The organism is Mycobacterium shunyiense, assembly GCF_058270075.1.
The window spans coordinates 57,672-167,707 of the sequence record NZ_JBZDPU010000040.1; the positions used below are offsets into that span (position 1 = coordinate 57,672).

Consider the following 110,036-nt stretch of genomic DNA (forward strand, 5'->3'; position numbering starts at 1 on the left):
TGTGCCTGATCTTCGTCATCATGCTGCTGGTGACGCGCAGCCTGATCGCTGCGCTCGTCATCGTTGGCACGGTGGCACTTTCGCTGGGTGCGGCCTTCGGTCTCTCGGTACTGATCTGGCAGCACATTCTCGGGATAGACCTGCACTGGCTCGTGCTCGCGATGTCGGTGATCATCCTCTTGGCGGTCGGGTCCGATTACAACCTGCTGCTGGTGTCGCGGATGAGAGAAGAGATCGGCGCGGGAATCAACACCGGCATCATTCGTGCCATGGGCGGTAGCGGCAAGGTGGTGACGGCCGCGGGTCTGGTCTTCGCGTTCACCATGATGTCGATGGTGGTCAGTGACTTGCGGATCATCGGCCAGGTGGGTTCCACGATCGGCATAGGCCTGCTGTTGGACACTTTGGTGGTGCGTGCGCTCATGACGCCGTCCATCGCCGCACTGCTGGGACGTTGGTTCTGGTGGCCGCAGCAGGTGCGCCAGCGCCCGGCGAGCGCGTTGTTGAGAGATACGGCGCCTCGGTCGGTGGCGCGCTCGCTAATGCTTCCGCCCGACGAACGCTGATTTGCCTGCGTTTGTTCTGCGCCGCGGCGACCAATCGCCAACTTGGGCAAATCGCAGAATCTGTGGGTGCTGTAGCAAATTGTTAAAACCCCAAGAGAATTCACTTTGGGCGGGTAGAGTCCGGGCATCGGGGGGAGGAGGTCTACGCATGATTGAACTATCGCCGATCAAAGTGGCAGTCGCCGTCGGTGCTTTGGCAATATCTCTGTCTGCCGGCGCGGGGGTCGCGTCTGCAGATCCCAGGCTTGATTCGGCTGTGAACACCACCTGTAGCTATTCGCAGGTGATGGGCGCGCTCAATGCGCAGAGTCCCATGGCCGGCGCATCACCCGCAGTGCAGCAGGTATTGGGGCAGTTCCTCGAGGCGCCGCGGGATCAGCGTCAGCGAATGGCCGAGGGCATAGCCGCTCAACCGGCCAATCAGCCCTATCTGGGGTTGCTGCAGACGGTCTTTGACACCTGCAACAACTTCTGAGTAGTCAGCGCGTCGGCTTTGTTCCGCCGAGTTGCGTCGTCAACGCATCGGCGGTCGTCATCAGTGCCTGGGCCCGGTCGGCGATCTCCTTGTCTGTCAAGGCCGTTCCGATGTGCAGTGACACCGCCATCACCTGACGCCGGTAGTGGTCGAACACCGGGGCCGAGATGACGCTGATGTCATGGCGGGCGTTGCCACCCGGGCCTTCGTCGCGCAGGTACACCCGCTCGCCGATATCGGACACCAGTTCGCTCAGCAGCGCACGCAACTCGTCGGGCAGGTTGGTCGACATCCCCGCCATCAGCGCGTAGAGCCGGCGACCTCCGGGGGTCAGGCGTTCCACGAGATAACCGTCGGTGCGGCAGCTCTCGATCACTCGCTCCAGCCGGGCAGATTCGGTGCGCAAGGGAATCGTCGGCACCTTGGCCAGCCACGCTCGCAGGGCGTCGTCGTCCCACAGCACGAACATCAGGCCGACGGGCGGTGCGAACGGATAGCTCTGCCCGACCCGTACTCCAGGGTCCCGGCCCGGCGGGCCGACCAGCTCCAGCACGGTGATCCGGTCATCGACGACGGCGGTCAGACCCGCTGAGGTGTCGAAAGCGGCTGACAGCGCGTGCAACTCGGCTCGGGCCGCCGGATTGACACGCATCGATTCCTGAGCCGCGTGGCCGAGCGAGATCAGGCTCGGCCCGAGGCGGTATGTCTTGTCTCCGCTGTCGCGGATCAGATAGCCCGAGTCGGCGAGGGTGCTCAGGATGCCCAGGCAGGTCGGCTTGCTCAGACCGACCCGGCGGGTGAGTTCGGACAGCCCGAACCGCTCCTGTGGATGGCGGGACAGGAAATCCAGGATGCCCACCACTCGGGCAGTGGGTGGTGAGGTGCGACCGGCCGCCTCGGCGTCTGACATCGATCCTCCTGGGCGTTGACTCGAATTGGAACGCGTTCTAGTGTCAGGTAGGAAACTCTACCACTGCGGTCCAATAATGGACCGAGAGAGCAGATGCTGGATGTACTCACAACCACTGGCCGATGCCATTGCCGAGGCAGAACACCTGGTGACCACGGCGCCCTTCATCGAAACCGAGGCCGATCTCCTCGAGGGCCTGCAGTACCTGGCCGGATGCATCGCTGCCTGCACGCACGTCGCGTTCGACTACGACCGCGAACATCCGTTCCTGCACAGCGGAACCGGGCCGTTCACCAAGATGGGCCTGGACAACCCCGACACCATGTATTTCGGCACCCGGGTTCAACCCGGCCACGAGTACGTCGTCACCGGACGCCGGGGGACCACCACCGACGTCAGCTTCCAGCTGCTGGGCGGGGAGTACACCGACGAGAACGTGCCGGACAGTGAGACCGCGTTCGACGATCGCAAGCTCGACCTCGCCGCCGACGGCACCTTCGAGTGGCGGTTCACTCCGGCCACGCCATCGCAGCTGGTGATCCGCGAGGTCTACAACGACTGGTCCGCGCAGCGCGGCACCTTCGCGATCTCGCGTACAGACACCGCAGGCACCGCGCCGGCGCCGCTGACCCGCGAGCTCATCGAGAAGCGTTACGCCACCGCGGGTAAGCAGCTCGTGCAGCGCGTCAAGACGTGGCTGCAGTTCCCGAAGTGGTTCTACGACAACCTGCCCGTCAACACGCTGACCGCGCCGCGCCTGACTCCCGGCGGGCTCGCCACCCAGTACTCGTCGGTCGGGCACTACGACATGACACCGGAGCAGGCGATGATCATCACGCTGCCGGTGTCGGATGCACCCTATCTGGGCTTCCAGCTGGGTAGCCTCTGGTACATCTCTCTCGACTACATCAACCACCAGACGTCGCTGAACGGCACCCAGGCGCAAGCCGACCCGGACGGCAAGATCCGGATCGTGGTGTCCGAGAACAATCCCGGCGTCACCAACTGGTGTGAGACGTTGGGCCACGCCAAGGGGTATCTGCAGTTCCGCTGGCAGCGGGTTTCCCGTGAGTTGAGCGCCGAGGACGGGCCGACCGCAGAGTTGGTCGACATCGGTTCCGTGGCCGGCAAGCTGCCGTACTACGAGAGCAACAAGATTTCCGACGACGATTGGCGGGCGCGCATTGCGCTGCGTCAGAAGCTTATTGGCGAAAGGATGGTGGGCTGACCGATGGCCGGACTGCTGGATGGCAAGGTAGTGGTGATCAGTGGGGTCGGACCCGGGCTCGGGACGACGCTGGCCCGCCGATGTGCGGAGAACGGCGCCGACGTCGTGCTGGCCGCCCGCACGGTGGAGCGACTCGAGGACGTGGCCAAAGAGGTGACGGCACTGGGCCGTCGCGCGCTGGCGGTGGGCACGGACATCACTGACGACGAGCAGGTCGCCAACGTGGTGGTCCGCACGACGGAGGAGTTCGGCAAGGCCGACGTGTTGATCAACAACGCGTTCCGGGTGCCGTCCATGAAGCCGTTCGCGAACACCACCTTCGAGCACATGCGGGATGCGATCGAGCTGACCGTGTTCGGTGCGCTGCGCATGACCCAGGGCTTCACTCCGGCCCTGGAAGCCGCCAAAGGCTCTGTGGTGAACGTCAATTCGATGGTTGTGCGGCACTCACAGGCAAAGTACGGCGCTTACAAGATGGCCAAGTCGGCCCTGCTGTCCATGTCGCAGACCCTGGCCACCGAGCTGGGGGAGAAGGGCATTCGGGTCAACTCGGTGCTGCCCGGCTACATCTGGGGTGAGACCCTGGAGGGGTACTTCAACCATCAGGCGCAGAAGTACGGCACCACCGTGGAACAGATCTACAACGCGTCGGCGGCCGGGTCCGATCTCAAGCGGCTGCCGACCGAGGACGAGGTGGCCTCCGCGATCCTGTTCATGGCCAGCGATCTGTCCAGCGGCATCACCGGTCAGGCTCTTGACGTGAATTGCGGAGAATACAAGGCATGATGCGAAGGCGACGGCGAGTGAGGATCACAGCGAGGAGCGAGCGACGCCCGGAGCGAGAAGGAGTCGAGCCATGAGCGGCGCCCCGCGCACCAACGTGGGCACCATCGAGGATCTGCACGCCTCGGCGGTAAAGGCCTGCGGGCTGGAGGATTTCGGCACCGACGACGACAACTACATCGAAGCGCTCGGGGTGCTGCTGGAGTCTTACCAGCGTGACGCCGATCTGACCGAGCTCGGCAGCAAGATGCAGCGCTTCTTCACGCGCAATGCTCTGGTGGCCCGGCTGGTGTCCAACGCGGCGTTCACGCAGTACCCGCAGCATGCCGAGGTGCCGATCGAGCGGCCCATCTTCGTCACCGGCCTGCCGCGCACGGGGACCACGGTGATCCACCGGCTACTCACTGCCGATCCCGCGCATCAGGGGCTGGAGATGTGGCTGGCGGAGTTCCCGCAGCCGCGGCCACCGCGGGAAACCTGGCCGGACAACCCGGTTTTCAGTGCACTCGATGCCCGGTTCAAACAGGCGCACGAGGAGAACCCCGACTACACGGGTCTGCATTTCATGACCGCCGACGAGGTCGAGGAATGTTGGCAGTTGCTGCGGCAGTCGTTGCACTCGGTGTCCTACGAGACGCTCGCGCATGTGCCGACCTACTCACAGTGGCTGGCGCACCAGGACTGGACCAAGTCGTATCAGCGGCACCGCAAGAACCTGCAGCTGATCGGCCTCAACGAGCCCGAAAAGCGTTGGGTGCTCAAGAACCCCAGCCATCTGTTCGCCCTCGACGCGCTGTTCGCGACGTATCCGGACGCGCTGGTCGTACAGTGCCACCGCCCGGCGGAGACCATCATGGCCTCGATGTGTTCGCTGTCGCAGCACACCACCGCCGGCTGGTCCAACACCTTCACCGGCAACGTGATCGGCGAAGATGCCATGGAGACCTGGTCGCGTGGCCTGGAGCTGTTCAACAGCGAACGGGCCAAGCACGATCCGGCCCAGTTCTGCGATGTGGACTACTTCGAGTTCATCAAGGATCCGGTGGGCGCTGTGGAAGGCATCTACCGCACGTTCGGGCTGGATTTCACCGATGCCGCGCGACAGGCGATGATCGACAGCCACACCGCGAGCCAGCAAGGGCCGCGCGCACCGAAGCACAGCTACTCACTGGCTGACTACGGGTTGACCGACGAGGCAGTCAAGGAGCGGTTCAAGGGGCTCTAGTTCCTTCGCGAGCAGACGCAGAGTCGCATTACCCGAAGGGATATCGTGCGATTCTGCGTCTGCTCGCGGGAGGGAACTGATCCATGAAGGTCTATCTGGCGCTCGACCCGCGTACGCCGCTGACCGCAATCGCGGACTATGCGCGGCGCGTCGAACGCCTGGGCTGTGACGGCCTGCATGTTGCCGAGACCGTGCACGACTCCCTGGCGGTCGCCCTGCTGGCGCTGGAACACACATCGGGCATTACGGTCCGCACCGCCGTCACACTGGCATTCGTGCGCAGCCCTACACTGACGGCGTACACGGCGTGGGATCTCTCGATACTGTCCGGCGGCCGATTCGAGCTGGGCCTCGGCACTCAGATCAAGCAGAACATCGTCGACCGGTACGGCATGCCGTGGACCGATCCGATCACCCGGCTCCGGGACTACGTGGGCGCGCTCGATGCCCTGTTCGATGCGTTCCGTACCGGCGGCACGGTCCGATTCGAGAGCGAGAACTACCGGCTGTCCAGGATGCAGCCGTATTTCAACCCTGGGCCGAGTGACGCGGTCCGCCCACCGATCTGGCTGGGCGCGGTCAATGCCGGGATGTGTGAACTCGCCGGGGAGCTCGCTCGCGGAATCGTCACCCATTCGACCAACTCCGATCCGGACTACCTGCGGGACGTGGTGCGCCCGGCGATGGCCCGTGGTGCCGACGCGGCGAATAGGGCAGACGAACTGCTTGTCATCGCGTCGACGGCGATCGCCACCGGCGACACCGACGAGGCGGTCGCGCGGGAGCGGGAACGGCAGCGCCGGATGTTGGCCTTCCTGTATTCGACGCCTGCGTATGCCACCGGCCTGGCCCGGCGCGGCCTCGCTGACCTCCCGGAACGGCTGCGGTCACTGGTGCGTACCGAACTGTGGGACGAATTGCCTTCGGTGCTAACCGATCCCATTTTGGATGAGCTGTTGGTGTGTGGGCGCCATGATGAGCTGCCTGCGATGTTGAGGGCGAGATTCGGCGGGATCGCCGACGGTATCGTGCTGCCACCACTGGGTGACGGAGCTGACGAAGAATCGCTGGGGGCCTGCGTGGCCGAACTGCAGACGGTGAACTAACCGTCGCCGGGGGAGGGCGCCGTGGACACCTCTTCGAGGCACCCTTCGGCGACAGCATGCTTGATGCTGTCGGTCAGCCGCGGGCACGAGCGGGCGCGGGCCGGATCCCCTCCGGCGGAGCGGATCTCCTCGAATGTCGCACAACGCCGTACCGCCTCGGAATTCCATTGCACCGAGGTGTGTTCTGCGCTGAGCTTCTTCACCTGCACCGCCACGTGACAGAACCGGCAGTCCACCGAGACCAGGCCTGAGGTCAGGTAGCGCTCGCGGTCGCGCGCGCTGGATTCGCGGACCGCGGCGGCGCGTTCCGGATCGGAGGCGAAATCCGGTGCCTTGGCCCACGTCCCAGCCCATGATTCGCTTTCGTTGCCGCCGCTGCCGGCGTGATGATCGTCGTCATCGTCATGGCCACCGTGCAACAACAGCATCGAGCGGGCCAGGTCGTCGACATCCGGCGCCTGGCTCCGCTCGTTGCGTGCGGTCATCAGCTGGACTGCGCTGTTTCTTTCTCGGCCGCTTTCTGCTCGGCCTGGACCTTCAGGTTCTCCTCGACCTCCACATGCCACTTCTCGTTGGCGGCGGTGGTGTCGATCTCCATCTCGAAACGGTCGGTCATGTCGGGCGTGATATCCGCGACATCGACGTAGAACTGCTGGTACCAGCGGCGCATCTGGTAGACAGCGCCGTCCTCCTCGACCAGCAACGGGTTGTCGATGCGGGTCTTGTGCTTCCAGATCTCGACGTCCTGCAGGAAGCCCTGGCTGACGCCGTCCGTCATCGCGTTGGCCAGCTTCTGGGTGGTCTTCTCGTCCATGCCCTTGGGCTTCTCGACGATGACGCCCCACTGCAGCATGAAGGCATCCTGGCTCACCGGGTAGTGGCAGTTGATCAGGATCGACTCGGCCTTGTAGCCGCTGTAGTTGTTGTGCAACCAGTTGATCATGAACGACGGGCCGAAGTAGGACGCCTCGGAATCCAGGTGGGACTCCCCGTACTGGGTGCCCATGCCGCCGATGTCCTGACGGCCCACGTTGTGCAGGTACTGCGAGGCGATGTGCCCCTCGAAGACGTTCTTGAAGTACGTCGGCAGTCCGTAATGGATGTAGAAGAAGTGCGCCATGTCGGTGACGTTGTCGATGATCTCGCGGCAGTTACTGCCTTCGATCAACATCGAGTTCCACTGCCACTCGGTCCACTCGTCACTGGCGGCTTCGGGGATCTCGGGGATCTGCACCTCGGGCTGCGGGTCGTTGCCCTCGTGGTCGTGCCAGACGAACAGCAGGCCGCCGCGCACGTCGGTGTGCCAGGCCCGGGTGCGGGCCAGACGAGGGGTGCGCTTGGCGTAGGGGACGAGCTTGCACTTGCCGTCGCCGCCCCAGCGCCAGTCGTGGAACGGGCAGGCCACGGTGTCGCCCTTGATGCTTCCCTGCGACAGGTCGCCGCCCATGTGCCGGCAGTAGCCGTCGAGGATCTTCAGGTCGCCTTGGGAATCGGCGAACACGACCAGCTTGGTGCCGAAAATCTCGACGGAGTGCGGCTGACCGTCAAGGAAGTTCTTGACCGGTCCCAGGCAGTGCCAACCCCGCGCGTAGCGGTCTGGCAGGGCGCCGGTGTCGATCTCTCTGATGCCGGCATGTTCGGTAGTCACGGTGGGCCTCCCGTATCGGTGCTCTTAACTAGAACACGTTACAGTTTTTGGCGCCCTCCTGGCAATAATTTAGGCGTGACCTGCGGCATACCCGTCGTGAACGGCTTTTACTCTCGCTCCGGAAGTCCGATTCGCAGAGCGATCTGCTGCATGCGTCCCACGCTGGCCACCGTCTGCAGCGGCACCGGGTCGTCCGGGTTGCTGTCGAACTCCAGGCGCACCACCGCGCGGCCCTGGGTGTACATCAACAGCGTCACCGCCTTGGAGCCGTCGGGTGCGGTCCCCGAGATGACGGTGCCGTTCGAACCCACCGGCACCGGTTGCGGCTGTCCTCCGGTGACCATCGTGCTGACGGCCGCAGAGGCCTGCTTGAGCGTGGCCGAGGCGGTCGCGGCGTCCGGATAGATCAGGATCGTGTCGGCGATCGCCCTGGTGTCGTCGGCGTTGACGAACAACGCACTGGCGCCGGACTGACCGTCGGGATTGACGTTGCTGGACCGCGCGGTGAACGATTCCGGCGGAATGCTGACATCCTCGGCCTGCAGCAGCAGATGGCTGTAGTCGGACGCCTCTGATTTCGACGTCTTCGGCGCTGCGGTCGAGGACGGTGCGGACGGCGTGGCCACCCACGGTGAACTCGGTGAATCAGCGACCGGAGAGCACGCTGCTGCCGTGCCGACGATGGCCGTGGCAAGACCGATGGTGAGCAGGAACTTGGGGCGGGTAATTGTCGTGAGCGACATAGTTACTGTTCAGGGTACGCGTCGTCGCGCTGACGCCGGTTTCCTGCGGTATATGTGGACGATGCCGCTGTATTCGTTCGAGGGCCGTTCGCCCGTGGTTGACCCGAGTGCGTTCGTGGCCCCAACGGCGACGTTGATCGGCAACGTGACCGTCGAGGCGGGCGCCTCGGTGTGGTTCAACACCGTGCTGCGCGGCGACTTCGCCCCGATCGTCGTCCGTGAGGGCGCCAACGTTCAGGACGGGTCGGTGCTGCATGCGCCACCGGGGATCCCGGTCGACATCGGTCCGGGCGCGACGGTTGCCCACATGTGCGTCGTACACGGCGCACACGTGGGCGAGGAGGCCCTGATCGCCAACCACTGCACGGTGCTCGACGGGGCGGTGATCGGGCGACGCAGCCTGATCGCGGCACATTCGCTCGTGGTCGGCGGCACCAAGATCCCCGACGAGGTGTTGGTCACCGGTGCGCCCGCGAAGATCCGGGGACCGATCGCGGGCACCGGCGCACATACCTGGATACAGAGCAACCCGGCGGCGTACCGGGAACTGGCCCAGCGTTACCTGTCGGGCCTCGCCGAGCTCTAGGCGTCAGCGTCCCCTCCGCCGAAACGGCATTCCGGCAGGTCTCTACTCGCATTTCTTCTGCTGGAATGCCATTTCGGCGCGAAGCTAGGTGTCGATCTTCTCGGCGCTCGCGCGGTCCACTTCCCAGAACGCGCGCAGCGCGACCATCTGCCCCTCGTCGTTCACCCGGTAGGTGAACACACCCGGGGTGGTGATCCGGTGCCCGCCCATGGTGGTGACGATGCTGCCGACGTTGGCTTCCTCGTTGCCGCACTGGAACGTGTCGAGAAACTTGAACTCGAGGTTGTCCGTCGGGGCGATGGCCTTGTCCCAGAACGCCGCGATGGCCTCCTTGCCCTGGTGACCCTTGCCTTCGGGATCGAAGAACGAGGGCCCGATGGGATCCTGGACGATCGCGTCGTCGGCGAAATTGTCCAGCCAGGCCTGCTTGTCCCGAGCAGCAACCGCATCCCGCGATCGCTTGCCTGCCAGATGCGCCGGGTGCAAGGGATCGGTGACCCGATTAGATTCAGCCATGTCAGTCCTGCCAGCCGGAGTGGATGTAGGTGTCGGCGAATCGCTTGAGCGAATCCTGCTTCTTCTCCAACGGGGCATCGAAGCCCAGGCCCTCGAGCATCCACGGGATCACGATGTTGTCGGTGATCCCGGCCGCGGCGAGTTCACGGTGTCCGTCGAGGTCGAACTTGTCGATGCACACCGCCTGGAACTCGAAAGGCTCGTCAGCCCGGCCGTATTCGGCCCGCAACTTGTTGAGCGCCGTCACGGTCTCACCCAGCTGTGCACACGTCATCATCGCGCTGGTCCAGCCGTCACCCACCCGCGCCGCGCGCTTGAGGGCGACCGGGGTATGCCCGCCGACGTAGAACGGGACGGGCTCGGACGGCGCCGGGCTCATCTGCAGACGCTCGAAATCGTAGAACTCACCGTGGAACTCGACCATGCCGCCGCCGAGTACGAGCTTGAGTACCTCGATCATCTCGTCGACCCGCGCGCCCCGCTTGGCGAACGGAACCCCACACCACTCGAATTCCTCCGGTGCCCAGCCGATTCCGACGCCGAACCCGAACCGGTTGTTGGTCAGGTTGGCCACGGAACCGACCTGGCGGGCCAGCAGCAGCGGATTGCGCGAGCCGAGCTTCATGACGTTGGTGTAGAACCGCAACGTCGAGGTCGCCGCACCCATCGAGGCCGCCGCGATCAGCGGGTCGACCCAAGGGGTGTCGGCGTTCCACATCCGCGAGCCATCCGGGGTGTACGGATAGTCCGCGGCCTGCTTTTCCATGTAGAACAGCGAGTCCGGCAACGCGACCGAATCGAACCCGACTTCCTCAGCGGTGCGGGCCAATCCGGTCAGATGCTCCAGCGGGCCCATGGCCACGCTGAGCGTGTACTTCATGCGGGTCATGAGGCCGGCTTGTCCGCAGGCTTGTCGCTCGAGACCACCCACATCGAGTAGTACTGCGCGCCACCGCCATAGGCGTGACCCAAGGCTTTGCGGGCACCCTCGACCTGGTGGTCACCGGCCTTGCCCATCACCTGGATCGCCGATTCGGCGAACCGGATCATGCCCGAGGCGCCGATCGGGTTGCTCGAGAGCACCCCGCCGGAGGCGTTGAACGGGATCTTCCCGCCGATGGCCGTCTCGCCCGCCTCGGTGAGCTTCCAGCCCTCGCCCTCGGCAGCAAAACCGAGGTTCTCCAACCACATCGGCTCGAACCAGGAGAACGGCACGTACACCTCGGCCACGTCGATCTCGTCGATCGGTCTGGTGATACCGGCATCGCGCCACAGCGCGGCCGCAGCGTCCCGGCCGGCCTGCGGGTTGACCTGGTCGCGACCGGAGTAGGCCAACGGCTCGGTCCGTAGCGCGGTGGCGTGGATCCAGGCCACCGGATGCCCGTCGGCCACGCGAGCGTCGGCTGCTTCCTCATTGCCGATCACCATGGCGGCCGCACCGTCTGACGACGGGCAGGTCTCGTCGAAACGGATCGGGTCCCACAGCATCTGCGAGGCCATCACCTTTTCCAGCGTGATGTCGGGCTGATGCAGGTGAGCCAACGGGTTCTTGGCGCCGTTGAGCCGGTCCTTGACCGCGACCATCGCGCCGATGTGGTTCGGGGCGCCCGAGCGGCGGATGTAGGCCCGCACGTGCGGAGCGAAGTAGCCGCCCGCACCTGCGCCGACCGGCTTGGTGAACGGTACCGGAATGCTCAACGCCCACATGGCATTCGATTCCGACTGCTTTTCCCAGGCCATGGTCAGCACCCGGCGGTACTTGCCGGACTTGACCAGGCTGGAGGCCACGATTGCGGTCGATCCACCCACCGAACCGGCGGTGTGCACCCGGATCAGCGGCTTGTTGGTGGCGCCCGTGGCGTCGGCCATGAACAACTCGGGCATCATCACGCCCTCGAAGAAGTCCGGTGCCTTGCCGACCACGACGGCGTCGATGTCGTCCATCGTCGAGCCGGAATCGGCGAGTGCCCTGTCGATGGCTTCGCGCACCAGGCCGTTCATCGACACGTCGTGACGCTTGGCCACATATTTGGTCTGCCCGGTGCCCAGGACCGCTGCTTTGTTCGCCATTATTTGCCCTCCAGGACCGCGACCAGATTCTGTTGCAGCGCAGCGCCACTGGTGGCGTGCGCGAGCACGCGCCCGGCCGAGCCGGAGAAGATGTGCTGCGCGGCGAAACCGATGCGCTCCAGACCTGCGGAGAACATCGGGTTGGCGGCCAGCGCGCCGCCGGAGGGATTGATCTTGGTGGCATCGCCCAGACCGATCGCCTCGGTGAGGATCAGCTGCTGATGGGTGAACGGGGCGTAGATCTCGGCCACCTCGATCGAGCTGACGTCGCCACCGGTGGCGACCTGCGCCGACGCGGTGGTCGACGTGGAGACGGTCAGGTCACGGGCGCCCAGCACCGGAGTCTCGATGCGGTGCTCGAAACCGGTGATCCAGGCCGGGTTCTCGCGTAGCTCACGGGCCCGGTCGCCTGCGGCCAGCACGATGGCCGAGGCGCCGTCGGTGATCGGAGCGATGTCGTGGCGGCGCAGCGGGTCGGCGAAGAACGGGCGATCCAGCAACTCGGCGACCGACGACGCGGATTCCACCGAGTCCACCCGGTCGGCCACTGCGAACGAGTCCAGGGCCACCTGCGCCATCTGCTCAGCGGTCCACTTGCCGGCGTCCAGGCCGAACCGGGCCTGCAGTCCGGCAGTCGACACCGCATCGGGCCACAGCGGCGCAACGGTGTAGGGGTCGGTCTGCAGAGCCAGCACCCGGCGCAGCACACCTGCCGAGGACTTGCCGAAGCCGTAGACCAGCGCGGTGTCCACCTCGCCGGTGAGGATCTTGATGTAGGCCTCGTACAGCGCCCAGGCCGCGTCCATCTCGACATGCGATTCATTGATCGGCGGCACTGCGCCGATCGAGTCGATCGCCGAGATGAACGAGAAGGCCCGGCCGGCAAGGTAGTCCGAGGATCCGGAGCACCAGAAGCCGATGTCCGTCTGCTGAAGGCCGAGTTCGTCGAAGAGCCGGCCGAAGCAGGGCATCAACATCTCGACGCCGTTGGTGGTGCCATCAGTGCGGCGCACATGCGGAGCATGGGCGAAACCGACGACAGCGACATCACGAAGAGTCATGTAGGGGTTCCCTTTACAGGTGGTGCTTGTAGCTGTCGTAATCGGCGTCGGGCTCACCCGTCGGCCGGAAATGCGAGATGTTGTCGATGCCGAGGCCCCATTCCTCCTGGGGCTTCCATACGGCTTCGACCCTCATCCCCATCCGGACTTCGGACGCGTCGATGTCGGTCACGAGATGCAGGAACGGAATGTCGGCACCGTCGAGCAGCACGTAGGCCGCGACGTACGGCGGCTTGATGCGCTGGCCGGCGAACGGGATGTTGATGATCGCGAACGTGGTGACCGTGCCCTTGTCGACGAGCTCCACGAACTGGTCGAGTTCCTTGCCGGTGGCGGGGTCAGCTTCCTTCGGCGGGAAGTAGACCTTGCCGGTGTCTCCGGTGCGTGCGCCCAGCAGTTTGCCGTCGCGCAGACCCCGGAGGTAGGTGCTCTCCGGCTGAGAAGCCGTGTGTTGGATCTCGATGTTGGACGGGGTGACCTGCATGGTGACCGGATCCCGATCGTCGCTGGCCGGCGGAACCTCTTCAGGTGTCTCGCCAGGGACGAAGTAGGCGATGTCGGTGATCGCACCCACTGGCTCGTCGACCCAGTGCGCGTGCACCCGGGCACCTGAACTGAGCTCGCCTTCTTTCACGTCCACGGCATGCAGCAGCGGCGTATCGGCGCCATCGAGCTTGATCAACGCCCAGGCGAACGGCCGGTCCAGCGGCTGGCCTTCCAGCGGCGTGGGTTGCCAGGTCCAGGACACCACGGTCCCCACACTGGACACGGGAACGACCTCGGTCAGGGCCTCGTAGGTGACCGGGTCATACTCAGCGGGTGGCACGTGCACGCGTCCGTCAGAACCGCGCACGCCGACGATCCGGCGCTCACGCAGGGCAGTGAAGAACTGGCTGAGCAGTGGGCCCACTGAACGGGTGTAGTCAAAAGACAGTTTCAGTGGCGCGGAAAGTGGCGGCTCACGGTGATCTGTCGAGGCCGGGCGGCTTTGGCTGGCTGTCACCCATCGAGTAGAACAGGTTCTAACAATCGTGGCAAGGACACGTGGGAAGGCAATCTAAATGAAGCTGGGTCTGCAACTCGGATACTGGGGCGCACAGCCGCCGACCAATCACGCCGAACTCGTCGCTGCCGCTGAGGCGGAGGGCTTCGACACGGTCTTCACCGCCGAGGCCTGGGGCTCGGATGCCTACACGCCGCTGGCCTGGTGGGGCCGGGAAACCACCCGCATGCGGCTGGGCACCTCGGTCATCCAGATGTCCGCCCGCACCCCCACCGCGTGTGCGATGGCCGCGCTGACGCTGGACCACCTCTCCGGTGGTCGCCACATCCTCGGCCTGGGTGTGTCCGGACCGCAGGTGGTCGAGGGTTGGTATGGCGCCAAGTTCCCGAAGCCGCTGGCCCGCACCCGCGAATACATCGACATCCTGCGTCAGGTCTGGGCGCGCGAGGCTCCGGTGCACAGCGACGGCCCGCACTACCCGCTGCCGTTGACCGGCGAAGGCACCACCGGCCTGGGCAAGAACCTCAAGCCCATCACCCATCCGCTGCGCGCCGACATCCCGGTGATGCTGGGTGCCGAGGGGCCCAAGAACGTCGCGATGGCCGCCGAGATCGCCGACGGCTGGCTGCCCATCTTCTATTCGCCGCGTATCGCCGGCATGTACAACGAGTGGCTCGATGAGGGCTTCGCCCGGCCCGGGGCCCGGCGCACCCGGGAGACCTTCGAGATCTGTGCCACCGCGCAGGTCGTGGTCACCGACGACCGGCCGGCGATCATGGAGCTGATGAAGCCGCACCTCGCGCTGTACATGGGCGGGATGGGGTCTGAGGACACCAACTTCCACGCCGAGGTCTACCGCCGGATGGGGTACGCCGAGGTCGTCGACGATGTCACGAAGCTGTTCCGTAGCGATCGCAAAGATGAAGCCGCCAAGATCATTCCCGACGAATTGGTCGATGATTCGGCGATCGTCGGTAACCTCGACTACGTCAAGGAGCAGATCAAGGCCTGGGAGGCCTCGGGCGTGACGATGATGGTCGTCGGTGCCCGGTCTGTCGAACAGATCAAGGACCTTGCCGCCTTGGTGTAGCCCGCTCTGTAGACACTTCTTGAAATCTGTTTACTGCTGGGTCTAGATTCAGTGGTGTGACTGACGCCACTCCTGTCTCGCAGCACACCGTGCTCGGCACCGTGTTGACGATGCCGGTGCAGATCCGGACCGCCGAACAGCACATGGCGATGTTCTCGGTCGATGCCGACGCCGCGCAGCGCATGATCGACTACAGCGGCCTGCGCGTGTATCGGCATCGACCGCACCGCACGATCGTCGTGCTGATGCTGATGCACTACATCGACGGTGACCTGGGCCCATACCTGGAGTACGGCACCAACGTCATGGTGAACCGCCCCGGATCGGAGGCGTCGGGTCTGCGCGGCCTGGGCTCGGCCGGCGCCTTCGTGCATCACCTCCCGGTCGATGGCGAGTTCACGCTGCAGGCCGGCAGGCAGATCTGGGGCTATCCGAAGGTCCTGGCGGACTTCACCGTCCGCGGTGCGGACAGCGGGGCCGGGGTCCGCGGTGCGGACAATCAGGCTGGGGTCCGCGGTGCGGACAATCAGGCTGGGGTCCGCGGTGCGGACAATCAGGCTGGGGTCCGCGGCGACAAGCCGTTCAGCTTCGACGTGAACATCGACGGCAAGCCGGCGGTGGGCATGGACTTCAAACCCGGCCTCCCGGTCCCGTCCCGGTTCACCGCCAAGCCGCAGGTGCAATCCACCTTCTCCCATCTCGACGGCGTCCTGCGCGAAACCGAAGGCGAGATGCGGCTTTCGGGTGTGCGGTACCGCCCGGGGGGCGCCACGGTGCGGCTCGGAGAACACCCGTACGCCAAAGAACTCGCGGCCCTGGGCCTGCCCAAACGGGCGATGTTGTCCAGTTCGGTACGCAATGTGCAGATGAAATTTGCTGACGCCAAGGAGATTCCGTGACCCAGGTACTGCTCAAGCCCGATGTCGACCTCACCAACGGCAATTTCTATGCCGACGGCGGCGCGCGGGAGGCCTACCGATGGATGCGTGCCAACGAGCCCGTGTTCCGCGACCGCAACGGGTTGGCTGCGGCCGCAACGTATGCGGCGGTGATCGACGCCGAACGTAACCCCGAGCTGTTCTCCAACGCCGGCGGAATCCGGCCCGATCAGCCCGGCATGCCCTACATGATCGACATGGACGATCCGGCACATGTGTTGCGCCGCAAGCTGGTCAACTCCGGCTTCACCCGTAAGCGCGTCATGGACAAGGTGCCCTCGATCGTGAACCTGTGCGACACCCTGATCGATGCGGTGTGTGAACGCGGGGAATGCGACTTCGTCCGGGATATCGCCGCGCCTCTGCCGATGGCGGTGATCGGTGACATGCTCGGGGTGTTGCCCACCGAGCGCGAGATGCTGCTGAAGTGGTCGGATGACCTCGTCTGCGGGCTGAGTTCGCATCTCGACGAGACGGCCATCAACATGCTGATGGAGACGTTTGCCGCCTACACCGCGTTCACCATGGAGGTGATCGCCAAGCGCCGCGCCGAGCCGACCGACGACCTGTTCTCGATCCTGGTGAATGCCGAGGTCGAGGGCCAGAAGATGAGCGATGACGAGATCGTCATGGAGACGCTCCTGATCCTCATCGGCGGCGACGAGACCACGCGCCACACTCTCTCGGGCGGGACCGATCAGCTGTTGCGTAGTCGCGATCAGTGGGAACGTCTGGTCGCCGATCAGTCGCTGTTGCCCGGCGCGATCGAGGAGACCCTGCGCTGGACCTCGCCGGTGAAGAACATGTGCCGGACCCTCACGGCCGACACGACCTTCCACGGGACCGATCTGAAGGCCGGCGAGAAGATCATGCTGATGTTCGAGTCGGCCAACTTCGACGAAGCGGTCTTCGAGAATCCTGACGAATTCCGCATCGACCGGAACCCCAACAGTCACTTGGCTTTCGGCTTCGGCACGCACTTCTGTCTGGGGAACCAGCTGGCCCGCCTGGAGCTACGCCTGATGCTCGAACGACTGCTCGAACGACTGCCCGACCTGCGGTTGGCCGACGCCAACCAGTTGCCGTTGCGCCCGGCGAACTTCGTCAGCGGCCCGGAATCGATGCCGGTGGTGTTCACCCCGGTGGCGCCGGTGGGGGCCTAGCGGCAGATCGCGCGAGCGTGGGCTCGGCGTGACTGTGTACTCCTATGCATTGGTTAAGCATCAGCTGTGTAATGCGCTCACAGGTTTCGCATAGGCAGTCTAATTAGATAGTCTCGCGATATCGGGGGATATGACGCGACGACTAGAGGAGTGCACGAGATGGCACGACATTTACCTGGGCGAAGTGTGTTGAGCGGAGTGGTGCTGGGTGGGACGCTCCTGGCCGGGGCCATCGGGTTGGCCGGGCAGGCCAATGCGGCGCCGGCGCAAGGGATCGCGCCGGCGCCGGCGAGCGTGATGTCGGTGGTCCCGGCACCGCAGTTCCCGCCGCCACCACCTCCGCCGCCCCCGTTCTGGGGACCGCCACCGCCGCCGCCATTCTGGGGACCGCCGCCACCGCCTCCGTTCTGGGGACCGCCGCCACCGCCGAGGTGGGGCCCACCACCGCCCCCGCCCCACCGTTGGGGACCGCCTCCGCCCAGGCACTGGCGCTAGCGTTGCCCGAAACTGAGGTCCTGCTCGAAACGTCGAGCAGGGCCTCGGTTTTGCGGCACGTCTACTTCACCTGGAAGTGGGGCGGCCGCTTCGCCACGAATGCTCCGGTAGCGTCGGCGGTGCCTTTCGCGGGAACCGAGATCGACACGGTGGTGCCGGGTGTGCCCGTGACCACGAATGTGCCGCCCGCGGCCAGAACCTTGGCGCAAATCGAGGCGAAGCCGATGTGGCCATCCTCGATGCTCTGTGCAAGCCGCTCGGGCGGAATGCCGACGCCGTCATCTGCGATGCACATCGCGGCCTGAATGCCGTTGTAGCCCAGGGTGAACCGCAGGTTCTGTGCCTGTGCGTGCTTGATGACGTTCGTGGAGAATTCCCGAGCCGCGCTGTAGATCAGATGATCGGCGTCCGTGCGTAGGTCGTCGGGCCAGCCATCAGCGTCCAACTGGACTGTGAGGTTGGTGCGCGTCGCGATGCCGTCAGCCAGCGAGGTCATCGCCGCCTTGAGGCCGGCCCGGGCCAGAACCTCGGGATGCAGTTCACGGACCACGTCGCGTAGGAGGCGGGAGGACTCCGCCAACGCGAAGTCGACTCGGTCCATCCCGTCGACCGATCCGTCCCTGACCTCTTCCATGTCGCGTCGCGCCACCAGCACGTACTGGAGCGCACCATCGTGCAGACGTTCGGAGAGCGATTGGCGTTCACGCTTTTCCAGGTTGATCACTTCTTCGAGCAGGCGGGTGCGCTCGAGGGCCAGGGCGGTGATGGTCCTGGTCCTGGATTGCTGAATCCACGACAACGCGACCGAACCGGCAGCCAGGCCGAACAGCACGGCGGTCCGCGCCAGAATCGATCCCCAGGGCTCATTGCCGTTGGCGGCCTTGTCAACCCAGCTCACCACGAAGAACGTGACGACTGTAGGGACCGCGATCGTGGCGCTGACGACGGGATCGAGTTGCGCTGCTGCGATCAGCGGGATCAGGAACAGCCCGTGCTGTACCACGTCGGAGGTCCAGGTCTCTGCCGAACTGATCCCGGTTTCCGTCGAAATGATCGCAACCGCAAGGAGATCCACGCACAGCATGAGCAGCGCGACCGATCGCCGGGTTCCGCCGCCCAACCGGTCGGCGGAGCGCAGTGTCCACCAGCTCCACACCGTGACCGCCACGACGTAGCCGACGAAGATCGCGCGGTGCAGCCACAGGTTCGAGTGCGGAGGCTGCGACACCAGGGCGACGCCGATGAACATCGCCATGAGCATCCGCAGGGCGAGTTGCAGTAACAGGCCACGGCGTACCGAGTTATCGGTGGTTGGCGCAGACGCCTCATCGCGTTCAGGCATGCCCGGCTCCCGTCCCGGCAAAGTTGGCACGAGTATAGGGCTGCTCAGTGCCGCAATGAGGACAGTTGGCGGGCGAAATCAGCGATGAGGGCGGTCTGGCCGGCAGCGCGGATCAGCGCATCTGGAACTTGGGTGCGCGCTTCTCCTTGAAGGCCAGCGGGCCTTCCTTGGCGTCGGCGGACAGGAACACCGGGATGCCGTTGGCGGTGTCGGGCTTGAACGCCTCGTTCTCGTGCATGCCCTCGGTCTCGCGGATGGTCTTGAGGATCGCCTGCACGGCCAGCGGGCCGTTGTTGTTGATCACCTCGGCGATCTCCAGGGCCTTGTCCAGCGCGGTGCCATCCGGAACGACATGGCCGATCAGGCCGTACTCGAGCGCCTGAGCGGCGGTGATGTGCCGTCCGGTCAGCAGCATGTCGCACGCGATGGTGTAGGGAATCTGGCGCACCAGGCGCACTGCCGAGCCACCCATCGGGTACAGGCTCCACTTGGCCTCGGAGATGCCGAACTTGGCGCTCTCGCCGGCCACGCGGATATCGGTGCCCTGCAGGATCTCGGTGCCGCCGGCGATGGCCGGGCCCTCGACCGCGGCGATCAGCGGCTTGGTGAGCCGACGGCCCTTGAGCAGGCCGTCGATGCGCGACGGGTCGTAGCTGCCGTCCTTGAACGAGTCGCCCGGCGGTTTCTTGGTGGCGCCCTTGAGGTCCATGCCCGCGCAGAAGTACCCGCCGGCGCCGGTGAGGATGCAGGTGCGGATCTCCGGATCGTTGTCGACGCGGTCCCAGGCCTCGACCATGATCGAGAGCATCTCGGTGGAAAGCGCGTTGCGCGCCTCGGGCCGGTTCAGCGTCAGGATCAGGGTGTGTCCGCGCTGCTCAATGAGGGCGTCGGGTCCTTTTTCGGTATCGCTCACGGGTGTCGGCTCCTATGCATTTTCAACCCAGACTTGTCTCGAAATGTAACACGTTCTAGTTTAGGTTCTGTGGCTCTGAATATTGCCGATCTTGCCGAGCACGCCATCGATGCTGTGCCTGACCGTGTCGCCCTGATCTGTGGCGACGAACAGCTGACCTATGCGCAGTTGGAGGAGAAGGCCAACCGCCTGGCCCACTATCTGATCTCCCAGGGTGTGAAGAAGGACGACAAGGTCGGCCTTTACTGTCGCAACCGCATCGAGATCGTGATCGGGATGCTGGGCATCGTGAAGGCCGGCGCGATCCTGGTCAACGTCAACTTCCGCTACGTCGAGGGCGAGCTGAAGTACCTGTTCGAGAACTCGGACATGGTCGCGTTGATCCACGAGCGCCGTTACGCCGACCGCGTGGCCAACGTGCTGCCGGAGACCCCGCTGGTCAAGACCGTCCTCGTGGTGGAAGACGGGTCCGACGACGACTATCAGCGCTATGGCGGCGTCGAGTTCTACTCGGCCATCGCCGAGCACTCACCCGAGCGCGACTTCGGCCCGCGCAGCGAAGACGACATCTACCTGCTCTACACGGGCGGCACCACCGGATTCCCCAAGGGCGTCATGTGGCGTCACGAGGACATCTACCGGGTGTTGTTCGGCGGCACGGACTTTGCCACGGGCGAGCCGGTCGCCGATGAGTACGACCTGTCCAAGCAGGCCGTCGCCAACCCGCCGATGATCCGGCTGCCCATCCCGCCGATGATCCATGGTGCGACGCAGTCGGCCACCTGGATGGCCCTGTTCACCGGCCACACCGTGGTGCTGATGCCGGAGTTCGACGCCGACGCGGCGTGGCGGATGATCCACGAGCACAAGGTCAATCTGCTCTTTTTCACCGGTGACGCGATGGCCCGCCCGCTGCTCGATGCGTTGCTGGCCCATCAGGACGCAGGGAACGAGTACGACCTGTCGTCGCTGTTCCTGCTCGCCAGCACCGCGGCCCTGTTCTCCACGAGCCTCAAGGAGAAGTTCCTTGAGCTGCTGCCCAACCGGATCATCACCGACTCGATCGGCTCCTCGGAGACCGGTTTCGGCGGTACCTCCGTGGTGGCCAAGGGGCAGAGCCACACCGGCGGCCCGCGGGTGACCATCGACAAGAACACCAAGGTGCTCGACGAGGACGGCAACGAGGTCGTCCCGGGTTCGGGCGTGCGCGGCATCATCGCCAAGTGCGGTCACATTCCCGTGGGTTACTTCAAGGACGAGAAGAAGACCGCCGAGACCTTCCGGACCTACAACGGGGTCCGGTACGCCATCCCCGGTGACTACGCCGAGGTCGAGGCCGACGGCAGCGTGACGATGCTGGGCCGCGGCTCCGTGTCGATCAACTCCGGTGGCGAGAAGATCTACCCCGAAGAGGTCGAGGCCGCACTGAAGGGCCACCCCGACGTGTTCGACGCGCTCGTGGTCGGCGTGCCCGACGAGCGCTTCGGTCAGCATGTCGCCGCGGTCGTGCAGGCTCGCGAGGGGTCGCGCCCGACCCTGGCCGAACTCGACACGTTCGTGCGCAGCGAGATCGCCGGATACAAGGTGCCGCGCAGCCTGTGGCTGGTCGACGAGGTCAAGCGTTCGCCCGCGGGCAAGCCCGACTACCGGTGGGCCAAGGACACCACCGAGGAGCGGGCGGCCGACGAGGTGCACGCGAATCATGTTGGAGCGAAGTAGATGAGGACTCGACCGTGAAGACAGAATTGAGCGAAAGGTTCGGGGTCGAATACCCGATCTTCGTCTTCACCCCGTCGGAGAAGGTGGCCGCGGCCGTCACCCGGGCCGGCGGCCTGGGTGTGCTGGGCTGCGTGCGGTTCAACGATCCCGATGAGTTGGACAACGTGCTGTCCTGGATGGACGCCAACACCGACGGCAAGCCGTACGGCGTCGACGTGGTGATGCCCAGCAAGATCCCCACCGAGGGCAGCGCCGTCGACATCGACAAGCTGATTCCACAGGCGCATCGGGACTTCGTCGCGAAAACCCTTGCTGATCTCGGTGTTCCGCCGCTCCCCGAGGAAGGCGAGCACAACACGGGTGTGCTGGGCTGGCTGCACTCGGTGGCGCGAAGCCATGTCGAGGTGGCGTTGCGCCATCCGATCAAGCTGATCGCCAACGCGCTGGGGTCCCCGCCCAACGACGTCATCGAGCAGGTCCACGAGGCAGGCGTGCCGGTGGCCGCGCTGGCCGGCAGTGCGAAGCATGCGCTCAGCCACGTCGCCAACGGTGTGGACATCGTGATCGCTCAGGGCCAGGAGGCCGGCGGGCACACCGGCGAGATCGGTTCGGTGGTGCTGTGGCCGGAAATCGTCGACGCCGTCGACGGCAAGGCCGCGGTGCTCGCGGCCGGCGGGATCGGTAGCGGCCGGCAGTTGGCCGCGGCGCTGGCGCTGGGTGCCCAGGGAGTGTGGATGGGCTCGGCGTTCCTCACCGCGGCCGAATACGACCTGGGTGTGCGTCGCGAGTCGGGTGCCTCGGTGATCCAGGAGGCGTTGCTGAACGCCACCTCCGCCGACACCGTGCGTCGAAAGATCTACTCCGGCAAGCCCGCCCGAATCCTGAAGAGCCGCTGGACCGACGCTTGGGATGCACCGGACGCCCCCGAGGCATTGCCGATGCCGCTGCAGAACATCCTGGTCGGCGAGGCACATCAGCGGATGAGCCTGTCCGATGACCCGACTGCGGTCGCGATGCCGGTGGGCCAGATCGTGGGCCGGATGAACGAGATCCGGCCGGCCGCCGACATCATCGCCGAGCTGGTCAGCGGTTTCGAGGCGGCGACCAAGCGCCTGGACGGTATCGCCGGAAGCTGAGTCTGCGCTCAGCGCACCGAGCCTGCGTCCAGATCGCGACCACTCACGACTTCGCGATCTGCACGCAGGCTCGATGTCGTTGGGATGGGTATGGTCGAGCTGGTGAACGTAGCGGACGCCCTGGCGGCGAACCGGGCCAACTGGGACGACCGGGCCGATGTGCATGTCCGGTCCGAGATGTATGACGTGGCAGGGTTTCTCGCCGATCCCACCGACATTTCCTGGGTGGTGCGGAACGACCTCGAGGTGCTCGCGCCGCACCTGCCGGAAATGGGCGTCAAAGACCGGTCACTGCTGCACTTGCAGTGCCACATCGGCACCGACACCATCTCCTGGGCGCGTCTGGGTGCCCGCGACGTGCACGGCGTCGACCTTTCGCCGAATTCGCTGCGGCACGCGGCCCGGATCGCCGAGGCCGATGGTCGTGACGTCACCTGGGTCGAGGGCGATGCGCGCTTCGCGTCGACGTTGATCCAGCGCCGCTTCGAGATCGTGGTGACCAGTACCGGAACCATCGTGTGGTTGCCCGAGCTGGTCAACTGGGCGCGGTCGATCCATGACCTGCTCGAGCCGGGCGGGGTGTTCATGATCCGCGACGACCATCCGATCCTGAGCGCCCTGGACTATGAGCCGTGGGACATCACCGACGACTACCTCAGTGGTGGGGGAGCCCGAACCTACGACGACGACGGGACGTACACCGAAGACTCGGCAGGGCAGATCCAACATGTGCGCAACCACGAATGGCGCCACGATCTGTCCGAAGTCGTGACGTCGTTGCTGCAAGCCGGGCTCGTCATCGAGGCCCTGGCCGAACTGCCTTACATGGACTGGCAGGCTTTCCCGGCTCTCGTGCCTTGCCCTCAGGGCTGGGCGCTACCGCCCGGGGCGCCGCGGATTCCGCTGAACTTCGCGGTCGTCGCGCGGCGTCCCGAATGAGGAGTTCTAGCGGCCGGGCAGCTTCTGCAGTGCCCTGATCATCGGGGTGAGCGCCTTCTGCCAGACGGTCTGCGAGATCCCCAGCGGCGGATCGAGATTGATCACCCGGGCCGTGGAGACGGTCTGAGACTCGGTGTACTTGAGGATCCCGTCGGCGCCGTGGCGGCGCCCGACGCCGGAGGCCTTCATGCCACCCATGGGGGCCGCGGTGCTGCCGAACGCCAGGGCGTAGCCCTCGTCGACGTTGACCGTGCCGGAATTGACCCGGGCCGCGATCGCCTCGCCCTCGGACTTCGATCCAGCCCAGACGCTGGCGTTCAGGCCGTACTCGGTGTCGTTGGCCTTCTCGACGGCCTCGTCGACCGAATCGACCGGGTAGATCGACACCAGCGGGCCGAATGTCTCGTTGCGCGCGCATTCCATCTCGTCGGTGACGCCGGTCAGCACGGTCGGCTCGAAGAACAGCGGGCCGATGTCGGGGCGCGCGTGGCCGCCGGCAACCACCTTGGCGCCCTTGGCTTTTGCGTCGTCGACATGGCCGGACACGGTCTTGATCTGGTCTTCGGAGATCAGACTGCCCATGTCGGCGGTGAAGTCGTAGGCCGCCGAGAGGTTCATGTTGCGCACCTGCTCGGCGAACTTGGCGGTGAACTCGTCGGCGACGTCCTTCTCGACGTAGATCCGTTCGATCGAGATGCACAGCTGACCGGCATTGGAGAAACAGGCGCGGGTGGCGGCCTTGGCGGCGACCTTGAGGTTGGCGCCCTTGGTGACGATCATCGGGTTCTTGCCGCCGAGCTCGGCAGAGAAGCCGATCAGCCGGCGGCCGCACTGCTCTGCCAGCGCCCGCCCGGTGGCCGTCGAACCGGTGAACATCATGTAGTCGCAGTTCTCGACGATCGCGGTGCCGACCACCGAACCCGGCCCCGGCACCACGGCGAACAGATCACGCGGCAAGCCGGCCTGATACAGCAGCTCGGCATTGGCCAGCGTGCAGTACGGGGTCTGGCTGTCGGGCTTGACCACCACCGCATTGCCGGCCAGCAGGGCCGGGATGGAATCCGAGATCGACAGGGTCATCGGGTAGTTCCACGGCGAGATGACGCCGATGACACCCTTGGGGTGGTGGTTGACCACGGTCTTGACGAACCCGGGCAGCAGACCCTGGACCCGCTTGGTCGAGAGCAACCGGGACGCCTCGCGGGCGTAGTAGCCCGCGTTCAGGATCATGTCGACGATCTCTTCCTGCGCGGCCGAGCGGGCCTTACCGGTCTCGGCCTGAGCCACGTCCATCAGGAAGTCACGATTCTCGGCGAGCAGCGCGCCGAAGCGCTTGATGATGGCGGCGCGTTCCTTGACCGGACGCTTGGCCCACTGGGCCTGTGCGGCCCGGGCTTTGGCGAAGGCGGCGGTGACATCGTCGGCGGTGCCGACCGGGATGGTGGTCAGTTCCTTGCCGGTGAAGACCTCGTCGATCGGCTTGGACTGCCGGGCTCCGACGTCGTCGATGGCGACGAGCGCGCGCAGGCGGGCGAAGTCGGCGGCGGACGGAGCAGGCATCGGGGACTCCCTACTGGCAAGTAACTAACAGTCAGGCTCAACCTACTCGGTACCGGCAGTCCGACAAAGGCCCACCTTGTCCGATCTGTTCACGACTGCGGGCGGTCCAGCGTCCTAACCTGCAGGTATGGCGTTGAACCTGAACTCGGCGGTCATCGAGATCGTCACGAGAGACCTGCCACGAGCCCTGGATTTCTACCGGCTGCTGGGCCTGGCGGTTCCCGAACCGGACGGGCCGCACGTCGAGGTGGCATTGCCCGGCGGAAACCGGCTCGCCTTCGACACCGAGGAGGTGATCGCCGGGATGCACCCCGGCTGGGCACCTCCAACCGCGCCCGGACGGGTGGCCCTGGCTTTCGGGGTTGATGCACCCGCCGACGTCGACGCGCTCTATGCGCGGCTCACCGGCGCGGGGTACCTCGGAACGCTCGAGCCGTTCGACGCGCCGTGGGGGCAGCGCTACGCGACCGTCGAAGACCCCGACGGGACCTCGGTGGACCTGTTCGCCGCACTGGATGACTGACGTAGTTGGTGCAATCCGACGCCCGCCAGCGCGCGGACCTCGCGGTACAGGTGGGGCTGGTCGGAATAGCCTGCCCGCATGGCGACCGCGCTTGAGCTCGCGCCGGTGCCGAGCAGCCCGACCGCGCGACGGAACCGGAGGACGCGGCGCACCGTCGCCGGCCCGTATCCGTAGACCGCGACGCACTGCCGCTGCAGCGTTCGGCTCGACCATCCGGCGTACCGCGCTGTCGCAGTGACCGATTCGCCGGCTGCCAGCCGGCGCGTGACGTCACGAAGCATCGGTAAGGGCCACGGCGTGGTCTCGGTGCGGGGCCGGTGCGATGCCAGCGCTTCGGTGAGCTCGTAGAGTGAACGGCCCTCGTCGATCCGGCAGAGTTCGCGTAGTTCGACCCGCGTATTGCGCAGCTCGTCGGCTGGGACGCCCAGTAGCCGCGGCAGGACTCCGGGACGAAACCGCAATCCCTGCACCGGATCCCGACTGCCTGCAGTGATGAACGCCGTGGTGTCGGGGCCGGCGACGATGATCGTGTCGTCCATCTGGATCAGGTCCATGCAGCCGTCGGGCAGAATCCGGCCGGGTTCTGCCGGGCCGGTGCGTACCCACCGGCATTCGACGAGTTCGCTCAGGCGTGGCGGCGGATCATGTTCGCGGTAGCCCACGTCGCCGACGCTACCCGTGCCGCCATGCGGTTGAATCGGGGAATGACCGGCCGACCACGCGACACGTCGATCGACGAGCGCGTGCTCGCGGTCACCCGCGAGTTGCTGGTCGAAGTGGGCTGGGACGACCTGAGCGTCCGGTTGGTGGCGGTACGGTCCGGGGTGGGCAGGTCCAGCCTGAACCGGCGCTGGGCGTCGAAGGCCGAGCTGGTGCTGCACGCGATCCTCGGCGAATCACCCGACATGTCACCGTTTTCCGGCACCGACCTGGCGGGCTGGATCGACTGGGTGGTGCGTGGCAGTCATCAGCTGTTCAGTCGCCCGGACGTGAGCGAGGCCGTGCCGGGGCTGCTGCTGGCCCTGAGGGAGAACGCCGCGTTGCGTAAGGCGTTGTGGGACGGGTTCAGCGGACCTGCGATCGAGATGTTCGCCGCCAGAGGATACGGGACCGAATCGGACGCGAAGGCTGTGCTTTCCATGGCGGCTGGGGCGGCGTTGTTCACGACCACGGTGGCGACCGACGACGATTCGCCCGAACTGCAGGAGCACCTGGTGCGCCTGCTCAGCCATGCCCTCGGGGTGTCACCGGCCGAATGACGCCAGCATGGCGGCCTGAGGTGAACGCCAGGCCTCGATATCGAGGTCGGTGAGCGTGCTCTTGTCGTCGGTCGGGGTGGCAGCGGTCAGCAGCGTCGCTGCCTCGTAGCTGATCCCGTCACCGAGCGGCAGTACCCCACCGACCAAATCGGACAACCAGCCGATACCGCGGAACAGTCCGCCCGGCACCGGAATCCGGCGGATCCTGTGTCCTCGGCCCTGCTCGAGCACATCGATCATCTCGTTGAACGACACCATCACACCGCCGCAGACATAGCGTCTGGGGCCGAGCCCCGACACCATCAGCCGCTCGTGGACGAGCGCGACGTCGCGCACGTCGATCATCTGCATGCCACCGGTCATCCGCGGTGCCACACCAGCCTTGGCGATCGGTGCCCAGCCGCGCTCGGTGACCCCGGCGGCGGTGAAGAACGCCGGGCCCACCACGCTCGACGGGTAGGTGACCACGACCGGGGCGCCGTCGTCCTGCAACCGTCGGGCCACCCGATCGGCATAGGCCTTGGTCTGGGCGTAGGGGCTGCGGCCCGGCGCGGGTGGGGTGTCGGCGGAGATCACCCCGTTGGGTGGTGGGAACAGTGAGCTGTAGCTGCTGACCGAGACGATGGGGTCGAGCCCGGCCTCGACGGCGCGGTTCAGCACGGCCTCGGTCGCGTGCGCGTTGATCTCCCACATCAGCTGTTCGCGGCGGCGGTCGGTGCCGACGATGCCTGCGGCGTGGATCAGAGCGTCGCAGCCCGAGAGCAGCTTCCCGACGGTTTCCCCGTCGCGGATATCGCCCTCCAGCACCGACATTTCGCCCATGGCGGCTAGGTGTCCGATCACCTCGTCGTCGCCGCAGCCCGGTGCGACCAGTAGGCGGATCCGATGCCCGGCGGCCAGCAGGCCCCGAACGGTGTGGGCCCCGAGATAGCCGGTGCCTCCGGTCACTGCGATGTGCATGATCCGTCTCCCGTTTGCCTGCTACGTTGTTTCGATGCCAATGGTATCGAAACCGTTCACGCCGATGCAGCTGGGGCCGTTGACCCTCAAGAACAGGTTCATCAAGGCCGCGACGTTCGAGGGAGTCATGCCGCGTGGCCAGGTCACCGATGACCTGATCGACTTCCACACCGAGGTGGCCCGCGGCGGCGCGGCGATGACCACGGTTGCCTACTGCGCGATCTCGCCGGGTGGCCGGGTGCATCGCGACACCGTCATCCTCAACACCGACGCGGTGCCTGCGCTGGGGCGACTGACCGACGCGGTGCACCGAGAGGGCGCACTGGTCTGCGCCCAGATCGGACACGCTGGTTTGGTCGCCAACACGCTGTCCAACCGCACACCCTCGCTCGCGCCGAGCACCAGGATCAGTGCGCCGGCAATGGGACTGGTGAAGGCGGCCACAACGGAACAGCTCGACACCGTGGTCGACCAATTCGGCACGGCCGCGCGCAACGCTGTCGAGGCGGGGTTCGACGCCGTCGAGATCCACATGGGTCACGGCTACCTGCTGAGCTCGTTCTTCAGCCCCGGCCTCAACAAACGCCACGACATCTACGGCGGCAGCACCGCCGGACGCGCAGAACTGGCCCGCCGCGTCGCCGAGCGGGTCCGCGGCGAGGTCGGCCATTCCGTCGCGGTGACCGCGAAATTCAACATGGATGACGGTGTGCGCCGCGGCTTCTGGCTCACCGACAGTCTGCCCACGGCGAAATTGCTGCAGGCCGACGGTCATCTGGACGCCCTGCAACTGACCGGTGGCAGCTCGCTGCAGAACCCGATGTACTACTTCCGGGGCGAGGTCCCGATCGACGAGTTCATCGCCTGCCAGCCGAAGGCGGTGGGGCTGGGTCTACGGGTACTCGGCTCGAGGCTGTTCAAGACCTATCCCTTCGAAGAGGCGTACTTCCTGCCGCTGGCTCGGCAGTTCCGCGCGGCACTGACCATGCCGTTGATCCTGCTGGGCGGCGTCAACGAGCTGGCCACCGTGCAGGCGGCCGTGGACGAGGGATTCGAGTTCGTCGCGATGGGTCGGGCACTGCTGCGAGATCCAGCCCTGGTCAACAGGTTTGCCGAGGGCTCGGCGACCGCGGGACTGTGTGTGCACTGCCAGAAATGCATGCCGACGGTGTACATCGGCGGCACCCGCTGCGTGGTGCGTGGCTAGCGGGAGATCGGCCAGACCGGGTCGGCGCAGTCGGTGCCCTCGGCCGTCAACTGCCGCTTGATCACCTTGAACGTCTCGGTGCGTGGCAGCGCATCGCCGATCCGCACATACGACGGCCACTGTTTGGGGCCCAGATCGGACTGCTCGGCCAGGAAGGCGCTGAACTTCTGCGGGTCGAACGGCGTGCCTGCCGTCAGCACCAGCGCAGCCATCACCTGATCACCCACATCGGGGTCGGGGATCGGATACACCGCCACCTCGGCGACATCGGGGTAGCGCAACAGGATTCGTTCGATCGGCGCGGTTCCCAGGTTCTCGCCGTCCACCCGCATCCAGTCGCCGAGCCGTCCGGCGAAGTGCGCATACCCGTCCTCGTCGAGGTAGGCCAGATCGCCCGTGTGGTAGACGCCGCCGGCCATGCGGTCCGCTTCGGCGTCGGGATCGTTGTAGTAGCCGCGGAACCAACCCGCGCCGGTCGGGTTTACCAACTCGCCGACCACCCCGGGCGGGCACGGTTCACCCGTGTCCACATCCACGATCGCCACCTGGTCGGTGAGTGGGCCCAGGGCGCCTTCGGGGGTGTCGGGCGTGCGGGCGATCGCGACACCGCCCTCGCTGGAACCGAACCCGTCGACCACCGTCACGCCGAATCGCTCGGCGAACCGGCTCAGGTCCCGCGGCGCACCCTCGTTGCCGTAGAGGATCCGCAACGGATTGTCCGCGTCGTCCGGCGCAGGTTCGGTGGCCAGGATGTAGGACAGCGGCTTGCCGACGTAGTTGGCATAGGTGGCACCGAAGCGCCGGATGTCCGGCATGAAACCGGATGCGGAGAACTTGCGCCGCAACGCAATCGACGCACCGGCCGCGGCGGCGACGGCCCAGCCCGCCATGATCGCGTTGGAGTGGAACAGCGGCATCGAGAGGTACACGGTGTCGGCCGGACCAAGCTCGAAGCGGTCGGCCAGCATCCGGCCCGGGAACGCCACCTTGTCGTGGGTGACCCGTACCGCCTTGGGATCCCCGCTGGTTCCCGAGGTGAAGATGAGCATGAAAAGGTCGTCGGCCGACAGATCGGCGAACGTCACCGGGGTGTCCCGATACGACGCGAGTTCGGCTGCCCAGTCTTCGGATTCGACGTCGATGAAATCCACCCCGGGCGGGACCGCGTCCGGATTGTCGGCCAGGACGAGCTGACAATCGGCCTTGGCGATGTCGCGGGCCAGCGCCTCGCCGCGGCGGGTCTGGTTGAGCCCGACGGGGACCAGCCCGTCCAGGCCCGCGGCCACCAGCAGGCTGGAGAAAAACGTGGTGTTGCCGAGCAGTGCCCCGACATGCGGGGGTTTGGAGGGGCCCAACCGGGCCCGCAGCGCCGCGGCCAGTTGTGCACCGGCGGCGATGTGGTCGGCCCAGCTGACGAACGAATCCTCTTGGTAGAGGCCACGGTCAGTGACCTGTGCCAGCGGGACCAGCAGCTCGGTGACCGTCGGGCCTGCGGTTGGACCCCCCATCCTTAGACCGGCGTGTCCGCGAGTTCGCGGCCGATGCGCAGCAACTGCCCGGTCGCCCCGCCGAGGTTGAACTCGGTCTGCTTGGCGGCCAGGAAGTACCGGTGCACCGGGTGGTCCATGTCGATACCGACACCGCCGTGCACGTGCACCGCGGTATGCGCGACGCGGTGGCCCGCCTCGGCAGCCCAGAACGCCGCACTGGCGACATCGATGTCGGCGGGCAGATCCTCGGACAGCCGCCACGCCGCCTGGGTCAGTGTCAGGCGCAGGCCCTTCACGTCGATGTAGCCGTCGGCCAGCCGTGACGAGACAGCTTGGAAGCTGCCGATCGGCCGGTCGAACTGCTCGCGCTCGCGGGCGTACTCGGAGGTGAGCTCCAGCGCGCGTTCCAGCACGCCGAGTTGGAACGCGGTGCGGGCCAACGCCGCATGCGTGGTCAGCCAATCGGCGACTTCGGCACCGCCGACGACGCGCGCGGCGTCCACCGTGGTGCCCTCGAGCTCCAGCAGGGCCACGCTGCCCTTGCCGGTGGTGCTGAGCAGGCTGACCGTCACACCGGGATCATCCCCGGACACCAGAAAAACGCTGACTCCGGAATCGGTTTCGGCCGGAACCAGGAACGCGTCGGCGATCGGCCCGTAGTGCACCTGGGTGCGGGTACCGGTGAGTTTGTATCCCGCGTCGTCAGCTTGAGCCTGTACCGGTCCCTGGCCCATTTCGCCGTCCAGGGCGACAGTGAGGATCTTGTTGCCGGACACCGCGGGCGCGGCCCACTGGGTGCGCAGTTCCTCGGATCCGAACGTGGCCAGCGCGCCCGCGCCCAGTACCACCGAGTCCACGTAGGGCACGGCAGCCAGCTGGCGGCCGAGCGCCGTCAGCACGGCGGTCTGCTCGAGCACGCCGAGACCACCGCCGCCCACCGATTCGGGAGCCGCCGCCGACAGCACATCGGCCTCGACCAGCTTGGCCCACAGATTGGCGTCGAACCGCTGCTCGAGCCCGTCGAGCTCACGCTGACGTTCGGGTGTGCACACCGATTCGGTGATCGTGCGCACCAGGCCACCCAGGTCGGTGGCCTCTTCGGTCGTCTTGAAATCCATTGGTGTGCCGTCCTTACCGGTTGACCCTGGGCAGGCCCAAAGCGACCATGCCGATGATGTCACGCTGAATCTCGTTGGTGCCGCCGCCGAAGGTCAGGATCAGCGCCGACCGGTGGAACCGCTCGATGCGGCCACGCAGGAGCGCGCCCTTGCTGTCCGGGCGCAGCGTGGCCGCCGTGCCCAGCACCTCCATCAGCAGGCGGTAGGCCTCGGTGGCCAGCTCGGTGCCGTACACCTTGGCCGCCGACGCATCCGCCGGAGAAGGAGCCTCGTCCTGGGCAGAGGCCAGCTCCCAGTTGATCAGCTTGAGCACCTCTGCCTTGGCGTGCACCCGGGCCAGGTTGAGCTGCACCCACTCCGAGTCGATGACCCGCTTGCCGTGCACGTCCTTGGTGTTCTGGGCCCACTCGCGGACCCCGTCCAGCGCGACGTAGATCGGCTGCGAAGAAACGAGAGCCACCCGCTCATGATTGAGCTGATTGGTCACCAGCTTCCAGCCGGCGTTCTCCTCGCCGACCAGGTTGGTGACCGGGATGCGCACGTCCTGGTAGTAGGTGGCGCTGGTATCCACACCCGACATGGTGTGCACCGGGGTCCAGGAGAAGCCCTCGGCCGTCGTCGGCATGATCAGCATCGAGATGCCGCGGTGCTTCTTGGCCTCGGGATTGGTGCGCACCGCGAGCCAGACGTAGTCGGCGTAGGCGATCAGCGACGTCCACATCTTCTGGCCGTTGACCACGTAGTCGTCACCGTCGCGGACGGCCGTGGTGCGCAGCGCCGCCAGGTCGGTGCCCGCGCCGGGCTCGGAGTAGCCGATGGAGAAGTGCAGCTCACCCGCGGCGATCTTGGGCAGGAAGAACTTCTTCTGCTCATCGGTGCCGAAGTGCATGATCGTCGGCGCGACGCTGTTGATCGTCAGGAACGGCACCGGCGCACCGGCGATCGCGGCCTCGTCGGTGAAGATCAGCGACTCCATGGGCGTACGCGCCTGGCCGCCGTACTCCTCGGGCCAGTTCAGCGTCAGCCAGCCGTCCTTGCCCATCTGCGCGACGGTCTCGCGGTAGATGTTGCCGCGTCCCATCTCGCCTTCGGACGAGCTGAGTGCCTCAACCCGTTCGGGTGTCATCAACTTGGAGAAGTACGCGCGCAACTCGCGGCGCAGCTCCTCCTGCTCGGGGGTGTAACCGATCCGCATTGCGCTGCATCCTCACTGCTTGATAGACCTGCGTTCTCACCTGGTTGTAACACGTTCTAGTCTTAGGATCCAGGCCGGTGCCTGACCGGTATCCGTCAGGTGTGGTCGTATTCTGTGGCTGCACGCACGCAGCCCCGTGTGCGCACACGTCGTGAGGAGGTCGCCATGCGAGTAGAAGTTGACCGTGACCGCTGTGAAGGTAATGCGGTCTGCGTGGGTATTGCCCCCGATTTGTTCGATCTTGACGACGACGACTATGCCGTGGTCAAGTCCGATCCGGTGCCTGCCGACCAGGAGGATCTGGCCGAGCAGTCCATCGCCGAATGCCCCCGTGCAGCCCTGATCCGAAAAGACTAGAGGTATTCATAAATGACCGACGACGCTCAGATCGATCTGTCCGGAAAAGTGGCCGTGGTCACCGGCGCTGCAGCGGGCCTGGGCCGCGCCGAAGCCATCGGCCTGGCCAAGGCCGGGGCGACCGTGGTGGTCAACGACATGGCCGCCGCGCTGGAGGGCTCTGACGTCCTCGACGAGATCGCTGCCGCCGGCGCCAAGGGCGTCGCGGTAGCCGGAGACATCAGTGCGCGCTCGACCGCCGATGAGCTGGTCGCGACCGCCGACGGGCTGGGTGGCCTGGGCATCGTCGTCAACAACGCGGGCATCACCCGCGACCGGATCCTGTTCAACATGAGCGACGAGGAGTGGGACGCGGTCATCGCCGTGCACCTGCGCGGCCACTTCCTGCTGACCCGCAATGCCGCCGTCTACTGGCGCAACAAGGCCAAGGCGGGGGACGGGACGGTCTACGGCCGGATCATCAACACCTCGTCGGAGGCCGGGCTGTCGGGCCCGGTCGGCCAGCCCAACTACGGCGCCGCCAAGGCGGGCATCACTGCCCTGACCGTGTCGGCCGCCCGGGCCCTGGAACGCTTCGGCGTGCGGGCCAACGCGATCGCGCCGCGGGCCCGCACCGCCATGACCGCAGGCGTCTTCGGCGACGCGCCCGACGGGGCCGAAGGGCAGATCGACCCGCTGTCGACCGACCATGTCGTCACGCTGGTACGTTTCCTGGCCGCTCCGGCCTCCGAAGCTGTGAACGCTCAGCTGTTCATCGTCTATGGTCCAACTGTCACGTTGGTCGCGCCGCCCACCGCCGAGAAGCACTTCACTGCAGACTCCGACGCCTGGAACGCCGCAGACCTCAGCGGGACACTGCACGACTACTTTGCTGATCGTGACCGGACGCGTGGATTCTCAGCCACCGAGCTGATGGCTTCACGAGACTGACAGTCTCGTTGGAGGTCGCTCAACGCAACTGAAACGTGTTTCAGTTGATAGTCGGCCTAACATGTCCTGAGCTGGGAAAACCGCTGTTGAAGCTAATATTTTGAATTCTTTGACAGTGCGAACATGTTCTAGTTAATATGATCCGGCTCACTAAGAGCGCACTAAGACCAAGGGGTGGGAGGGCAGCCACGACATGTGGCCGTCAATTTTTCGCTAACGCGAGTTTCCGCAAAATTTCCCCATCCGAAGTACCCCGAGAACGGAGCCCAGGTTGATCGAACAGCTTGCGGTTCCGGCCCGGGCCGTGGGCGGCTTCGTCGAGATGTCCTTGGACACCTTCGCCAAGATGTTCCGTCGACCGTTCCAGTTCAAAGAGTTCCTGGATCAAACCTGGATGATCGCCCGGGTCTCGCTCGTGCCGACCCTGCTGGTCGCCATCCCGTTCACGGTTCTGGTCGCGTTCACGCTCAACATTCTTCTTCGCGAGATCGGTGCGGCCGATCTGTCCGGCGCCGGCACCGCCTTCGGCACCATCACCCAGCTCGGCCCCGTCGTGACGGTGCTGGTGGTGGCCGGTGCAGGTGCCACCGCGATCTGCGCCGACCTCGGCGCCCGCACCATTCGCGAGGAGATCGACGCGATGCGGGTGCTGGGCATCGATCCGATCCAGCGCCTGGTGGTGCCCCGTGTGCTCGCGTCGATGTTCGTCGCGCTGCTGCTCAACGGTTTGGTGTGTGCGATCGGCATCGCCGGCGGCTATGCCTTCTCGGTATTTCTCCAGGGCGTGAACCCCGGAGCTTTCATCAACGGACTGACCGTGCTGACCGGGCTCGGCGAGCTCGTGCTGGCCGAGATCAAGGCACTGCTGTTCGGCGTGGTGGCCGGCCTGGTCGGCTGCTACCGCGGGTTGACCGTCAAAGGAGGCCCGAAGGGTGTCGGTAACGCAGTGAACGAAACGGTGGTCTACGCCTTCATCTGCCTGTTCGTGATCAACGTGATCATGACGGCTATCGGGGTTCGGGTGCTTGTCCGATGAGTTATGACGCCACCCTCCGCTTCCGGCGGCTGTTCCGGGGCGTGCCCAAGACCGTCGACAACATCGGCGAGCAGGCACTGTTCTACGGCGAGACGATGCGGTACCTGCCCAACGCGGTCAACCGCTACCGCAAGGAGACCATCCGCCTGGTAGCCGAGATGACCATGGGCGCAGGCGCGTTGGTGATGATCGGTGGCACCGTCGGTGTCGCGGCCTTCCTCACCCTGGCCTCGGGCGGTGTCATCGCGGTTCAGGGCTACTCGTCGCTGGGCAACATCGGCATCGAGGCCCTGACCGGCTTCCTCTCGGCATTCCTCAACGTGCGCATCGTGGCACCCGTGATCGCCGGCATCGCCCTGGCCGCCACGATCGGCGCAGGCGCCACCGCCCAGCTCGGCGCGATGCGGGTGGCCGAGGAGATCGACGCCGTCGAAGCGATGGCGGTCCACGCGGTGTCCTATCTGGTCTCCACCCGGTTGCTGGCCGGGCTGATCGCGATCGTTCCGCTGTACTCGCTGTCGGTACTCGCCGCATTCTTCGCAGCACGGTTCACCACCGTGTTCATCAACGGGCAGTCGGCCGGCCTGTACGACCACTACTTCAACACCTTCCTGATACCCAGCGACCTGCTGTGGTCCTTCCTCCAGGCGATCGTGATGGCCATCGCGGTGATGCTGGTGCACACCTATTACGGCTACAACGCCTCCGGCGGGCCGGTCGGCGTGGGTATCGCGGTCGGTCAGGCCGTGCGCACCTCCCTGATCGTGGTCGTCACGATCACCCTGTTCATCTCCCTGGCCGTCTACGGCGCGTCCGGCAACTTCAATCTCTCCGGGTAGGCGGCGATGTCAGACGCAACCTCCAAGCACCGCAGGCATGTGAGGATCGCGGCCGCGATCCTGGCGGCGATCGTGGCCGCCGCGGTGGTGTTCACCTACCTGTCCTACACAGCGGCATTCACGCCGACCGACACCGTCAGCCTGACTGCGCCGCGGGCGGGCCTGGTGATGGAGCGCGACGCCAAGGTGAAGTACCGCGGCATCCAGATCGGCAAGGTCTCCGAGATCGCGTACGCCGGCCACGAGGCGAAGCTGACGCTGTCCATCAAGCGCGGCGAGATGCGCTACATCCCGTCCAACGCCACCGTGCGGATCGCCGGCAACACGATCTTCGGCGCCAAGTCGGTGGAGTTCCTGGCGCCGGACAAGCCGGAGGGCTCGCTTCGGCCGGGCAGCACGGTGGCCGCCAAGGACGTGCAGCTGGAGGTCAACACCCTTTTTCAGACGCTGTCGGATGTGCTCAACAAGATCGACCCGGTCAGCCTGAACGCCACGCTGTCAGCACTCGGTGAGGGCCTGCGGGGCCACGGCGACGATGCGGGTGCGGCCTTGTCGGGCTTGAATTCCTACCTGCAGCAACTGAACCCGAAGTTGCCGACGCTGCAGGAGGACTTCGCCAAGGCCGCGGTGGTCGCCAACATCTACGGCGACGCCGGCCCAGATCTGGCCCGGATCATCGACAACGTGCCCGCGCTGAACAAGACCATCGTGGACGAGAAGACCAACCTCAACGCCACGCTGCTGTCGGCGACCGGGCTGGCCAACAACGGCACCGCCACTCTGGAGCCCGCGGCCGACGACTACATCGCGGCGATCCAGCGGTTGCGTGCACCGCTGAAGGTGGCCGGAGATTATTCGCCGGAATTCGGCTGTCTCCTGCGCGGTGTGTCCATCGGTGTCGACCGGTTCGCCCCGATCATCGGCGGTATCCGGCCCGGCCTGTACGTCAACTCCAACTTCCTGCCCGGGTCCCCGGCGTACACCTATCCGGAGAGCCTGCCGATGGTGAACGCCTCCGGCGGGCCGAACTGCCGCGGCCTTCCCGACGTGCCCACCAAGCAGTTCGGCGGCAGCTGGTACCGCGCCCCGTTCGTGGTCACCGACAACGCGTACGTGCCGTTCCAGCCGAACACCGAGGTGCAGTTCGACGCGCCGGCGACCCTGCAGTTCCTGTTCAACGGTGCTTTCGCAGAAAGGGACCGATTCTGATGGCGACCGGCGCAGGTACTGACCGGACCATGCTCAAGGTCGGCATCTTCACTGTGGCGATGCTGTTGGTGGCGGCCATGCTGGTGGTGGTCTTCGGCGAGTTCCGCTTCGCCTCGGCCAACAGCTACCACGCCACGTTCAGCGAGGCGTCGCGGCTGAAGGCCGGGCAGGACGTCCGCATCGCCGGCGTTCCCGTGGGCAAGGTCCACGACGTGAAGCTGAACGACGACAACACCGTCGACGTCGCGTTCGACGTCAACAAGCGGTACCAGCTCTACACCTCGAGCCAGGCCAAGGTGCGCTACCTGAACCTCGTAGGTGATCGTTTCCTGGAAATCACCTCGGGCCCAGGGGAACTGCGCAAGCTGGCGCCCGGCGGGACGATCCCGGCACAGAACACCCAGCCGGCCCTGGACCTCGACGCGCTGCTGGGCGGATTGCGGCCCGTGCTCAAGGGTCTGGACGGCGCGAAGGTAAACGAGATCTCCAACGCGGTGATCGAGATGCTTCAGGGCCAGGGCGGCGCGTTGGCGAACATGCTGACCAGCACGAGCGCCTTCACCCAGAACCTGGCCGCCCGCGATCAGCTCATCGGCGACGTCATCACCAACCTCAACACCGTGCTGAGCACGGTGGACGAGAAGGGCTCGCAGTTCGACACCAGCGTCGACGAGTTGCAGAAGCTGATCACCGGTCTGTCCGAGGGACGCGATCCGATCGCCGGCGCGATCGCACCCCTGGCCTCGGCCGAGAACGATCTGACCGACATGCTGGAGAAGTCCCGCCGCCCGCTGCAGGGGGTCATCGAGAATGCCCGGCCGCTGGCGCAGCGCATGGACGAGCGGAAGGGCGACATCAACAAGGTCATTGAGCCGCTGGCCGAGAACTACCTGCGGCTCAACGCACTCGGTGCCTATGGCTCGTTCTTCAACATCTTCTACTGCTCGGTTCGGTTGAAGGTCAACGGACCGGCAGGCAGCGACATCCTGATTCCGTTCGGCGGTCCGCCGGACCCATCCAAGGGGAGGTGTGCGCCGACCAATGGCTAGTTCGCGCGAGTCGAATCCCGTGCGCACCGGGATCCTCGGCATCTTTGTGGTGGCATGCCTGGTGCTGGTGTCATTCGGTTACACCGGCCTGCCGTTCTTCCCGCAGGGCAAGCAGTTCGAGGCCTACTTCAGTGATGCCGGTGGGATCTCTCCGGGCAACGACGTCAACATCTCGGGCATCACGGTCGGCAAGGTCACCGACATCGCCTTGGCCGGTGACTCGGCCAAGGTCAAATTCACCGTGGACCGCAACATCAAAGTCGGCGATCAGTCGCTGGTGGCGATCAAGACCGATACGGTGCTCGGCCAGAAGTCGCTTTCGGTGACCCCGAAGGGTGTAGGTACGTCGACGGTTATCCCCTTGGGACGCACCACGACTCCGTACACGCTGAACACTGCGCTGCAGGACCTCGGGCAGAACGTCAGCGAGTTGGACAAGCCGAAGTTCGAGCAGGCGCTGCAGACACTGACCGACACGTTGCGCGACGCCACCCCGCAGTTGCGCGGTGCCCTGGACGGCGTCACGAACCTGTCCCGCACCATCAACAAGCGGGACGAGGCCCTCGAGGGGCTGTTGACCCACGCCAAGCGGGTGTCGGATCTCCTGGCCAACCGCGCCGGGCAGGTCAACCAGCTGCTGAACGACGGCAATCAGCTGTTCGCCGCACTCGATGAGCGCCGGCAGGCGCTGAGTAACCTGATCGCCGGCATCGACGATGTGTCGCACCAGCTTTCGGGATTCGTCGCGGACAACCGCAAGGAATTCAAACCGGCGCTGGAGAAGCTCAATCTGGTGATGGACAACCTGCTGGAACGGCGCGAGCACATCGGTGAGGCGCTCAAGCGGTTGCCGGGCTATGCCACCGCGCTCGGCGAGGTGGTCGGTAACGGCCCCGGCTTCAACATCAACCTGTACGGCCTGCCGCCGGCAGCGATGTCCGAGGTACTGCTGGACACCTACTTCCAACCGGGCAAGCTGCCCGACAGCCTGTCCGATATGTTGCGCGGCTACATTTCCGAGCGAGTGATCGTTAGGCCGAAATCGCCATGACCCAACAGAATCCGTCATCCGGCCGCAACCGGTGGATGCGTATCGCACTGGCCGTGGTGCTGCTGGCGGTCCTGGCCGTCGGCGTCTACCAGGTGTGGCCGTCACGCACCGGCCCCAAGCTCACCGCGTACTTCACCAACGCCGTCGGGTTGTACCCGGGCGACGAGGTGCGGATCGTCGGCGTGCCGGTGGGCACGATCGACTCCATCGAACCGCGGCCCTCGGATGTCAAGATCGAGATGACCCTCGACCGCGGCGTCAAGGTGCCCGCCGACGCGAAGGCGCTGATCCTGTCGCCGAACCTGGTGTCGGCCAGATTCATTCAGTTGACCCCCGCCTACACGGAGGGCGACGTGATCGCCGACGGCGCGTCGATCGGACTCGACCGCACCGGCGTGCCCGTCGAATGGGACGAGGTCAAGGAGCAACTCACCCAGCTCAGTTCGCAACTCGGACCGCAGGCCAATTCGGTGCAGGGGCCGATCGCGGCGTTCGTCGACCAGGCCGCGACCACGTTCGACGGCAACGGCGACTCGTTCCGCAATGCGTTGCGTGAGTTGTCCCAAACCGCCGGCCGGCTGGGTGATTCGCGGACCGATCTGTTCGGCACGGTGAAGAACCTGCAGATTCTGGTCGACGCGCTGTCCAACAGCAACGAACAGATCGTGCAGTTCACCAATCACGTGGCGTCGGTGTCGCAGGTGCTGGCCGACAGCTCCAGCGGGCTCGACCAGACACTGGGCACGCTCAATCAGGCACTCGGCGACGTCCGCGGATTCCTGAACGAGAACAACGAGGCGCTGATCGCCCAGGTGGGCAAGCTGGCCGACTTCACCCAGATTCTCACCGACCACAGTGACGACATCGAGCAGATCCTCCACGTCACGCCCAACGGCCTGGCGAACTTCTACAACATCTACAACCCGGCGCAGGGCACCGTCGGTGGTCTGTTGTCGCTGCCAAACTTTGCCAACCCGGTGCAGTTCCTGTGCGGTGGCAACTTCGACACCGGCTCGACCCCGGACAACTACAAACGCGCCGAGATCTGCCGGCAGCGAATGGGTCCGGTCCTGCGCCGCATCACGATGAACTACCCACCGGTGTTGTTCCATCCGGTCAACACCATCACCGCCTACAAGGGCCAGATCCAGTACGACACCCCCGAAACCGAAGCGAAGTCGGAGACGCCGGTGCCTTACCTGCAGTGGCAGAACGCACCCGGCGTCACGCCGCCGCAGATCCCGCCGGACGCGACGCTGAGCTCGTTGATCCTGCCGCCGGATGCACCCGCGCCGGCACCTGGAACCGGAGTCGGGCCCGCGCCAGGACCTGCGCCCGCGCCGGGACCCGTGGCCGCGCCCGCACCCGCTGAGGCTGGTGCCGGCGGATGATGAGGGGTAAAGCATTGAGGGGTAAGGCATCCCGCATCGGCAGTCGCACCCTGGCGATCGGCAGTGGCGCCATGCTGCTGGCCGGCTGCCAGTTCGGCGGTCTCAACTCGCTGAACATGCCCGGTACCGCCGGGCACGGGTCCGGCTCCTACACCGTCACGGTGCAGTTGCCCGACGTGGCGACCCTGCCGCAGAACTCGCCGGTGATGGTCGACGACGTCACCGTCGGCAGCGTGTCGGGTGTGGATGCGGTCCAGCGTCAGGACGGCACCTTCTATGCGGCGCTGCAACTGTCGCTGAACGGTGACGTGAAGCTCCCGGCGAATGCCGTTGCGCGCGTTGCCCAGACCTCGCTACTCGGCTCCCAGCACATCGAGCTGTCCGAACCTGTCGATCAACCGGCCGAGGGGCGACTGGCCCAGGGTTCCAACATCTCGCTGTCCCAGACCGACCGTTATCCGACCACCGAGGAAGTGCTCTCCTCGCTGGGCATGGTGGTCAACAAGGGCAATCTCGGTGCGCTGCAAGACATCACCGATGAGGCCTACGCGGCCGTCGCCGGACGGGCCGGAACCTTCGCCGATCTCATCCCGCGGCTGGCCGAGCTGACCGCGTCACTGGACCGGCAGACCAACGACATCATCGCGGCCGCGGACGGGCTGAACCGGTTCGCGTCGATCCTGGCCCGCAGCCAGGACAGCCTGGGCCGCACACTCGACACCCTGCCCGGCGCGCTCAAGGTGCTCAACGACAACCGGTCCAACATCGTCGACGCGTTCACCGCGCTGCGCAGCTTCGCCCAGGTCGGCTCGCGGATCCTGTCGCAGACCAAGGACGATTTTGCGGCCGATCTCAAGGATCTCTATCCGGTGATCAAGGCGTTCAACGACAACGCCGACGACTTCATCAAGGACCTGGAGTTCCTGCCGACCTTCCCGTTCCACTACAAGTATCTGCGCCAGGCGGTGCGAGGCGACTACCTGAACGTCTACGTCACCTTCGACCTGACCCTGCGGCGGTTCGGTGAGTCGATCTTCACGACCGGAGCCTTCGACCCGAACATGCAGCACCTCAACGAGGTGATCAATCCGCCGGACTTCCTGACCGGGGCGATGGCCAACTTGTCCGGCCAGGCGGCCGATCCGTTCAAGATCCCGGCCGGAACTGCGACCCAGCACGAGGAGAAGCCGTAGATGATCGACCGGCTCACCCGTATGCAGCTGATGATCTTCGGGGTCGTCACCATCCTCACCGTGGGTGCCATCTCGCTGTTCTATCTGCACCTGCCCGCTGCGGTGGGTATCGGCACCTACCACGTCAACGCCAACTTCCTGGCCGGTGGCGGGATCTACCAGAACGCCAACGTCACCTACCGTGGCGTCACGGTCGGCCGGGTGGATTCCGTAGGCCTGGCACCCGACGGCGTGGTCGCCAAGATGCAGCTCAACAGCAACACGGCGATACCCGACAACGTCATCGCCACGGTCAAGAGTGTCTCGGCCGTCGGCGAGCAGTACATCGACCTGATCCCGCCGGAGTCACCGTCGACCAACAAGCTGCGCAACGGCGCCACCATCGAGCAGGACAACACCCGGGTCGGCCAGGACATCGCAGGGATGCTGCACGAAGCCGACACACTGGTCAGCAGTATCGGCAACAGCCGGCTGCAGGATCTGCTGCGTGAGACGTTCAAGGCGTTCAACGGGTCGGGGCCCGAACTCGCCCGGTTGATCCAATCCTCACGTCTGCTGATCGACGAGGCCAACGCCAACTACGGCGAGACCACTCAGCTGATCGACCAGGCCGGGCCGTTCCTGGAAGCCCAGATGCGTAGCGGCGACAACATCCGCTCGCTGGCCGACGGGCTGGCCCGGTTCACCGGTGAGGTGAACAAGGCCGATCCGCAGCTGCGCGCCACCCTCAAGACCGTTCCGGGCACCACCGAGGCGGCCAACACCGCATTCAGCGGTATCCGGCCGACCTTCCCGGTGCTGGCGGCGAACCTGGCGAACTTCGGCCGCATCGGGGTGATCTACAGCAAGTCCCTCGAGCAGGCGCTGGTGATCTTCCCGGCACTGATGGCGGCGCTGAGCACGGTCGCCGGCGGGGCACCTGCCGACGAGGGCGCCAAGCTGGACTTCAAGATCGACCTCGGGGACGCGCCGCCCTGCTTGACCGGGTTCGTCCCGCCGACCCAGATCCGATCTCCGGCCGACGAGACGCTGCGTGAGCTGCCGTCCGATCTGTACTGCAAGACCGCACAGAACGACCCGGCGGTGGTGCGTGGTGCGCGCAACTACCCGTGCATGGAGTTCCCCGGAAAGCGGGCGCCCACCATCCAGCTGTGCCGCGATCCCAAGGGCTATGTGCCGGTGGGCAGCAACCCGTGGCGCGGCCCGCCGGTTCCGTACGGCACGCCGATCGAGGACGGGCGTAACATCCTGCCGCCCAACAAGTTCCCGAACATCCCGCCGCAGGTGGATCCGGATCCGGGCCCGCCCGTCGTGCAGTTGCCACCCGGGGTCGAACCCGGCCCGGGCCCCGCGCCGCACGCGCCGTTCCCGCTGCCGGTGCCGCCGAACAAGCCGGGCACACCGCCTCCGCCGTGGCCGTACTTCGCACCGCCGGACCAGATCGTGCCGCCGTACGGCCGGACGCCTCCCGGGGCTCCGGCAGCCCCGGCTCCGGCGCCGGCTCCGGAAGCGCCGTTGCCGGCCGAGGCACCACCTCTGGCCAGCGCACCGATGACGGGCACCTACGATCAGCACAGTGGGGTCTTCGCCGACGCCGACGGAGGCACCGGCGTGTACGCAGCCGGCGCCGACAAACTGGCGCCAGCGGAGACCTGGGTAGACCTGATGTTGGATCCAAGGCAGGCTTGATGATCGAAGAAACCGCCTCGAATACGAGGCCGGTCCGTAGGCGCGCGTCAAGGGCGGCCGGCCCGACCGGGGCCGGGACGGCAGGCGAGGTGACCCAGACCGTGCCTTTGGTGGAGCCTTCCACCAAGGCGGCGGCCAGGGCCTCGCAGCCGACACCGCTCAAGGCGCCGCCCCGGCGGCGCGCCCACCGCACCCTGGTGGCCCTGGTGGCAGCACTGACTTTGGGTCTGGGGACCGCTGCGCTGGGTGCGCTGGCCTATGTCATGCGCGATCAGCAACATGCGGTCGATGCCCTGCAGGCCCGCGACGAGAGCTTCGTCGACACCGGCAAGCAGACCGTGATCAACATGTTCAGCTACACCCAGGACACGATCGACGAAAGCGTCAACCGCTTCATCGACGGCACCAGCGGCCCCCTGCGCGACATGATGAGCCAGGGCAACAACGCCGACAACCTCAAGGCGTTGTTCCGCGACACCAACGCCAGCTCGGAGGCTGTGATCAACGGCGCGGCGCTGGAGAAGGTCGACGAGATCGCCCGGAATGCCTCGGTACTGGTGGCGGTGCGTGTCACGGTCACCGACGTGGACGGCGTCAATTCGCCGACTCGCCCGTACCGGCTGCGGGTGATCGTGCACGAGGACGACAACGGGCACATGACCGGATACGACCTCAAGTACCCCGACGGCGGAAACTGATGCGCTCTAAACTCACTGCCCTCCTGATCGGCCTGTTGACGACGGCCTTCGTCGGGTTGGCCGCCGTAGGTGGCTCGCTGTACTGGAACCGCGTGGCGCAGCAGGGTCAGGAGACGGCCAGGACCGAACTCCCTGCGCTGGCCGCCGAACAGATCCCGAAAGTGTTCGGTTACGACTATCAGACCGTCGAGCGCAGCCTGATGGAGACGTACCCGCTGCTCGCCCCGGACTTCCGGCAGCAGTTCGAGAAGGACGCCACCGCCAAGGTGATCCCCGAGGCACGCAAGCGTCAGCTGGTGGTGCAGATCAGCGTCGTCGGCATCGGTGTCATGACGGCGCAGCGTGATTCGGGGTCCGTCATGGTGTACATGAACCGCACCGTGACCGACCAGTCCCGCCAACCGCTCTATGACGGCAGCCGACTGAAGGTCGATTACCGCAAGATCGGCGGGAACTGGCTGATCAACGCGATCAACCCGATCTAGTCACCTGACCCGAAGCGGGCCGGCGCTCAAGGAATTCGCGCGCCGGCCGGCGCTCAGGCTGAATTCGCGCTTCCGAGCGCGGCTAAAAACGCGCGCGCCCAACGGTCCACATCATGCGCCAGCACCTGGCGGCGCAGCGCACGCATCCGGCGCCTGCCCTCCTCGGGGCTCTGCTCCAGCGCCGCCTCGATGGCATCCTTGACGCCTTCGAGATCGTGCGGGTTGGTCAGGTAGGCCTGACGCAGCTCGGCCGCCGCCCCGGTGAACTCCGACAGCACCAACGCGCCGCCGAGGTCACTGCGGCACGCCACGTACTCCTTGGCCACCAGGTTCATGCCGTCGCGTAGCGGGGTGACCAGCATGACGTCGGCTGCGACGAAGAACGCGATGAGCTCATCGCGTGGCACCGGCCGGTGCAGGTAGTGCACCAGCGGATGCCCCACCTCACCGTATTCACCGTTGATGTGGCCGACCTGCCGCTCGATGTCCTCGCGCATCGCGATATAGCTCTCGACCCGCTCGCGGCTCGGTGTGGCCAGCTGGATCAGAACGGTGTCGTCGCGTTTGATCCGGTCCTCTTCGAGCAGTTCGGTGAAGGCTCGCAGCCGGACGTCGATGCCCTTGGTGTAGTCGAGCCGGTCGACGCCGAGCAGGATCTTGCGCGGATTGCCGAGCTCAGCGCGAATCTGCCGGGCGCGTTGGCGCACCGATCGGTTGCGGGCCTTGGCGTCCAGATCAGCCGAATCTATCGAGATGGGGAAAGCGCCGACCTTGACCGTGCGGAACCCGTAGGAGACCTCACCGAAGCGCGAGCGGACCCCGATCGATGCGCGTGAGGTATTGGCGCCGACCAGGCGGCGGGCCAGGACCAGGAAGTTCTGTGCGCCCCCGGCCAGGTGGAATCCGACCAGGTCGGCTCCGAGCAGGCCCTCGACGATCTCGGTGCGCCACGGCATCTGCATGAACAGTTCGACGGGCGGGAACGGGATGTGGAGGAAGAAGCCGATGGTGAGGTCGGGACGCAGCATGCGCAGCATCTTGGGGACGAGCTGCAGCTGGTAATCCTGGATCCAGACCGTCGCGCCGTGGGCCGCTGCCCGGGCCGTGGCCTCGGCGAAACGCCGGTTCACGTCGACGTAGCTGTCCCACCACTTGCGGTGGTACACGGGCTTGACGATGAGGTCGTGGTAGAGCGGCCACAGGGTGGCGTTCGAGAACCCCTCGTAGTAATCCGCGACGTCCTGCGCGGACAGCTCCACCGGGTAGAGCTGCAGGTCCTCCTCGACGATCGGCTCCTCGCCGCTGTCGGGGACACCCGCCCAGCCGATCCACGCGCCGCGGCGTTTACGCAGCAGCGGCTCCAGCGCGGTGACAAGGCCGCCGGGACTGCGCTTCCAGGTCGTGCTGCCATCCGGCAACCGCTCCATGTCGATGGGCAGCCGGTTGGCGACCACGACGAAGTCGGAGTTACCGGAGGCGGCCGGCGGGCCGGCCTCCGGACTCATTACGCCTCGGTCTTCGAGGGCCCAATGCCGAGCATCGACAGGAACATGCGGCACTCGTCGGCGTCGGTGGCGTAGGTCGCTACGACGCGGCGAGCCTGGCTGGCGGTGCTGTCGGCGAGGGGTTCGACGTCGTCGATGTCGGCGGTATCAGTTTTCGCAGGCATGACATAACTGTAGGCGACCCGGAGAGCCCGGGTCGCCGCATGCCATCAGCCGATGGAACCGTGCACGGTCGGGCTGCTGCCGACGGTCGACTCCGGCACCGGCTGGGGTCCCTCGGACTGCTGCTCTTCGGCCAGGCCGATGCATTCGCCGGTGTTGGCGCCGGTGCAGGGGATGGAGCCGCCGCCACCGGGCTCGTTCACGGCCGGCAGGTTGGGGTTGCCCGCGATGCTGCTGAAGTTGCCGGGGGAGTTCGGCACGGTGTGCGGGACGCACATGTTGGTGTAGAGGTCTTCCTCTTCGCCCGTCGGGCAGGCGATCGCCGGGCCGGCGGACACGGGTACGGAGAACGCGGCGATCGCCGGGGCGGCGGCCGCAGCGACTGCAAATCCGCCGGCAAAGATCAGACGTCGCATCGAGATCGGGAAGGTCGCCATCGTCACGCTTTCTCTAGTTATTCGATTGTTCGTTGCAGGGATTCTAAGGAAGCTGGGAAAAATCTGCACTGCTTCTATGCGGTAGCTGGCAACCCTCGGAAGTGCTAAGGGCTGGCGCTGATGGTCGAGCGCGGAATGGGTTGCGGTCCCTCGGCCTCGTCTTCCTCGGCCAGACCGATGCACTCGCCGGCGTTGTGGCCGGTGCACGGGATGGCGCCGCCTCCGCCGGGCAGGTCCACCGCAGGCATGTCCGGATTGCCGGGGATGCCGCTGAACGGGGACGGTGAATTCGGCACCAGGTACGGGGTGCAGGTCGTCGTGTACACGTCCTCCTCCTCGCCGGAGGTGCAGGTTGCTTGTGCGACCGGCGCGCCGAGCCACAGGAGCAGCGCACAGCCGACGCCGGACAGTACGGCGGGCACGACAACTGATTTCACCTCAGCAGTCTAGGACTGCTGAGGGTTTACTGTGCGGTGTCTGGAGCCGTGCTGTGTCAGCCGATGGAACCGTGCACGGTCGGGCTGCTGCCGACCGTCGACTGCGGAACCGGCTGGGGTCCCTCGGACTGCTGCTCTTCGGCCAGGCCGATGCACTCACCCGAGTTCGCGCCGGTGCACGGGATGGCACCGCCCCCGCCGGGCATGTTCACGGCGGGCAGGTTGGGGTTGCCTGCGACGCTGCTGAAGTTGCCGGGGGAGTTCGGCACGATGTCGGGTACGCACACGTTGGTGAACGTGTCCTCGGTTTCGCCGTTGGGGCACGAGGCCAGCGACTGGGAGGGCATCGACAGCACCGTCAGGGCAGGGGCCGCGGCGATGGCTGCGGCGATGCCGGCCGCGACGACGAAACGGCGGGGGCCGGCCGGGAAGCCGGCCGGGAAGCCGGACGGGAAGATAGCCATTGGCGTGCTTTCTCTTCAGGGCCTGAAAAGGTTTGCTGGTTACCCGGCCTCGGTGATCCGACCACGGTGATCCGTGAAGTCGTCCTGCGTTGGATATTTTACGCTCTACAAGGGGAAATGGCTGTCACTGCGATTGTGGTGCAGTCATGCCGAGCCACGTGCTGTGAAGCTGCTGAGCGGTAGCTGTGATCCCGGTGTGAGCCGGGTTACGTGATACACGTAATGTGCAGTTCGTAACTTACTTACCTTGACTAAGAGGTGGTCCGATATGGCCGATCCCGATGAGGCAACGCCTCAGGTCGAATACGAGACACTCGATGACGGGCGCATCGCCAGGATCTGGCTGAACCGTCCGAATGCGCAGAACGCCCAGTCGCGGACCCTGCTGGTGCAACTCGACGAGGCATTCGGCCGGGCCGAGGCCGACGATGCAGTCCGTGTGGTGATCCTGGCCGCGCGTGGCAAGAACTTCTCGGCCGGCCATGACCTCGGTTCCGAAGAGGCGTTGGCCGAGCGCGCGCCCGGGCCGACTCAGCACCCGACGTTCCGATCCCACGGTGCCACCGCCGCCGGCGTCACTGAGCGAACCTACCTGCAGGAGTGGCACTTCTACTTCGAGAACACCCGGCGGTGGCGTGATCTGCGCAAGATCACCATCGCCCAGGTGCAGGGCAACGCGATCTCGGCGGCACTGATGCTGATCTGGGCCTGCGACCTGATCGTGGCTGCCGACGACGCCAAGTTCAGCGACGTCGTCGGGGTTCGTATGGGGATGCCGGGCGTCGAGTACTACGCCCACCCGTGGGAGTTCGGCGCCCGCAAGGCCAAAGAGCTACTGCTGACCGGTGATTCGATCGACGCCGATGAGGCGTACCGGTTGGGCATGGTGTCCAAGGTCTTCGCACGCGACGAACTCGAAGACAAGACACTGGAATTCGCCCGCCGCATCGCCGAGCGGCCGACGATGGCGGCCCTGTTGGTCAAGGACTCCGTCAACGCGGCCAGCGACGCGATGGGCTTCACCGAGGCGCTGCGTCATGCGTTCCACATTCACGAGCTGGGGCACGCGCACTGGGCGTCGGTGAACGAGAACCGCTGGCCGGTGGGAATGCCGCCCGATGTTCCCGACTGGCGGACCTTGGGGGCCCCGAAGCCGGCCCGGCGAGATACACCATAAGGATGACGCAAATGGAACTGTCGTTGAAGGATCGCACGTACCTGGTCACCGGAGGCGGCAGCGGAATCGGCAAGGGTGCCGCGGCGGCCATCGTCGCCGCCGGTGGCAACGCCCTGTTGATCGGGCGCAATGCCGACAAGCTGAGTGCGGCTGCGGACGAATTGAACGCAGGAGTCGCTGGTGGTGAGGTGCGCTACGAACCCGCCGATGTCACCAACGAGGACGAGGTCCGCCGTGCGGTCGACGCCGCCACTGCCTGGCACGGCCGACTGCACGGTGTGGTGCACAGTGCCGGTGGGTCGCTGACCATCGGTCCGATCACCCAGATCGATTCCGAATTGTGGCGCCAGACCGTCGATCTGAATGTCAACGGGACGATGTACCTGATCAAGCACGCGGGTCGGGAAATGGTCCGCGGCGGTGGCGGGTCGTTCGTCGGCATCTCGTCGATCGCGTCGACCAACACCCACCGCTGGTTCGGTGCTTACGGTGTGAGCAAGGCGGCGTTCGACCATCTGATCAAGCTGGCCGCCGACGAACTCGGACCGTCCTCGGTGCGGTTCAACAGCATCCGGCCCGGTTTGACCCGCACCGAGATGGTCGGCCCGGTTTTCGAGCTGCCGGCTGCCAGTGAGGACTACAAGGCCTGCACGCCGATGCCGCGGTTCGGTGAGGTCGAGGACATCGCCAACCTGGCGGCATTCCTGCTCAGCGACGCCGCGGGCTGGATCACCGGTCAGTCCATCGGTGTCGACGGTGGGCACAGCCTGCGCCGCGGACCCGACATCTCGGCGATGCTGGAGCCGCTGTACGGCGCCGACGGCCTGCGCGGGGTAGTCGCCGAGTAGCGAGTCAGGCCGGAGGTTTTCCTCCGGCCTCCCACGCGCTCAGCGCGCCCACTGCGGACCAGTCCAGCTCGCCGCCGCCGGTGGCCAGCAGGGTCAGGAAGCGATCGCGCAACAAGCTCGCGACGGGCAGGGGCACCTGTAGTTCCTCGCCCGCACTCAGTGCGAGTTTGACGTCCTTGAGTCCGAGTGGGGCGGCGAAACCGGCCGGGCTGAACTCCTCGCGGGCCAGCAACCCGCCATAGGTGCGGTACACCGGCGCATCGAACAGCGTCGATGTCAGCAACTCCAGATACTGCTGTTTGTCCACTCCGGCCTTGCCCACCAGTGCCATTGCCTCACCGAGGGATTCGATCACCGAGGCGATGAGGAAGTTGCCGCTGATCTTCACCAGGTTCGCGGCGCGGGGTTCCTCGCCCAGCACAAAAGTGCGTTGCCCGATCGCATCGAAAATCGGCGACACCGTCTCGACGGTGGCCGGCGCGCCCGCCGCCACCACGTACAACTTGGCAGCTGCGGCGGCTTCCGGACGTCCGAACACCGGTGCAGCGACGAAACCCTGCCCGGCATCGGCATGGGCCGCGGTGAGACGGTCGGCCAGGGCGACACTGACGGTCGACGACGAGACGTGAACGGCGCCGCCGGGCAGGTGGGCAAGGATGCCGCTGTCGCCGAACGTGACGGCCTCCACCGCGGCGTCGTTGGAAAGCATGGTGAGGACGACGTCGCCATGACACGCATCCGCCACCGATGCCGCAGGCACTGCCCCCTGGGCAGCCAACGCGGTCACCTTGTCGGGGGAGCGGTTGTACACCGTGACCTCGTGCCCGGCGGTGAGGAGGTTCGCGGCCATGGCCGAGCCCATGTTGCCCAGCCCGATGAATCCGATCTTCATGTCTCCACTCTTACCGGCTGACCGGTGAGTTTGGGGACCGGGAGGGGGCATGAGGTTCCCGACGGAAATGCTCCAGATGGGCGGAGCGCCTGTCCTACAGCAGGCAGAAGGCGCACGTCACGTCGGTGCAGAGCGCCAAGGCCGTTGAGACCAGGGCCCGGCGCATCGTGAAAGTTATTGCTGACCTAGAGGCTTGAGCTCGGCGCTGTCCTCGGCGTGGCCGCAAACCCGGTGGACGGCGTTGACGATCCCCTGGTAGCCGGTGCACCGGCAGAAGTTGCCCGACAGTCCCTCGCGGATCTCCTCATCGGTGGGGTCCGGGTTGTCGCGCAGGAGCGCGGTGATCGACGTGACGAATCCCGGCGTGCAGAAGCCGCACTGGAGGCCGTGGCACTCCTTGAGGGCGGACTGCACCGGGGACAGCTCGCCGTCCGGGCCGGCGATGCCCTCGACCGTCGTCACGTCCTGGCCGTCGACCTGTACCGCGAACACCAGGCACGATCGGACCGCCTGGCCGTCCAACAGGACCGTGCAGGCACCGCATGCGCCGTGCTCGCAGCCGAGGTGGGTGCCGGTGAGGCCGCAGTTGTCGCGGAGGAAATCGGCGAGGGTCACCCGGGGCTCGACCACCCCCTGGTAATCACGCCCGTTGACCGAAACCGCGACCGGCAGTTCATGCATTGAGGGCCTCCTCGGCGTGGGTGGTTGCCTGGGTCCAGGCTCTGGACACCATGGCCGCGCCGACCCGGGCCCGGTATGACGCGGAGCCCTGCAGATCGGAAGGAATGTCGGTGAGCTCGGACATCGCCAGCCGGCCGATCTCGTCGGGACTGATGCCACCGATCGGGGTGCCGATCAGGGCCGTTTCGGCCGGGACGGCCCGCAGCGGTGTGGAGCCGAGTCCGAGCAGGCCGATGCCGCAGCGGGTGATCCGGTCGTCCTCGTCGAGATCGAACCCGACGACCGCGCCGGCTATCGCGAAATCGCCATGGCGACGGGCGAATTCGGCAATCCCGAAGCCACTGCGACCCGACGTCACCGGGAAGCGCACCGCGGTCAGGATCTCGTCGGTGGCCAGGGCGGTCTCCCACAGGCCGGTGAAGAACTCCGCGGCTGGGATCTGGCGGACGCCGCGTGCCGAGGTGGCCTCGATGGTCGCGTCGAGTGCCAGTGCGACCGCCGCGTACTCGGCAGCGGGATCGGCATGCGCGATCGCGCCGCCAAGCGTGCCGCGGCTGCGGATCTGGAAGTGCCCGATGTGCGGCGTGGCCAGGGTCAGTAGCGGCACCGAGTCGGCGATCTCGTCGTCGAGTCCGACCATGGCGTGCGGGGTGGCCGCACCGATCCGAACCTCGTTGCCGTGCAGTGTGATGTCGTTGAGTTCCGGCACTCGCGAGATGTCGATCAGGTTCTCGAAGTGCGTCAGGCGCATGGCCAGCATGGGTACCAGGCTCTGGCCGCCGGCGAGGATCTTGGCGTCCTCGCCGAACTCACCGAGCATGGCCACTGCCTCGGTGACGGTGGCGGGCCGGTGATAGGCAAACGGGGCGGGCTTCATGACACCAACCGGAGCAGCGCTGCGTGCAGATCTTCGGTGCTCAGCCCGGTGCTCTTGCGCTTGGTGCGGCCGGCCCGGCCGACCAGGAACCCCAGCACGCCTGCGGCCGCGACCGCCCCGATGGCCGGAGCGAAGCGCTTGGCCATCGGTACCGCCATCACCTTGGCCAGAGCGAGCGCATTGATCGGGGCGGCCTCCTGTGGTGCCTGCGCGGATGTTGCTCCGGCAGAGCTGGTTTCGTCCGAGGGGGTAGCCCCACCGACCAGTTCGGCTTCGAGGCTCTTCGCGAACTGGTCGATCAGGCTGCCTGCCACATCGGCGAGCACGCCGCGGCCGAACTGGGCGGCCTTGCCGGAGATGGCCAGATCGGTGGTGACCACCACGAGGGTGGAGTCGGCGCCCTCGTCCTTCAGTTGGGCGGTCACGATGGCCGAGGCGGTGCCGTTGCCGCGGGTCTCCTTGCCGTTGGCCTTGAGCACCACCCGCTGCGCTGCTGCGTCTTTTTCCTGGAAGGTGGCATCACCCTTGTAGGACACCGTGATCGGACCGACCTTGACCTTGACCGCACCCGTGAAATCGTCTCCGTCGACGCTCAGGAGGGTGGCACCGGGCAGGCAGGGGGCGACGCGTTCGACGTCGGTCAGCACCTCCCAGGTTTTCGCCGCCGGTACCGCGACCCGGAATTCGTTGTTGAGCTCCACGATCAGTGATCCCTTCCTGATGGTTTCTGCGAGCCGAGTTCCTGTGCCTGCTCGATCGCTTCGACGATGGCTGCCGGAGTGGCAGGCAAGGTGGTCAAGGTGACGCCGAGCGGGGCCAAGGCGTCGTTGACGGCGTTGATCACCGCGGGGGTCGAGCCGATGGCACCGCCCTCGCCTGCTCCCTTGTAGCCGCCCACGCCGGGGCCGGGGATCTCGACGTGGCCGTACTCGATCGTCGGGACCTCGGTGGCGGTGGGCAGCAGATAGTCGACAAAGGTTGAGGACAACGGGTTTCCGGCGTCGTCATAGGACAACTTCTCCAGCAGTGCCCCGCCGATGCCCTGGACGGTGCCGCCGGCGATCTGGCCCTCGACCACGTTGGGGTTGATCATCGGGCCGACGTCCTCGCTGACGATGTAGCGGGTCAGGGTGACGTGGCCGGTGACGACATCGACCTCGCAGGTGCAGGCGTGGGTGGCGTTCGCCCAGTGGATCGGGGCGGTCGGTGGCGCGGTGTAGCGGGCGGTGGCCTCGAGGTTCGCCGACATGCCGGGCGGCAGCATCTGCGGCTCGTAGTGCGCGCGGTAGGCCAGATCGGCGAAGCTCACGCTCTTTTCGGGATCGTTGCGCGCGACGGCCCGCGACCCGCCGAGCTCGATCTCGGATTCGGAGACCTCCAGCCTGGCGGCGGCCATCGCCACCAGCTGGTTGCGCAGGATCGTGCCGGCCTCGTTGACCGCCCCGGCCGTCATCGGGGCGCTGCGGCTGCCCTGGGTGCCCGCGCCGTACGGCGTCACCGCGGTGTCGCCCTGGATGGTGGCGACATCGTCGATGTCGGCGCCGAGTGCGTCGGCGGTGAGCTGAATGACGGTGGTTTCCAAGCTGTTTCCGGTGGACCCGCCGTTGACGTAGACGTTGATCTTGCCCGTCGGCTCCATCCGGATGGTGCAGCCCTCGCTGGCCAGGTGCCCGGTGGCCGCGCCGGTGGGCTCGATGTAGGCCGAGAAGCCCAGCCCGAGGTACCTGCCCTGGGCCAGTGCCTCGGCCTGCTCCTTGCGGAACCCTTCGTGGTCGAGGATCTTGACCGCCTGCTCGAACGTCTCGATCGGGGCGACGTGGTCATACGGCATACCGTTGGGGTTGAAATACGGCATCTCGTCGCGGCGGAGCAGGTTCTTGCGCCGCAGCTCCACCGGATCCATGTCCATCTTGCGCGCGGCGATGTCGAGAAGTATTTCGCGGGTGAGGGTTTCGTACTGCCACGGGCCGCGGTAGGCGTGCAGGCCGGCGGTGTTGGAGAACACCGTCTTGTAGTTGAAGCTCGCTTTCGGTACCCGGTAAGGGCCCGGGAAGAACATGCCGATGGCCGCGGTGGTCAGCACCGGGTACGGGGTCGGGTAGGAGCCGACGTCCTGGACGAAGTCGATGTCGGCGGCCAGGATGGCGCCGTCATCGTCGAACGCCATGCGCACATCGCCGTCGACGTGGCGGGACTGACCCGCCGACATCAGGTTCTCGCGGCGGTCTTCGATCCACTTGAGCGCGGTGCGTACCTTGCGCGCGGCCAGCATGATGCACATGTCCTCGCGCATCGGGACGACCTTCTGGCCGAACCCGCCGCCGGTGTCGCGCATGATGACCCGCACATGCTGGGCCGGGATGCCGAGCAGACGGGCTGCGAAAGCCCGCAACTCGTGCGGGGTCTGGGTGGAGGCCCAGATGGTCAGCTCGCCCGTCGCCTGCGCCCATTCGGTGACCATGCCGCGGCATTCGATCGGCACCGGCACGTGCATCTGCTGGTAGATGTGCTCCTTCACCACATGTGCGGCGGCGCCGAAGACCTCCTCGTCCGGGGGCATGCCGGCCATGCCGCCGGCATTGTTGTCCGGGAAGGCCTCATGGACGGCCACGTCGGAGGTCAGCGCCTGACGGAAGTCGGCGATTGCGGGCAGCGGTTCGTAGTCGACGTCGACCAGATCCACGGCGTCCTCGGCGATATAGCGGCTTTCGGCGATGACCAGGGCCACCGGATCGCCGACGAACTTCACCTCACCCTCGGCCAGCGGTGGCCGCGGGGTGTCCGGGACGTCCTTGCCCGCGACGGCATGCCAGGCCTCTTTGACCTCGGGATTCAGATCGGCGGCGGTGAGCACTGCGTGCACACCGGGCACGGCCAGGGCCGCGGTGGCATCGATGGCGGTGAACTTTGCGTGCGCGTAGGGGCTGCGGACGAAGCAGGCGTGCAGCATGCCGGGGCGCGTGATGTCATCGACGTACGTGCCGCGTCCGGTGAGCAGGCGGGTGTCCTCCACCCGTTCGACCCGTCTGCCGGCATAGCGGGTTGCGACGGTCTCCGGTACGGCTGACGCCATAGGATCGCTCCATTCCGTCGGTTACTTCTGCGCGTAAGTAAAAGGCCGTCGGAGGGCTCCGGGGCCGGATCAAGAGTGCGATTATCGTACATCGGAAAGCGACATGGCTGAAGAAGAGAGTGTCATTTCCGTTCGAAACTAGGGTAGGCGGCTACTCACGACACCGTGTCCGAACCGCGCGAATCTGTATTCGATCGGACAACGGAGGTGGGATGACGATGACCACACAAACTCTGGTTCTGGAACCCTTGAAAGACGCTTCCACCTTCGATGACGTGGTGCGCAATCTGGACCTCGTCATCGACTGGTCGATCCGGGCGGACAGCACGATCGGCTACTTCGCCGCCTTGTACAAACGGGGCACGATCGCCATCCAGCGCGCAGCCCGCGCCGGCGAGTTCACCGATGCGCAGTGGATCGAGCAACTCGACTGCGTGTTCGCGAGGCGGTACTTCGACGCGTTGAACGCCTTTTTCCATCCGCGCTCCCACGACCCGGAGGCGCTGACCCTGCCGTGGGAGATCGCGTTCCTCAACCAACACAACCGCAAAGCGTCGATGCTGCAGCACATGGTCGCCAGCCTGAACGCTCACATCTGCTTCGACCTGGGAATCGCGGTGGTCGACCTCGCCGCGAACCGGCTGCCCGACATCCACGCCGATTTCGAACACGTCAACGAGTTGGTGTCCCTTCAGACGCCGGACATGCTCGACATCGTCCAACGCCGGTCGCCGGGGGTGCGGTGGCTGCGCTGGGCGATCCCCAAGGAAGACCTGTTCATCAAGGACACTCTGACCAAGTTCCGGGAGGGGGCTTGGAACTTCGCGACCAGTCTGGCCGTCTATCCGGAGGCTGCGCACGAGAAACGGGTCCACCAGCTCGCGTGGGCGGCCGGCCTGGGCGCCTTCTATCTGGAGCCGCCGGCGAAATGGCCGCCGATCGCGCTCCTGCTGCGAAGCATCACCACAGGTGAGAACCAAGACGTCGCAGGCAACCTGTGCGCACTTGCCGGCATCACCGAGCAGCCGCACATGTCGGCGCAGTCCAGCGTGCGAAATCTCAGGCGGAGCCACCCAGCACCGCGAGCAGGCCGCGTGCGAGGGCGCCGGTAGTCCCCGGTATCCCGGCCAAGTCGATCTTGATCGGCGGTGTGACGGGTCCCTGACCCAGTCGCCAGCGCAGCTTGTCCCATCGGCGGAACGGCTCCAATGCCCGCGGCTCGTGCAGCGGCCACACCGGGCACCTGGTCGCGGGCGACCCGGTGGCGTCGAGTATCCCGTTGACCGCGCGCCGCGCGGCCTCGTTGGCGGCCTCCATCGTCGCCAAGTCGGTGTAGGTGCGCACGAAATCGGCCGCCAGGAAGAAGTTGGGGAGGGCCGTCACGGCGTCCGGGCGGTCCGCCCACGAGCCCTTGGTGTTGATCAGCAAGGGCTCGTCGTTCTTCGACTTCGGCCGGTTCGGTCCGGTGCCGAACGTGATCGCCGGATCGAGTAAGAAGTCGATGACGTTGGCCTCGGTCAGGGAGCCGTCATCGATGTGGTCGGTGATCTGCTTCCACACCTCGGTACGAATCTCGTCCCGACTGCACACGTTGGCCTGGTACGGGGTGCTCCCCGGTACATCCCAGGCCGAGATGTCCACGGAGAGAATGCCTTCCACCCGGCCATCACCGCGATTCGCCCAGTTGAAATTGCGCCAGAACTGCCCTTGGGAGATAGCGGTCAACGACCACTTGGAGTCGATGAAGATGGCGTGGCCGTGGACCAGGGGCTTGTCGACGTCGAGATAGAACATCGCGCCGTTCATCCAGTCGGTCTTGAGCTTCGACAGGCCGGTGAGTCGCGGCTCGGCGGCGCAGAGCGCGGGCGTCAGCAGCAGCTCAAGGCGCTCCTTGGGCATCGCCGCCACGTAATGGTCGGCCACGATCTGCTCGGTGTGGCCGTCGACGGACATGGACACACCGGTGATCTGTTTTTCGTCACAATCGATCCCGGTGACCTCGTAGCCGTCACACAGGTTCACCCCGAGGCCGGCGAGATGGGTGAGCCACGGATCGATCCAGACGTCACTGGTCGGCCCGTCCAACACCCGGTCCATCTTCCCGTTCGGGCGTACCAGGTCGAACATCAACTGGCACAGGATCAAACCGCCGGTGCGTGCCGAGATCTCGGTGGCCTTCGCCGCCACCAGCGTGCGGGTCATCCCGTTGGCCAGAAACTTCTGAAACTGCGGCGAGCGGTTGGCCGCGCCGATGAAGTCCCACCAACTCGTCTGCTCCCACTGGCCAAAGCGACGCTCGTCGCACGAGGCCAGCAGGGTGAGCAGCCGTTCCACAAACGCCGTCATCTCCTGCGGCGGGATACCCAGTCCCACGCCCAGTTGCCAGATGGCCTTCATGGTGGCCGACAGATCGTCGAGTGCAGACGAGACCTGGGTGGCCACGATGATCTCGTTGGCGCCCATGTGCTGCGCCAGCATCATCTGCGTCGCCGTGACGAGATGGTCGGCGACGGTCTGACTGTTGTGGGGGATTCGCACCATCGTGTCCGGGACATGTCGATAAAACCCTGGAAAGAACCGGAATCCATGTTCGCCCGGCAGATCCTTGCGCCCACCGGTGGCCGTCCCGGGGAACGGCATCGACCGGGCCTTCCCGCCGAACGCTGTATGCCGCTCGTAGACGGTTACGTCGAATCCGCGGTCGGCCAGTTCATGGGCCGCGGTCAACCCGCCGACACCGCCCCCCAGCACCGCGACCTTGGTCATGACAGGATCCGTTCGGCCCGTGCCTGTTCAGGCCAGCCGGCGTTCCCGGGTAGCCGGTTCACCGCGGAGGTCAAACCTTCGCGGTCCCCGTCCCCGAGCAACTCGAAAGAGTCGATCAGACAACGTAATTCGAACAACACCGCATCTTGACGCCGCGCGAAGTCCAACGCATCGGCCAGAGCGGCCCGACGCTGGTCCAGTGGCACGGTATGGGCTCGCAGCCGCATCAGTTCCGCATCGTGAAAGTGCATTCCGGTCTCCTCTGCGAGGCTCAGTGACATTTCCAGCCGTTCGCGTGCCTTGTCCGGCTGACCGGCCGCGATGAGCAATCGGCCGATGACCGCGTCGTGAAAGGTCAGATAGACGTTGAGGTGCATGAGTCGTGATCCGTCGACGCCTCTGGCGATCTTCGCGGCGGCGGCCTCCAACGTGGCGGCATCGGCGCCGGCGCGCATCGCCGCCACCGCCTTGACGGTGGCGTACTCGGTGGCGCTGACGAAGCGCCACAGGTCCAAGCCGGAATCCTCGGTGCAGCGACGCATTTCGCCGGAAAGCAAGAGCGCCTCATCGAGTTGGCCGGCCTCCAGACACACCCAGATCTCCTTGAAATAGGTATGTGCCCGGTTGAAGGCGTTCAGCGGGAAACCCAGCTGTTCACAGCGGTGGACCGAGGCGGCCAGGTCGGCCTTTGCTCCCGGCAGATCTCCGGAGATCAGATCGGAAAGAGCCAGGTAGGTGTAGGCACCCGAGATCGGATCCGTGTTGCCCCGCCAGGTGTCGTCCAGTTCGCGGGGATCCGACGGAGACGGGTCGGCGAGCGCGGTCAACAGGTGTTCCCGGGCCACCGTGAAGCTGCCCTCCAGCCAGGTGATGGAACCCATCGAGGAGGCGATCGCCCGATGGAACCATGGCCGCTGCGTCGTGATGCCTGCGGCCATGGAGTCGAGGAGTTCGTGGGCCCGGCGCAGGTCTGCCCGGGGGACGTAGTAGCTGATCAGCGCGGTCAGCGTTGCGAAGATGTCGTCCTGATGTCGTCCGTCGGCGGTCAATTGCAGGCAGCGCTCGAAGTCGGCGGGAGCATCGCCACTCATGCTTCCGTGCGCGGCCCCGATCAGAAATCCGCGCTCCAGGCGCAGTGCGATCTCGACCTCGTCGCGTTGCGGCCCGGCGGCGCACCGGTTCAGCAGTTCAAGTGCATGTGTCAGATATGCGCAGGCTTCCGACGCGGACGCGCGTCGCCGGGCCTGCACACACGCCTTCCGGTACGCGGAGACGGCGTCATGGAAACGCTGCGCTCCCTCGTAATGGCGCGCCACCAGCCGCCAATCGGGTTCCACTCCCGCGGCCTGGTCAACCAGCTCGCGTGCCACCCGGGCGTGCAGGTCACGTTCCAGAGTCGGTGGCGCCAGCTCGCCGGCCACCTCGCGCAGCAGCTCGTGACGGAATCGCCAACGCTCGTCCTCGATCTGGAACACCTGCGCCTCGGCCAGCGCGGCGACCACGGTGTCGGTGTCGACGTCGGAGCCCACCACGGACCGGAGCAACGCGAGGTCACCGCTTCGCCCGATGACGGCTGCGGCCTCGACCACCGGCACCACATCTGGCCGGGTGTGAAGTCGGGCGAACAACGGTTCGTACAGCGCCTCCGGTACCTGCTCGTCGTTGGCTGCGGCATCCAGGCCGGCCACGACGTGCTCGATGTAGAACGGGATCCCATCGCATCGACTGCACACGGCGGCCTTCTGCGCATCCGTCACGGCCGGGTCCAACGCTTCGATCAGCTCGTTGCACTCGTCGGTGCTCAGCGCCGTGAGCTCGAAGAGCTTGACCGGCCAGTCCGGCCTGAGCCACTTGCCCTCGCGTCCGGTGAGCACGATCAGCCGCCGCCCGTCGGCCCCGGTGAGCAAGGCGTCGACCACATCCATGGTGGAGGGGTCGAACCAGTGCATGTCCTCGGCGATGACCAGGCCGGCAGCACCGTTCAGGCATGCCAGCAGGTATCGGAGCACGGTCGCGCCGATGAGCTCATACAGGGTGCGGCCCTCGGCGATCGCGGGTTGGTAGCCGTGTTCTGGTCCCACGCCCAGCACCGGCGCGAGAAACGGAATAGCTGCCGTGGGATCCATTGCGTGCGAACGTAATTCAGACTCCAGGAGACGGATCCGCTCAGCGGCTTCGGTGAGCCGGTCGATGCCACAACGGCGTTCCAGCAGGCGGCGCACCGGATACAGGCCGGCGTCGACGTGTAGCGGGGAGCCCCTCAGCTCGATGACGGTTCCGCCCGATCCCGTGACCAGATCCGCAGCGACCCGGCCCAACCGGGTCTTACCGATGCCCGCTTCGCCACGGAACGCCACGCCGGCACACCTCAACGTGCCGTCTTCGGCCTGCTGCCAGGCGGACTCCAACCAGTCCCGCTCGCGGTGCCGTCCGACCAGAGCAGCGGTGCGGGTCGCTACCGCGGTCGGATAGTCGGACAGCACCCGATGATGGGTCACAGGTTCGTCGACACCTTTGACCGGTGCGGCCGGGCAGGCCGCGAGTTCGAACGTGCCGCCGATCAGAGCCGCCACCGCGTCCGACACGGCGACGGTTCCCGGTGCCGCCAGCGAGGAAATGCGGGCGGCCAGGTTCGCGGCGAAACCGTAGACGTCGTCTTGCGCGGTGTCGAGGTAGACGACTCCACGGTGCACGCCCACCCGCACGTCGATGGTGACGCCGAATCTACGGATTGCCTGTTCGCTGATTCGGGCCACCGCGTGGGTGATCTCCAACCCTGCGGCGACGGCTCGTTTGACATCGTTCTCGTGGGCCTTGGGGTGGCCGAACACGGCCAGCAGTCCGTCGCCCTTGGTCGAGCTGATGTGGCCCTCATAGTGGTTGACCAGGCGGATCGCGTCCTGGCGATACCGGCCGACCAGCGTGCGGTAGGTCTCGGGTTCGACGCGCGTGGACAGCACCGTCGAGTCGACGAGATCGATGAACATCAACGTGAGGCGTCGGATTTCCCCGTGACCGTCGGAGGCGGCGAGTAGATCTTCGGCGTCCGCGTTGCCGCGGTCCACCGCCAGGACCTGCTCGGCCAGGGAGTTCGCGGCAGCGCGGTCGCCGCGATTGCAGGCACGCACAGCCCGATCGAGCAGCTCGTCGATCGATGTCTGGTTCCCGTCGAGGCTCATGTGATCCTCCTGCGCAGACGGGCAAAGCCTATCGCCGCGGTCGCTCACCTCCCAGGCAATTGACGGGATGGCTGAAATGATGCTTGAGCAGGCAATTAAGTGGATGTGGTGCAATTTGTCCGTGCGCATCGCATTCGCTGCCCTGGTTCTGCTTGCCGGTGTCCTCTGGGCCCCACCGGCGTCCGCCCGGCCCGCTGCCGAAGCCGGGCTGGTCGACGTGCGCTCGGTCGTGCCCGACGCGGTGATCGACCTGCGGTACGCAACCAGTGACAACTTCGTCGGCCGGCAGCTCTATCCAGCGGGTGCTCCCTGTCTCGTGCACGAGTCGATGGCCCCCGGCCTTGCCGCGGCGGCGGCCGCCCTGCGGCCCGACAAGCTGGTCTTCTGGGACTGCTACCGGCCACACGAGGTTCAGGTCAGGATGTTCGAGGTGGTGCCCAACCCGAATTGGGTGGCCCGCCCGAGCGCCTATGCCCGCAGTCACGAGGCCGGTCGCTCGGTCGACGTCACGATCGCCCGAGGGGGGTCGCTCGTCGACATGGGCACCGGGTTCGACGACTTCACCCCGCGCAGCCTCGCGTACGCCACCGACGGGGTGAGCCCTGCAGCCCAGGCCAATCGGGCGCGACTGCGCGAGGCCATGAAAGCCGGCGGGCTGAACGTGTACTCGGGGGAGTGGTGGCATTTCGACGGACCCGGCGCGGCCGACCCGCGGCCCTACCTGGATGTTCCGCTGGGATAAGTCCCGGGCCCTGTTCTCCGCGTTTGGAATGTGCCAGCATGGGGAACCGTAACGTTCGTCACGATCCGGTAGGCGTGGAGTCGAAATGAACGTCTTCAGATATTTCCAGGGCGCGGCGCTGATCGCTGCCTGCACCGCCCCGTTCGCACCCATGCCGGCCGCGTCGGCGCAGCCGCCGTGTCCAGATGTCGAGGTGGTGTTCGCTCGCGGCACCTACGAGCCGCCCGGCGTCGGTGGCCCGGGACAGTCCTTCGTCGATGCGCTGCGTGCGCGCACCGGGGAACGTTCGGTCGAGGTGTATCCGGTGAACTACCAGGCCAGTGGAAACTTCGGTGACCGGATCGAGTTCGCCAGAACCGTCGTCGACGGTATCCGCGACGCGTCCGACCATGTCAAGGCGACGGCCAGGGACTGTCCCAAGACGAAGGTGGTGTTGGGCGGCTACTCGCAGGGCGCCGTCGTAGCGGGCTACACCACTGCCGCCACCGTTCCCGACGGGATTCCGGCTGAGTACAAGCAGTACATCCCCGAGCCCATGGCGCCGGAGATTGCCGACCACGTGGCATCGGTGGTGCTGCTGGGCACACCGTCCGACGAGTTCATGCGCGACATCGGCGCGCCGCCGATGGTGATCGGTCAGCGATACAAGGACAAGACGATCGAGCTGTGCGAGCCCGGCGACACGATCTGCGACGGAACGCCGGCCGGGGTTCCCAACTTCGCACACACCGCATATGTACTCAATGGCATGCCCGGTCAGGCCGCCGATTTCACGGTGGGCCGGCTCTGACGGTGCCGAGTTGATAACAATCTGAAACCTCAATGGTTGCAATGTCATCCGTGAGGCCGAGGTCTTTGCTGAGCGCCACTATGTTCACTAGGTGCACCGTCGAACGGCCCTCAAGATCCCGCTGGTAATGGCAGCTGCGGCCGCTCTTCCTCAGGTGCTGGCCCCGCTTTCGGTGATCCCGCGGGCGAGTGCCGCACCCGGTCAGTGGCCGGTGGAGCGAGCCAACGCGTGGTATCAGGCGCAGGGCTGGTTGGTCGGCACCAACTTCATCACCTCGAACGCGATCAACCAGATCGAGATGTTCGGCGCCGGCACCTATGACGCGCGGCGCATCGACAGTGAGCTGCAGGCGTGCCGCCTACTCGGGTTCAACACGGTAAGGGTGTTCCTGCACGATCTGCTGTGGGCGCAGGATCGCGCCGGATTCCAAAGCAGGCTCGCGAATTTCGTCGGGATCGCGGCGCGTCAGGGCATCAAGCCGCTGTTCGTGTTCTTCGATTCGTGCTGGGATCCGAACCCGCAGCTAGGCGCGCAGCGGGCACCGACGCCGGGCGTGCACAACTCGGGCTGGGTGCAGAGCCCCGGTGCGCAACGCATCGACGACCCCCGTTACCGCCCTGTACTGCGCGACTACGTGGTCGGCGTGATGAGTCAGTTCCGCAACGACAACCGGGTCCTGGGTTGGGACCTGTGGAACGAGCCGGACAACCCCGCCAAGCAGTATCGCAAGGTCGAGCGCAAGGACAAGATCGATGCGGTCGGAGGACTGCTGCCCCAGGTGTTCGCCTGGGCGCGTTCGGTCAACGCCGTGCAGCCGTTGACCAGTGGTGTGTGGCAGGGCAGCTGGGACCGCGGAAGCCGAAGCGAGATGGACAGCTTCCAACTCGACAACTCCGACATCATCTCCTTCCACTCGTACGCCGGGCCTGCTGAATTCGAGGCTCGCATCGCCGAACTCGCTCCCTTGGGCCGGCCGATCATGTGCACCGAATACCTGGCCCGAGACCAGGGCAGCACCGTTGAGGGTGTGCTTCCGGTTGCCAAGCGGCACAACGTCGCTGCCTATAGCTGGGGTCTGGTGGCCGGCAAAACCCAGACCTACTTCCCGTGGGATTCGTGGGACAAGCCCTACACCAAGGTGCCGAACGTGTGGTTCAGCGATCTGCTGCAGCCCGACGGACGGCCCTACAAGGAAAGCGAATACCAGGCGTTCCGGAAGCTCACCACCCGCGTGTAGGTGTTTAGCCGTGGTCGATGCGGGCGACTCACCAGGCTATGGACCAACGTGACGGTGGCAGGCCGATACCGAAAGACGCCCGTAAGGTGACTGAGGGGCAAGAGGAGCTGCAGGACGAATTCGACCGTCGGGGTGAGGATCCCGAGGGGCCGGGACTGCACGAGAGCCACGAGAACATCGCCGACGAGACGTGAACGCTAGAACGACTGCCCGTTGGCGTAGCGCTGCCGGCGGCTGTGCCGTCCGTTACCGCGGTTGCGGCTCTTGTATGTCGGCAACTGGGAGTCGCAGTTGGGGCAGACCAGTCTCAGGTTTTCGCGTCGGTTGTTGGTCGGGTTCCCGTCGATGTGATCCATGATCAAGGTCAGGGGTAGCGCCTGCCACACGCTGGCCGCGCCGCAGATGGCGCAACAGCCCGACTGTGCCTCGATGAGGTAAAGCCGGATGTAGTTGCCTTGTTCGCCGCGGACCCGGGCGTCGCCTGACTCGAGCCAGCGCTTCGTCATGGCGCCTCGTCGCGACGCAGCTTGACACGCATTACCGCAGTAGAGCTTCTGGCTGCGCTTCGACAGCGGTGTACCGCAACCGCGACAGAGCCTCATGATGGGAAATTACTTGCAACCACCGACAACCGAGTCGATGCGTGGAGCCTCCTATCGGGATTGAACCGATGGCCTACGCATTACAAGGGCGTTGCTCTACCACTGAGCTAAGGAGGCGGGTCGAACGCGGCCTAGTTTAGCGGGTCACTCGTCGGCGTCGATAACTCGCTGGGAACTGACCGGCCGCGGGGAGCTTCGCCGAGACGAACGGCGGGGCAGTGGGATGCGGTCGGCGATGTTGCTCAACGGGTTCACCACCTGACTCAGTGTGATGACGGCTTCGTGCAGAGCGTCGATGGTGGGCGCGAGGGCTTCGAGCCCGGGCGCCAGCCGGTTGAGGGTGTCGGCCACATCGGCGAGCTTGAGCAGCGGGCCGTCGGGATCGGTCAGGGTGTCGAGCAGGCCGCCCTCGGCGAGGAGTTTGTCGGCCACCCCGTCCTCACGCAGCACCCGCTCGAACAGTCCGTCGTTGGCGAGCAGTTGATCGGCCAACCCGCCGGGTGCGATCACCCGGGACACGGCGCCATCGGCGGTGGTCAACCGGTCCAGCAGACCGCCCTCCATGGTCACCTGGTCCACCAGGCCGCCGGGGGCGACAGCCCGGGCCACGGCGCCGTTGTCTGCGGTCAGCCGGTCCATCAGGCCACCCTCGGCGGTCAGTTGATCGACGATCCCACCTGGTCGCAGCAAACGGTTGATCGGGCCTTCGGGCGCCAGTGCCCGGCCGAGTGGCGCGTCATCGTCCAGCAGTCGCGCCAGGCGGTTCGCCCGCTCCACCGCATCGTCGATGCCGAACAGCGAGGCCATCGATGACCTGCCGTTGAGGGGATTTGCTTCGGTGATGCTGCGTTGCACCGCGTTGAGGGTCTCGTTGGCGATGCCGAGACCGGCATCGGCCACCGCCAGCCCGATTCGCACCGGCGCGGTAGCAACCTGGATCAGCGTCTTGCCGAGATTCATGGGCGTCAGTGTAGTTACCCCGATCACAGTTAAACTCACAGGAAGTGCACAGCGTGCATGCAGGTTGAGTTCAACAGGTACTACCAACATCAGGGAATGGCCATGCCTGCATTACCTGAGAGCGTCCCGGAGGCCCGGGTTCTCGTCGTCGACGACGAGGCCAACATCGTGGAGCTGCTGTCTGTCAGCCTGAAGTTCCAGGGTTTCGAGGTCTACACCGCGTCCAACGGCGCCGCCGCGCTGGACAAGGCCAGGGAAGTCCGGCCCGACGCCGTGATCCTGGACGTGATGATGCCCGGCATGGACGGCTTCGGGCTGTTGCGCCGGCTCCGCGCCGACGGCATCGACGCCCCAGCACTGTTCCTCACCGCGCGCGACAGCCTGCAGGACAAGATCGCCGGCCTGACGCTGGGCGGCGACGACTACGTCACCAAGCCGTTCAGCCTCGAAGAGGTGGTGGCCCGGCTGCGGGTGATCCTGCGCCGGTCCGGCCGGGGCGTCGAGGAGCCCCGCAGCGCCAAGCTGTCCTTCGCCGACATCGAACTCGACGAGGACACGCACGAGGTCTGGAAGGCTGGCGAACCCGTTTCGCTGTCGCCCACCGAGTTCACCCTGTTGCGCTACTTCATCATCAATGCGGGCACGGTGCTGTCGAAGCCCAAGATCCTCGACCACGTGTGGCGTTACGACTTCGGCGGTGACGTCAACGTCGTCGAGTCCTACGTGTCCTACCTGCGCCGCAAGATCGACACGGGCGACAAGCGTCTGCTGCACACTCTGCGCGGCGTCGGTTACGTTTTGCGCGAGCCACGCTGACGCCTCGTTCGGCGGCGGCATAATTCTGGAGTGTTTGACCGGGTAGAGCGGCACGGTGTGCCGCTGCGGGTCGGGCTGGTGGCGGTCGCGCTGGTCCTGGTGGCGTGTGGGCTGCTCGCCTCCGGCGTCGCAGTGACCTCGATCATGCGGCACACCGAGGTGAGCCGAATCGACCAGACGCTTCTTGACGCCGCGGGAAGTTGGGCCCAGGAGCCGCGCCAACTGCCGTCGACGCCGCTGGAAGGGCCGAACCCAGCCCGCCCGCCGTCGAATTTCTATGTGCGCGGTGTCGACCAGGACGGCAGGACCTGGATCGCGGTCAACGACCGTGAGGCGGAGCCCGAGCTCCCCGATGACAACGATGTCGGTCCGGTGCCGGTGACCGTCGAGTCCGTCGGATCCTCCGACGTGCAGTGGCGGGCCATGACGGTGCAGGGGCCGAACGGCGAGCTCACCACCGTCGCGATCGATCTGTCCGACGTCCAGTCTTCGGTCCGGGCGTTGATCTGGTCGCAGGTCGGCATCGGCACGGTCGTCCTGGTGGTGCTCGGCGTCGTCGGCTACGCCGTCGTGCACCGCAGCCTGCGTCCCCTCGTGGAGGTGGAACAAACAGCCGCGGCCATCGCGGCCGGACAGCTGGATCGCCGTGTCCCCGAACGTGATCCGCGGACCGAGGTGGGACGACTGTCGTTGGCGCTGAACGGCATGCTCGCGCAGATCCAGCGGGCGGTGGCGTCTTCGGACGCCTCGGCCGAGCAGGCGCGGACTTCCGAGGAACGGATGCGCCGCTTCATCACCGATGCCAGCCACGAGCTGCGGACCCCGTTGACCACGATCCGCGGATTCGCCGAGCTCTACCGCCAGGGCGCGGCGCGCGACGTCGAGATGATCATGGGCCGGATCGAGAGCGAATCCCGACGGATGGGCCTGCTGGTCGAGGACCTCCTGCTACTGGCCCGACTCGATGCACAACGGCCGCTCGATCAGCACCGGGTCGACCTGTTGACCCTGGCCACCGATGCCGTCCACGACACCCAGTCGATCGCCCCGAACCGTCGGGTGCGGATGGAGGTGTTCGACGGTCCGGGGACCCCCGAGGTGCTGGGCGACGAGGCCCGATTGCGTCAGGTGCTGAGCAACCTGGTCGCCAACGCCGTGCAGCACACACCGGAAACCGCCGGGATCACGGTGCGGGTGGGCACCGACGGCGACGACGCGGTGATCGAGGTGTGCGACGAAGGCCCTGGCATGAGCCAGGAGGACGCGCGACGGGTCTTCGAGCGGTTCTACCGAGCGGATACCTCACGCACCCGCGCGAGCGGCGGTACCGGGCTGGGCCTGTCGATCGTGCATTCCCTGGTGCTGGCGCACGGCGGCACGGTGAACGTCACCACGGCGCCCGGTCAGGGCTGCCGGTTCACCGTCAGCCTGCCGAGGATTGCAGATCTGCCAGCGCGGCTTTGATCTTGGCCTGAGCCTCGTCGAGCGACTCGGCCGACGGGTTGTTGTCGACGTGGGCGAAACCGAAGTCGGCCAGGTTGTAGGCCGGGAACACGTGCACGTGCAGGTGCGGCACCTCAAGACCGGCGATGATCACGCCGGAGCGCTGTGCGCCGAATGCCCGGCAGACGGCCTTGCCGATCAGCTGCGACACTTCCATCACCCGGGCGAACACCGCGGGTTCGACGTCCTGCCAGTTGTCGATCTCGGCGCGGGGAACCACCAGCGTGTGGCCCTGCGTCATCGGGGCGATGGTCAGGAACGCGACGATCTCATCGTCTTCATAGACGAATCGTCCGGGCAGTTCTCCGTTGATGATCTTCGTGAAGACGGACGCCATGGAGACCAAGCATAGTGGAGGCCACCGCGTCCTGAACTCCGGTTATGTCCCGGAAATGGCCTCGTGCAGTTCCTCGACGGTCCACGGCGGCGCACTGTGGTGATCTCGGTATCCGATGAAACCGGTTGAGGGCCGGGCGAATTCGCCGATGAACCCACCCGCGGCGATGAAGATGCGGCCCGTCACGTCTTTGGCCTGGTCGCTGACCAGGTAGGCGTACGTGGGGGCGACGTAGTCCGGCGAAGCGGCGTCCAGTGCGCCCTGCATGCTGACGTCGTCGAGCAGTCCGCGCCGGTTGAGGTCAGCGATGTGCTGTTCATAGTCCGATCCGGTGGACAGCCGGGTGCGGGCGCCCGGGCACACCACGTTGGCACGCACGCCGTGTTCCTTGAGTTCGGCGGCAATCGCCAGGGTCAGCCCGTTCACCGCGCCCTTGCCCGCCGGATAGCCGCTGCCGCCGTAATCGCCCAGGAATGCAAAGGAACTGGTGTTGACGATGGCGCCACCCCCTTGAGCCACCATCTTGGGCGCCGCTGCGCGACAGGTCTCGAACACCGTACCCAGATGTGCGTCGAGCAGGCTCCGGAACTCGGCGCTGGTCACGTTCAAGATCGAGGACCCCGCCGGCTCCGCGGTGCCGGCGCAGTTGATCAGGATGTCGACGTGACCGAACTCGGATACGCAGGTGTCGACGAGTGCGTCGGCCACCACAGGGTCGGCCGGTGAACCGGCATGGGCGACACCGGAAATGGATTCGGCCGCGGCTGAGGCAGCCCCCAGGTCGCGGCCGTTGACCACCACACCCGCACCCTGGGCGGCCAGGAGCTCGGCGACCGCCAGGCCGATGCCGCGGGTGCCGCCGACCACGATCGCGCCGCGGCCGGCGAGCGATCCGGTGGTCAGTTTCCGTCCGCCTCTGCGAACTGCATCGCTTCCAGATTCCAGTAGCCGCGCAGGTTCGTGATCAGCCCTTCGTCGTTCACCTTGTAGGTGAAGACGCCTCGCACCGTGGCGGTGAACCCGTTGGGAAACTTGGTGCGCAGCACCAGGATGTAGGCGATCTCGGTCGGCGAGCTGGACGGGAACGTCTCCTCGCACGTGACGGTCAGCTCGTTGGGACCGATGTTGGTGTCGTAGAAGGCGGCGAGTGCTTCCTTGCCGCGCACCCCGGTGCCGTCGGGGTTGGTGACGGCCTCACCGATCGGGTCCTCGACCAGGATGTCATCGGCCATGAGGGCCAGCCAGCCCTCCCGGTCACCGGATTGCACGCATCTCCACGACGACCGCGAGGCGACGACGACGGGTGTCTCAGTGGTTGTCTCGGTCACGAAATTCCTTCCTCCATATGCCGAAATGGCATTCCAGCAGGTGGTTACTCGACCTTTGTCTGCTGGAATGCCATTTCGCGGGTAAGGGGTTTAGCGGTCGGCGTCGGTGTAGCGGATGACGCCGCGGATGTTGCGGCCCTCGAGCATGTCCGCGTAGCCGTCGTTGATCTGCTCCAACTTGTACTGGCGGGTCACCATGTCGTCCAGGTTGAGCCGGCCGGCCTTGTACATGCTCAGCAGCTGCGGGATGTCGTGGTGCGGGTTGCCGCCACCGAAGATGGTGCCCTGCAAGCGCTTCTGCAGCAGGGTCAGCATCGACAGGTTGAGCTTGACGTCGTTGCTGGCCATGTTGGCGACCGCGGTGGCCACGACCGTGCCGCCCTTGGCGGTGATGTTCATGTAGTGGTCGATGTCCTCGCCCTTGAGCTCACCGACGGTGACGATCGTCTTGTGCGCCATCCGGCCCTGGGTGACCTCGGCGACCCCGGCCATCGCGGAGAAGATGTCCGGGTAGGCGTGGGTGGCACCGAACTTCAGCGCGTTGTCGCGCTTGAACTCGACCGGGTCGACGGCGAAGACGTTGCGTGCGCCGGCGGCCAGGGCGCCCTGCAGCGCACCGGTGCCGACACCGCCGACGCCGACGATGACGACGTCGTCACCCGGGCGGACGTCACCGCTGCGCACCGCCGAGCCGTAGCCGGTGGTGACGCCGCAGCCCACGAGGCAGGCCACCTCGAACGGGATGGACGGATCGATCTTCACGACCGAGCTCTTGTGCACGACCATGTACGGGCTGAACGTGCCCAGCAGGGTCATCGGGATGACGGGCTGACCGTTCTTGACGGAGTGGATGCGATGCGTGCCGTCGGAGACCGCCGTGCCGGCCAGCAGCCCCGCGCCCAGGTCGCACAGGTTGCGCAGACCCTCCTGGCACGCCGGACACTCGCCACACGACGGGATGAACGACAGCACGACGTGATCACCGGGCTGGATGTGGTCGACGCCCGGGCCGACCTCCGTCACGATGCCTGCGCCTTCGTGGCCGCCGAGCACCGGGAAACCTGCCATCGGGATGTCGCCGGTCACCAGGTGGTGATCGGAATGGCACATGCCCGAGGCTTCCATCTGAATCTTGACCTCGTCCTTGACGGGGTCACCGATCTCGATCTCCTCGATCGTCCAAGGTTGGTTGAACTCCCAGATGAGAGCGCCTTTGGTCTTCATCGCGTGTGCCTTCCACTAGAGCCGTTGACCACAGACTAGAGCCATTAGTTGCGTGGGTCACACCCACCCCCAAGCAACTGCTTGGCCGGGAACTACCAGATCTTGACCGGCGCTTCGCCGCGCGGGTAGTAGCCGGGCAATTTCTCGCCGGCGAGGCTGCGCTCGATGCGCTTCTGCATCGTCGGGGTGAGGTCGCCGGAGCTGATCAGGTTCATGAATGCCTTCTGCACGTGCCCGAAGTCGAAGAAGTCGCGCTGCCACTCGATGAGCAGCTGATCGTTGAGCCGGAACCAGCTACCGCCGATGCCGTAGATCTCGGCGGTGCTGCCGTCGGACTTGTGGGCGATCTGCTTCCAGAAGCCGACGATCTCGTTCTGCTTCTCGTCGATCAGCACCCGCTGGTACTCGTAGACCCAGTTCTCCAGGCCTTCCATCTCCAGGCCCAGTGCGGTGTCCCGGATTTCGTCCTTGCCGATGCACATGACGTCTTCCTTGGGCCCGATGTTCCAGCCGTAGGTTGCATCGTCGGTGTAGAAGTCGGCCAGCGGCTTCCAGTCACCGGCCTTCTCGGCCTCCTGGTTGGCCTTGAGCCAGCGATCGGACCAGGCTTCGAGGGCTTCTCGTTTGGAGGATGAAGTCATTGTTCCGCTTTCTTTGTGATGGATAGTGCTCGGGTAGGACACATCTCGACGGCCATCTCGACGGCATCGCGGAGCTCGTCGGATGGTTCGTGATCGAGGATCTCGACGACGCCGCGTTTCGGCACCCGGAACACGTCCGGCGCTTCGAGCTCACACATGGCGTGGCCCTGGCACAGATCCTCGTCGACCTCAACGCGGTAGCAGCCCATGAGTGCGCTCCTACTCGATTCCCCGGTCGCTGCGCTCATGCCCGCCGGAAACCCGCTTCCGATAGCGAACCTTGGCCGGCTGAGCCAGCTGCACGACCATCTTGGAGTGGTCGTTCTGGTAGCTCTCGGCCGGCTGGGCCATCTCGAACTCATACTCGCGCAACAGAACCGAGAAGATCGCCTTGATCTGCATCTGCGCGAACGCCGCACCCACGCAACGGTGTTTACCGGCGCCGAAGGGGATCCAGGTCCACCGGTTGATCAAATCTTCCTGACGCGGCTTCTCATAGCGGGCAGGGTCGAAAGTGTCGGGCTCGGGGAAGTCCTCCGGGATCCGGTTGGAGATTGCCGGGGAGGCTGCCACCATCTGGCCCTTGTGGATCGGATGGCCCGCCACCTCGAACTCGTCCTGAGCCACGCGCATCAGGATGATCAGCGGCGGATGCAGGCGCAGGGTCTCCTTGAGCGAGTTGTCCAGCTTCGGAATCTGCCGCAGCGCATGGAAACTCACCTCCTGGCCGTCGGCGTAGAGGTCGTCGAGCTCCTGCTGCACCTGTGCGTACACCTCGGGGTTGCGCAGCAGTTCGATGAGCGTCCACGAGGACGTGCCCGAACTGGTGTGGTGCCCGGCGAACATCAGGGAGATGAACATCCCGGTGACCTCGTTGGCTGTGAACCGGGGGTTGCCCTCGTCGTCCTTGATCGACACCAGAACGTCGAGCAGGTCGCGATCCTCCTTGCCCTTCGGCGGATTGGCGATGCGACCGTCCATGATCTCCTGCACCAGCGCTACGAGTTTGACGCGCGACTCATCGCGGATGCGGAAGCTCTCGATGTCCAGGTAGGGATCGACGTAGCAGAGCGGGTCGGTGCCCCGCTCCAACTGGTGGTAGTACTCGGCGAACCGGCGATCGAGCTGCTCGCGGAACTTCAGCCCGATCAGGCACGCCGTCGAGGTGTAGATCGTCAGCTCGGAGAAGAAGTCGAGCAGTTCGATCTCGCCCTGGGGTCCCCAGTCAGCGATGATCTTCTTGACTTCGTTCTCGATGGTGGCCGCGTGGCCCTTCATCTGCTCACCGCGCAGCGCGGTGTTGTGCAGCATCTCGGCGCGGCGCTCGGGATCGGCGTCGAACACCACGCCCTCACCGAAGATCGGCGTCATGAACGGGTAGGCCTCGGCCTGGTTCAGTTCGCTGTCGCTGGAGCGGAAGAAGAACTCGTTGGCCTCCGCACCGCTCAGCAGCACCACCTGCTTGTCGGCCAGCTGGAACCAACCGACGTCACCGCATTCGTCCCGGATGCGCTGCATCAGGCCGATCGGGTCGGTGCGAAATTCTTCCAGGTGGCCGTGTTCGTCTGCTTCACCGCCCGAGACGCGCTGTACTTCCTTGAGTTCTGAGCTCGTCATGTTCTTGTCAGCCTTCCACTCTCAGCTTCTGGCGGTCCTTGACATCGGCGAGCGGAGCTTCGGGCTGAATCTCCAGTTCGGCGATGAAGCCGCCGCGGGGGGTTTCCGCGACGAAGGTGATGGCCCGCGCGAGATCTGCCGCGCGCAGGAAGTAGTCGTGCCGGGCCTGGCCCCACTTGGCCCAGTCCTCGAGCATTTCGCCGACCTTGTCCATGGGCGCACTCCAGCCCATGGCGGTCTTGGTGGGCCCGGGATGGACCACGGAGGCGCGCACGCCGGTGCCCTCCAGTTCCATCTGCAGGGTCTTGGCCATGCCCAGCAGGCCGGCCTTGGCTGCGCCATAGCCGCCCATGTACGGACGCGGCCGCAGGGACACGTCAGAGCCGACGAAGATGATGTCGCCGCGCCGCCGCTCGACCATGCCCGGAAGCACAGCGGTGGCAAGGCGATTGGCGCCGATGAGGTGAATCTGGATCTGGTTCTCGAACTCGTCGGTGCTGATCTCGTGGAGCTGGCCGAAGAAGGTGTCACCGGCACCTGCCACCAGTAGCTCGATGTCGCCGAGCGCCTCGGTGGCGCCGTGCACGAACGACTTCACCGACTCGGCGTCGGTGACGTCGAGCGGCAGCGCGATTGCCTCGCCGCCATCGGCGGTGATCTGCTCGACGAGCTCCTGGCATTTCTCGACGCGGCGAGCGCCGAGGGCGACCGGGAAGCCGTGCGCGGCAAGCTCGGTCGCCGTGGCGGCGCCGATGCCGGACGACGCGCCAGCCACGATGGCCGGTCGGCGGTCGGGATGGGGTTCGAAACGTGCCATTTAGCGTGCCTTTACTGTGATGGGCTTCAGCGGTGGGACACCGCAATGGGCAGGTGAGCGAATCCTCGTACGGAACTGGAGTGGACACGGACAGCGTTGGCCTCGTCCACCTCGTATCCGCGGATTCGCTTGAACAACTCGGTCAGTGCCACCCGCGCCTCCATGCGCGCCAGGTGCGCGCCGAGGCAGAAATGGGCTCCACTGCCGAAACTCACCAGTTTCGGGCCGATCTCGCGATCGATCCGGTATTCGTCGGGGTTCTCGAAGGCGCGCTCGTCTCGGTTCGCCGAGCCGATCAGCAGCACCAGCACATCGCCGGCGGGCACCGTGGTGTCGTAGTACGTCTGGTCCTCGGTGACCAGCCGCGCCAGGATCTGGCTGGAGGCGTCATAGCGCAGGGTCTCCTCGACCCACGGCACCACCAGGGCGTGGTCGTCGAACACCGGGGCCAGCTGGTCCGGATTCTTGAAGCCCCAGTACGCGGCGTTGGCAAGAAGTTTGGTGGTCGTCTCGTTACCCGCCACCACCATGAGGAACAGGAAGGCCATGATCTCGTCGTCGGTGAGCCGGTCTCCGTCGATCTCGGCCTCCACCAGTGCCGACGTCAAGTCGTCGGTGCGGTTCTTGCGGCGCTGCTTCACCATGTCGGCGTAGTAGACCAACAGTTCCCCGGAGGCGGCGATCGCGGATTCGGGGACATCGGCGACACCGTCCTCACGGTGCATGACACCGTCGGCAAGCGCCCGGATGCGAACCCGGTCCTCGTCCGGCACGCCCATCAGTTCGGAGATGACGTCCATGGGCAGCTTGCCTGCGAAATCGTCTACGAAATCGATGGAGCCGGACGTTCCGATCTCTAGAGCCGTATCCAGGTGCTGGTGGGCGATCTCCGTGACCCGGCCCTCCAGTTCGCGGATACGCCGCGGGGTGAATCCCTTCGAGACCAGGGTGCGCAGCCGGAGGTGACCGGGATCGTCGAGGGCGAGGAACGACATCACCCGGTGGGCTTCGTCATTGCGGGAGATCGGATCCAGGGACACGCCGTGCTTGTTGGACAGCGTGACGCTGTTGCGGAAGCCGGCGACCACGTCCTTGTGCCGCGACAACGCCCAGAACTTGAGCTCCTCGTTGTGATACAGCGGTGCCTCGTCGCGCAGTCGGCGGTAGTAGGGGTACGGATCCTCGTGGAATTCGTAGTCGTACGGGTCGAGGATCGGTTTGACTATGTCCAAGCTCATCAGTGCTCTCCCAGGCTCATGCTCATTTGTCCTCTCCGAGGACGAGGCCGACGACATAGGTCAGCCGATCGGCGATCTGGTGGTAGGTGAAGGCGCCGCTGCCGGCGTTGACCAGCGCGCCGAAGAACGTCATCTCGAGGGCGGAGACGATCCGCGAATCGGCATCGGGCCCGACGGCTGACCGGATGCGCTTGTGGATCTCGGCGCCGATACGGTCGCGCACCTTGCGCACCGCCGGATCGGTGCCGCCGCCCAGCAGGGCCGTGGTGCAGGCAGCTGCCACCTCGGGCTCGTCGGCGACGACCAGCGTCAGTGCCCGGAGCGCCTTGTCGACGCGCGTGGTCATGGAGTCGTTCACGTCCGTGAAGTACGGGCACTGGCTGACCAGATCCAGGTACATCTCGGCGATCAGATGATTCTTCGACGAGAAGTATGTGTAGGCCGTGGCCGGCGCTACCCCGGCGCGTGCCGCGACTGCGCGCACGGTCAGATCGGCGTAGGAGGACTCGCGCAACATCTCGGTCCCGGCGGTCAGGACCTTGCGGAAGGTCTCCTCCTGCCGGCGGTTGCGCGGGGACTCCTTGTCTGGCTCGGGAGCTGGCTCTGTGACTGCGGACACCGCATCGCTGGACACATGTCCAAGTTATCGGACGATGTCGCGGTTGGGCAAGTGCGTATCCTGAAAGGGGCTGATGAACTGCGTATTTTTCGCTATTCGCGGGGCGGTTGGGGGCCGCTCTTGCGGCTTGACATTGTCTGCGGCTATCGTTCGAGACGAGACAGCCGGACAGTTGTCCAGAATCTTCTGAAGTGGAGTTCACCAATGCCGGTACTGGCCGATCGCCAGAGTCAACTGCTGATCGACGGCAAGCTCGTCGCTGGACGCGGCGGAGTGTTCGAGACCGTCAACCCCGCTACCGAGGAGGTGCTCGGCGTTGCCGCCGACGCCGACGCCGAGGACATGGGCAACGCCATCGAAGCGGCTCGCCGTGCGTTCGATGACACAGACTGGTCGACGAACACCGCGCTCCGGGTGCGCTGTCTGCGGCAGTTGCGTGACGCGCTGCGCGAAAACATCGAGGAACTGCGGGAACTGACCATTGCCGAGGTGGGCGCACCCCGCATGCTCACCGCCGGCGCGCAGCTGGAAGGCCCGATCGACGATCTGGCCTACTCGGCCGACACTGCCGAGAACTACGAGTGGAAAACCGATCTCGGCTACGCCACCCCGCAGGGCATCCCGACCAACCGCAAGATCGCTCGCGAGGCGGTCGGTGTCGTCGGCGCGATCACCCCGTGGAACTTTCCGCACCAGATCAACCTGGCCAAGGTCGGCCCGGCGCTGGCCGCGGGTAACACCCTGATCCTCAAGCCGGCCCCCGACACCCCGTGGGCAGCCGCGGCTGTCGGCCAGATCATCGCCGAGCAGACCGATTTCCCGCCCGGCGTGATCAACATCGTCACCTCGAACGATCACTCCGTCGGCGCGCTGCTGTCCAAAGATCCTCGGGTGGACATGGTTTCGTTCACCGGCTCGACCGCGACCGGGCGCGCCGTGATGACCGATGCGGCACTCACACTCAAGAAGGTGTTCCTCGAGCTGGGCGGCAAGTCGGCCTTCCTGGTGCTCGACGACGCCGACCTGGCGGGGGCCTGCTCGATGGCCGCCTTCACGGTGGCCATGCACGCCGGCCAGGGCTGCGCGATCACCACCCGCCTGGTGGTGCCGAGGGCCCGTTACGACGAAGCCGTCGAGGCTGCCGCCGCCACCCTGGGCGGCATCAAACCTGGTGACCCCAACAGCAAGCGCACCGTGTGCGGCCCGCTGATCTCGGCCCGCCAGCGCGATCGGGTGCAGTCCTACCTGGACCTGGCTCTGCAGGAAGGCGGCCGGTTCGCTTGCGGTGGTGGACGTCCCGCGGACCTGGACACCGGCTTCTTCATCGAGCCGACCGTGATCGCCGGTCTGGACAACACCGCCCGGGTGGCCCGCGAGGAGATCTTCGGGCCGGTGCTGACGGTGATCGCCCACGACGGCGACGACGACGCCGTGCGCATCGCCAACGACTCGCCGTACGGCCTGTCCGGCACGGTGTTCTCCGGTGACGACGCCCGCGCCCAGGCGGTGGCCGCCCGGATGCGCGTCGGCACCGTCAACGTCAACGGCGGCATCTGGTACTCGGCCGACGCACCGTTCGGCGGCTACAAGCAGTCCGGCGTCGGCCGCGAGATGGGCCTGGCCGGCTTCGAGGAATACACCGAAATCAAATGCGTCGCGACGCTCGCCAATTAGAACGGGTGCCGAGCGGCCAGTTATGACACGCAAACTCGTGAGAGCCGTGCACTAACTGGCCATTCGGCGGGAAAGGAACAGACATGGGACAGTTCACAGACAAGGTTGCGATCGTCACCGGGGCCGGTGGCGGAATCGGGCAGGCGTATGCCGAGGCGCTGGCACGTGAGGGCGCGGCGGTCGTGGTCGCCGACATCAACACCGAAGGTGCGCAGAAGGTCGCCGACGGCATCAAGGGTGAGGGCGGCAACGCCCTGGCGGTACGGGTCGACGTCTCCGACATCGACTCGGCCAAGGACATGGCCGCGCAGACGCTTTCGGAGTTCGGCGGCATCGACTACCTGGTCAACAACGCCGCGATCTTCGGCGGGATGAAACTCGACTTCCTGCTCACCGTCGACTGGGACTACTACAAGAAGTTCATGAGCGTGAACCTCGACGGCGCGCTGGTGTGTACCCGCGCGGTGTACCGGAAGATGGCCAAGCGGGGCGGCGGCGCGATCGTCAACCAGTCCTCGACCGCGGCCTGGCTGTACGCCAACTACTACGGCCTGGCCAAGGTCGGCATCAACGGTCTGACCCAGCAGCTCTCCCGAGAGCTCGGCGGACAGAACATCCGGATCAACGCCATCGCACCCGGACCGATCGACACCGAGGCGAACCGCACCACCACGCCCAAGGAGATGGTGGACGACATCGTCAAGGGAATCCCGTTGTCCCGCATGGGCCAGCCGGAGGACCTGGTCGGCATGTGCCTGTTCCTGCTGAGCGATCAGGCCAAGTGGATCACCGGCCAGATCTTCAATGTCGACGGCGGACAGATCATCCGGTCATGAGCACCGACGAGCGCGGGCGCGAGGAGCCGACCAGCACAGTGAAATACGGCTACATCGGCCTGGGCAACATGGGTGCCCCGATGGCCAAGCGGCTGGCCGCATGGCCCGGCGGGTTCATCGTGTACGACGTGCGGGCCGACGCGATGGCGCCGTTCGAGGAACTCGGGGCCACGTTGGCGGGCGACGTCGCCGACATCGCCGAGGCCGACATCATCAGCATCACGGTGCTCAACGACGAGCAGGTGCGTTCCGTGATTGCCGAATTGGCGGCAAAGGTCAAGCCGGAGACGGTGATCGTCATCCACTCGACGATCAGCGATACCACCGCCGCTGAACTTGCCGACCAGTACAAGCCGCAGGGTATCCACATCGTGGATGCCCCGGTCAGTGGTGGCGGCGCCGCCGCCGAGAAGGGTGAGCTGGCCATCATGGTCGGCGCCGAACGGCCTGTCTACGAGCGGATCAAGCCGGCACTCAAGCAGTTCGGCTCGATGGTGATCCATGCCGGCGAGCCCGGTGCCGGTACCCGGATGAAGCTGGCCCGCAACATGCTGACCTTCACCTCCTACGCCGCCGCGTGCGAGGCCATGAAGTTGGCCGAGGCGGCCGGGCTGGACCTGGGCGCGCTGGGCCGCGTGGTGCGCCACACCGATGCGTTGACCAGTGGGCCCGGCGCCATCATCGTCCGCGAGAACATGACCGAGCTGACCCCGGATCATTGGCTCTACGACGCCTTCACCCACACCCGCGGACTGGGGGAGAAGGACCTGAGCCTGGCTCTCGGGTTGGGTGAGGTTGTGGGAGTGGACCTTCCGTTGGCCCAGGTGGCCCTGCAGCGGCTCGCTGAGGGCCTCGGCGTACCGCACGAGAACGACTAGGAGAACTTCGATGGACGAGTTGCGCGCCAAGGGCCTGGCCAAGATGAACGAGGTCTATGGCTGGGAGATGCCGAATATCGAGGGAGATCCGTACTTCGATCTCACCGTCGACCACCTGTTCGGCACCATCTGGAGCAAGCCCGGACTGTCGATGCGCGAGAAGCGGCTGATGACATTGTCGGCGGTGACGGCGGTGGGTTCGCAGGACCTCGCTGAAATTCAGGTCAATGCCGCGCTGCTCAACGGTGAGTTCACCGAGGAGGAACTCAAGGACATCGCCATCTTCCTCACCCAGTACCTCGGCTTCCCGCTCGGGTCCGCCCTCAACGGCACCGTGTCGAAGGTCGCGGCCAAGCGGCGCAAGGCCGCCGAGAAGGGGCTGGCCGAGGATCGCAAGGCGAACGTCAACGCCGCAGTCAAGATGAATACCGGGAGCGAGCTCGATGACAAGTAGGTATGCGTCGCTGACGCACGACGAGCTGGTCAAGCTGGTCCCCGAGCTCCTGCTCATGGGGCAGATGATCGACCGCTCCGGGATGGCCTGGTGCATCAGCAATTTCGGGCGCGAAGAGATGCTGCAGATAGCGATCGAGGAGTGGGCCGGGTCCAGCCCGATCTACACCAGGCGGATGCAGAAGGCGCTCAAGTACGAGGGCGTCGACATCATCACCATCTTCAAGGGGCTGCAACTCGACATCGGCGCTCCTCCGCAGTTCATGGATTTCCGCTACACGGTCCATGATCGCTGGCACGGCGAGTTCCACCTCGACCACTGCGGCGCGCTGCTCGACGTCGAGCCGATGGGCGAGGAATACGTGCGCGGCATGTGTCACGACATCGAGGACCCGACCTTCGATGCCACCGCGCTGGCCACCAACCGCAAGTGCCAGGTGCGTCCGATTCACCGGCCGCCCCGGACACCTGCCGACCGGCAGCCACACTGCGCCTGGACGGTCATCATCGACGAGTCCTACCCCGAGGTCGACGACATCCCCGCGCTCGAGGTGATCGGCCGGACTCGCGCAGCCCAAACGGTTCTGGACCCGATCGACCCTTCCGATGAGGGTGCGGCCGACTACTCGGGCCCACTGCTGTCGGACTTCGATTTCGCGGCGTTCTCGCATTCCGCACTGGTTCGGATCGCCGACGAGGTGTGTCTGCAGATGCACCTGCTGAACCTGTCGTTCATCCTCGCGGTGGGGGCACGTGCCGGTGCCGACACCGCGTTGGCCACCGACATCTGCGCCAAGCAGCTCATCGGGGTGGCGGGTGTCGGTGCCGAGCGGATCCACCGCGCTCTGGGCCTGCCCGGCGGCATCGAGGGTGCGGTGCGCGTGCTGGAACTGCACCCGTTGTTCAACCCGGCCGCCTATGTCGACGCCGAGTTCGGCCCCGACACGGTGTCCGTGCGTCGGTCGCCGGCACACGAGGACGGTTCCTGGGTGGCGCTGGTTTCGCCGGCCGAGACCCGGCCCCTGCAGGCCATCGTCGCCGCTGTCGACCCGCACCTTGCCGTCGAGGTGATCGGGTCGGATGTGGAGTGGACCGCCCGGGTGATCGAAACCGAGACCGCGGCAAAGGAATTCGGTGAGGTCGCGGTGGTCAAATTCAGTGGCGGGGCCGAGTTCGTGTTCGAGCCGAGGAAGTCGTTGCCGCTGACCGTGGTGTGACGCGCAGCGTCAGGATTGCGCCCGTTCCGGGGATCTGCCCCCTGCGGTCGAGGCGTCAATCAAAGTTGCGGCGGCAAACGTCTGCTCTGGGGCCAATTTCCCGTCTCTGAGACCACACGGATGGCCATCTCGTCGATCTAGAGTCGCAGGGTGGGCATCGCAACTGTCCGCGTATGTGCCCTGGTGGTGGCAGTGTTCACCGGGTGCACAGCGGCGTGCGCCGGTGACGCGCCCGCGCCGGTGCGGGCACCCGAGAGCATCTCTGCCTCGCCGCAGAATCCGCGGCCCAGCGTGGAGCCGGGGCAACCCGCCCGGGTTCAACCCGTCGACGAGGCCGCGTTGGGCGCCAGTTGGCGGCCGGGATGCCCGGTGCCGCCGGCTGACCTTCGCCGAATCACCTTGTCGTATATCGGTTTTGACGGCCGATCCCACCGGGGTGAGTTGGTGGTGCACCGTGATGTGGTGAGCGACGTGATCGAGATCTTCGGGGATCTGTATTCGGCGCGATTTCCGATCGAGAAGATGCGCACGGTGGACCACTATCCGCGCGCCGACGACGAGCTGTCCATGGAGGACGACAACACCTCGGCGTTCAACTGCCGGTCGCTGCAGAGTGGAGCATGGTCGTTGCATGCCTACGGTCGTGCGGTCGACATCAACCCGCTGGTCAATCCGTATATCTCAGCCTCTGGCGACCTTCAACCGGTTACCGCGCGGGCTTACCTGGACCGCACCCGCACCGATCCGGGGATGATCCGCGACGGAGACGTGGTGGTGCGGACCTTCGCCGAGCGTGGCTGGCTCTGGGGCGGGCACTGGCATGACCCGGTCGACTACCAGCATTTCGAACGACGTTGACGGGCCGAACCGGCTAAAGCCCGGCGGACGGCCGTTCGGGCGCCAAATTACCGGCCACCACGGCCGAGCCGACCCACCGGCGCAGGTAGCTGCGCAGTGCCTCGCCGGTGCGCGGAGGCCGACCCGGGTCGATGACGAATGACTGGATGATCCGCAGCAGATGCTCGGCGAGCTCGTCGAGTTCGGCGTCGGTGTATCCGAGGCCCGTCCAGTCGACGTCCAGCTTGCGCATCAACGCGCGGGCAAAGTCGACTGCGACATCGGAGGTGACCGATTCGGTGTGGGCGTTCGCGCGTCCGGGAGCGACGAGCAAACCGATGTGCTTCTCCTGGGGTAACCACTCCAGCGCGGTGGCGATGGCCTCGGCGACCGCCTCCACCGGGTCGGTCACACCCCGAAGGTGAGCGGCGACGCGGTCGAGGAAATCGCTGGCCGCGTTCACCGCGGACGCCACCAGCAGGGCGTCGGTGCTGGGGAAATAGCGGTACACGGTCTGCCGGGTCACGCCGAGGGTGCGCGCCACGTCGGCGATGGAGAAGTCGGCGCCCCGCTCATCGATGGCGTTGCCCGCAGCGACGAGGATGCGGGCAATCGCCTCCTCGTCGCTGGCCGGCGCGGAGCCGGACCACCCGTGCGTTCGCATGGGCGAATCCTAGAACAAACAGCGGATCACCTGCGGTAGGAGACCGGCAGATCCTTGACGCCGTTGATCCATCCCGACCGGAGACGTTGGGGCTCACCCAATTTGGCGATATCGGGGATCTGATCGGCGATCTCGTTGAACATCAGCTTGATCTCCATGCGCGCCAGGTTGGCACCGATGCAGAAATGCGCGCCGTTGCCGCCGAAGGCCAGGTGCGGATTGGGGTTGCGCAGGATGTTGAAATCGAAGGGCTTGTCGAAGACCGATTCGTCATAGTTGGCCGAGCTGTAGAACAGGCCGACGCGCTGCCCGGCCTTGACGGTGACGTCGCCCACCTGGACGTCGGACAGGGCGGTCCGCTGGAAGCAGTGCACCGGAGTCGCCCAGCGGATGATCTCGTCAACCGCAGTGTCGGGACGCTCGCGCTTGAAAAGCTCCCACTGGTCGGGGTTTTCGAGGAAGGCGTTCATCCCGTGCGTCATGGCGTTGCGGGTGGTCTCGTTGCCTGCGACGGCCAGCAGGATCACGAAGAACGCGAACTCGACTTCGGTGATGGCCTCGCCGTCCCCGCCTTCCACATCGGCCTGCACCAGGCGGGTCACGATGTCGTCGGCCGGGCACTTCCTTCGTTCCTCGGCCATGTTGTAGGCGTAGCCCATCAGCTCGGCATTGGCCATCGTCGGATCGGCGTCGAAATCCGGGTCGTCGGTGTTGATGATGGCGTTGGACCAGTTGAACACCTTCTCCCGGTCTTCCTCGGGTACGCCGATCAGGTCGGCGATGGCCAGCAATGGCAGGCCCACCGCGATGTCGTCGACGAAATTGCCGGCGTCCTTCTGGGCGGCCTTGGCCACGATGTCGCGGGCCGCCAGGGCCAACTTCTCCTCGAGTGCGGCGACCGAGCGCGGGGTGAACAGCCGCGACACCAGCTTGCGAAGCCGGGTGTGCTCGGGCGCGTCGTGGTTGATCAGCAGGGCCTTGGTCAGGTCGAGTTGCTCGGCGGTCACGCTGTCCGGCAGCCGCATGACGGCGCCCTTGGCGTTGGTGGACCACAGGTCACCGCCGTTGCGGGAGATCGTCTTGATGTCCTCGTGGCGGGTGATCACCCAGTAGCCGCCGTCGTTGAAGATCGATTCGCCCTGCTCGTTCCACCACACCGGGGCGGTCTGGCGCAGTTGGGCGAACTCCTCGACGGGGATTCCGCGGAGCAGGACGTCGGGGTCGGTGAAGTCATAGCCGGCGCCGAACGGGCAGGCGCTCATCGTTGTCATGCCGGGGTCATCTCCTTGTGTGACGGCGGGCACATTCCTGCATTCGACCATACACCGTGGCGTCAAGTGTATGCCCGTAGGTTTGCCGCTACGCTACGACCGTGCGCGTCCTCGTTATCGGATCCGGAGCCCGTGAACACGCCCTGCTGCTGGCCCTGCGCCGCGACCCGCAGGTGGAGGAGTTGGCGGTGGCCCCCGGCAACGCCGGAACCCAGTCCATTGCCGACCAGTACGACGTCGACATCACCTCTGGTGAGGCCGTCGTGAAGCTGGCCCAGCGCCTCGGCAGCGACCTGGTGGTGATCGGACCCGAGGTTCCGTTGGTGCTCGGCGTGGCCGACGCCGTACGGGCCGCCGGGATCGCCTGCTTCGGCGCGAGCAAGGACGCCGCCCGCATCGAGGGCTCCAAGGCGTTCGCCAAGGACGTCATGGCCGCCGCCGGGGTGCGGACCGCGACCAGCGAGATCGTCGACAACCCCGCCCACCTGGACGCCGCGCTCGACCGCTTCGGGCCCCCCGCCGGCCAGGCCGCCTGGGTGGTCAAGGACGACGGACTGGCCGCCGGTAAGGGAGTGGTGGTCAGCGCCGATCGCGATGCCGCCCGGGCGCATGCCGCCAGCCTGCTCGACTCCGGACATCCGGTGCTGCTGGAATCGTTCCTGGACGGGCCCGAGGTGTCACTGTTCTGTGTGGTCGACGGCGCCACCGTCGTGCCGTTGCTGCCCGCGCAGGACTTCAAACGCGTCGGCGACGGCGACACCGGGCCCAACACCGGCGGCATGGGCGCCTATGCACCGCTGCCGTGGCTTTCGGACTCGGTCAAAGCGCAGATCGTCGACGACGTCGTCAAACCCGTTGCGGCAGAACTGGTTGCCCGGGGCAGCTCGTTCTCTGGCCTGCTCTACGCCGGCCTGGCGATCACTTCGTCCGGTCCTTCGGTGGTGGAATTCAACTGCCGCTTCGGCGATCCGGAGACGCAATCGGTTCTGGCTCTGCTGGATTCGCCGTTGGCGCAGCTGCTGAACGCTGCGGCGACCGGGGAGCTCGACTCCTTCGGTGACCTGCAGTGGCGCGACGGCTACGCCGTGACCATCGTGGTGGCGGCCGAGAACTATCCGGGCCGGCCGCGCGTCGGCGACGTCATCCAGGGATCGGAAGCCGACGGCGTGCTGCATGCCGGTACCGCGCGCCGCGAGGACGGCGCGGTGGTTTCCTCGGGCGGCCGGGTGCTCTCGGTGGTCGGCACGGGAGCAGATCTGCCCGCCGCGCGCGATGCGGCCTACGCGCTCGCCAAGTCGATTCGGTTGCCGGGCAGCCACTTCCGCAGCGATATCGGTCTGGCCGCGGCCGAGGGGCGCATCACCCTTTAGGGGTCACCTTCCCTCGCGACCAGACGCAAAACTGCCCATTTTGGCTGAGAAATGGGCAGTTTTGCGTCTGCTCGCGGGAGGGATCAGGCGACCAGTAGCGGTGCCATCCAGGAGATCTCGGCGGGCAGCTGCGAACTCCAGAAGCTGCCGTCGTGCCCACCGGGGGAGAACCCGCCGGCCGGCGGATTGGGCAGTTCGGAGATGAACTGCTTGGTGGCCGAATAGAACGGATCGCTGTTGCCGCAATCGATCCGGATCGGAATCGATCCCAGCGCGGGCTGGCCCCACACAGTGTTGGCGGCATAGTCCGCGGCGCTGTCGAAAGCCCCGGGCGCTGCGGCGCCCGACGACGTCCACAGCGCGGGGCTGACGGCACAGATCGCGGCGGTACGTGCCGGCCCCAGCCGCGAACCCAGCAGCAGTGCGCCGTAGCCGCCCATCGACCAGCCCAGGAATCCCACCCGTGAGGTGTCCAGACCCTGATCGCCGAGCATCGGGATCAGTTCGTCGAGCACCATGGCGCCCGAGTCCTCACCGGATGCGCGCTTGTGCCAGTAACTTCCACCGCCGTCGACGGCGACCACTGCGAACGGCGGCAGTCCCGCGGCCACGGCCTCGGCCAGGCCCTGCTCGACTCCGCCGGCCATCACGCCGGCGGCATCCTGCCCTTTGCCGTGCAGGGCGATGACCGGACGGAGTTTGCCGGTCTGGCCGGGCGGGCGCGCGATGGCCCAGTTGGTCTTCGCCCCACCGCGTGCGGCCGAGGTGAACGAGCCGCTCGTCATAGTGGGGGCTGCGACGGGGCTGGCCACCGAACCCGGGGCGGAGGCGAGGGCCAAGGCGCCGGCGGCGCCGGCGGCTGCACCGACGCCGAGGCGCAGGACTGCGCGACGACTCAAGTTGGGCATGCGGGCCATCTTGCCATCGCCCGACAAAGGCATCGGTCAGTGGCATTCTCGCGGCGTGACCGACGTGCCGGCAAAACCTGAGTAAAGGCTGATGATTGACCGAAAGCCCCATGTGGAAGGGGTCCGACTGGCACGATGCTAAAGGTGACGGCAGCGGTCACCCCTAAAGGGGAGCGTCGGCGGTACGCCCTCGTCAGGGCGGCCGCTGAATTGCTCTGTGAGGGCGGCTTCGACGCCGTCCGGCACCGCGCCGTGGCCCGCCGCGCCGGCCTCCCGCTGGCTTCGACGACGTACTACTTTTCTTCACTGGACGACCTCATCGCGAAGGCTGTCGAGTACATCGGCACCCAGGAAACCGAACATCTCAGTGCCGGTGTGGCTGCGCTCTCGCGGCGGCGTCGCGGTGCCGAATCGACCGCCGACGTCCTCGTCGACTTGTTGCTCGGGGCGTCTCTGGAACGGCGTGGCACCGAGGAGTTGATCTCGCGCTACGAGCGCTACATCGCCTGTGCCCGGCAGCCCGGACTGCGTGACATCCAACGGCGCATCCTGCAGCAGCGGACCGACGCCGTCGTCGAGGTGGTGGAACGCTCGGGCCGCTCGGTGCGGGCCGAACTGGTCACCGCCCTGGTGTGCGCCGTCGACGGAGCTGTGGTTGCATCGTTGGTCGACGAAGGGGAGGGGCCCCGGGCCAGCGCCAGGGCCACGTTGATCGACGTCATCGACGTATTGGCGCCCGTCGACGAACGGGCGGTGCGCGTCTGACCGGTGAAGGAGGGGGAATGTCGCAACCCGCAACCGCGGCGCAGCCACAGCTCAAGCGGGTGATGGGACCCGGCCTGCTACTGCTGTTCGTCGTCGGTGACATCCTCGGTACCGGTGTGTACGCGCTCACCGGTCAGGTCGCCAAGGAGGTTGGCGGCGCAGCTTGGCTTCCCTTCCTGGCGGCGTTCCTGATCGCCACCATCACCGCATTCAGCTACCTCGAGCTGGTCACCAAGTATCCGCAGGCCGCCGGGGCAGCGCTGTACGCGCACAAGGCCTTTGGCATCCACTTTGTGACGTTCCTGGTGGCGTTCATCGTGATGTGTTCCGGAATCACCTCGGCCTCAACGGCTTCGCGCTTCTTTGCGATCAGTTTCTTCGACGCCATAGAGGTCAACTTCGGGCAGTTCTATACCGATAACGTCGCTCACCTGAAGGTGATCGGAGTCATCCTTCTTGCGCTGTTGTTCATGGCTCTGATCGCCGCAGTCAACCTGCGCGGCGTCAGTGAGAGCGTCAAGCTCAACGTGGTCCTGACGTTCATCGAGATCACCGGCCTGGTGCTCGTGATCGGGGTGGGGCTCTGGGCGATTGTCAGCGGCGTGGACGTCGACTTCTCTCGCGTCGTCGCATTCGATACCTCGGGGGAGAAGAACGCGTTCATCGCGGTCACCGCCGCGACGTCACTGGCCTTCTTCGCGATGGTCGGATTCGAGGACTCGGTCAACATGGCCGAGGAGACGAAGGATCCGGTGCGAATCTTCCCGAAGGTCTTGCTGACCGGGTTGGGTATCGCCGGGCTCGTCTACGTCGTCGTGGCTGTCATCGCGGTCGCGTTGGTGCCGGTCGGAACGCTCGCCGAGTCGGACTCGTCACCGCTGGTGAAGGTTATGGAAGCCGCCGCGCCGGGACTCCCGTTCTCGAACATCCTGCCTGTCATCTCGATGTTCGCCGTATCGAACACCGCATTGATCAACATGCTGATGGCCAGCCGGCTGATCTACGGCATGGCCCGTCAGCACGTCCTGCCGCCGATGCTCGGCGCGGTGCACCCGAAGCGTCATACGCCGTGGGTGGCAATCGTTTTCACCACGCTCATCGCCTTCGGCCTGATCTTCTATGTGTCGGCGTTCGCGAGCGGCGACACCGTCGCGATTCTCGGCGGGACCACCTCGTTGCTGCTACTCGCGGTCTTCTCGGTGGTCAATATCGCGGTCCTGGTGCTGCGCCGCGATGTGAAGAGAGAGGGCGGGCATTTCAAGACACCGACGGTGCTGCCCGTCATCGGTTTCATCGCGTCGTTGTACCTGGTACTGCCGACGTCGGGGCGGCCGGCCGTGCAGTACGTGCTGGCGCTGGCCTTGGTCGCCACCGGCGTTGTGCTGTTCTTGATCACCAAGTTGATCAACCGCCAACTGGGTATCACCGGGCCCGGCATCACCGATCCGACCCATCTGGCCGACGCGCCCTAGGAGTCGGTGCGCAGCTTCGCAATCCGGTTCTGCAGCAACGCGACCCGGTGGGCATTACCGTCCAGCCCGATGTAGCGGTCGTCGAACACTGCCAACAACGCGTCGTCGAGGCGACGCACCGCGCCGGGCGGGTACCGGTAGTCCATGAGCCGGTTGATCTCGTCGGTGTCCACCGAATCCAGCAGGCCGGTCAGCGCTTCCAACGTGGTGATACCCAGCTCGAGCAGCAGGCCCGAGATCCAGGCGTAGTGGTCGGTCCGTGACCAGCCGGCGTCCGCGAAGCGGTTGCCCAGATAGGTGGCGAGCACCGGGGTGGGGATACGGGAATCCCTGGAAAACTCCGGAGACTCGGCCTCCTCGTCTTCGGACATGGTCAGCCGCAGGCGTTCCCGGATCTCGGTGAACTCACGGTCGGCGAGTTCCAGAAGCCCGGCGGCCAACGTGAACCGACGGTCCAGCTCACTCACATGCTCGGCCGGTATCGAACCCTTGTACCGCACATCGTGTTCGAACTCGGCCCACGCATGCTGCAGGACAGTACGGACCTGGATGGATGCCGGATACTGTTCGCCCTCGACCCCGAACAGCAGATGCCGGCTCGCATACCCCCACCGGCCCTGCCGGGCGGTCTGCAGGCCCATGTCCTGGTCGTCGAGCAGCCGCATCTCCTCGGCCAGCAGATTGGCCACCGCGTCGACATCCTCACGCAGATAGGTGATGACGCGCAGACCCACCTGATCGGTGATCTCCACCAACGGATCGCTGTACAACGGAGTACCGTCGCCGGCGCGGCGGTTGGCTTTCGCGGCGAACGAATCGATGCTCTTGGTGCGGGCAGTGATGCTCAGGTAGTTGATGCCCGCCTCGTCGAGTAGGCCGGTGACCAGCTTGAGGTACTGCTCGGTGGCGGCCACCAGGTCCGGGCGCCGCGAGGCGTACTCGGCCACCGCCGTTGACGGGGCGGTCTCTCGTACCGGGGCCGGCCGCGGCCGGGGGAGCCGATCAGCAGGCAGAGACGGCGTGACGATGTACCCCGAGGCGAAGTCGCCGTAGATCGTCACATCCTCCGGCCGGTCATACCAGTACAGCGCGATGTAGGCACAGAGCATCGCATCGACGGGATCCTCGTCCCGGTCGAGCTGGCCCGGCCGGGTGGCCGCCTCGATCCGCCGCCGCAGCTCCACCCAGTTGACATTGCGATTGGCCCGCAGCCTCGGCGTCGCCGTGTCGAGTTCCTCGATGTACGTCATCAACTTGAGCAGCTCCCGCTGCCGGTCGCCGAAGGCGCCGCGCTTGTACTTCAAGGTCTTGTCGAGTCCGAACAGCACCACGCTCGCCGGATGTGGATACACCTCGATGGCGCGCCGATTCGACTGCGACGACGGATCCATGTCGAGGCCAAGGGCTGTCGCGATGCGCGCGCCGCGCGGATGCTTGAACTCGGGCCGCTCGGTGAATGCGGGGCGCGCACCGGCGTCGAACCGCTGGAAATCCCGGTTGAGATCCCGCTCGCACGGACGGTGGCCCGTCGGGTTGTTGACGATGAGCGGCGCATCGATCGCAACCAGGCAGTCACCACTGACATAGGGCTCGATCGCCGCGCCTATGTCGTCGTCGTCCTGTGCCACCCCGACGTGAAGGACCCGGCCACTGGAGTCGATGACAGCGACCCCCGTCTGATTCTTCTCGCCCCACGCGAGGTCGAGCCCGACGAAGTACATCCGTCCACTGTCTCATTGGTGGTCCGGCCCGGGCCGTAAGCTGTGTGTTCGTGACGATCCCGAATGTTCTGGCCAACCGCTACGCCAGCGACGAAATGGTCGCGATCTGGTCGCCGGAGGCCAAGATCGTCGCCGAACGCCGACTCTGGCTCGCCGTGCTGCGGGCCCAGGCCGAGCTGGGTGTCCCGGTGCCCGACGGGGTGGTCGACGACTACGAGCGGGTTCTGGAGAACGTCGACCTGGCCTCGATCGCGGCCCGCGAGCGGGTCACCCGCCACGACGTCAAGGCGCGCATCGAGGAGTTCAACGCGCTGGCCGGCCACGAGCATGTGCACAAGGGCATGACCAGCCGCGACCTCACCGAGAACGTCGAGCAGCTGCAGATCCGCCGCTCCCTGGAGCTGGTGTTCGCCCACGGCGTCGCCGTCGTCGCCCGACTGGCCGAGCGCTCCGTCGTCTACCGCGACGTGGTCATGGCGGGCCGGTCGCACAACGTGGCGGCCCAGGCCACCACGCTGGGCAAGCGGTTCGCCTCGGCGGCCGAAGAAACCCTGCTGGCGTTGACCCGGCTGCGCGAGCTGATCGACCGGTACCCGCTGCGCGGCATCAAGGGCCCGATGGGCACGGCCCAGGACATGCTCGACCTATTTGACGGGGACACCGAGAAACTGGCCGAGTTGGAGCGGCGGGTCGCCCAATTCCTCGGATTCACAGACGTTTTCACCAGCGTCGGGCAGGTCTACCCGCGCTCGCTGGACCATGACGTGCTCTCGGCGCTGGTGCAGGTGGGTGCCGGGCCGTCCTCGATGGCGCACACCATCCGGCTGATGGCCGGCCACGAACTGGTCACCGAGGGCTTCGCACCAGGTCAGGTCGGGTCGTCGGCGATGCCGCACAAGATGAACACCCGGTCGTGTGAGCGGGTCAACGGCCTGCAGGTGGTGCTACGCGGGTATGGCTCGATGGCCGCCGAATTGGCCGGTGCTCAGTGGAACGAGGGCGACGTGTTCTGCTCGGTGGTGCGCCGTGTTGCGCTGCCGGACGCGTTCTTCGCCGTCGACGGGCAGACCGAGACGTTCCTGACCGTGCTCGACGAGTTCGGTGCCTACCCGGCGGTGATCCAGCGCGAGCTGGACCGCTACCTGCCGTTCCTGGCCACCACCCGCATCCTGATCGCCGCGGTGCGGGCCGGGGTCGGCCGCGAGACCGCGCATGAGGTGATCAAGGAACACGCTGTCGCCGTCGCGTTGGCGATGCGCGAGCAGGGGCGTGAACCCGACCTGCTCGACCGCCTGGCCGCCGACCCGCGGCTGCCGCTGGACCGGGCCGCCCTGGAGGCCGCGCTGGCCGACAAGCAGGCCTTCACCGGCGCCGCCGGCGCCCAGGTCGACGGGGTTGTCGCGGCCGTCGACGAACTGGTCAGCCGCTACCCGGAGGCCGCCAAGTACACCTCGGGCGCCATCTTGTGACGTTGGCGGCCGACCTCACCGACCTGGACAACTTCGCTGCCGGTTTTCCGCACGAGTTGTTCGCCGCGCACCGCCGCGAAGCGCCGGTGTACTGGCACGAGCCGACCGAGCACACCCCGGACGGCGAGGGCTTCTGGTCGGTGGCCACCCACGCCGAAACCCTTGCGGTCCTACGGGACGCCGAGACCTATTCCTCGGTGACCGGCGGCTCCCGGCCCTACGGCGGCACGCTGCTGCAAGACCTGGCCATCGCGGGCCAGGTGCTCAACATGATGGACGACCCGCGGCATGCCGAGATCCGGCGACTGGTCAGCTCCGGGCTGACCCCGCGGATGATCAGGCGGGTCGAAGACGACCTGAGGGCGCGGACCCGCCGGCTGCTCGACGGGATCTCCCCGGGTGATCCGTTTGACTTCCTGGTCGACGTGGCCGCCGAGCTGCCGATGCAGATGATCTGCATCCTGCTGGGAGTGCCTGAATCCGAGCGGCATTGGCTGTTCCACGCGATCGAGCCCCAATTCGACTTCGGCGGTTCCCGTTCGGCGGCCATGCCGCAGATGTCGGCCGAAGAGGCCGGATCGCGGATGTACACCTACGGCTCTGAGTTGATCGCGGCGAAGCGGGCCGAGCCCACCGACGACATGCTGTCGGTGGTCGCGAATGCGACGGATGCTTCTCTGTCTGACCTTGAGCTCTACCTGTTCTTCTCCCTGCTGTTCAGTGCGGGCGCCGAGACCACCCGCAACTCGGTGGCAGGCGGGCTGCTGGCGCTGATCGAAAACCCTTCGCAGATGGCGTTGTTGCGTGAGGATCTGGGTGAACTGCCGACGGCAATCGAAGAAATGGTGCGCTGGTCCTCGCCGTCACCGTCGAAGCGCCGCACCGCCACCCGCGCGGTGACGCTCGGCGGCTGTGACATCGAGCCAGGACAGAAGGTGCAGGTGTGGGAAGGGTCGGCGAACCGGGATTCGCTGGTGTTCGCGCAACCGGACGTTTTCGACATCATCCGTAAACCCAATCCGCACTTGGGTTTCGGCTACGGCATCCACTACTGCCTTGGCGCCAATTTGGCCCGGCTGGAGTTGCGGGTGTTGTTCGAGGAGCTCCTTCAGCGGTTCTCGGCGGCCCGTCTGGTGAAGCCCGTCGAATGGACCCGCAGCAACCGTCATACCGGTATCCGACATCTGGTGGTGGAGCTCGGGGCGTGAAACCCGAGTCGTTCGCCGCCGTCATGGCGACCGGCATCGTGTCGATCTCCGCGGGGCAGCACGGCTATGGCGTCATCAGTTGGCCGCTGGCGGTGCTCGCGGCGCTCGGGCTGCCGGTACTGATGTACCTCGCCGTCCTCCGTTGGCCGTCCCTCGATCTGCAGAGCATCGACACTGTGGTCGGTTTGTTCACGTATGTGGCGGCGTGCGCGGTGGTGGCTGCCCGGTTCGCCGAGTACGGGCCCGCGCTGTGGATCCTGGGAGCGATGGGTCTTGCCGGCTGGCTGGCGCTGATCCCGATGCTGCTGGTGCAGATGCGGCGGCTGGGGCCGACCGGCCTGCGGGATCGTGCCCGTGGCACCTGGGAGCTGGCCAGCGTTGGGACGTCCGGGCTGTCACTCATCTTCGTCGCTGAGGGAATCGTGTTCTGGGGGTTCATCTTCTGGGGTGTCGCCCTGTGCCTGTACGGCGTGATGACTCTGCTCATCGCGTGGCGGGCACTCGGTGAGCCCGAGGTTCGGCGCAATGTGCCATCCGATCACTGGATCCTCATGGGTGGCCTGGCAATCGCAACGCTGGCCGGTGAGCACATCTACGGTGCGCTGCCACCCGGCCCGATTGCCGATGCGGTGCGCGTCCTCACCATCGCGACTTTTGTTGTTGCCACCGTGCAGATCGTGCCCCTGGCGATCACGAGCCGGCGCCAGATGCTCGACTGGCCCGCGGTGTTCCCGTTGGGCATGTACTCGGTGGCCGCATTCGGCCTGGCTCTCGAAACCGGTTGGAATGCAGTGGCTGTCGTATCGCAGGTGTTCTTCTGGATCGCATTCGTGGCCTGGCTGGCGGTGGTTGTCGTGGTGGTCGGGCGCGTCGTTCGCCTAACCTCGGGGCATGGACTCAGGCCAGAATGACCACCTCCGAGTCTCAGACGCCGAGCGCGCGAAGGTGGGACAACTGCTCGAACGCGCGGTAGCCGAAGGCATGATCACGCTCGACGAGTTCAGCGAGCGCTACGACGCCGCCCTGGCCGCCCGGACCCGTGGCGAGCTGAATGCAGTTTTGGTCGACCTGCCGTTGGGGCGGCCGGCCGTACCGACCCCGGCCGCGGCACCCGAGGAGCTGCGCGGCTGGATGTCCTCGGTTGTGCGGCGTGGACAGTGGACGGTGCCGCCCGCCCTGCACATGACCACGCGGCTGTGCAGCACCACCCTGGATTTCACGTCGGCCGTCCTGAACGGCCCGATCGTGGACATCGTCCTCGACGATTACTGCAGCTCGACAGAGCTCATCGTGCCGGCGTCGGCCACCGCCGACCTCAACGGCGTCAACGCCATCGCCGGCAGCGCCACCGTCAAAGTGCGCACCAGCCCGCCGTCGGACCAGCTGCACCTCGTCGTGCGCGGCCGCGTGCGGATGGGTTCTGTCACCGTGCGGCACCCGTTCGGAAGCTGGCTGCGGCGCTTGAGCGGCACCGGATAGCCTCGCCGGGGCGATCGTCAAACTTTTTGACGGTTCTGGTGAGGACTATGGGCCGGGAGTCTGGCCGGTGGTGGTCGTCTCTCGGTGCGACATGTCGCGCGCAACTTCGTCAAACTTTTTGACGAAATCACTCGATACGGCGCAGGCGCATGCCGGCGGAACGCAGTTCCAAGGCGGCGAGGCCGCGAATGGCCCGCTGATCTTGACTGCGCCACGCGCCGACAGGGTCGTCCGACACCGCGGTCAGCTTGGCCAGCGGCCGGTTGGCCAGGGCCCGCAGCGCGAGCAGTTGTTCGCCGGCGCTCGTCGAGGCCAGGGTGATCGCGGTCCACTTGCGCCGGAAGAACCGCACCCGCAGGAACAGCCACGGCATGGCGACGAACAGGATCGGAGCGGCGGCCACTGCCAAGGCCAACACCCAGGCCAGCCAGCTCGCGGTGCTGTCCAGGTTGTGGCCGGCGCCGGCGATGTCGAGGGCGGCCTCGCTGGCGGCGCGCAACGGCTTGCTCAGTGTGTCGCCGATCAGCGGAACGTGGTCGGTGCTGTCGCCGGCCGATCCCAGGTTGTCGGCAACCCCGTTGGCGCCGCTCTCGACCTGCCTGCCGACCTCAGCGATGGTCGCCACCGCCGAATGCACGGCCATCCCGACCAATATCCACACCGCGATCCACGTGATGACGGCCACGTCGCTGAACAACTGGGCCAACAAGCGGCCAGGTCTGCTGGCATAGGGCAGGTACCGCGATCTCATGAGACCGATCCCAACACATAGGCTGACCCAATGCGTCCTGCTCTGTCCGACTACCAGCACCTGGCAAGCGGCAAGGTCCGTGAGTTGTACCGCATCGACGACGAGCACCTGCTGTTCGTGGCGTCCGACCGCATCTCGGCCTACGACTATGTCCTCGATTCGCAGATCCCGGACAAGGGCCGGATCCTGACGGCGATGAGCGTGTTCTTCTTCGACCTGATCAGCGCGCCCAATCATCTCGCCGGGCCGCCGGACGACGAGCGCATCCCCGCCGAGGTACTGGGGCGCGCGCTGGTGGTGAAGCAACTGAAGATGCTGCCGGTGGAATGTGTGGCCCGCGGCTACCTGACCGGTTCGGGGCTGATCGACTACCAGGCGTCGGGATCGGTGTGCGGTATCCCGCTGCCGCCCGGGCTGGGAGAGGCGAGCAGATTCGACGAGCCGCTGTTCACCCCGGCTACGAAAGCCGACATCGGTGACCATGACGAGAACATCGCGTTCGCGCAGGTGATCGAACTGGTGGGGCCGGTGCTGGCCGACCAGCTGAAGGAACGCACCCTGCAGACCTACCTGCAAGGTGCCGACCATGCGTTGACGAAGGGCATCATCATCGCCGACACCAAGTTCGAGTTCGGCGTCGACGGGAACGGCAACGTGGTGCTGGCCGACGAGGTGTTCACGCCGGATTCGTCCCGGTACTGGCGCGCCGAGACCTATCAGCAGGGTGTGGTTCAGGACAGCTTCGACAAGCAGTTCGTCCGCAACTGGCTGACCGGGCCGGACTCAGGCTGGGACCGGCACGGCGACACCTCGCCGCCACCGCTGCCCGAAGAGATCGTCGCAGCCACCCGGGACCGGTACATCGAGGCGTACGAACGGATTTCGGGCCTGCGGTTCGAGGATTGGATCGGCGCATGACCCCGTCCGTGCAGCCTCCGGTCGCCAAGCGCGGCAACCACCGCCGCGAGCACCACGGTGATGTGTTCATCGACCCCTACGAATGGTTGCGCGACAAGGACAACCCCGAGGTGATCGCGCACCTGGAGGCGGAGAACGCCTATACCGAGGACGCCACCGGGCATCTGGAGCCGTTGCGGCAGAAGATCTTCGACGAGATCAAGGCCCGCACCAAGGAAACCGACCTCTCGGTGCCGATGCGCCGGAACGGCTGGTGGTACTACGCGCGCAGCTTCGAGGGCAAGCAGTACGCGGTGCATTGCCGGTGCCCGATCGGCGATCCCGACGACTGGACGCCGCCCCAGCTCGACGAGGGTGCCGAGATTCCGGGCGAACAGATCCTGCTGGACGAGAATGTCGAGGCCGACGGTCACGAGTACTTCTCGCTCGGCGCAGCCACCGTAAGTCTCGACGGCAATATCCTGGCCTACTCGGTGGACGTCCTGGGTGACGAGCGATACACCTTGAAGTTCAAGGACTTACGCACCGGTGAGCTCTATGACGACACGATCGCCGGGATCGGCGCCGGTGGTACCTGGGCGGCCGACAGTCGCACCCTGTACTACACCACGGTGGACGACGCCTGGCGACCCGACACCGTGTGGCGGCACCGGCTGGCGTCGGGCCTGCCTGCCGAGAAGGTGTATCACGAACCGGACGAACGGTTCTGGGTCGCGATCGGTCGCAGCCGCAGCGACAAATACCTCTTCGTCGCGTCGGGCAGCGCGGTCACCACCGAGGTCCGCTATGTCGATGCTACTGACCCGACCGCCGAGCTCACCACGGTGTGGGAGCGGCGCGACCTGGTGGAGTATTCCGTCGAGCACGCCGTGGTCGGGGGCGAGGACCGGTTCCTCATCCTGCACAACGACGGCGCCGAGAACTTCATGTTGGTGGAAGCCCCGGTCAGCGATCCCAGCGACGTGTGCCCCCTGATCGAACACCGGTCCGATGTCCGCCTGGACGGCGTCGATGCGTTCGACGGTTTCCTGGTCATCAGTTACCGCAGTGACGCATTGCCGAAGATGGCGCTGTGGCCGCTGACCGCCGACGGCTACGGCACGCGCGAGGAGCTGACCTTCGACTCCGAGCTGACCGCCGCAGGGATGGGTGGCAATCCGAACTGGTCCACCCCGAAGTTGCGGATCGGTGCGACGTCGTTCATAACGCCGGCGCGGATCTACGACCTGGACCTGGCCACCGGCGAGCGCACGCTGCTACGGGAGCAGCCGGTGCTGGGCGGTTACCGGCCGGAAGACTATGTGGAGCGCCGGGATTGGGCGACGGCGTCCGACGGTGCCCGGGTTCCCATCTCGATTATTCACCGGGCCGGGTTGCAGTTCCCGGCGCCGGCGTTGCTCTACGGTTACGGGGCGTACGAGTCGTGTGAGGATCCGCGGTTCTCGATCGCCCGGCTGTCGCTGCTGGACCGCGGCATGGTGTTCGTGATCGCCCATGTGCGCGGCGGCGGCGAGTTGGGCCGGCCGTGGTACGAGCACGGCAAGCTGTTGGAGAAGACCAACACCTTCACCGATTTCATCGCGGCGGCAAGCCATCTCATCGACACCGACGTGACCCGACCGCAGAATCTGGTGGCACTCGGCGGCAGTGCCGGCGGCTTGTTGATGGGCGCGGTGGCCAACATGGCCCCGGAGTTGTTCGCCGGAATTCTGGCCCAGGTGCCGTTCGTCGATGCACTGACGACGATCCTGGACCCGTCGTTGCCGCTGACCGTGACCGAGTGGGACGAGTGGGGAAATCCGTTGGAGGACCCCGAGGTGTACCGGTACATGAAGTCCTACACGCCCTACGAGAACGTGGCGGCACAGGACTATCCGGCCATCCTGGCGATGACCTCACTCAACGACACCCGGGTGTACTACGTCGAGCCGGCCAAATGGGTTGCCGCACTACGGCATACGAAGACTGATGGTCATCCCGTGCTGCTCAAGACCGAGATGGTGGCCGGCCACGGCGGACTGTCCGGACGCTACGAGCGGTGGAAGGAAGCCGCGTTCCAGTACGCCTGGCTGCTAGCCGCCGCCGATGGCGACAACTACGGCCGCGGCCAGGTAGACAGCCTCTTCGGCGGTCCGAACACCTAACCGCGAGGTCATCGACTTCGGCGGGTCGGGCATGCGGGCCGCGTGGACGTTGGCCGGGAACATGGCCAGCATGAGCAGGAACAGGCAGACTGCCGCCGCTGTGCGGGTGGGCGGGTAGAGCAGGCCGATGGCGCCGGCCAACTCCAGTACGCCGGTGACCGTCACCAGGATGCCCGGCGCCGGGAGAGCGGGCGGCACGATGGCGATCATGTCGCGCCGCAACGGATTGACGAAGTGTGCGACGCCGGTCATGACGAACATCGCGGCCAGTCCCACGGCGATGGCCTCAGGCCAACTGTCGAGGTAGTGCACGCCTGCCAGTCCGATCACCCGGGCTGCCACGCTGCCGAGGATCAGGGTGAGAAAGACGGCCATCGCAGGCTCCCATCTTGTCAGTGCCTAGATCGACACGCTACGCCTGATCTAGCCGCTGTCAAGATGCGGGATTAGGATGGACCACATGGGCTATCACCACGGCGACCTCAAGGCCGCGATCCTCGCGCAGGCCGCCGCCCTGGTGGCCGAACGCGGCGCCGACGGCATCTCGCTGCGCGAGCTCGCGCGAGCCGCCGGGGTCTCCCACGCGGCCCCGGCGCACCACTTCACGGACCGGCGCGGGCTGTTCACCGCCCTGGCCACCGAAGGGTTTCAGTTGCTGGCGGCGGCGCTGACGGGGGCCAGGCCGCAATTCATCGACGCCGCCAAGGCCTACGTGAGGTTCGCCCTCGACCACCCCGGCCACTACGAGGTGATGTTCGACAAGTCGCTCTACGACGACACCGACCCCGAACTGGTTGCGGCCGCGTCGGCCGCGGGTGCGGAGTTGAGCCGCGGCGTCGGCACCCTGGCCGACCCCAAGGCCGCAGCCGACCCGGAAAGCGCCGCACTCGCCGCATGGTCCCTGGTACACGGGTTTTCGATGTTGTGGCTCAACGATGCGATCGACACCGGGGGAGACCCGATCGCCAAAGTGGAGAGTCTGGCCGCGATCCTGTTCGACGGTTAAGGCCCGGAGTAGCGTCCGCTAACCTCATTGCGATGAGCCTCAACGACATTCCCCTGACCACCCTCGACGGCGAACCGACCACGTTGGCCGAGTTGGCAACCGGCGCAGCGCTGGTCGTCAACGTGGCCTCAAAGTGCGGGCTGACACCGCAGTACAGCGCCCTGGAGAAGCTCGCCCAGGACTACGCCGCACACGGGCTCACCGTCGTCGGTGTGCCGTGCAACCAGTTCATGGGCCAGGAGCCGGGCAGCGCCGAGGAGATCCAGACCTTCTGCTCGACCACGTACGGCGTGACGTTCCCCCTGCTCGCCAAGACGGACGTCAACGGCGCCGACCGTCACCCGCTGTATGCCGAGCTGACGCAGGCCGCCGACGCCGATGGCGAGGCCGGGGACATCCAGTGGAACTTCGAGAAGTTTTTGCTCGCCCCGGGTGGCACGGTGACCAACCGGTTCCGTCCCCGCACCGAGCCGGACGCGCCCGAGGTCATCGCGGCCATCGAAGCGGTCCTGCCGGCCTGATCGCAGGTCTATCCCAATGGACACTCGGCGTCAGAGTGTTCGACACCGTCCCGACATGTGACGTTGCCACACTGGCAGCGTGACCGGACAACTCATCGTCTCGATATCGCAGATCAGCGATCGCACGATGGCTGATGTCGAGTCGTTCTGCACCGAGCTCGATGCCCGTGGCGTGCCCGCCTCGATGATGGTGGCGCCGCGGCTCAAGGGTGGCTACCGGTTGGACCGCGACGCCGACACTGTGGACTGGCTGGCCCGTCGGCGCAGCGGCGGTGACGCCATCGTGCTCCACGGCTATGACGAGGCCGCGACCAAGAAGCGTCGCGGTGAGTTCGCCTCTTTGCCCGCCCACGAGGCCAACCTGCGGCTGATGGGTGCCGACCGGGTGCTCGAACACCTCGGCCTGCGAACCCGGCTGTTTGCCGCCCCCGGCTGGACGGTGTCACAGGGCACGGTGACAGCTTTGCCGCGCAACGGCTTTCGACTGCTGGCCGACCTCAACGGCATCACCGACCTGGTCCGCCAGACCACGACGCGCGCACGCGTGGTCGGAATCGGGGAAGGATTCCTGTCCGAGCCGTGGTGGTGCCGGACCGTGGTCCTCGCCGCTGAACGCACGGCGCGACGCGGAGGAATGGTGCGGGTCGCCGTCGCTGGGCGGCACCTTCGACGGCCCGGGCCCCGGCAGGCCATGCTGGACGCAATCGACCTGGCTTTGCTGCATCAGTGCGTGCCCACCGTCTATCGGTGGCGAGGATTGTCGGTACTGACCGACGCCGCCTGACAGGGGCTACTCTTTCGTCTCATGGCAGACGCCGATGTCATTGTCGTGGGGGCCGGTCTCGCCGGCCTGGTCGCTGCATGCGAGCTCGTCGACAGGGGCCTGCGGGTCCTGATCCTCGACCAGGAGAACGCCGCCAACCTGGGTGGCCAGGCCTTCTGGTCATTCGGTGGCCTGTTCTTCGTCGACAGTCCCGAACAGCGCAGGCTCGGCATCCGCGACAGTCAAGAGCTGGCGCTGCAGGATTGGCTGGGCACCGCGGGGTTCGACCGACCAGAGGATCACTGGCCCCGAGAGTGGGCGCATGCCTACGTCGATTTCGCCGCCGGGGAGAAACGCAGCTGGTTGCGGGCTCGCGGTCTGCAGACGTTTCCCTTGGTCGGATGGGCCGAGCGGGGTGGTTACGGGGCGTTGGGCCACGGCAACTCGGTGCCTCGCTTCCACATCACCTGGGGCACCGGTCCGGCGATCGTCGACGTCTTCGCCCGCCGGTTGGTGGACGAGCCCCGGGTACGATTTGCCCACCGGCACCGCGTCGATGAGCTCATCGTCTCCGACGGTGCCGTCGTCGGCGTCCGGGGTGCGGTGCTGGAGCCCTCCGACGCGCCCCGCGGCGCGGCCTCGTCGCGAAACACCGTCGGGGAGTTCGAGTTCCGTGCCTCTGCGGTGATCGTGGCCAGCGGCGGCATCGGGGGCAACCACGATCTCGTGCGCGAGAACTGGCCGGCCCGCATGGGCAGGGTGCCCGAGCAATTGCTCAGTGGTGTGCCCGCGCACGTCGACGGCCGCATGATCGGCATCTCCGAGACCGCCGGCGCGCACGTCATCAACAGCGACCGGATGTGGCACTACACCGAAGGCATCACCAACTACGATCCGATCTGGCCCGACCACGGCATTCGCATCCTGCCCGGACCGTCGTCATTGTGGTTGGACGCCAACGGAAAACGACTTCCCGGGCCGCTGTACCCCGGCTTCGACACGTTGGGCACACTCGAACACATCTGCCGCACCGGGCAGGATTACACCTGGTTCATCCTCGACGCGCGGATCATCGCCAAGGAGTTCGCGCTGTCCGGCCAGGAACAGAACCCCGACCTCACCTCACGCAGCGTGCGTGACGTGCTGGCCCGGGTGAAACCCGGCGCCCCGGCCCCGGTACAGGCGTTCGTCGACCGTGGCGTCGACTTCGTCAGCGCGCGTTCGCTTCGCGAACTGGTGGCCGCGATGAACGACGTGCCCGACGTGGTCGAACTCGACTACGCCACCGTGGCTGCAGAAGTCACCGCACGCGACCGCGAGGTGGTCAACAAGTTCACCAAAGACGGACAGGTGACTGCGATCCGGGCGGCCCGAAATTACCTCGGCGACCGGTTCACCCGGGTCGTCGCCCCGCATCGGCTCACCGACCCGAAGGCGGGTCCGATGATCGCCGTCAAACTGCACATCCTCACCCGAAAGTCCTTGGGCGGTTTGGAAACCGACCTGGACTCCCGGGTGCTCAAGGAAGACGGGACGGCGTTCTCCGGCCTGTACGCCGCGGGCGAGGCGGCCGGATTCGGCGGCGGAGGGGTGCACGGCTACCGATCTCTGGAAGGCACCTTCCTGGGCGGTTGCATCTTCTCCGGCCGGGCGGCCGGGCGTGGCGCCGCAGCCGATATCGCCTGACCCGCACGACCGCTCGCGGTCAGAAGGCCACGGCTGGGCCGTGAATCAGAACTCGGTGCCGTTCTCCTCGGTGAGCACCTGGAAGTCGGTCTTCGTCATCTCGGAGAGCCGTCCGTAGTAGATGCCCCGGGCATTCGGCTCGATGATGCCCTGATGGATCGGCACCGCCCGGGTCGGCGCGACCGCGCGCAGGAAGTCCACGGCCTCCGATACTTTCATCCACGGAGCCGCCGCCGGGGTGGCCAGCACGTCGACCGGCTCACCGGGAACGAACAGCGCATCGCCGGGGTGCATGAGCCGAGCGGGATGCTCGTCGTCGCCCAGCAGGTACGAAATGTTGTCGATCACAGGGATTTCCGGGTGGATCACGGCATGCTTACCGCCGGTCCCGCGCACGTTCAGTGAGCCGACCCGGAACTCGTCGCCGGGATGCACGGCCTGCCACGGCTCACCCAGCTGGGCGGCGGTCTGCGGGTCGGCATACAGCGCGGCCTGGGGGTTGGCATCGATCAGCGCAGGCAACCGGGCGGTATCGGCGTGATCGGGGTGCTGATGGGTGATCAGGATGGCCGACAAGCCGGTGATGCCTTCGAAACCGTGCGAGAAGTTACCCGGATCGAACAGCACAGTGGTGTCCGAAATGCTAGCCAGTAGGCACGAATGTCCGAAATGCGTGAGTTGCATACCTATATTGTGGCGCTCGGTGGGGCTATGGCGGGTGATCGTGGCGATGTCGATGGTGCTCTGCGGGCTGGCCGCAGCGCCTCCTTCCGCGTGGTCAGAGCCCAGCGCCGACTGCCCGCCGCTGTGTGACCGCATCCCCGATTCGGCGTGGGCGCCTGCCTCGCAACTCCCGTTGGCCCGCGAATACCGCTGGCCCGGACTGGCCGGTTTGGCCGTGACCGCAGTGGCACCGCGCTTCCGCCTCGAAGAGGAGTGTGGGTCGCCACTCGTGCCGGGGGATCCGCGCGGCTATGCCGTCGCGGCGCGATCGGAGGTGGCGCAGCCTGCCGGACACTGGCAACTGCGGGTCCAGGTCCTGCATTGGCGCGGGGAGACCTGGCAGGGCGGTCAGACCGCGCTCGCGGTGGTGCAGGGGGCTGCCGAGGCACTGCGGGCGTGCCCGGGGGCCGGGACGGCCATCACCACCGACCGGCCCGGGCGGCTGGCGGCGGCCGTCAACTTCGGTAACACGAAGGTGCTGCACCAGTACCTGCTCGCCGATCCGGGCAACAGCACCGTGGTTGAGTTGGCCCTCTGGTCGAGCACGCCACCACAGGTTCCGTGGTCGGCTCCATCCGATCGTCAGGTGCTCGATGCGCTGGCCGACCCACTGTGCACGGCTTACATAGGGTCGTGCCGGTAGAGTGTGCGCCGTGGCAAAGGTGGTTGTGCACGTCATGCCCAAGGCAGAGATCCTCGACCCGCAAGGTCAGGCGATTGTCGGGGCACTTGGTCGGCTCGGACATGGTGGTATCGCAGACGTCCGTCAAGGCAAGCGTTTCGAGCTCGAAGTCGACGACTCCGTAGCCGACGAAACCTTGGCAGAGATCGCTGAATCTCTGCTGGCCAACACGGTTATCGAGGACTTTTCGGTGAGCCGGGAGGACTCGTGAGCACCCGTGTCGGGGTGATCACCTTCCCCGGGACGCTCGACGACGTCGACGCGGCCCGAGCCGTCCGTCTGGCCGGGGCCGAGGCGGTCAACCTCTGGCACGCCGACGCCGACCTGAAGGGCGTCGACGCCGTCGTCGTCCCCGGTGGGTTCTCCTACGGCGACTACCTTCGCTGCGGGGCGATCGCGAAGTTCGCCCCCGTAATGGGGTCGGTCGTCGAGGCGGCAGGCAAGGGCATGCCCGTGCTCGGCATCTGCAACGGCTTCCAGGTGCTGTGCGAGGCCGGGCTGCTCCCGGGTGCACTGACGCGCAACGCCGGTCTGCATTTCATCTGCCGCGACGTGTGGCTGGAGGTCGCCTCCAACACGACCGCGTGGACGACCCGGTACGACGCCGGCGCCGATCTGCTGATCCCGCTCAAGTCCGGCGAGGGCCGGTACGTCGCGTCCGAGGCGGTGCTCGATGAACTCGAGGGTGAGGGCCGCGTGGTCTTCCGCTACCGCGAGAACCTCAACGGCTCGATGCGCGGAATCGCGGGCGTCTGCTCGGAGAACCGCCGCGTCGTCGGCCTGATGCCGCACCCCGAACATGCCACCGAGGCACTGACTGGACCGTCCGATGACGGGCTCGGCTTGTTCTACTCCGCGTTGGACGCGGTTCTCTCGGTTTAGCCTTCCGCGCCGCCTGCCCTCACGCAGCGGGCGTGCACGGATGCACGCCCGCAGCGCAGAGCGCTTACGCGGTGAGGGCGACCGAAGCTTCGGCGGTGTAAGCCAGGAACGTCAGGGTCTCCTGCAGGTACAGCTGCACGCTCTCGGCATCGTGGGACAGGTAGCCGATCGAAACGTCGGTGCCCAGCTGCAGATCGAAATCGCCACCGCGGGTGGACAATACGAAGGCACCGTCGATCGCGGGGGCCCAGATGATCTCACCGTCCACCAGCCGGCTCAGGTGCTCGCGGATCGGGTAGCCGTGCGCGGTGGTCTCGCTGACCTTGGTGTAGGTGGCCGCCGAGAGGAGCACTGAGTACGGCCCGTCGACACCGGCCAGTCGCAGCTCCGAAAGTGCCTGCGCGATCACGTCGGGAATCTCGCGGGCATCGTCGGGGAGGGCCAGCGCCGGGTTGGAACTCGAGCTGCGGATGCCTTCGATCGAGGCCGCCGGGTAGCCCTCGAAGATCGCGCGGTCCTCCACGAACGCCAGCTTCTTGGCGGCTTCCTTGACCGGATCCCAGTCGGAGTCCTGGGCACCGCGCTCGACGTCGTCAATTGCGGTGCGCGACACCGTGAACGGCACCCGCAGCCGCACCAGCGGCCGCGCGTCGCGCAGGTGGGCCACCACTCCGTCGCCGGGTGATTTCACGTCGAGCAGATGGCCGGTGCTGACCGCCGCGGTCACGGGGCCGCCGGGCTCGCTGACATCGACCACGCGCCGGCCGGCGATGTGCCGCTTGAAGGTTCGGCTGGCCTCGAGTTCGATCTCGGCCCAGGCGGACTCGGTGATCGGAGCAAGCTCGCGGTACAGGTTGTTCATTGCGGGATTCCTTTCAGACTGCCGATGCCGAGCGAGCCGTCACGGTGGCCCTGAGCCGGTGGTGCTTCCGCTGCTGCCGACTCTTGGTCGGAGGAGGGCAGCGGCGGTGGATCATCCAGAAAATCGATCGTGGGGCTGAAGAACAGGCCACCGGTGACGGCGGTGGAGAAATCCAGGATGCGGTCGGTGTTCCCGGGCGGGTCGCCGATGAACATATTGGTCAGCATCCGCTCGGTGACTTCCGGGGTGCGCGAATAACCGATGTAGTACGTGCCGAATTCGCCCTTGCCGATCTCACCGAACGGCATGTTGTGTCGGATGATCTTGAGCTCGTTGCCCTCGTCGTCTTCGATCACGTTGAGCGCCACATGAGAATTGGGCGGCTTGACCGCGTCGTCGAGCTCGATGTCGTCGAGTTTGGTGCGGCCGATCACCCGCTCCTGCTCCTCGGTGGACAGCGAGTTCCACGAACCCATGTCGTGGGTGTACTTCTGCACATGGACGTAACAGCCGCCTGCGAAATCTGGGTCCTCGTCACCGATCTGGCTGGCGTTGACCGCCACCGGGCCGTTCGGATTCTCGGTGCCGTCGACGAAGCCCATCAGATCGCGGTTGTCGAAGAACTTGAAGCCGTGCACCTCATCGACGATCGTCACGGCGCCGGCCAGCGCATCGGCGAACTTGGTGGCGAGCTCGAAGCACACGTCCATGGACTCGGCCCGCAGGTGGAACAACAGGTCACCCGGCGTCGCCGGCGCTCGGTGTCGAGGGCCGTCGAGTGGAATGAACGGGTGCAGTTCGGCGGGGCGTGGACCGGAGAACAACCGGTCCCAAGCGTCGGAGCCGATCGACACGATGGCCGACAGGTGCTTGGTGGGGTCGCGGAAGCCGATGGCACGCACCAGACCTGAGATATCGGTCAGGGTGTCGTGAACGGTCGCCTCGCCGCCCTCGTCGATGGTTGCGACCATGAACACGGCCGCCGGTGTCAGCGGGGCCAGGACCGGCTGGGGCTGTGGTGCGGGCACAAGATCGACCCTAACGCGGCGCGCGTTGAAATCCCGGTCAAGATAGAGATATGGCAGCCAGCCCCCAGAGCATGTGCGAGTTCATCGACGCGTCCCCGTCGCCCTTCCACGTCTGCGCCACCGCCGCTCAACGGCTGCGTGACGCCGGTTTCACCGAGCTTGCAGAAGTGGACGCGTGGCCCGGCACGGGGAAGTTCTTCACGGTACGGGCGGGTTCGCTGGTGGCGTGGAACACAGAGGGTGCGGACGCCGCCGCACCGTTCCGGGTGGTGGGCGGCCACACCGACAGCCCGAATCTGCGAGTCAAGCAGCACCCGGACCGCGTCGTCGCAGGCTGGCAGGTGGTCGCGCTGGCGCCGTACGGTGGGGCCTGGCTGAACTCCTGGCTCGACCGCGACCTCGGGATCAGCGGTCGGCTCTCGGTCCGCGACGGCAACCGGATCGACCACCGGCTGGTGCGGGTCGACGATCCGATCCTGCGCGTGCCGCAGCTCGCCATCCACCTGTCCGAGGACCGCAAGGGGGTGAGCCCGGACCCGCAGCGGCATGTCAACGCGGTGTGGGGTTTGGGGGAGCGGCCGCGGTCCTTCGTCGGATTCGTCGCCGAACGGGCCGGGGTCGAACCGGAGCGGCTGCTCGGTTTTGATCTGATGACCCACGACCTGGCGCCGTCGGCGATCACCGGTGCCGACCGCGAGTTCGTCAGTGCGCCGCGGCTGGACAACCAGGCCACCTGTTACGCGGGGCTGGAGGCATTCCTGGGGGCGGATGCCGGAGCGCACGTGCCGGTGCTTGCGCTCTTCGATCACGAGGAAGTCGGCTCGACGTCGGATCACGGCGCCCAGTCAGAGCTGCTGCCGACCGTGCTGGAGCGCATCGTGCTCGCCGCGGACGGTTCCCGGGAAGACTTCCTGCGCCGGGCGGCCGGTTCCATGGTGGCCTCCGGTGACATGGCGCACGCGACGCACCCGAACTACCCGGACCGTCACGAGCCCGGACACCTGATCGAGGTCAACGCCGGGCCGGTGCTCAAGGTGCAGCCCAACCTGCGCTATGCCACCGACGGTCGTACCGCGGCGGCGTTCGCGCTGGCGTGCGATCAGGCCGGGGTGCCGCTGCAGCGCTATGAGCACCGCGCCGATCTGCCGTGTGGGTCGACCATCGGGCCGATGACCTCGGCACGCACCGGGATCCCGACCGTCGATGTCGGCGCGGCGCAGTTGGCCATGCACTCGGCGCGCGAGTTCATGGGTGCCAAGGACGTGGCGGCCTACTCCGCGGCATTACAAGCATTCCTTTCGCCGCACTGACGCGGTGTCACCGCCTCGGTCTAAGGTCGGCGCCATGACGCTCTCGGTGGAAATGATCACGTTCGATTGCGCGGACCCGGACACGCTCGCCGATTGGTGGGCGCGGGCGGTCAGCGGTTCTGTAAATGCCTATGCGCCAGGTGAATTCGTGCTCGTACAGCGCGACGGTGGTCCGAATCTGGGCTTCCAGCGGGTACCAGACCCGACTCCGGGCAAGAACCGCGTACACCTCGACTTCCACGCCGCGGACATGGAAGCCGAGGTGGCCCGGTTGGTGGGCCTGGGTGCCACCGAAACGGGCAGGCACAACTTCGGCGAGGAGTTCAACTGGGTCGTCCTGGCCGACCCGGCCGGCAACGCATTCTGTATCGCGGGCGGGTAACCGCCGGTAGCTGGCAGGATTCCGGCCATGCTGTTGTCGCTCGTCGCGGTTTCGGTGGTGCTGGCCGGATGGTCGCTCTTCTCACGTGGCTTCGAGCGGCTACGGCTGACGGCGCCGATGGTGCTGGTGTTGGCCGGGATCGCGGTCGGCTTCACCACCCAGGACGCGTTGGCGTCGACGCTGAATGCCGTCACCGCCCAGCGCGTCGCCGAGATCATCCTTGCGGTACTGCTTTTCGTCGACGCCACCGATGTCCGCGGCGGGTATCTCGGTGCCGATCCGCGGTCGGCGCTGCGGCTGCTGTTCATCGCGATGCCACTGGGTCTGGCCGCATCGGTGCTGCTGGGGTTGTGGCTGATGCCAGGGCTGTCGTGGGCGGTGCTGCTGGTGATCGCCTGCGTGGTGGTGCCGATCGATTTCGCGCCGACGTCGTCGCTGCTGCGCGACACGCGGATACCCGAGCGCGTCCGCAGCTTGTTGACCGTCGAGGCCGGATACAACGACGGCATCGTGTCGCCGGTGTTCATCTTCGCGCTGGTGCTGGCCTCCGATCGCACCGATGCCGAGACCCCGCTCGACGCCCTGGCCCGGGCCGTTCCGGACGCAGGTAAGGCGCTGCTGGTCGGTGCGGTCGTCGGCGCCGTTCTGGCCATCGCGACCAACAATGCCGAACGCCGCAGCCTGATGACCGGGCAAGCCAAGCGACTGATCCTGGTGACGGCTCCGCTGTTGTCGTTCGGCGCCAGTCTCGGCGTGGGTGGCAACGGCTTCGTCTCGGCTTTCGTCTGCGGCATCGCATTCAACTACTTCCGTACCTCGCCGACCTTCGCCGCCGAGCTCGAGCTCGTCGACGATCTCGGATTCCTGCTGGCCTCGGTGATGTGGTTCGTGTTCGGGCTCACTGCAGTGCTGGCGCTCGGCTACGGCGTGCCGTGGGGGATCGTGCTGTTCTGCCTGCTCGCCCTGACCGTGGTGCGTACCGCCGCGGTGCTGCTGTCGATGGTCGGCTCGCCGCTGGGGTGGCGCGAGAGGCTGTTGCTGGGTGGGCTCGGGCCGCGTGGCACTCCGTCGATCGTGTTCGGACTGCTGGCGTTCAACGCCCTCGAAGGCGTGGCCGAACACACCGTCGCGCAGGTACTGGTGGTGGCGGTCCTGGGCAGCGTGGTACTGCACGGAGCGGGCGCACCAGCGGTCGCCCGCGCCTATGCGAAATCGCAGGCCAAACCGGTCACGTGAGGTCTGCACCCGCCCGCTGCCACATCACCGTGGACAGCTCTCGAACTGGGCGCGCAGCTTGGTCTGCAGGTCCATCAGCGGTGGTGTTCGCGGCTGGGGTTCCTGGGCGTCCTTCGAACAACCCCCAGGCCGGACGGTGACCTGTTCGTCCTCGATTTCGTACACCGCGGGCAGTCCCGAGTTCTTGACGAGCTGAAGTTGGTCGACGGCAACGCGATCCCCGTCGGCGCCGGCAGGCACGTCCTCGATGGACAAGCGAGGCGGCTCCAGATCGAAGAGGCCATTGGTCGGTGCCAGCTGATCGAGTGCCTCCCACAACGCCAGCTGCTCTGCTGTGGGCAGTCCGTGGTCCGAGCGGATGCTCGGTGCGTTGTTGCTGTCGATATCGAAGACCTTCCACTCGGTGGTCGAATCCGGAAAGTCCATGGCCAGTCGCCGGACCGCAGCCGCGAACTCCGATGCGCCCAGGGGATCGCGCACATGGTCGTAGCTGCGCAGGGTCACTCTGAGGCTGGTTCGAGCCGGTTGCCAGGGGCCGTCAGGTGACGCCCAGCCGGTGACGTCGTACGCGTAGTCGCCCTTCGCCAGTTTGAGCCAGTCCTGCCACGGCGGTTCCGGGGTGGTCTTCGAAGGGTCGACGCTGACGTACATCGTGGCGCCCGATTGGTCGGGGAAGGACTCTGACGAACGGCTCACGTGGAGGTTTGCTCCCAGCCCGCCGTACACCATCGATCCGTGGATCTGGTCGGCGAAGGTGCGCCCGAGCGCCGAGAGTTGGTCAGCGGTCGCCTCGGGACTGACCATGACCTGAAAGTCGGCGGTGCGCACCCGAAGCCCATGTCGCGTGCGACGGTGTGTGTGACGAACGTGACGCCGGGCTGACTTTTCAAGACGTTGTCGATCAAGCCGGCCGACCACGAGCCCCTGAACTGGCAACACGTGATGCCGAGCGCCAGCACGACACCGAGAATGGCCAGCCACACCTTCGGCCCGGGCTTTCGCATGTGCTGAGTATGCCGCCGCGGGGGCGGGTGGAGGCGCAACCGGCAATCGCCTG

Annotated in this window: 113 protein-coding genes, 1 tRNA gene and 1 pseudogene (1 of these 115 only partly in view); 63 read left to right on the top strand and 52 right to left on the bottom strand. The window is 66.2% G+C overall.

Features of this window, described 5'->3' with window-relative positions; genetic code table 11:
* Positions 1 to 566, top strand: partial view of an MMPL/RND family transporter gene (locus tag AC4ELH_RS30595; RefSeq protein WP_064884564.1) — the final stretch only. The gene continues 2,269 nt to the left of window position 1, outside the view; the window shows 566 of its 2,835 coding nt (coding positions 2,270-2,835); its start codon lies off the left edge, out of view; its stop codon occupies positions 564 to 566.
* 148 nt (positions 567 to 714) lie between these two features.
* The gene (locus tag AC4ELH_RS30600) at positions 715 to 1,041 is read left to right on the top strand and encodes a hemophore-related protein (protein ID WP_498888537.1); all 327 of its coding nucleotides are present in this window, start codon (positions 715 to 717) and stop codon (positions 1,039 to 1,041) included.
* 4 nt (positions 1,042 to 1,045) lie between these two features.
* On the opposite strand, the gene AC4ELH_RS30605 is transcribed toward AC4ELH_RS30600, so the two are convergent.
* Positions 1,046 to 1,951: an IclR family transcriptional regulator gene (locus AC4ELH_RS30605; RefSeq protein WP_064884569.1), complete on the bottom strand. Its 906-nt coding sequence runs from the start codon at positions 1,949 to 1,951 to the stop codon at positions 1,046 to 1,048.
* Positions 1,952 to 2,051: 100 nt separating this feature from the next.
* Between AC4ELH_RS30605 and AC4ELH_RS30610 the strand changes: the two genes are divergently transcribed.
* From AC4ELH_RS30610 to AC4ELH_RS30625, 4 genes are all read left to right on the top strand, one after another.
* Positions 2,052 to 3,179, top strand: a complete 1,128-nt coding sequence (locus AC4ELH_RS30610) for a hypothetical protein (RefSeq protein WP_064958824.1) — start codon at positions 2,052 to 2,054, stop codon at positions 3,177 to 3,179.
* A 3-nt stretch (positions 3,180 to 3,182) separates the two neighbouring features.
* A complete protein-coding gene (locus tag AC4ELH_RS30615; protein ID WP_064958825.1) occupies positions 3,183 to 3,965 on the top strand; it encodes an SDR family oxidoreductase in 783 nt (260 codons plus the stop codon).
* A gap of 70 nt (positions 3,966 to 4,035) precedes the next feature.
* Complete coding sequence (locus tag AC4ELH_RS30620; RefSeq protein ID WP_064884573.1) at positions 4,036 to 5,187, top strand: sulfotransferase family protein; 1,152 nt, start codon at positions 4,036 to 4,038, stop codon at positions 5,185 to 5,187.
* 83 nt (positions 5,188 to 5,270) lie between these two features.
* Complete coding sequence (locus AC4ELH_RS30625; protein WP_498888541.1) at positions 5,271 to 6,293, top strand: TIGR03617 family F420-dependent LLM class oxidoreductase; 1,023 nt, start codon at positions 5,271 to 5,273, stop codon at positions 6,291 to 6,293.
* On the opposite strand, the gene AC4ELH_RS30630 is transcribed toward AC4ELH_RS30625, so the two are convergent.
* The 3 genes from AC4ELH_RS30630 to AC4ELH_RS30640 all read right to left on the bottom strand — a co-directional run bounded on the left by AC4ELH_RS30630 (position 6,290) and on the right by AC4ELH_RS30640 (position 8,684).
* The gene (locus AC4ELH_RS30630; protein ID WP_448447623.1) at positions 6,290 to 6,778 is read right to left on the bottom strand and encodes a hypothetical protein; all 489 of its coding nucleotides are present in this window, start codon (positions 6,776 to 6,778) and stop codon (positions 6,290 to 6,292) included. The two genes, AC4ELH_RS30625 and AC4ELH_RS30630, sit on opposite strands and share 4 nt — an antisense overlap.
* Positions 6,778 to 7,941 (bottom strand): 3-ketosteroid-9-alpha-monooxygenase, oxygenase component, encoded by a 1,164-nt coding sequence (locus AC4ELH_RS30635; protein WP_064884579.1) that lies wholly within the window; start codon positions 7,939 to 7,941, stop codon positions 6,778 to 6,780. The genes AC4ELH_RS30630 and AC4ELH_RS30635 overlap by 1 nt, the downstream gene beginning before the upstream one ends.
* Before the next feature lie 107 nt (positions 7,942 to 8,048).
* Positions 8,049 to 8,684, bottom strand: a complete 636-nt coding sequence (locus tag AC4ELH_RS30640; protein ID WP_064884581.1) for a hypothetical protein — start codon at positions 8,682 to 8,684, stop codon at positions 8,049 to 8,051.
* 61 nt (positions 8,685 to 8,745) lie between these two features.
* Between AC4ELH_RS30640 and AC4ELH_RS30645 the strand changes: the two genes are divergently transcribed.
* Positions 8,746 to 9,270 (top strand): gamma carbonic anhydrase family protein, encoded by a 525-nt coding sequence (locus tag AC4ELH_RS30645; protein WP_055120744.1) that lies wholly within the window; start codon positions 8,746 to 8,748, stop codon positions 9,268 to 9,270.
* An 84-nt stretch (positions 9,271 to 9,354) separates the two neighbouring features.
* On the opposite strand, the gene AC4ELH_RS30650 is transcribed toward AC4ELH_RS30645, so the two are convergent.
* The 5 genes from AC4ELH_RS30650 to AC4ELH_RS30670 are packed head-to-tail and all read right to left on the bottom strand — an operon-like array spanning position 9,355 to position 13,920.
* Positions 9,355 to 9,786 carry a nuclear transport factor 2 family protein gene (locus tag AC4ELH_RS30650; protein WP_448447617.1) on the bottom strand — a complete coding sequence of 144 codons (432 nt, stop codon included), beginning with the start codon at positions 9,784 to 9,786 and terminating at the stop codon, positions 9,355 to 9,357.
* A 1-nt stretch (position 9,787) separates the two neighbouring features.
* Positions 9,788 to 10,666, bottom strand: coding sequence for a TIGR03619 family F420-dependent LLM class oxidoreductase (locus AC4ELH_RS30655; RefSeq protein ID WP_064884915.1), 879 nt, complete (start codon positions 10,664 to 10,666; stop codon positions 9,788 to 9,790).
* A gap of 5 nt (positions 10,667 to 10,671) precedes the next feature.
* The gene (locus tag AC4ELH_RS30660; RefSeq protein WP_448447615.1) at positions 10,672 to 11,856 is read right to left on the bottom strand and encodes a thiolase family protein; all 1,185 of its coding nucleotides are present in this window, start codon (positions 11,854 to 11,856) and stop codon (positions 10,672 to 10,674) included.
* Positions 11,856 to 12,917 carry a thiolase family protein gene (locus tag AC4ELH_RS30665; RefSeq protein WP_448447613.1) on the bottom strand — a complete coding sequence of 354 codons (1,062 nt, stop codon included), beginning with the start codon at positions 12,915 to 12,917 and terminating at the stop codon, positions 11,856 to 11,858. Before AC4ELH_RS30665 ends, AC4ELH_RS30660 begins: the two co-directional genes overlap by 1 nt.
* Positions 12,918 to 12,930: 13 nt before the next feature.
* A complete protein-coding gene (locus AC4ELH_RS30670) occupies positions 12,931 to 13,920 on the bottom strand; it encodes a Zn-ribbon domain-containing OB-fold protein (protein ID WP_064958831.1) in 990 nt (329 codons plus the stop codon).
* A 58-nt stretch (positions 13,921 to 13,978) separates the two neighbouring features.
* Between AC4ELH_RS30670 and AC4ELH_RS30675 the strand changes: the two genes are divergently transcribed.
* The 4 genes from AC4ELH_RS30675 (at position 13,979) to AC4ELH_RS30690 (ending at position 17,606) form a co-directional block, all read left to right on the top strand.
* Positions 13,979 to 15,010, top strand: coding sequence for an LLM class F420-dependent oxidoreductase (locus AC4ELH_RS30675; RefSeq protein ID WP_055117764.1), 1,032 nt, complete (start codon positions 13,979 to 13,981; stop codon positions 15,008 to 15,010).
* A 110-nt stretch (positions 15,011 to 15,120) separates the two neighbouring features.
* Positions 15,121 to 15,909: an acetoacetate decarboxylase family protein gene (locus AC4ELH_RS30680; RefSeq protein WP_498889493.1), complete on the top strand. Its 789-nt coding sequence runs from the start codon at positions 15,121 to 15,123 to the stop codon at positions 15,907 to 15,909.
* On the top strand, positions 15,906 to 17,111 hold the full coding sequence (locus tag AC4ELH_RS30685) for a cytochrome P450 (protein ID WP_064884593.1): 1,206 nt from the start codon (positions 15,906 to 15,908) through the stop codon (positions 17,109 to 17,111). Before AC4ELH_RS30680 ends, AC4ELH_RS30685 begins: the two co-directional genes overlap by 4 nt.
* Before the next feature lie 159 nt (positions 17,112 to 17,270).
* Positions 17,271 to 17,606, top strand: a complete 336-nt coding sequence (locus tag AC4ELH_RS30690) for a hypothetical protein (RefSeq protein ID WP_174554248.1) — start codon at positions 17,271 to 17,273, stop codon at positions 17,604 to 17,606.
* Between the two features lie 61 nt (positions 17,607 to 17,667).
* Here the strand turns inward: AC4ELH_RS30690 and AC4ELH_RS30695 are convergent, their stop codons facing one another.
* Together AC4ELH_RS30695 and AC4ELH_RS30700 are read right to left on the bottom strand one after the other, a co-directional pair.
* Complete coding sequence (locus AC4ELH_RS30695) at positions 17,668 to 18,948, bottom strand: sensor histidine kinase (RefSeq protein WP_448447609.1); 1,281 nt, start codon at positions 18,946 to 18,948, stop codon at positions 17,668 to 17,670.
* A 112-nt stretch (positions 18,949 to 19,060) separates the two neighbouring features.
* Positions 19,061 to 19,861 carry a crotonase/enoyl-CoA hydratase family protein gene (locus AC4ELH_RS30700; protein ID WP_064884597.1) on the bottom strand — a complete coding sequence of 267 codons (801 nt, stop codon included), beginning with the start codon at positions 19,859 to 19,861 and terminating at the stop codon, positions 19,061 to 19,063.
* Between the two features lie 33 nt (positions 19,862 to 19,894).
* Here AC4ELH_RS30700 and AC4ELH_RS30705 point away from each other — a divergent pair, with 33 nt between their 5' ends.
* From AC4ELH_RS30705 to AC4ELH_RS30715, 3 genes are all read left to right on the top strand, one after another.
* A complete protein-coding gene (locus tag AC4ELH_RS30705) occupies positions 19,895 to 21,580 on the top strand; it encodes an acyl-CoA synthetase (RefSeq protein ID WP_498888548.1) in 1,686 nt (561 codons plus the stop codon).
* Positions 21,581 to 21,594: 14 nt separating this feature from the next.
* Positions 21,595 to 22,716 carry an NAD(P)H-dependent flavin oxidoreductase gene (locus tag AC4ELH_RS30710; protein WP_064884601.1) on the top strand — a complete coding sequence of 374 codons (1,122 nt, stop codon included), beginning with the start codon at positions 21,595 to 21,597 and terminating at the stop codon, positions 22,714 to 22,716.
* Positions 22,717 to 22,818: 102 nt separating this feature from the next.
* A complete protein-coding gene (locus tag AC4ELH_RS30715) occupies positions 22,819 to 23,655 on the top strand; it encodes a class I SAM-dependent methyltransferase (protein WP_448447605.1) in 837 nt (278 codons plus the stop codon).
* Positions 23,656 to 23,661: 6 nt separating this feature from the next.
* Here AC4ELH_RS30715 and AC4ELH_RS30720 read toward each other — a convergent pair whose 3' ends face one another.
* Entirely contained in the window at positions 23,662 to 25,215 is a 1,554-nt protein-coding gene (locus tag AC4ELH_RS30720; RefSeq protein ID WP_448447603.1) for a succinic semialdehyde dehydrogenase, read from the bottom strand.
* Between the two features lie 127 nt (positions 25,216 to 25,342).
* Between AC4ELH_RS30720 and AC4ELH_RS30725 the strand changes: the two genes are divergently transcribed.
* Entirely contained in the window at positions 25,343 to 25,738 is a 396-nt protein-coding gene (locus AC4ELH_RS30725; RefSeq protein WP_448447601.1) for a VOC family protein, read from the top strand.
* Here the strand turns inward: AC4ELH_RS30725 and AC4ELH_RS30730 are convergent.
* Positions 25,675 to 26,400, bottom strand: coding sequence for a DUF6597 domain-containing transcriptional factor (locus tag AC4ELH_RS30730; protein ID WP_498888551.1), 726 nt, complete (start codon positions 26,398 to 26,400; stop codon positions 25,675 to 25,677). The two genes, AC4ELH_RS30725 and AC4ELH_RS30730, sit on opposite strands and share 64 nt — an antisense overlap.
* A gap of 42 nt (positions 26,401 to 26,442) precedes the next feature.
* On the opposite strand from AC4ELH_RS30730, the gene AC4ELH_RS30735 reads away from it, so the two are divergent.
* Entirely contained in the window at positions 26,443 to 26,997 is a 555-nt protein-coding gene (locus AC4ELH_RS30735) for a TetR/AcrR family transcriptional regulator (protein ID WP_064884609.1), read from the top strand.
* On the opposite strand, the gene AC4ELH_RS30740 is transcribed toward AC4ELH_RS30735, so the two are convergent.
* A complete protein-coding gene (locus AC4ELH_RS30740; RefSeq protein WP_448447597.1) occupies positions 26,983 to 27,957 on the bottom strand; it encodes an NAD-dependent epimerase/dehydratase family protein in 975 nt (324 codons plus the stop codon). The two genes, AC4ELH_RS30735 and AC4ELH_RS30740, sit on opposite strands and share 15 nt — an antisense overlap.
* A 40-nt stretch (positions 27,958 to 27,997) precedes the next feature.
* Between AC4ELH_RS30740 and AC4ELH_RS30745 the strand changes: the two genes are divergently transcribed.
* A complete protein-coding gene (locus tag AC4ELH_RS30745) occupies positions 27,998 to 29,164 on the top strand; it encodes an NADH:flavin oxidoreductase (protein WP_061262997.1) in 1,167 nt (388 codons plus the stop codon).
* Here the strand turns inward: AC4ELH_RS30745 and fadD17 are convergent.
* From fadD17 to AC4ELH_RS30760, 3 genes are read right to left on the bottom strand one after another with little or no spacing between them, the layout of a single operon-like run.
* Positions 29,161 to 30,672 (bottom strand): long-chain-fatty-acid--CoA ligase FadD17, encoded by a 1,512-nt coding sequence (fadD17, locus tag AC4ELH_RS30750; RefSeq protein WP_448447595.1) that lies wholly within the window; start codon positions 30,670 to 30,672, stop codon positions 29,161 to 29,163. The two genes, AC4ELH_RS30745 and fadD17, sit on opposite strands and share 4 nt — an antisense overlap.
* Before the next feature lie 2 nt (positions 30,673 to 30,674).
* Positions 30,675 to 31,772: an acyl-CoA dehydrogenase family protein gene (locus tag AC4ELH_RS30755; protein WP_498888555.1), complete on the bottom strand. Its 1,098-nt coding sequence runs from the start codon at positions 31,770 to 31,772 to the stop codon at positions 30,675 to 30,677.
* 13 nt (positions 31,773 to 31,785) lie between these two features.
* Positions 31,786 to 32,967 (bottom strand): acyl-CoA dehydrogenase family protein, encoded by a 1,182-nt coding sequence (locus AC4ELH_RS30760; protein ID WP_065148027.1) that lies wholly within the window; start codon positions 32,965 to 32,967, stop codon positions 31,786 to 31,788.
* A 165-nt stretch (positions 32,968 to 33,132) separates the two neighbouring features.
* On the opposite strand from AC4ELH_RS30760, the gene AC4ELH_RS30765 reads away from it, so the two are divergent.
* The 12 genes from AC4ELH_RS30765 (at position 33,133) to AC4ELH_RS30820 (ending at position 44,894) form a co-directional block, all read left to right on the top strand.
* On the top strand, positions 33,133 to 33,324 hold the full coding sequence (locus AC4ELH_RS30765; RefSeq protein WP_036391771.1) for a ferredoxin: 192 nt from the start codon (positions 33,133 to 33,135) through the stop codon (positions 33,322 to 33,324).
* 12 nt (positions 33,325 to 33,336) lie between these two features.
* Positions 33,337 to 34,254, top strand: a complete 918-nt coding sequence (locus tag AC4ELH_RS30770; RefSeq protein ID WP_064884620.1) for a 3-oxoacyl-ACP reductase — start codon at positions 33,337 to 33,339, stop codon at positions 34,252 to 34,254.
* Positions 34,255 to 34,525: 271 nt separating this feature from the next.
* A complete protein-coding gene (locus AC4ELH_RS30775; RefSeq protein ID WP_064884622.1) occupies positions 34,526 to 35,290 on the top strand; it encodes an MlaE family ABC transporter permease in 765 nt (254 codons plus the stop codon).
* Positions 35,287 to 36,129, top strand: a complete 843-nt coding sequence (locus AC4ELH_RS30780; RefSeq protein WP_064884624.1) for an ABC transporter permease — start codon at positions 35,287 to 35,289, stop codon at positions 36,127 to 36,129. Before AC4ELH_RS30775 ends, AC4ELH_RS30780 begins: the two co-directional genes overlap by 4 nt.
* Positions 36,130 to 36,135: 6 nt before the next feature.
* Positions 36,136 to 37,338, top strand: coding sequence for an MCE family protein (locus tag AC4ELH_RS30785; RefSeq protein ID WP_064884627.1), 1,203 nt, complete (start codon positions 36,136 to 36,138; stop codon positions 37,336 to 37,338).
* Complete coding sequence (locus tag AC4ELH_RS30790) at positions 37,338 to 38,387, top strand: MCE family protein (RefSeq protein ID WP_064884629.1); 1,050 nt, start codon at positions 37,338 to 37,340, stop codon at positions 38,385 to 38,387. Before AC4ELH_RS30785 ends, AC4ELH_RS30790 begins: the two co-directional genes overlap by 1 nt.
* Positions 38,380 to 39,438: a virulence factor Mce family protein gene (locus tag AC4ELH_RS30795; RefSeq protein ID WP_064884631.1), complete on the top strand. Its 1,059-nt coding sequence runs from the start codon at positions 38,380 to 38,382 to the stop codon at positions 39,436 to 39,438. Before AC4ELH_RS30790 ends, AC4ELH_RS30795 begins: the two co-directional genes overlap by 8 nt.
* A complete protein-coding gene (locus tag AC4ELH_RS30800) occupies positions 39,435 to 40,829 on the top strand; it encodes a virulence factor Mce family protein (RefSeq protein ID WP_064958841.1) in 1,395 nt (464 codons plus the stop codon). The genes AC4ELH_RS30795 and AC4ELH_RS30800 overlap by 4 nt, the downstream gene beginning before the upstream one ends.
* Complete coding sequence (locus AC4ELH_RS30805; RefSeq protein WP_498888561.1) at positions 40,826 to 42,022, top strand: MCE family protein; 1,197 nt, start codon at positions 40,826 to 40,828, stop codon at positions 42,020 to 42,022. Before AC4ELH_RS30800 ends, AC4ELH_RS30805 begins: the two co-directional genes overlap by 4 nt.
* Positions 42,023 to 43,711: an MCE family protein gene (locus AC4ELH_RS30810; RefSeq protein WP_448447587.1), complete on the top strand. Its 1,689-nt coding sequence runs from the start codon at positions 42,023 to 42,025 to the stop codon at positions 43,709 to 43,711.
* The gene (locus tag AC4ELH_RS30815) at positions 43,711 to 44,409 is read left to right on the top strand and encodes an Rv1363c family protein (RefSeq protein WP_448447585.1); all 699 of its coding nucleotides are present in this window, start codon (positions 43,711 to 43,713) and stop codon (positions 44,407 to 44,409) included. Before AC4ELH_RS30810 ends, AC4ELH_RS30815 begins: the two co-directional genes overlap by 1 nt.
* Positions 44,409 to 44,894, top strand: a complete 486-nt coding sequence (locus AC4ELH_RS30820; RefSeq protein WP_498888564.1) for a mammalian cell entry protein — start codon at positions 44,409 to 44,411, stop codon at positions 44,892 to 44,894. The genes AC4ELH_RS30815 and AC4ELH_RS30820 overlap by 1 nt, the downstream gene beginning before the upstream one ends.
* 53 nt (positions 44,895 to 44,947) lie before the next feature.
* Here AC4ELH_RS30820 and AC4ELH_RS30825 read toward each other — a convergent pair whose 3' ends face one another.
* The 5 genes from AC4ELH_RS30825 to AC4ELH_RS30845 all read right to left on the bottom strand — a co-directional run bounded on the left by AC4ELH_RS30825 (position 44,948) and on the right by AC4ELH_RS30845 (position 47,899).
* A complete protein-coding gene (locus AC4ELH_RS30825) occupies positions 44,948 to 46,399 on the bottom strand; it encodes an alpha,alpha-trehalose-phosphate synthase (UDP-forming) (RefSeq protein WP_064884642.1) in 1,452 nt (483 codons plus the stop codon).
* Positions 46,399 to 46,563: a hypothetical protein gene (locus tag AC4ELH_RS30830; RefSeq protein WP_110777506.1), complete on the bottom strand. Its 165-nt coding sequence runs from the start codon at positions 46,561 to 46,563 to the stop codon at positions 46,399 to 46,401. The genes AC4ELH_RS30825 and AC4ELH_RS30830 overlap by 1 nt, the downstream gene beginning before the upstream one ends.
* Before the next feature lie 45 nt (positions 46,564 to 46,608).
* Positions 46,609 to 46,998 carry an intersectin-EH binding protein Ibp1 gene (locus AC4ELH_RS30835; protein WP_082941754.1) on the bottom strand — a complete coding sequence of 130 codons (390 nt, stop codon included), beginning with the start codon at positions 46,996 to 46,998 and terminating at the stop codon, positions 46,609 to 46,611.
* A 104-nt stretch (positions 46,999 to 47,102) separates the two neighbouring features.
* On the bottom strand, positions 47,103 to 47,420 hold the full coding sequence (locus AC4ELH_RS30840; RefSeq protein WP_082941755.1) for a hypothetical protein: 318 nt from the start codon (positions 47,418 to 47,420) through the stop codon (positions 47,103 to 47,105).
* Positions 47,421 to 47,491: 71 nt separating this feature from the next.
* The gene (locus tag AC4ELH_RS30845) at positions 47,492 to 47,899 is read right to left on the bottom strand and encodes an intersectin-EH binding protein Ibp1 (protein ID WP_498888567.1); all 408 of its coding nucleotides are present in this window, start codon (positions 47,897 to 47,899) and stop codon (positions 47,492 to 47,494) included.
* A 268-nt stretch (positions 47,900 to 48,167) separates the two neighbouring features.
* On the opposite strand from AC4ELH_RS30845, the gene AC4ELH_RS30850 reads away from it, so the two are divergent.
* Together AC4ELH_RS30850 and AC4ELH_RS30855 are read left to right on the top strand one after the other, a co-directional pair.
* Positions 48,168 to 49,076 carry an enoyl-CoA hydratase gene (locus AC4ELH_RS30850; protein WP_064884648.1) on the top strand — a complete coding sequence of 303 codons (909 nt, stop codon included), beginning with the start codon at positions 48,168 to 48,170 and terminating at the stop codon, positions 49,074 to 49,076.
* An 11-nt stretch (positions 49,077 to 49,087) separates the two neighbouring features.
* Positions 49,088 to 49,924, top strand: coding sequence for an SDR family oxidoreductase (locus AC4ELH_RS30855; protein ID WP_064958850.1), 837 nt, complete (start codon positions 49,088 to 49,090; stop codon positions 49,922 to 49,924).
* Between the two features lie 4 nt (positions 49,925 to 49,928).
* Here the strand turns inward: AC4ELH_RS30855 and AC4ELH_RS30860 are convergent, their stop codons facing one another.
* Positions 49,929 to 50,867, bottom strand: a complete 939-nt coding sequence (locus AC4ELH_RS30860; RefSeq protein ID WP_110916900.1) for an NAD(P)-dependent oxidoreductase — start codon at positions 50,865 to 50,867, stop codon at positions 49,929 to 49,931.
* Between the two features lie 74 nt (positions 50,868 to 50,941).
* On the opposite strand from AC4ELH_RS30860, the gene AC4ELH_RS30865 reads away from it, so the two are divergent.
* Entirely contained in the window at positions 50,942 to 51,013 is a 72-nt protein-coding gene (locus AC4ELH_RS30865) for a hypothetical protein (RefSeq protein WP_498889496.1), read from the top strand.
* Here the strand turns inward: AC4ELH_RS30865 and AC4ELH_RS30870 are convergent.
* From AC4ELH_RS30870 to AC4ELH_RS30885, 4 genes are read right to left on the bottom strand one after another with little or no spacing between them, the layout of a single operon-like run.
* The gene (locus tag AC4ELH_RS30870) at positions 50,991 to 51,497 is read right to left on the bottom strand and encodes a (2Fe-2S)-binding protein (protein ID WP_448447580.1); all 507 of its coding nucleotides are present in this window, start codon (positions 51,495 to 51,497) and stop codon (positions 50,991 to 50,993) included. The two genes, AC4ELH_RS30865 and AC4ELH_RS30870, sit on opposite strands and share 23 nt — an antisense overlap.
* Positions 51,490 to 52,374 carry an FAD binding domain-containing protein gene (locus AC4ELH_RS30875; protein ID WP_498888570.1) on the bottom strand — a complete coding sequence of 295 codons (885 nt, stop codon included), beginning with the start codon at positions 52,372 to 52,374 and terminating at the stop codon, positions 51,490 to 51,492. The genes AC4ELH_RS30870 and AC4ELH_RS30875 overlap by 8 nt, the downstream gene beginning before the upstream one ends.
* Complete coding sequence (locus AC4ELH_RS30880) at positions 52,371 to 53,075, bottom strand: SRPBCC family protein (RefSeq protein ID WP_064958853.1); 705 nt, start codon at positions 53,073 to 53,075, stop codon at positions 52,371 to 52,373. Before AC4ELH_RS30880 ends, AC4ELH_RS30875 begins: the two co-directional genes overlap by 4 nt.
* A 2-nt stretch (positions 53,076 to 53,077) precedes the next feature.
* Entirely contained in the window at positions 53,078 to 55,447 is a 2,370-nt protein-coding gene (locus AC4ELH_RS30885; RefSeq protein ID WP_498888572.1) for a xanthine dehydrogenase family protein molybdopterin-binding subunit, read from the bottom strand.
* 218 nt (positions 55,448 to 55,665) lie between these two features.
* Between AC4ELH_RS30885 and AC4ELH_RS30890 the strand changes: the two genes are divergently transcribed.
* Entirely contained in the window at positions 55,666 to 56,559 is an 894-nt protein-coding gene (locus tag AC4ELH_RS30890; protein WP_131811660.1) for a DUF5995 family protein, read from the top strand.
* Here the strand turns inward: AC4ELH_RS30890 and AC4ELH_RS30895 are convergent.
* Both AC4ELH_RS30895 and AC4ELH_RS30900 read right to left on the bottom strand, forming a co-directional pair.
* Positions 56,507 to 58,213, bottom strand: a complete 1,707-nt coding sequence (locus tag AC4ELH_RS30895; protein ID WP_498888575.1) for a hydroxysqualene dehydroxylase — start codon at positions 58,211 to 58,213, stop codon at positions 56,507 to 56,509. The genes AC4ELH_RS30890 and AC4ELH_RS30895 overlap by 53 nt on opposite strands.
* Complete coding sequence (locus tag AC4ELH_RS30900; RefSeq protein WP_498888577.1) at positions 58,210 to 61,392, bottom strand: ATP-binding protein; 3,183 nt, start codon at positions 61,390 to 61,392, stop codon at positions 58,210 to 58,212. Before AC4ELH_RS30900 ends, AC4ELH_RS30895 begins: the two co-directional genes overlap by 4 nt.
* 103 nt (positions 61,393 to 61,495) lie before the next feature.
* On the opposite strand from AC4ELH_RS30900, the gene AC4ELH_RS30905 reads away from it, so the two are divergent.
* From AC4ELH_RS30905 to AC4ELH_RS30915, 3 genes are all read left to right on the top strand, one after another.
* Positions 61,496 to 62,134, top strand: coding sequence for a M15 family metallopeptidase (locus tag AC4ELH_RS30905; RefSeq protein WP_448447647.1), 639 nt, complete (start codon positions 61,496 to 61,498; stop codon positions 62,132 to 62,134).
* Between the two features lie 85 nt (positions 62,135 to 62,219).
* The gene (locus AC4ELH_RS30910) at positions 62,220 to 62,924 is read left to right on the top strand and encodes a cutinase family protein (RefSeq protein ID WP_064884667.1); all 705 of its coding nucleotides are present in this window, start codon (positions 62,220 to 62,222) and stop codon (positions 62,922 to 62,924) included.
* A 91-nt stretch (positions 62,925 to 63,015) separates the two neighbouring features.
* Positions 63,016 to 64,161 (top strand): glycoside hydrolase 5 family protein, encoded by a 1,146-nt coding sequence (locus tag AC4ELH_RS30915; RefSeq protein WP_448447569.1) that lies wholly within the window; start codon positions 63,016 to 63,018, stop codon positions 64,159 to 64,161.
* Positions 64,162 to 64,358: 197 nt separating this feature from the next.
* On the opposite strand, the gene AC4ELH_RS30920 is transcribed toward AC4ELH_RS30915, so the two are convergent.
* The 3 genes from AC4ELH_RS30920 to AC4ELH_RS30930 form a co-directional block, all read right to left on the bottom strand.
* On the bottom strand, positions 64,359 to 64,763 hold the full coding sequence (locus tag AC4ELH_RS30920) for an HNH endonuclease (RefSeq protein WP_448447567.1): 405 nt from the start codon (positions 64,761 to 64,763) through the stop codon (positions 64,359 to 64,361).
* 42 nt (positions 64,764 to 64,805) lie between these two features.
* Positions 64,806 to 64,880, bottom strand: a tRNA-Thr gene (locus tag AC4ELH_RS30925).
* Between the two features lie 27 nt (positions 64,881 to 64,907).
* Positions 64,908 to 65,723 carry a hypothetical protein gene (locus AC4ELH_RS30930; RefSeq protein WP_448447565.1) on the bottom strand — a complete coding sequence of 272 codons (816 nt, stop codon included), beginning with the start codon at positions 65,721 to 65,723 and terminating at the stop codon, positions 64,908 to 64,910.
* A 96-nt stretch (positions 65,724 to 65,819) separates the two neighbouring features.
* Here AC4ELH_RS30930 and AC4ELH_RS30935 point away from each other — a divergent pair, with 96 nt between their 5' ends.
* Positions 65,820 to 66,539 carry a response regulator transcription factor gene (locus AC4ELH_RS30935; RefSeq protein ID WP_064884923.1) on the top strand — a complete coding sequence of 240 codons (720 nt, stop codon included), beginning with the start codon at positions 65,820 to 65,822 and terminating at the stop codon, positions 66,537 to 66,539.
* Between the two features lie 30 nt (positions 66,540 to 66,569).
* Complete coding sequence (locus AC4ELH_RS30940; RefSeq protein ID WP_498888581.1) at positions 66,570 to 68,003, top strand: sensor histidine kinase; 1,434 nt, start codon at positions 66,570 to 66,572, stop codon at positions 68,001 to 68,003.
* Here the strand turns inward: AC4ELH_RS30940 and AC4ELH_RS30945 are convergent.
* From AC4ELH_RS30945 to AC4ELH_RS30990, 10 genes are all read right to left on the bottom strand, one after another.
* The gene (locus tag AC4ELH_RS30945; protein WP_064884678.1) at positions 67,963 to 68,379 is read right to left on the bottom strand and encodes an HIT family protein; all 417 of its coding nucleotides are present in this window, start codon (positions 68,377 to 68,379) and stop codon (positions 67,963 to 67,965) included. The genes AC4ELH_RS30940 and AC4ELH_RS30945 overlap by 41 nt on opposite strands.
* 42 nt (positions 68,380 to 68,421) lie before the next feature.
* The gene (locus AC4ELH_RS30950) at positions 68,422 to 69,249 is read right to left on the bottom strand and encodes an SDR family NAD(P)-dependent oxidoreductase (protein ID WP_498889498.1); all 828 of its coding nucleotides are present in this window, start codon (positions 69,247 to 69,249) and stop codon (positions 68,422 to 68,424) included.
* A gap of 29 nt (positions 69,250 to 69,278) precedes the next feature.
* Positions 69,279 to 69,707 (bottom strand): nuclear transport factor 2 family protein, encoded by a 429-nt coding sequence (locus AC4ELH_RS30955; protein WP_498888583.1) that lies wholly within the window; start codon positions 69,705 to 69,707, stop codon positions 69,279 to 69,281.
* A gap of 90 nt (positions 69,708 to 69,797) precedes the next feature.
* Positions 69,798 to 70,931: an NDMA-dependent alcohol dehydrogenase gene (locus tag AC4ELH_RS30960; protein ID WP_044520554.1), complete on the bottom strand. Its 1,134-nt coding sequence runs from the start codon at positions 70,929 to 70,931 to the stop codon at positions 69,798 to 69,800.
* 92 nt (positions 70,932 to 71,023) lie between these two features.
* Positions 71,024 to 71,572, bottom strand: coding sequence for a nuclear transport factor 2 family protein (locus tag AC4ELH_RS30965; RefSeq protein ID WP_448447559.1), 549 nt, complete (start codon positions 71,570 to 71,572; stop codon positions 71,024 to 71,026).
* Positions 71,569 to 71,781 carry a ferredoxin gene (locus tag AC4ELH_RS30970; RefSeq protein WP_448447557.1) on the bottom strand — a complete coding sequence of 71 codons (213 nt, stop codon included), beginning with the start codon at positions 71,779 to 71,781 and terminating at the stop codon, positions 71,569 to 71,571. Before AC4ELH_RS30970 ends, AC4ELH_RS30965 begins: the two co-directional genes overlap by 4 nt.
* 10 nt (positions 71,782 to 71,791) lie before the next feature.
* On the bottom strand, positions 71,792 to 73,189 hold the full coding sequence (cyp51, locus tag AC4ELH_RS30975) for a lanosterol 14-alpha demethylase (RefSeq protein ID WP_448447555.1): 1,398 nt from the start codon (positions 73,187 to 73,189) through the stop codon (positions 71,792 to 71,794).
* 7 nt (positions 73,190 to 73,196) lie between these two features.
* A complete protein-coding gene (locus AC4ELH_RS30980) occupies positions 73,197 to 74,006 on the bottom strand; it encodes an SDR family oxidoreductase (RefSeq protein ID WP_064958864.1) in 810 nt (269 codons plus the stop codon).
* Between the two features lie 26 nt (positions 74,007 to 74,032).
* Entirely contained in the window at positions 74,033 to 75,244 is a 1,212-nt protein-coding gene (locus tag AC4ELH_RS30985; RefSeq protein WP_064884690.1) for a cytochrome P450, read from the bottom strand.
* A gap of 22 nt (positions 75,245 to 75,266) precedes the next feature.
* Positions 75,267 to 75,878, bottom strand: a complete 612-nt coding sequence (locus AC4ELH_RS30990) for a TetR family transcriptional regulator (RefSeq protein WP_064884692.1) — start codon at positions 75,876 to 75,878, stop codon at positions 75,267 to 75,269.
* Positions 75,879 to 76,067: 189 nt separating this feature from the next.
* Here AC4ELH_RS30990 and AC4ELH_RS30995 point away from each other — a divergent pair, with 189 nt between their 5' ends.
* The 6 genes from AC4ELH_RS30995 (at position 76,068) to AC4ELH_RS31020 (ending at position 81,779) form a co-directional block, all read left to right on the top strand.
* Positions 76,068 to 77,537: an aldehyde dehydrogenase gene (locus AC4ELH_RS30995; protein ID WP_498888588.1), complete on the top strand. Its 1,470-nt coding sequence runs from the start codon at positions 76,068 to 76,070 to the stop codon at positions 77,535 to 77,537.
* Between the two features lie 83 nt (positions 77,538 to 77,620).
* Positions 77,621 to 78,373 carry an SDR family oxidoreductase gene (locus tag AC4ELH_RS31000; RefSeq protein ID WP_003879855.1) on the top strand — a complete coding sequence of 251 codons (753 nt, stop codon included), beginning with the start codon at positions 77,621 to 77,623 and terminating at the stop codon, positions 78,371 to 78,373.
* Positions 78,370 to 79,251, top strand: a complete 882-nt coding sequence (locus tag AC4ELH_RS31005) for an NAD(P)-dependent oxidoreductase (RefSeq protein ID WP_498888591.1) — start codon at positions 78,370 to 78,372, stop codon at positions 79,249 to 79,251. The genes AC4ELH_RS31000 and AC4ELH_RS31005 overlap by 4 nt, the downstream gene beginning before the upstream one ends.
* 10 nt (positions 79,252 to 79,261) lie before the next feature.
* Positions 79,262 to 79,705 carry a carboxymuconolactone decarboxylase family protein gene (locus tag AC4ELH_RS31010; RefSeq protein ID WP_064958868.1) on the top strand — a complete coding sequence of 148 codons (444 nt, stop codon included), beginning with the start codon at positions 79,262 to 79,264 and terminating at the stop codon, positions 79,703 to 79,705.
* On the top strand, positions 79,695 to 80,921 hold the full coding sequence (locus AC4ELH_RS31015) for a hypothetical protein (protein WP_448447544.1): 1,227 nt from the start codon (positions 79,695 to 79,697) through the stop codon (positions 80,919 to 80,921). Before AC4ELH_RS31010 ends, AC4ELH_RS31015 begins: the two co-directional genes overlap by 11 nt.
* A gap of 150 nt (positions 80,922 to 81,071) precedes the next feature.
* Entirely contained in the window at positions 81,072 to 81,779 is a 708-nt protein-coding gene (locus AC4ELH_RS31020) for a M15 family metallopeptidase (protein ID WP_498888594.1), read from the top strand.
* Between the two features lie 13 nt (positions 81,780 to 81,792).
* On the opposite strand, the gene AC4ELH_RS31025 is transcribed toward AC4ELH_RS31020, so the two are convergent.
* Both AC4ELH_RS31025 and AC4ELH_RS31030 read right to left on the bottom strand, forming a co-directional pair.
* Positions 81,793 to 82,422 carry a TetR/AcrR family transcriptional regulator gene (locus tag AC4ELH_RS31025; RefSeq protein ID WP_064884708.1) on the bottom strand — a complete coding sequence of 210 codons (630 nt, stop codon included), beginning with the start codon at positions 82,420 to 82,422 and terminating at the stop codon, positions 81,793 to 81,795.
* A 26-nt stretch (positions 82,423 to 82,448) separates the two neighbouring features.
* A complete protein-coding gene (locus tag AC4ELH_RS31030) occupies positions 82,449 to 83,693 on the bottom strand; it encodes a cytochrome P450 (RefSeq protein ID WP_498888596.1) in 1,245 nt (414 codons plus the stop codon).
* A gap of 101 nt (positions 83,694 to 83,794) precedes the next feature.
* Between AC4ELH_RS31030 and purD the strand changes: the two genes are divergently transcribed.
* A complete protein-coding gene (gene purD, locus AC4ELH_RS31035) occupies positions 83,795 to 85,063 on the top strand; it encodes a phosphoribosylamine--glycine ligase (RefSeq protein ID WP_448447536.1) in 1,269 nt (422 codons plus the stop codon).
* Between the two features lie 83 nt (positions 85,064 to 85,146).
* Here purD and AC4ELH_RS31040 read toward each other — a convergent pair whose 3' ends face one another.
* On the bottom strand, positions 85,147 to 85,980 hold the full coding sequence (locus tag AC4ELH_RS31040; protein WP_064884927.1) for an alpha/beta hydrolase: 834 nt from the start codon (positions 85,978 to 85,980) through the stop codon (positions 85,147 to 85,149).
* A gap of 126 nt (positions 85,981 to 86,106) precedes the next feature.
* Between AC4ELH_RS31040 and AC4ELH_RS31045 the strand changes: the two genes are divergently transcribed.
* Both AC4ELH_RS31045 and AC4ELH_RS31050 read left to right on the top strand, forming a co-directional pair.
* The gene (locus tag AC4ELH_RS31045) at positions 86,107 to 86,736 is read left to right on the top strand and encodes a TetR/AcrR family transcriptional regulator (protein WP_064884713.1); all 630 of its coding nucleotides are present in this window, start codon (positions 86,107 to 86,109) and stop codon (positions 86,734 to 86,736) included.
* Between the two features lie 17 nt (positions 86,737 to 86,753).
* The gene (locus tag AC4ELH_RS31050) at positions 86,754 to 88,208 is read left to right on the top strand and encodes an APC family permease (protein ID WP_498888599.1); all 1,455 of its coding nucleotides are present in this window, start codon (positions 86,754 to 86,756) and stop codon (positions 88,206 to 88,208) included.
* On the opposite strand, the gene relZ is transcribed toward AC4ELH_RS31050, so the two are convergent.
* Entirely contained in the window at positions 88,205 to 89,929 is a 1,725-nt protein-coding gene (relZ, locus tag AC4ELH_RS31055) for a bifunctional ribonuclease/(p)ppGpp synthase (RefSeq protein ID WP_448447534.1), read from the bottom strand. The two genes, AC4ELH_RS31050 and relZ, sit on opposite strands and share 4 nt — an antisense overlap.
* A 50-nt stretch (positions 89,930 to 89,979) precedes the next feature.
* Here relZ and purB point away from each other — a divergent pair, with 50 nt between their 5' ends.
* The 4 genes from purB to AC4ELH_RS31075 are packed head-to-tail and all read left to right on the top strand — an operon-like array spanning position 89,980 to position 94,085.
* Positions 89,980 to 91,398, top strand: coding sequence for an adenylosuccinate lyase (purB, locus tag AC4ELH_RS31060; protein WP_064959105.1), 1,419 nt, complete (start codon positions 89,980 to 89,982; stop codon positions 91,396 to 91,398).
* On the top strand, positions 91,395 to 92,606 hold the full coding sequence (locus tag AC4ELH_RS31065; protein ID WP_498888602.1) for a cytochrome P450: 1,212 nt from the start codon (positions 91,395 to 91,397) through the stop codon (positions 92,604 to 92,606). Before purB ends, AC4ELH_RS31065 begins: the two co-directional genes overlap by 4 nt.
* Positions 92,603 to 93,517, top strand: coding sequence for a tellurite resistance/C4-dicarboxylate transporter family protein (locus tag AC4ELH_RS31070; RefSeq protein ID WP_448447529.1), 915 nt, complete (start codon positions 92,603 to 92,605; stop codon positions 93,515 to 93,517). Before AC4ELH_RS31065 ends, AC4ELH_RS31070 begins: the two co-directional genes overlap by 4 nt.
* Complete coding sequence (locus tag AC4ELH_RS31075) at positions 93,498 to 94,085, top strand: DUF1707 SHOCT-like domain-containing protein (RefSeq protein ID WP_064884720.1); 588 nt, start codon at positions 93,498 to 93,500, stop codon at positions 94,083 to 94,085. The genes AC4ELH_RS31070 and AC4ELH_RS31075 overlap by 20 nt, the downstream gene beginning before the upstream one ends.
* Positions 94,086 to 94,212: 127 nt before the next feature.
* On the opposite strand, the gene AC4ELH_RS31080 is transcribed toward AC4ELH_RS31075, so the two are convergent.
* The gene (locus AC4ELH_RS31080) at positions 94,213 to 94,836 is read right to left on the bottom strand and encodes a hypothetical protein (RefSeq protein ID WP_064884722.1); all 624 of its coding nucleotides are present in this window, start codon (positions 94,834 to 94,836) and stop codon (positions 94,213 to 94,215) included.
* Positions 94,837 to 94,866: 30 nt separating this feature from the next.
* Here AC4ELH_RS31080 and AC4ELH_RS31085 point away from each other — a divergent pair, with 30 nt between their 5' ends.
* A complete protein-coding gene (locus AC4ELH_RS31085) occupies positions 94,867 to 95,754 on the top strand; it encodes a phosphoribosylaminoimidazolesuccinocarboxamide synthase (protein ID WP_498888605.1) in 888 nt (295 codons plus the stop codon).
* Positions 95,751 to 97,898, top strand: a complete 2,148-nt coding sequence (locus tag AC4ELH_RS31090; RefSeq protein ID WP_498888607.1) for a S9 family peptidase — start codon at positions 95,751 to 95,753, stop codon at positions 97,896 to 97,898. Before AC4ELH_RS31085 ends, AC4ELH_RS31090 begins: the two co-directional genes overlap by 4 nt.
* Here AC4ELH_RS31090 and AC4ELH_RS31095 read toward each other — a convergent pair.
* Positions 97,827 to 98,273 carry a DoxX family protein gene (locus AC4ELH_RS31095; protein ID WP_448447524.1) on the bottom strand — a complete coding sequence of 149 codons (447 nt, stop codon included), beginning with the start codon at positions 98,271 to 98,273 and terminating at the stop codon, positions 97,827 to 97,829. The two genes, AC4ELH_RS31090 and AC4ELH_RS31095, sit on opposite strands and share 72 nt — an antisense overlap.
* A gap of 85 nt (positions 98,274 to 98,358) precedes the next feature.
* Here AC4ELH_RS31095 and AC4ELH_RS31100 point away from each other — a divergent pair, with 85 nt between their 5' ends.
* From AC4ELH_RS31100 to AC4ELH_RS31115, 4 genes are all read left to right on the top strand, one after another.
* On the top strand, positions 98,359 to 98,904 hold the full coding sequence (locus tag AC4ELH_RS31100) for a TetR/AcrR family transcriptional regulator (protein WP_064884933.1): 546 nt from the start codon (positions 98,359 to 98,361) through the stop codon (positions 98,902 to 98,904).
* A 32-nt stretch (positions 98,905 to 98,936) separates the two neighbouring features.
* Positions 98,937 to 99,425, top strand: a complete 489-nt coding sequence (locus AC4ELH_RS31105) for a glutathione peroxidase (RefSeq protein WP_498888610.1) — start codon at positions 98,937 to 98,939, stop codon at positions 99,423 to 99,425.
* A gap of 79 nt (positions 99,426 to 99,504) precedes the next feature.
* A complete protein-coding gene (locus AC4ELH_RS31110; RefSeq protein WP_498888612.1) occupies positions 99,505 to 100,209 on the top strand; it encodes a DUF2334 domain-containing protein in 705 nt (234 codons plus the stop codon).
* A 21-nt stretch (positions 100,210 to 100,230) separates the two neighbouring features.
* Positions 100,231 to 101,874 (top strand): FAD-binding dehydrogenase, encoded by a 1,644-nt coding sequence (locus tag AC4ELH_RS31115; protein ID WP_498888614.1) that lies wholly within the window; start codon positions 100,231 to 100,233, stop codon positions 101,872 to 101,874.
* A gap of 45 nt (positions 101,875 to 101,919) precedes the next feature.
* Here AC4ELH_RS31115 and AC4ELH_RS31120 read toward each other — a convergent pair whose 3' ends face one another.
* Positions 101,920 to 102,558 carry an MBL fold metallo-hydrolase gene (locus AC4ELH_RS31120; protein WP_498888616.1) on the bottom strand — a complete coding sequence of 213 codons (639 nt, stop codon included), beginning with the start codon at positions 102,556 to 102,558 and terminating at the stop codon, positions 101,920 to 101,922.
* A gap of 46 nt (positions 102,559 to 102,604) precedes the next feature.
* Between AC4ELH_RS31120 and AC4ELH_RS31125 the strand changes: the two genes are divergently transcribed.
* The 3 genes from AC4ELH_RS31125 to purQ are packed head-to-tail and all read left to right on the top strand — an operon-like array spanning position 102,605 to position 104,161.
* A complete protein-coding gene (locus tag AC4ELH_RS31125; RefSeq protein WP_064884935.1) occupies positions 102,605 to 103,240 on the top strand; it encodes a hypothetical protein in 636 nt (211 codons plus the stop codon).
* Positions 103,241 to 103,250: 10 nt separating this feature from the next.
* On the top strand, positions 103,251 to 103,490 hold the full coding sequence (purS, locus tag AC4ELH_RS31130) for a phosphoribosylformylglycinamidine synthase subunit PurS (protein WP_054603966.1): 240 nt from the start codon (positions 103,251 to 103,253) through the stop codon (positions 103,488 to 103,490).
* On the top strand, positions 103,487 to 104,161 hold the full coding sequence (gene purQ / locus AC4ELH_RS31135) for a phosphoribosylformylglycinamidine synthase subunit PurQ (RefSeq protein WP_064884738.1): 675 nt from the start codon (positions 103,487 to 103,489) through the stop codon (positions 104,159 to 104,161). The genes purS and purQ overlap by 4 nt, the downstream gene beginning before the upstream one ends.
* A 64-nt stretch (positions 104,162 to 104,225) precedes the next feature.
* Here the strand turns inward: purQ and AC4ELH_RS31140 are convergent, their stop codons facing one another.
* Together AC4ELH_RS31140 and AC4ELH_RS31145 are read right to left on the bottom strand one after the other, a co-directional pair.
* Positions 104,226 to 105,023: a family 1 encapsulin nanocompartment shell protein gene (locus tag AC4ELH_RS31140; protein ID WP_064884745.1), complete on the bottom strand. Its 798-nt coding sequence runs from the start codon at positions 105,021 to 105,023 to the stop codon at positions 104,226 to 104,228.
* On the bottom strand, positions 105,020 to 106,051 hold the full coding sequence (locus tag AC4ELH_RS31145; RefSeq protein WP_448447515.1) for a Dyp-type peroxidase: 1,032 nt from the start codon (positions 106,049 to 106,051) through the stop codon (positions 105,020 to 105,022). The genes AC4ELH_RS31140 and AC4ELH_RS31145 overlap by 4 nt, the downstream gene beginning before the upstream one ends.
* A 50-nt stretch (positions 106,052 to 106,101) precedes the next feature.
* Between AC4ELH_RS31145 and AC4ELH_RS31150 the strand changes: the two genes are divergently transcribed.
* The 3 genes from AC4ELH_RS31150 to AC4ELH_RS31160 are packed head-to-tail and all read left to right on the top strand — an operon-like array spanning position 106,102 to position 108,979.
* On the top strand, positions 106,102 to 107,361 hold the full coding sequence (locus tag AC4ELH_RS31150) for a M18 family aminopeptidase (protein ID WP_498888620.1): 1,260 nt from the start codon (positions 106,102 to 106,104) through the stop codon (positions 107,359 to 107,361).
* Positions 107,362 to 107,395: 34 nt separating this feature from the next.
* Positions 107,396 to 107,743: a VOC family protein gene (locus tag AC4ELH_RS31155; protein ID WP_064933210.1), complete on the top strand. Its 348-nt coding sequence runs from the start codon at positions 107,396 to 107,398 to the stop codon at positions 107,741 to 107,743.
* 27 nt (positions 107,744 to 107,770) lie between these two features.
* The gene (locus AC4ELH_RS31160; protein ID WP_498888622.1) at positions 107,771 to 108,979 is read left to right on the top strand and encodes a cation:proton antiporter domain-containing protein; all 1,209 of its coding nucleotides are present in this window, start codon (positions 107,771 to 107,773) and stop codon (positions 108,977 to 108,979) included.
* Between the two features lie 24 nt (positions 108,980 to 109,003).
* Here the strand turns inward: AC4ELH_RS31160 and AC4ELH_RS31165 are convergent.
* Positions 109,004 to 109,983: pseudogene (locus AC4ELH_RS31165) on the bottom strand (hypothetical protein).
* Between the last annotated feature and the right edge of the window lie 53 nt (positions 109,984 to 110,036).

Excerpts from the sequence above, each read along its gene's own strand:
- AC4ELH_RS30675 (WP_055117764.1), top strand. The coding sequence starts at position 13,979 with ATGAAGCTGGGTCTGCAACTCGGATACTGGGGCGCACAGCCGCCGACC.
- AC4ELH_RS31075 (WP_064884720.1), top strand. The coding sequence starts at position 93,498 with ATGGACTCAGGCCAGAATGACCACCTCCGAGTCTCAGACGCCGAGCGC.
- AC4ELH_RS30745 (WP_061262997.1), top strand. The coding sequence starts at position 27,998 with ATGGTATCGAAACCGTTCACGCCGATGCAGCTGGGGCCGTTGACCCTC.
- AC4ELH_RS30855 (WP_064958850.1), top strand. The coding sequence starts at position 49,088 with ATGGAACTGTCGTTGAAGGATCGCACGTACCTGGTCACCGGAGGCGGC.
- AC4ELH_RS30665 (WP_448447613.1), bottom strand. The coding sequence starts at position 12,917 with ATGACTCTTCGTGATGTCGCTGTCGTCGGTTTCGCCCATGCTCCGCAT.
- AC4ELH_RS31015 (WP_448447544.1), top strand. The coding sequence starts at position 79,695 with ATGACAAGTAGGTATGCGTCGCTGACGCACGACGAGCTGGTCAAGCTG.
- AC4ELH_RS30905 (WP_448447647.1), top strand. The coding sequence starts at position 61,496 with ATGTGGTGCAATTTGTCCGTGCGCATCGCATTCGCTGCCCTGGTTCTG.
- AC4ELH_RS30835 (WP_082941754.1), bottom strand. The coding sequence starts at position 46,998 with ATGGCGACCTTCCCGATCTCGATGCGACGTCTGATCTTTGCCGGCGGA.
- AC4ELH_RS30980 (WP_064958864.1), bottom strand. The coding sequence starts at position 74,006 with ATGGCACGTTTCGAACCCCATCCCGACCGCCGACCGGCCATCGTGGCT.
- AC4ELH_RS31040 (WP_064884927.1), bottom strand. The coding sequence starts at position 85,980 with ATGGCCCGCATGCCCAACTTGAGTCGTCGCGCAGTCCTGCGCCTCGGC.
- AC4ELH_RS31030 (WP_498888596.1), bottom strand. The coding sequence starts at position 83,693 with ATGACAACGATGAGCGCCTGCCCGTTCGGCGCCGGCTATGACTTCACC.
- AC4ELH_RS30900 (WP_498888577.1), bottom strand. The coding sequence starts at position 61,392 with ATGAGCCTCGACGGGAACCAGACATCGATCGACGAGCTGCTCGATCGG.
- AC4ELH_RS31010 (WP_064958868.1), top strand. The coding sequence starts at position 79,262 with ATGGACGAGTTGCGCGCCAAGGGCCTGGCCAAGATGAACGAGGTCTAT.
- AC4ELH_RS30850 (WP_064884648.1), top strand. The coding sequence starts at position 48,168 with ATGGCCGATCCCGATGAGGCAACGCCTCAGGTCGAATACGAGACACTC.
- AC4ELH_RS31160 (WP_498888622.1), top strand. The coding sequence starts at position 107,771 with ATGCTGTTGTCGCTCGTCGCGGTTTCGGTGGTGCTGGCCGGATGGTCG.
- AC4ELH_RS31090 (WP_498888607.1), top strand. The coding sequence starts at position 95,751 with ATGACCCCGTCCGTGCAGCCTCCGGTCGCCAAGCGCGGCAACCACCGC.
- AC4ELH_RS30965 (WP_448447559.1), bottom strand. The coding sequence starts at position 71,572 with ATGACTTCATCCTCCAAACGAGAAGCCCTCGAAGCCTGGTCCGATCGC.
- AC4ELH_RS30655 (WP_064884915.1), bottom strand. The coding sequence starts at position 10,666 with ATGAAGTACACGCTCAGCGTGGCCATGGGCCCGCTGGAGCATCTGACC.
- AC4ELH_RS30645 (WP_055120744.1), top strand. The coding sequence starts at position 8,746 with ATGCCGCTGTATTCGTTCGAGGGCCGTTCGCCCGTGGTTGACCCGAGT.
- AC4ELH_RS31085 (WP_498888605.1), top strand. The coding sequence starts at position 94,867 with ATGCGTCCTGCTCTGTCCGACTACCAGCACCTGGCAAGCGGCAAGGTC.
- AC4ELH_RS30740 (WP_448447597.1), bottom strand. The coding sequence starts at position 27,957 with ATGCACATCGCAGTGACCGGAGGCACCGGCTATCTCGGGGCCCACACC.
- AC4ELH_RS31025 (WP_064884708.1), bottom strand. The coding sequence starts at position 82,422 with ATGCGAACGCACGGGTGGTCCGGCTCCGCGCCGGCCAGCGACGAGGAG.
- AC4ELH_RS30995 (WP_498888588.1), top strand. The coding sequence starts at position 76,068 with ATGCCGGTACTGGCCGATCGCCAGAGTCAACTGCTGATCGACGGCAAG.
- AC4ELH_RS30875 (WP_498888570.1), bottom strand. The coding sequence starts at position 52,374 with ATGAAGCCCGCCCCGTTTGCCTATCACCGGCCCGCCACCGTCACCGAG.
- AC4ELH_RS30695 (WP_448447609.1), bottom strand. The coding sequence starts at position 18,948 with ATGCCTGAACGCGATGAGGCGTCTGCGCCAACCACCGATAACTCGGTA.
- AC4ELH_RS30895 (WP_498888575.1), bottom strand. The coding sequence starts at position 58,213 with ATGACCAAGGTCGCGGTGCTGGGGGGCGGTGTCGGCGGGTTGACCGCG.
- AC4ELH_RS30820 (WP_498888564.1), top strand. The coding sequence starts at position 44,409 with ATGCGCTCTAAACTCACTGCCCTCCTGATCGGCCTGTTGACGACGGCC.
- AC4ELH_RS30910 (WP_064884667.1), top strand. The coding sequence starts at position 62,220 with ATGAACGTCTTCAGATATTTCCAGGGCGCGGCGCTGATCGCTGCCTGC.
- AC4ELH_RS30960 (WP_044520554.1), bottom strand. The coding sequence starts at position 70,931 with ATGAAGACCAAAGGCGCTCTCATCTGGGAGTTCAACCAACCTTGGACG.
- AC4ELH_RS30720 (WP_448447603.1), bottom strand. The coding sequence starts at position 25,215 with ATGCCTGCTCCGTCCGCCGCCGACTTCGCCCGCCTGCGCGCGCTCGTC.
- AC4ELH_RS31115 (WP_498888614.1), top strand. The coding sequence starts at position 100,231 with ATGGCAGACGCCGATGTCATTGTCGTGGGGGCCGGTCTCGCCGGCCTG.
- AC4ELH_RS30780 (WP_064884624.1), top strand. The coding sequence starts at position 35,287 with ATGAGTTATGACGCCACCCTCCGCTTCCGGCGGCTGTTCCGGGGCGTG.
- AC4ELH_RS30920 (WP_448447567.1), bottom strand. The coding sequence starts at position 64,763 with ATGAGGCTCTGTCGCGGTTGCGGTACACCGCTGTCGAAGCGCAGCCAG.
- AC4ELH_RS30620 (WP_064884573.1), top strand. The coding sequence starts at position 4,036 with ATGAGCGGCGCCCCGCGCACCAACGTGGGCACCATCGAGGATCTGCAC.
- AC4ELH_RS30615 (WP_064958825.1), top strand. The coding sequence starts at position 3,183 with ATGGCCGGACTGCTGGATGGCAAGGTAGTGGTGATCAGTGGGGTCGGA.
- AC4ELH_RS31050 (WP_498888599.1), top strand. The coding sequence starts at position 86,754 with ATGTCGCAACCCGCAACCGCGGCGCAGCCACAGCTCAAGCGGGTGATG.
- AC4ELH_RS30970 (WP_448447557.1), bottom strand. The coding sequence starts at position 71,781 with ATGGGCTGCTACCGCGTTGAGGTCGACGAGGATCTGTGCCAGGGCCAC.
- cyp51 (WP_448447555.1), bottom strand. The coding sequence starts at position 73,189 with ATGACGAGCTCAGAACTCAAGGAAGTACAGCGCGTCTCGGGCGGTGAA.
- AC4ELH_RS30785 (WP_064884627.1), top strand. The coding sequence starts at position 36,136 with ATGTCAGACGCAACCTCCAAGCACCGCAGGCATGTGAGGATCGCGGCC.
- AC4ELH_RS30760 (WP_065148027.1), bottom strand. The coding sequence starts at position 32,967 with ATGCGGATCGGTTACACCCCCGAGCAGGAGGAGCTGCGCCGCGAGTTG.
- relZ (WP_448447534.1), bottom strand. The coding sequence starts at position 89,929 with ATGTACTTCGTCGGGCTCGACCTCGCGTGGGGCGAGAAGAATCAGACG.
- AC4ELH_RS30930 (WP_448447565.1), bottom strand. The coding sequence starts at position 65,723 with ATGAATCTCGGCAAGACGCTGATCCAGGTTGCTACCGCGCCGGTGCGA.
- AC4ELH_RS30795 (WP_064884631.1), top strand. The coding sequence starts at position 38,380 with ATGGCTAGTTCGCGCGAGTCGAATCCCGTGCGCACCGGGATCCTCGGC.
- AC4ELH_RS30810 (WP_448447587.1), top strand. The coding sequence starts at position 42,023 with ATGATCGACCGGCTCACCCGTATGCAGCTGATGATCTTCGGGGTCGTC.
- AC4ELH_RS31005 (WP_498888591.1), top strand. The coding sequence starts at position 78,370 with ATGAGCACCGACGAGCGCGGGCGCGAGGAGCCGACCAGCACAGTGAAA.
- AC4ELH_RS30935 (WP_064884923.1), top strand. The coding sequence starts at position 65,820 with ATGGCCATGCCTGCATTACCTGAGAGCGTCCCGGAGGCCCGGGTTCTC.
- AC4ELH_RS31120 (WP_498888616.1), bottom strand. The coding sequence starts at position 102,558 with ATGCAACTCACGCATTTCGGACATTCGTGCCTACTGGCTAGCATTTCG.
- AC4ELH_RS30845 (WP_498888567.1), bottom strand. The coding sequence starts at position 47,899 with ATGGCTATCTTCCCGTCCGGCTTCCCGGCCGGCTTCCCGGCCGGCCCC.
- AC4ELH_RS30945 (WP_064884678.1), bottom strand. The coding sequence starts at position 68,379 with ATGGCGTCCGTCTTCACGAAGATCATCAACGGAGAACTGCCCGGACGA.
- AC4ELH_RS30830 (WP_110777506.1), bottom strand. The coding sequence starts at position 46,563 with ATGCCTGCGAAAACTGATACCGCCGACATCGACGACGTCGAACCCCTC.
- AC4ELH_RS30625 (WP_498888541.1), top strand. The coding sequence starts at position 5,271 with ATGAAGGTCTATCTGGCGCTCGACCCGCGTACGCCGCTGACCGCAATC.
- AC4ELH_RS31100 (WP_064884933.1), top strand. The coding sequence starts at position 98,359 with ATGGGCTATCACCACGGCGACCTCAAGGCCGCGATCCTCGCGCAGGCC.
- AC4ELH_RS30985 (WP_064884690.1), bottom strand. The coding sequence starts at position 75,244 with ATGAGCTTGGACATAGTCAAACCGATCCTCGACCCGTACGACTACGAA.
- AC4ELH_RS31000 (WP_003879855.1), top strand. The coding sequence starts at position 77,621 with ATGGGACAGTTCACAGACAAGGTTGCGATCGTCACCGGGGCCGGTGGC.
- AC4ELH_RS30790 (WP_064884629.1), top strand. The coding sequence starts at position 37,338 with ATGGCGACCGGCGCAGGTACTGACCGGACCATGCTCAAGGTCGGCATC.
- AC4ELH_RS30755 (WP_498888555.1), bottom strand. The coding sequence starts at position 31,772 with ATGGATTTCAAGACGACCGAAGAGGCCACCGACCTGGGTGGCCTGGTG.
- AC4ELH_RS30680 (WP_498889493.1), top strand. The coding sequence starts at position 15,121 with ATGCCGGTGCAGATCCGGACCGCCGAACAGCACATGGCGATGTTCTCG.
- AC4ELH_RS31125 (WP_064884935.1), top strand. The coding sequence starts at position 102,605 with ATGTCGATGGTGCTCTGCGGGCTGGCCGCAGCGCCTCCTTCCGCGTGG.
- AC4ELH_RS30805 (WP_498888561.1), top strand. The coding sequence starts at position 40,826 with ATGATGAGGGGTAAAGCATTGAGGGGTAAGGCATCCCGCATCGGCAGT.
- AC4ELH_RS30660 (WP_448447615.1), bottom strand. The coding sequence starts at position 11,856 with ATGGCGAACAAAGCAGCGGTCCTGGGCACCGGGCAGACCAAATATGTG.
- AC4ELH_RS31095 (WP_448447524.1), bottom strand. The coding sequence starts at position 98,273 with ATGGCCGTCTTTCTCACCCTGATCCTCGGCAGCGTGGCAGCCCGGGTG.
- AC4ELH_RS31045 (WP_064884713.1), top strand. The coding sequence starts at position 86,107 with ATGCTAAAGGTGACGGCAGCGGTCACCCCTAAAGGGGAGCGTCGGCGG.
- AC4ELH_RS30815 (WP_448447585.1), top strand. The coding sequence starts at position 43,711 with ATGATCGAAGAAACCGCCTCGAATACGAGGCCGGTCCGTAGGCGCGCG.
- AC4ELH_RS30610 (WP_064958824.1), top strand. The coding sequence starts at position 2,052 with ATGTACTCACAACCACTGGCCGATGCCATTGCCGAGGCAGAACACCTG.
- AC4ELH_RS30765 (WP_036391771.1), top strand. The coding sequence starts at position 33,133 with ATGCGAGTAGAAGTTGACCGTGACCGCTGTGAAGGTAATGCGGTCTGC.
- AC4ELH_RS30725 (WP_448447601.1), top strand. The coding sequence starts at position 25,343 with ATGGCGTTGAACCTGAACTCGGCGGTCATCGAGATCGTCACGAGAGAC.
- AC4ELH_RS30630 (WP_448447623.1), bottom strand. The coding sequence starts at position 6,778 with ATGACCGCACGCAACGAGCGGAGCCAGGCGCCGGATGTCGACGACCTG.
- AC4ELH_RS30605 (WP_064884569.1), bottom strand. The coding sequence starts at position 1,951 with ATGTCAGACGCCGAGGCGGCCGGTCGCACCTCACCACCCACTGCCCGA.
- AC4ELH_RS30770 (WP_064884620.1), top strand. The coding sequence starts at position 33,337 with ATGACCGACGACGCTCAGATCGATCTGTCCGGAAAAGTGGCCGTGGTC.
- AC4ELH_RS30735 (WP_064884609.1), top strand. The coding sequence starts at position 26,443 with ATGACCGGCCGACCACGCGACACGTCGATCGACGAGCGCGTGCTCGCG.
- AC4ELH_RS30690 (WP_174554248.1), top strand. The coding sequence starts at position 17,271 with ATGGCACGACATTTACCTGGGCGAAGTGTGTTGAGCGGAGTGGTGCTG.
- AC4ELH_RS31080 (WP_064884722.1), bottom strand. The coding sequence starts at position 94,836 with ATGAGATCGCGGTACCTGCCCTATGCCAGCAGACCTGGCCGCTTGTTG.
- AC4ELH_RS30650 (WP_448447617.1), bottom strand. The coding sequence starts at position 9,786 with ATGGCTGAATCTAATCGGGTCACCGATCCCTTGCACCCGGCGCATCTG.
- AC4ELH_RS30885 (WP_498888572.1), bottom strand. The coding sequence starts at position 55,447 with ATGGCGTCAGCCGTACCGGAGACCGTCGCAACCCGCTATGCCGGCAGA.
- AC4ELH_RS30825 (WP_064884642.1), bottom strand. The coding sequence starts at position 46,399 with ATGAGTCCGGAGGCCGGCCCGCCGGCCGCCTCCGGTAACTCCGACTTC.
- AC4ELH_RS30890 (WP_131811660.1), top strand. The coding sequence starts at position 55,666 with ATGACCACACAAACTCTGGTTCTGGAACCCTTGAAAGACGCTTCCACC.
- fadD17 (WP_448447595.1), bottom strand. The coding sequence starts at position 30,672 with ATGGGGGGTCCAACCGCAGGCCCGACGGTCACCGAGCTGCTGGTCCCG.
- AC4ELH_RS30860 (WP_110916900.1), bottom strand. The coding sequence starts at position 50,867 with ATGCCCCCTCCCGGTCCCCAAACTCACCGGTCAGCCGGTAAGAGTGGA.
- AC4ELH_RS31140 (WP_064884745.1), bottom strand. The coding sequence starts at position 105,023 with ATGAACAACCTGTACCGCGAGCTTGCTCCGATCACCGAGTCCGCCTGG.
- AC4ELH_RS30870 (WP_448447580.1), bottom strand. The coding sequence starts at position 51,497 with ATGCATGAACTGCCGGTCGCGGTTTCGGTCAACGGGCGTGATTACCAG.
- AC4ELH_RS31150 (WP_498888620.1), top strand. The coding sequence starts at position 106,102 with ATGGCAGCCAGCCCCCAGAGCATGTGCGAGTTCATCGACGCGTCCCCG.
- AC4ELH_RS31105 (WP_498888610.1), top strand. The coding sequence starts at position 98,937 with ATGAGCCTCAACGACATTCCCCTGACCACCCTCGACGGCGAACCGACC.
- AC4ELH_RS30640 (WP_064884581.1), bottom strand. The coding sequence starts at position 8,684 with ATGTCGCTCACGACAATTACCCGCCCCAAGTTCCTGCTCACCATCGGT.
- AC4ELH_RS31155 (WP_064933210.1), top strand. The coding sequence starts at position 107,396 with ATGACGCTCTCGGTGGAAATGATCACGTTCGATTGCGCGGACCCGGAC.
- AC4ELH_RS30600 (WP_498888537.1), top strand. The coding sequence starts at position 715 with ATGATTGAACTATCGCCGATCAAAGTGGCAGTCGCCGTCGGTGCTTTG.
- AC4ELH_RS30800 (WP_064958841.1), top strand. The coding sequence starts at position 39,435 with ATGACCCAACAGAATCCGTCATCCGGCCGCAACCGGTGGATGCGTATC.